The organism is Pseudomonas sp. GW821-FHT03A09, assembly GCF_059421065.1.
Window position 1 is genome coordinate 449,452 of record NZ_JBWKUX010000003.1, and the last position, 89,442, is coordinate 538,893.

Annotated in this window: 68 protein-coding genes, 1 tRNA gene and 2 pseudogenes (1 of these 71 only partly in view); 51 read left to right on the forward strand and 20 right to left on the reverse strand. The window is 59.3% G+C overall.

The genetic code is table 11. The features are described from left to right. The 12 genes from AC07V4_RS07530 to praB all read left to right on the forward strand — a co-directional run. A protein-coding gene (locus AC07V4_RS07530; protein WP_492635353.1) for a phage tail tape measure protein crosses the window boundary here: on the forward strand, window positions 1-1,280 show its 3' portion. Its footprint begins 2,002 nt before the window's first position; the window shows 1,280 of its 3,282 coding nt (coding positions 2,003-3,282); its start codon lies beyond the left edge, outside the window; its stop codon occupies window positions 1,278-1,280. An 18-nt stretch (window positions 1,281-1,298) separates the two neighbouring features. Continuing rightward, the gene (locus AC07V4_RS07535) at window positions 1,299-1,883 is read left to right on the forward strand and encodes a hypothetical protein (RefSeq protein WP_492635352.1); all 585 of its coding nucleotides are present in this window, start codon (window positions 1,299-1,301) and stop codon (window positions 1,881-1,883) included. Further along, window positions 1,883-2,485 carry a hypothetical protein gene (locus AC07V4_RS07540; RefSeq protein ID WP_492635351.1) on the forward strand — a complete coding sequence of 201 codons (603 nt, stop codon included), beginning with the start codon at window positions 1,883-1,885 and terminating at the stop codon, window positions 2,483-2,485. The genes AC07V4_RS07535 and AC07V4_RS07540 overlap by 1 nt, the downstream gene beginning before the upstream one ends. A 2-nt stretch (window positions 2,486-2,487) precedes the next feature. Next, the gene (locus tag AC07V4_RS07545; protein WP_492635350.1) at window positions 2,488-2,886 is read left to right on the forward strand and encodes a DUF6950 family protein; all 399 of its coding nucleotides are present in this window, start codon (window positions 2,488-2,490) and stop codon (window positions 2,884-2,886) included. Next, window positions 2,886-6,131, forward strand: coding sequence for a phage tail protein (locus AC07V4_RS07550; protein WP_492635349.1), 3,246 nt, complete (start codon window positions 2,886-2,888; stop codon window positions 6,129-6,131). Before AC07V4_RS07545 ends, AC07V4_RS07550 begins: the two co-directional genes overlap by 1 nt. Next, the gene (locus AC07V4_RS07555) at window positions 6,128-6,463 is read left to right on the forward strand and encodes a hypothetical protein (protein ID WP_492635348.1); all 336 of its coding nucleotides are present in this window, start codon (window positions 6,128-6,130) and stop codon (window positions 6,461-6,463) included. The genes AC07V4_RS07550 and AC07V4_RS07555 overlap by 4 nt, the downstream gene beginning before the upstream one ends. Further along, a complete protein-coding gene (locus AC07V4_RS07560) occupies window positions 6,463-7,140 on the forward strand; it encodes a hypothetical protein (protein ID WP_492635347.1) in 678 nt (225 codons plus the stop codon). Before AC07V4_RS07555 ends, AC07V4_RS07560 begins: the two co-directional genes overlap by 1 nt. Before the next feature lie 55 nt (window positions 7,141-7,195). Beyond that, complete coding sequence (locus AC07V4_RS07565; protein ID WP_492635346.1) at window positions 7,196-7,933, forward strand: hypothetical protein; 738 nt, start codon at window positions 7,196-7,198, stop codon at window positions 7,931-7,933. A gap of 2 nt (window positions 7,934-7,935) precedes the next feature. Next, the gene (locus AC07V4_RS07570) at window positions 7,936-8,493 is read left to right on the forward strand and encodes a tail fiber assembly protein (RefSeq protein WP_492635345.1); all 558 of its coding nucleotides are present in this window, start codon (window positions 7,936-7,938) and stop codon (window positions 8,491-8,493) included. A gap of 61 nt (window positions 8,494-8,554) precedes the next feature. Next, the gene (locus AC07V4_RS07575; protein ID WP_492635705.1) at window positions 8,555-8,980 is read left to right on the forward strand and encodes a structural protein; all 426 of its coding nucleotides are present in this window, start codon (window positions 8,555-8,557) and stop codon (window positions 8,978-8,980) included. Further along, on the forward strand, window positions 8,977-9,483 hold the full coding sequence (locus tag AC07V4_RS07580; protein ID WP_492635344.1) for a lysis system i-spanin subunit Rz: 507 nt from the start codon (window positions 8,977-8,979) through the stop codon (window positions 9,481-9,483). The genes AC07V4_RS07575 and AC07V4_RS07580 overlap by 4 nt, the downstream gene beginning before the upstream one ends. Before the next feature lie 155 nt (window positions 9,484-9,638). Then, on the forward strand, window positions 9,639-10,130 hold the full coding sequence (praB, locus tag AC07V4_RS07585; RefSeq protein ID WP_431749252.1) for an alkane oxidation protein activator PraB: 492 nt from the start codon (window positions 9,639-9,641) through the stop codon (window positions 10,128-10,130). A gap of 540 nt (window positions 10,131-10,670) precedes the next feature. On the opposite strand, the gene AC07V4_RS07590 is transcribed toward praB, so the two are convergent. Beyond that, a complete protein-coding gene (locus AC07V4_RS07590) occupies window positions 10,671-11,672 on the reverse strand; it encodes a fimbrial protein (RefSeq protein WP_492635343.1) in 1,002 nt (333 codons plus the stop codon). A 179-nt stretch (window positions 11,673-11,851) separates the two neighbouring features. On the opposite strand from AC07V4_RS07590, the pseudogene AC07V4_RS07595 reads away from it, so the two are divergent. Further along, window positions 11,852-11,950, forward strand: a pseudogene (locus AC07V4_RS07595) (catalase); the annotation flags it as partial. A 51-nt stretch (window positions 11,951-12,001) separates the two neighbouring features. On the opposite strand, the gene AC07V4_RS07600 reads toward AC07V4_RS07595, so the two are convergent. Beyond that, window positions 12,002-12,211, reverse strand: a complete 210-nt coding sequence (locus AC07V4_RS07600) for a hypothetical protein (protein ID WP_492635342.1) — start codon at window positions 12,209-12,211, stop codon at window positions 12,002-12,004. A 161-nt stretch (window positions 12,212-12,372) separates the two neighbouring features. Between AC07V4_RS07600 and AC07V4_RS07605 the strand changes: the two genes are divergently transcribed. Continuing rightward, a tRNA-OTHER gene (locus AC07V4_RS07605) sits at window positions 12,373-12,480 on the forward strand. A gap of 115 nt (window positions 12,481-12,595) precedes the next feature. Here the strand turns inward: AC07V4_RS07605 and AC07V4_RS07610 are convergent. Together AC07V4_RS07610 and AC07V4_RS07615 are read right to left on the reverse strand one after the other, a co-directional pair. Further along, window positions 12,596-12,808, reverse strand: a pseudogene (locus tag AC07V4_RS07610) (integrase); the annotation flags it as partial. A gap of 114 nt (window positions 12,809-12,922) precedes the next feature. Further along, window positions 12,923-13,843, reverse strand: a complete 921-nt coding sequence (locus AC07V4_RS07615) for a LysR family transcriptional regulator (protein ID WP_492635341.1) — start codon at window positions 13,841-13,843, stop codon at window positions 12,923-12,925. A 139-nt stretch (window positions 13,844-13,982) separates the two neighbouring features. On the opposite strand from AC07V4_RS07615, the gene AC07V4_RS07620 reads away from it, so the two are divergent. The 10 genes from AC07V4_RS07620 to AC07V4_RS07665 all read left to right on the forward strand — a co-directional run bounded on the left by AC07V4_RS07620 (window position 13,983) and on the right by AC07V4_RS07665 (window position 21,640). Next, a complete protein-coding gene (locus tag AC07V4_RS07620) occupies window positions 13,983-14,378 on the forward strand; it encodes a RidA family protein (RefSeq protein WP_492635340.1) in 396 nt (131 codons plus the stop codon). A 238-nt stretch (window positions 14,379-14,616) separates the two neighbouring features. After that, entirely contained in the window at window positions 14,617-15,132 is a 516-nt protein-coding gene (locus AC07V4_RS07625) for a GNAT family N-acetyltransferase (protein ID WP_492635339.1), read from the forward strand. Window positions 15,133-15,231: 99 nt separating this feature from the next. Further along, window positions 15,232-15,567: a hypothetical protein gene (locus AC07V4_RS07630; RefSeq protein ID WP_492635338.1), complete on the forward strand. Its 336-nt coding sequence runs from the start codon at window positions 15,232-15,234 to the stop codon at window positions 15,565-15,567. A 469-nt stretch (window positions 15,568-16,036) separates the two neighbouring features. Further along, window positions 16,037-16,192: a hypothetical protein gene (locus AC07V4_RS07635; RefSeq protein WP_492635337.1), complete on the forward strand. Its 156-nt coding sequence runs from the start codon at window positions 16,037-16,039 to the stop codon at window positions 16,190-16,192. A gap of 177 nt (window positions 16,193-16,369) precedes the next feature. After that, window positions 16,370-16,843: a GNAT family N-acetyltransferase gene (locus AC07V4_RS07640; protein WP_492635336.1), complete on the forward strand. Its 474-nt coding sequence runs from the start codon at window positions 16,370-16,372 to the stop codon at window positions 16,841-16,843. A gap of 303 nt (window positions 16,844-17,146) precedes the next feature. Next, entirely contained in the window at window positions 17,147-17,743 is a 597-nt protein-coding gene (locus AC07V4_RS07645; protein ID WP_492635335.1) for a DJ-1/PfpI family protein, read from the forward strand. A gap of 255 nt (window positions 17,744-17,998) precedes the next feature. After that, window positions 17,999-18,838: a class I SAM-dependent methyltransferase gene (locus AC07V4_RS07650; RefSeq protein ID WP_431751092.1), complete on the forward strand. Its 840-nt coding sequence runs from the start codon at window positions 17,999-18,001 to the stop codon at window positions 18,836-18,838. 352 nt (window positions 18,839-19,190) lie between these two features. Then, window positions 19,191-20,381 carry an NAD(P)/FAD-dependent oxidoreductase gene (locus AC07V4_RS07655; RefSeq protein WP_492635334.1) on the forward strand — a complete coding sequence of 397 codons (1,191 nt, stop codon included), beginning with the start codon at window positions 19,191-19,193 and terminating at the stop codon, window positions 20,379-20,381. A gap of 25 nt (window positions 20,382-20,406) precedes the next feature. After that, window positions 20,407-20,799, forward strand: coding sequence for a helical membrane plugin domain-containing protein (locus tag AC07V4_RS07660; protein WP_492635333.1), 393 nt, complete (start codon window positions 20,407-20,409; stop codon window positions 20,797-20,799). Between the two features lie 16 nt (window positions 20,800-20,815). Further along, the gene (locus AC07V4_RS07665; protein WP_492635332.1) at window positions 20,816-21,640 is read left to right on the forward strand and encodes a methyltransferase domain-containing protein; all 825 of its coding nucleotides are present in this window, start codon (window positions 20,816-20,818) and stop codon (window positions 21,638-21,640) included. 583 nt (window positions 21,641-22,223) lie between these two features. On the opposite strand, the gene AC07V4_RS07670 is transcribed toward AC07V4_RS07665, so the two are convergent. After that, the gene (locus AC07V4_RS07670) at window positions 22,224-22,691 is read right to left on the reverse strand and encodes a MerR family transcriptional regulator (RefSeq protein ID WP_492635331.1); all 468 of its coding nucleotides are present in this window, start codon (window positions 22,689-22,691) and stop codon (window positions 22,224-22,226) included. 94 nt (window positions 22,692-22,785) lie between these two features. On the opposite strand from AC07V4_RS07670, the gene AC07V4_RS07675 reads away from it, so the two are divergent. Continuing rightward, window positions 22,786-23,424 (forward strand): NAD(P)H-dependent oxidoreductase, encoded by a 639-nt coding sequence (locus tag AC07V4_RS07675; protein ID WP_492635330.1) that lies wholly within the window; start codon window positions 22,786-22,788, stop codon window positions 23,422-23,424. Between the two features lie 106 nt (window positions 23,425-23,530). Here the strand turns inward: AC07V4_RS07675 and AC07V4_RS07680 are convergent, their stop codons facing one another. Then, a complete protein-coding gene (locus AC07V4_RS07680) occupies window positions 23,531-24,037 on the reverse strand; it encodes a GNAT family N-acetyltransferase (RefSeq protein ID WP_492635704.1) in 507 nt (168 codons plus the stop codon). A gap of 117 nt (window positions 24,038-24,154) precedes the next feature. Further along, window positions 24,155-25,330 (reverse strand): MerR family transcriptional regulator, encoded by a 1,176-nt coding sequence (locus AC07V4_RS07685; protein ID WP_492635329.1) that lies wholly within the window; start codon window positions 25,328-25,330, stop codon window positions 24,155-24,157. A gap of 305 nt (window positions 25,331-25,635) precedes the next feature. Between AC07V4_RS07685 and AC07V4_RS07690 the strand changes: the two genes are divergently transcribed. The 7 genes from AC07V4_RS07690 to AC07V4_RS07720 all read left to right on the forward strand — a co-directional run bounded on the left by AC07V4_RS07690 (window position 25,636) and on the right by AC07V4_RS07720 (window position 31,549). Continuing rightward, complete coding sequence (locus AC07V4_RS07690) at window positions 25,636-26,091, forward strand: hypothetical protein (RefSeq protein WP_492635328.1); 456 nt, start codon at window positions 25,636-25,638, stop codon at window positions 26,089-26,091. 163 nt (window positions 26,092-26,254) lie between these two features. Continuing rightward, entirely contained in the window at window positions 26,255-26,422 is a 168-nt protein-coding gene (locus AC07V4_RS07695; protein ID WP_492635327.1) for a hypothetical protein, read from the forward strand. A 178-nt stretch (window positions 26,423-26,600) separates the two neighbouring features. Continuing rightward, window positions 26,601-27,452, forward strand: a complete 852-nt coding sequence (locus AC07V4_RS07700) for a DNA/RNA non-specific endonuclease (protein WP_492635326.1) — start codon at window positions 26,601-26,603, stop codon at window positions 27,450-27,452. A gap of 120 nt (window positions 27,453-27,572) precedes the next feature. After that, window positions 27,573-28,019 (forward strand): anti-virulence regulator CigR family protein, encoded by a 447-nt coding sequence (locus tag AC07V4_RS07705; protein ID WP_492635325.1) that lies wholly within the window; start codon window positions 27,573-27,575, stop codon window positions 28,017-28,019. Between the two features lie 117 nt (window positions 28,020-28,136). After that, window positions 28,137-28,877, forward strand: coding sequence for a hypothetical protein (locus AC07V4_RS07710; RefSeq protein ID WP_492635324.1), 741 nt, complete (start codon window positions 28,137-28,139; stop codon window positions 28,875-28,877). A 143-nt stretch (window positions 28,878-29,020) separates the two neighbouring features. Next, window positions 29,021-29,299: a hypothetical protein gene (locus tag AC07V4_RS07715; RefSeq protein WP_492635323.1), complete on the forward strand. Its 279-nt coding sequence runs from the start codon at window positions 29,021-29,023 to the stop codon at window positions 29,297-29,299. A 132-nt stretch (window positions 29,300-29,431) separates the two neighbouring features. Continuing rightward, the gene (locus tag AC07V4_RS07720; protein WP_492635322.1) at window positions 29,432-31,549 is read left to right on the forward strand and encodes a TonB-dependent receptor family protein; all 2,118 of its coding nucleotides are present in this window, start codon (window positions 29,432-29,434) and stop codon (window positions 31,547-31,549) included. A 37-nt stretch (window positions 31,550-31,586) separates the two neighbouring features. Here the strand turns inward: AC07V4_RS07720 and AC07V4_RS07725 are convergent, their stop codons facing one another. After that, window positions 31,587-33,419, reverse strand: coding sequence for a sigma-54-dependent Fis family transcriptional regulator (locus AC07V4_RS07725; protein WP_492635321.1), 1,833 nt, complete (start codon window positions 33,417-33,419; stop codon window positions 31,587-31,589). A gap of 264 nt (window positions 33,420-33,683) precedes the next feature. Between AC07V4_RS07725 and AC07V4_RS07730 the strand changes: the two genes are divergently transcribed. The 6 genes from AC07V4_RS07730 to AC07V4_RS07755 are packed head-to-tail and all read left to right on the forward strand — an operon-like array spanning window position 33,684 to window position 39,606. Beyond that, the gene (locus AC07V4_RS07730; protein ID WP_492635320.1) at window positions 33,684-34,778 is read left to right on the forward strand and encodes an ABC transporter ATP-binding protein; all 1,095 of its coding nucleotides are present in this window, start codon (window positions 33,684-33,686) and stop codon (window positions 34,776-34,778) included. Beyond that, window positions 34,778-35,875, forward strand: coding sequence for an ABC transporter ATP-binding protein (locus tag AC07V4_RS07735; protein ID WP_492635319.1), 1,098 nt, complete (start codon window positions 34,778-34,780; stop codon window positions 35,873-35,875). Before AC07V4_RS07730 ends, AC07V4_RS07735 begins: the two co-directional genes overlap by 1 nt. After that, complete coding sequence (locus tag AC07V4_RS07740; protein ID WP_431752498.1) at window positions 35,872-36,738, forward strand: carbohydrate ABC transporter permease; 867 nt, start codon at window positions 35,872-35,874, stop codon at window positions 36,736-36,738. The genes AC07V4_RS07735 and AC07V4_RS07740 overlap by 4 nt, the downstream gene beginning before the upstream one ends. Window positions 36,739-36,748: 10 nt before the next feature. Further along, window positions 36,749-37,549, forward strand: a complete 801-nt coding sequence (locus AC07V4_RS07745) for a carbohydrate ABC transporter permease (RefSeq protein ID WP_017846707.1) — start codon at window positions 36,749-36,751, stop codon at window positions 37,547-37,549. Window positions 37,550-37,559: 10 nt separating this feature from the next. Next, complete coding sequence (locus tag AC07V4_RS07750) at window positions 37,560-37,832, forward strand: DUF2160 domain-containing protein (protein ID WP_431752497.1); 273 nt, start codon at window positions 37,560-37,562, stop codon at window positions 37,830-37,832. Between the two features lie 31 nt (window positions 37,833-37,863). Further along, window positions 37,864-39,606 carry an ABC transporter substrate-binding protein gene (locus AC07V4_RS07755; RefSeq protein WP_431752496.1) on the forward strand — a complete coding sequence of 581 codons (1,743 nt, stop codon included), beginning with the start codon at window positions 37,864-37,866 and terminating at the stop codon, window positions 39,604-39,606. Window positions 39,607-39,655: 49 nt separating this feature from the next. On the opposite strand, the gene AC07V4_RS07760 is transcribed toward AC07V4_RS07755, so the two are convergent. From AC07V4_RS07760 to AC07V4_RS07780, 5 genes are all read right to left on the reverse strand, one after another. Beyond that, window positions 39,656-40,561, reverse strand: coding sequence for a class I SAM-dependent methyltransferase (locus tag AC07V4_RS07760; protein WP_492635318.1), 906 nt, complete (start codon window positions 40,559-40,561; stop codon window positions 39,656-39,658). Then, window positions 40,558-41,799 carry a YcaO-like family protein gene (locus AC07V4_RS07765; RefSeq protein WP_492635317.1) on the reverse strand — a complete coding sequence of 414 codons (1,242 nt, stop codon included), beginning with the start codon at window positions 41,797-41,799 and terminating at the stop codon, window positions 40,558-40,560. The genes AC07V4_RS07760 and AC07V4_RS07765 overlap by 4 nt, the downstream gene beginning before the upstream one ends. A 49-nt stretch (window positions 41,800-41,848) precedes the next feature. Next, on the reverse strand, window positions 41,849-41,971 hold the full coding sequence (locus AC07V4_RS07770; protein ID WP_492635316.1) for a hypothetical protein: 123 nt from the start codon (window positions 41,969-41,971) through the stop codon (window positions 41,849-41,851). Between the two features lie 520 nt (window positions 41,972-42,491). Then, complete coding sequence (locus AC07V4_RS07775) at window positions 42,492-45,725, reverse strand: DEAD/DEAH box helicase (RefSeq protein ID WP_492635315.1); 3,234 nt, start codon at window positions 45,723-45,725, stop codon at window positions 42,492-42,494. A 74-nt stretch (window positions 45,726-45,799) separates the two neighbouring features. Next, complete coding sequence (locus tag AC07V4_RS07780) at window positions 45,800-46,231, reverse strand: hypothetical protein (protein WP_492635314.1); 432 nt, start codon at window positions 46,229-46,231, stop codon at window positions 45,800-45,802. 165 nt (window positions 46,232-46,396) lie between these two features. On the opposite strand from AC07V4_RS07780, the gene AC07V4_RS07785 reads away from it, so the two are divergent. Continuing rightward, window positions 46,397-47,398 (forward strand): ABC transporter substrate-binding protein, encoded by a 1,002-nt coding sequence (locus tag AC07V4_RS07785; protein WP_492635313.1) that lies wholly within the window; start codon window positions 46,397-46,399, stop codon window positions 47,396-47,398. A 131-nt stretch (window positions 47,399-47,529) separates the two neighbouring features. Here AC07V4_RS07785 and AC07V4_RS07790 read toward each other — a convergent pair whose 3' ends face one another. Further along, entirely contained in the window at window positions 47,530-48,318 is a 789-nt protein-coding gene (locus AC07V4_RS07790) for an AraC family transcriptional regulator (RefSeq protein ID WP_431750290.1), read from the reverse strand. Between the two features lie 85 nt (window positions 48,319-48,403). Here AC07V4_RS07790 and AC07V4_RS07795 point away from each other — a divergent pair, with 85 nt between their 5' ends. From AC07V4_RS07795 to AC07V4_RS07825, 7 genes are all read left to right on the forward strand, one after another. Beyond that, window positions 48,404-49,402, forward strand: coding sequence for a bile acid:sodium symporter family protein (locus AC07V4_RS07795; protein WP_431750289.1), 999 nt, complete (start codon window positions 48,404-48,406; stop codon window positions 49,400-49,402). 105 nt (window positions 49,403-49,507) lie between these two features. Beyond that, on the forward strand, window positions 49,508-49,867 hold the full coding sequence (locus tag AC07V4_RS07800) for a type 1 fimbrial protein (RefSeq protein ID WP_492635312.1): 360 nt from the start codon (window positions 49,508-49,510) through the stop codon (window positions 49,865-49,867). A gap of 123 nt (window positions 49,868-49,990) precedes the next feature. Continuing rightward, entirely contained in the window at window positions 49,991-51,181 is a 1,191-nt protein-coding gene (locus AC07V4_RS07805; RefSeq protein WP_492635703.1) for a sugar transporter, read from the forward strand. A 199-nt stretch (window positions 51,182-51,380) separates the two neighbouring features. After that, a complete protein-coding gene (locus AC07V4_RS07810; protein ID WP_492635311.1) occupies window positions 51,381-64,283 on the forward strand; it encodes an amino acid adenylation domain-containing protein in 12,903 nt (4,300 codons plus the stop codon). Next, window positions 64,280-75,613 carry an amino acid adenylation domain-containing protein gene (locus tag AC07V4_RS07815; RefSeq protein WP_492635310.1) on the forward strand — a complete coding sequence of 3,778 codons (11,334 nt, stop codon included), beginning with the start codon at window positions 64,280-64,282 and terminating at the stop codon, window positions 75,611-75,613. Before AC07V4_RS07810 ends, AC07V4_RS07815 begins: the two co-directional genes overlap by 4 nt. 280 nt (window positions 75,614-75,893) lie before the next feature. Then, entirely contained in the window at window positions 75,894-77,045 is a 1,152-nt protein-coding gene (gene macA / locus AC07V4_RS07820; RefSeq protein WP_492635309.1) for a macrolide transporter subunit MacA, read from the forward strand. Between the two features lie 3 nt (window positions 77,046-77,048). Then, a complete protein-coding gene (locus AC07V4_RS07825) occupies window positions 77,049-79,007 on the forward strand; it encodes a MacB family efflux pump subunit (RefSeq protein ID WP_492635308.1) in 1,959 nt (652 codons plus the stop codon). Window positions 79,008-79,140: 133 nt separating this feature from the next. Here AC07V4_RS07825 and AC07V4_RS07830 read toward each other — a convergent pair whose 3' ends face one another. Next, complete coding sequence (locus AC07V4_RS07830) at window positions 79,141-79,812, reverse strand: helix-turn-helix transcriptional regulator (protein ID WP_492635307.1); 672 nt, start codon at window positions 79,810-79,812, stop codon at window positions 79,141-79,143. A gap of 232 nt (window positions 79,813-80,044) precedes the next feature. Further along, window positions 80,045-81,289: a methionine gamma-lyase gene (locus AC07V4_RS07835; protein WP_492635306.1), complete on the reverse strand. Its 1,245-nt coding sequence runs from the start codon at window positions 81,287-81,289 to the stop codon at window positions 80,045-80,047. Between the two features lie 123 nt (window positions 81,290-81,412). Between AC07V4_RS07835 and AC07V4_RS07840 the strand changes: the two genes are divergently transcribed. Continuing rightward, complete coding sequence (locus tag AC07V4_RS07840) at window positions 81,413-81,883, forward strand: Lrp/AsnC family transcriptional regulator (protein WP_492635305.1); 471 nt, start codon at window positions 81,413-81,415, stop codon at window positions 81,881-81,883. Here the strand turns inward: AC07V4_RS07840 and AC07V4_RS07845 are convergent, their stop codons facing one another. Further along, complete coding sequence (locus AC07V4_RS07845) at window positions 81,884-83,335, reverse strand: aminotransferase-like domain-containing protein (RefSeq protein WP_492635304.1); 1,452 nt, start codon at window positions 83,333-83,335, stop codon at window positions 81,884-81,886. A gap of 128 nt (window positions 83,336-83,463) precedes the next feature. On the opposite strand from AC07V4_RS07845, the gene AC07V4_RS07850 reads away from it, so the two are divergent. From AC07V4_RS07850 to AC07V4_RS07865, 4 genes are all read left to right on the forward strand, one after another. Further along, window positions 83,464-84,255, forward strand: coding sequence for a sugar phosphate isomerase/epimerase family protein (locus tag AC07V4_RS07850; RefSeq protein WP_492635303.1), 792 nt, complete (start codon window positions 83,464-83,466; stop codon window positions 84,253-84,255). A gap of 22 nt (window positions 84,256-84,277) precedes the next feature. Continuing rightward, entirely contained in the window at window positions 84,278-84,910 is a 633-nt protein-coding gene (locus AC07V4_RS07855; protein WP_492635302.1) for a LysE family translocator, read from the forward strand. Window positions 84,911-84,989: 79 nt separating this feature from the next. Beyond that, window positions 84,990-86,048 carry a diguanylate cyclase gene (locus AC07V4_RS07860; protein ID WP_492635301.1) on the forward strand — a complete coding sequence of 353 codons (1,059 nt, stop codon included), beginning with the start codon at window positions 84,990-84,992 and terminating at the stop codon, window positions 86,046-86,048. Window positions 86,049-86,095: 47 nt separating this feature from the next. Continuing rightward, window positions 86,096-87,325 carry a M20/M25/M40 family metallo-hydrolase gene (locus AC07V4_RS07865; RefSeq protein ID WP_431749356.1) on the forward strand — a complete coding sequence of 410 codons (1,230 nt, stop codon included), beginning with the start codon at window positions 86,096-86,098 and terminating at the stop codon, window positions 87,323-87,325. A gap of 216 nt (window positions 87,326-87,541) precedes the next feature. Here the strand turns inward: AC07V4_RS07865 and AC07V4_RS07870 are convergent, their stop codons facing one another. The 3 genes from AC07V4_RS07870 to AC07V4_RS07880 all read right to left on the reverse strand — a co-directional run. Next, window positions 87,542-87,955, reverse strand: a complete 414-nt coding sequence (locus AC07V4_RS07870) for a hypothetical protein (protein ID WP_492635300.1) — start codon at window positions 87,953-87,955, stop codon at window positions 87,542-87,544. A 177-nt stretch (window positions 87,956-88,132) separates the two neighbouring features. After that, window positions 88,133-88,513: a hypothetical protein gene (locus AC07V4_RS07875; RefSeq protein ID WP_492635299.1), complete on the reverse strand. Its 381-nt coding sequence runs from the start codon at window positions 88,511-88,513 to the stop codon at window positions 88,133-88,135. Then, window positions 88,510-89,442: RHS repeat-associated core domain-containing protein (locus AC07V4_RS07880; RefSeq protein WP_492635298.1), on the reverse strand; the 933-nt coding region annotated here is incomplete at its 5' end. The genes AC07V4_RS07875 and AC07V4_RS07880, both read right to left, overlap by 4 nt.

Consider the following 89,442-nt stretch of genomic DNA (forward strand, 5'->3'; position numbering starts at 1 on the left):
AACTGGAGGCAGAGCAGAAGCGCGGCGTGGTTTCGCTGTCGGACTATGCCAAGCAACGATCGACTCTGATCAATCAGGAAAAGGACGATGTCACCGCGGCGTACCAGGCTGAGATCGATGCACTGGAGGTGGCCAAGGGCAAGAAGTCTACGACGGCGGTGCAGAGCATCCAGCTTGACCAGAAGATCGCCGATGCACGGCAGGGGATGGTCAAGGCGCAGAAGGATGCAGATAGCCAGCTGACGGTCATTGCCACAAACGAGAAGGGCCGTCTTGAGCAACTGACGGCTGCCTCAGAGGCATACGTCAACCAGCTGGAGCGTCAGCGTGTGGCACTTGCCGCTGCCGGCTCTCGCGCTGCAAATGGACTGGGGCTCGGTGACCGTCAGGCGGGCCTGCAAGCCAGCCTAGATGCAACCACTGACAGGTTCAACGACGAGCGCGCCAAGCTGCTGGATCGCCGCAAGACTGCGCCTGACAAATACAGCCAGGAAGAGTACATGCGTGACCTGGCCAGCCTGGAGGATGCGGAGCGCAAGTACCGCGACACGGTCGTCGATAACTACGACAAGATGTCCGTTGCCCAAGGCGATTGGCGCAGTGGTGCGACATCAGCTTTTCAGAACTACCTGCAGTCAGCCAATGATGTTGCTGGGCAAACGAAGAGTCTCTTCACGGATGCTTTCGGTAGCCTTGAGGATGGAATTGTGAACTTTGTAAAGACTGGCAAGCTGTCTTTCAAGGATCTGGCGGATTCCATTATCGAGGACTTGATCCGAATTCAGGTTAGGCAGGCTGCGGCGGGCTTGTTGAGTAGTGCGTTTGGTTTTATGACTGGAGGTGGGGCAACTAGCTTCGGCTCAAGCATGGGGGGCGCTCTCACAGCTAATGCCAAGGGTGGCGTTTACGACTCACCTAGCCTGTCGACTTACTCAAACCAGGTTTACAACTCGCCCCAGACGTTTGCCTTCTCCAAGGGAGCAGGGATTTTTGCAGAGGCTGGCCCTGAAGCAATCGTCCCGCTTAAGCGCGCCTCTGACGGTTCGCTTGGCGTTCGCATGGTGGGCAACCCCGCTGGTAGCCAATCGAACGATTCTGACGCAACGGCTATTTCGATAGGCGGAGTAACCCAACACATCACCGTTCAGGGCGGTGCTGATGACGCAACGCTGGCGAAGATCCAGGATGCAGCCCGCCGAGGCGCGGAGGGCGGTTATCAGTTGATTCTGAAAGATCTGAAGACGAATGGCCCGGCTCTCCAGCTGATCAAGCGCCGCTAACCTAACTAGGAGTAATCAATGGCTATCGCTTGGCCTGCTTCGCTGCACCCGTCTGAAATGACGTGGGGCCTCGTCAACAACAATCGGGCTTTTACGTCCTCGTTATCGAACGCTCAGCAGATCGTAGGTTACCCAGGAGCTTATTGGCAGTGCACTTTGACATTTGAAGTGCTCACCAGAGCCCAGGAGCGTGAGATGTCCTCCTTCCTGGGGCGACTGGACGGGATGTTTGGCACCTTCAATATGCCGGCGTTCACAAGGCGGGGTTTGGCAAACATGGGGGCTATTAAAGTGGTGTCTGGCAATGCCCAGGGAAGGGCGATGGTGGTCGAAGGCGCTATTCCTAACGCGGTTATTTTTCGCGTTGGCGACTACGTAACCGTTGCCGGCGAGATGTTCGAAGTAACTGATATCGCAACGTCGAATGCCCAGGGGCAGGCGACTCTTTCACTCAACAAGCGAATCCGGAAAACGATTGCCGCTGGCGCCGCCGTTGAGTACCTCAACCCGTATTCCGAGATGCGGATGACTTCCGATACCTGGTCGATGTCGGTCAGGCCGGTTGTCGCCAATGGCTCGTATCAATTCAGGGAGGCGTTCTGATGCCATCAGCCTTTCCATTCAGTCAGAGCGTGGTGAACATCATCGCCACCGGCAAGTTCATGCCCGTCTATGCGGTCCAGTTGGACTTTGTCGATGGGATGGTATTTGCCCACACCGGCACCGGTCAGCTTGTCGTCGACGGAATCACCTACGAGGGTGTCGGCGACTTTGGCCAGGTCAGCCAGTCTCAGGAAAGTGATAACTCCAACTCTCCCATGTCGGTGGACCTCACCCTTAGCGGCTTGGATTCCTACATTCTGTCCGAGACGAATATCAGAGGATGCCGGGGAAGGGCGGCCAAGGTGCTCTTCATTGTGTTTGATGAGGACGGTAACTACGCCGCGGACATTCTGTTTTCTGGCCGTATGGACGCCGCCAATTTTTCATTCGCTGGAAACGGGGAGGACGGCAACAGCATCACTGTCCCGGTGGTAGACCGGATGGCGGAATGGAGTCGGACCGGCACAGAGCGCTTCACGGATGAAAACCACCGTGCTCGACACCAGGGAGACCGGTTTTTCTATGCCATCGCGCAGATGTCCGAGTGGCCTATTTACTGGGGTTCCAGCAAGGACGCTCCTGCATTCAACTACGGGAGTTAGCGATGCGACATCGGGACTGGACCACGCGACTAAACGAAGCAATCAAGGCTGCCCAAGGGCAGCCTTTTTCGTGGGGCGAATTTGACTGCTGCCTGTTCGCAGCTGACTGCGCTGAGGCAGTTTGCGGCGTAGATCCTGCCGCTGATTACCGCGGCAAATACAAAACCGAAGCAGGTGCCAAGCGGCAATTGAAGCATAAGCACGGAAGCCTTGAAGCCGCCTGGGATGTCTGTTTTCAAAGGGTCTCGCTCGCATTCATCCAGCGTGGCGACGTGGTGCTGTACGACGCTCCTGGTGGTCGGAGCATGGCCGTTTTCTGGGCCGGTGATTACTGGTCGGCAACTGAAGATGGAGCCCACCGAATTGAGTGCGAGCCGAAAGCTGCGTGGAGGATTGAGTAATGAGCGGTGGTGTTAAGAAAATTGCTCAGGTGGTCGTCGGCGCCGTCATTGGTTTTGTGCAGGGCGGCCCTGTCGGGGCCGTTATCGGCGCAGGGTTGGCTTTCTATGCGGCCGAGCAGCAGGAGAAACTCAACACAAAATCCCCGCTACGGGATAACGAGCCCTCCGCGCAAACTGTCAGGTCTTCCAAGGCTCCTGTGCGCTTCATCCTTGGTCGCGTAGCCACTGGTGGCGTACTGGTCTGGGCGCAGGAGCAGAGAGGTGTACAGACGGAAGGTGAGTGGCTGCACTTGGTGTACGTACTCTGCGAGGGAGCTGTAGAAGCCCTGGAAGACATCTATCTCGGTGAAGAGCCTATAGCCTCGTTTGCTGGATTTGCCACCCACGAGCTGGTTGTAAACCCAACTCAAGTGAACGCTTTCTTGAAGGCGAACTGTCCTGACTGGAAAGATGAGCAAATTGGACGTGGGCTGTCTTTCGTCCGTCTGTCGCTGATGTACAGCGCTGAAAAGTTTCCTTCAGGCATACCGGATGTCAGATTCGTTGTTCGCGGGCGTAATGACATCTTCGATCCGCGAACGAACACCAATATCTACAGCGCTAATACGGCGTTACACATCCTTTGGTACCTTCGCAACCGCTGCAACGTACCAGATGATGAGATCGTATTTTCGACATTCGCCAGTGCGGCGAACGTATGTGACGAGGCGTTAACCAATGCTGATGGATCAGTTAGCCAGCGCTATCGTAGCGCTTGTGTTATCGGTGCAGATGAACAAAAAACCGGAGTACTGCAAAAGCTCGAAGCGGCCTGCGCTGGCAGATTGATTAGAGTAGGTGGGCGCTGGATGCTTCAGGCTGGCGCCTATTACGGTCCGTACGACTTCGAAATAACCGAGGATATGGTCATCGGCACGATCGGGGGCAGTACCGAGCCGACCAATGATGCAGCTATCAACACAGTGCGCGGGACCTTTATTGACCCCTCGCAGTCGTGGACCGAAACGGATTATCCAGAAGTCAGCATTGCCGAATGGATTGCGGAAGACGGTGGTGAAGCAGCCGAAACGCTAACTTACTCTTACGTGACCGATGCATATCAGCCTCAGAGGTTAGCCAACATCGAGTTGCGCCGGCGCCGCGCTGGGGGCGTCATCACGATCCCGATGAATTTCTCCGGCTACAACTGCCGGCCCGGTCGAGTGGTGCGGGTTAACCTGCCGTCGCTGAACATTCTTGGCGAGTTCATCGTGACCAATTGGTCGATGGGCGATAACGAAGGCTGCAATGTGCAGGTTCAGCAGTATGAAGCGGCCATTTTTGATGATGCCGTGGGCCAGCCATATGACCCACTTGGCTTTATCAGCCTGCCATCCGGCGGCCTAGGATCACCTACTGGACTGACCTGGACACAAGATACGAGCGCTGAGGTTGTTCAGGGCACTCTATCGTGGACCGCTCCTGAAGGTATCGTTTCCGAGTACGCGGTCATAGTGCGGCAAGGTTCTGGCGTCGCGCAGTCCCACACTGTTCAGGCGGCCAGCAATCGCTGTCCAATAAACGGCCTGCCGTCTGGTAGCTATACGATGAGCGTGGCCGCAATTGGGCCTATGGCGCGGTCCGGCGAGGCGGCTATCACTGTCAGCATCCAGGGGCCGCCAATTCCGGAGTCGTGCGCCGTTCAGTCATCGATTGATTCGATTACGCTGATCCCAAGTAACTTTCTTCACGGCCTGAACGGAGGAACTTACGAGTACTTTTTTGCAGTCACTCCCGAGGCTACTGCAGGCGATGCTACCTACATCGGTCAGGGATTGAGCTTCACCCATACCGGGCTGGCGTTCTACACGAACTATTACTACTTCGTTCGCTCGTCGAACGCTTATGGGAAGAGCGCCTTCTTATACGTTCCGACATCGACGTCAAATGACGTTACGGCATATCTGGCCGCGCTTGCTGGACAAATTGGGGACACCCAACTGAGCAAAGAGATTCAGGACAAGATTGAACTGATCTCGGGCGCTGGCCCGGGCTCGGTCAATGACCGTCTGGAACAGGCCAAGAAAGAACTGGAAGACCTGATCGATCAGGTAACGGATGCGCTCGTTTACGACCCGGCCAAGGCTTACGTTGCGGGCGAGATTGTGCGGCAGGGTCAGCGCCTGTATCAGGCCATAGGCCCGGTGCCGGTCGACACCGCACCGCCGAACGCTGACTACTGGTTCGACATCGGAACCATTGCCGAAACAACCAAGGCTATGGCACTCCAGATCCAGCAGAACAAGGCCTCAATCGAAACCGTGGATGGCAAGGTCACTGCCCAGGCGTCAACCCTTCAATCGTTACAGGCTGGCTGGAGGGAGGACACCGGGGAGGGGGCGCTGACGGACGCGCTTCAAAACTGGGATGCGTCGGCGAAGTTTGCCCAGCAGGTTAAGGCTCAAGCATCTGAGAACCTGGCAATGGTGGAGCGCACCACTGCATTGGATGCAGCCGTAGGGACCAACAAGGCAAGTCTCACCACGCTGGAGAAGGTGGTAGCCACTGACCAGCTGGTGACAGCGGAGCGCATCGACCAACTGAAAAGCAACGTCGATAACAACTCAGCAGCCGTGCAGACGGTTACTGAATCCCTGGCGGACACCAAGAAGGTGGTCGCCTCTCAATCCACCACGCTGCAGGCGGTTGTCGGTGGCGGGCGTGATGACAAGGACGAAGGCGCGCTTGCAAGTGCACTCAGTGAATGGAAGAACACAGCTTCGGTCCAGATAACGGCCAAGGCCCAAGCGGACACTGACGGCAAGCTGTCCACGATGTGGGCGGTGAAGATGCAGATCAACCAAAACGGCCAGTACGTGGCTGCGGGGATTGGGCTGGGTATCGAGCAGAACGCCGAGGGCTTGTTGCAAAGTCAGTTCCTAGTGAGCGCTGATCGGTTTGCCGTGGTGAACACGCTTGCTGGTGGAGCCATAACTAGCCCGTTTGTGGTGAGCGGCGGGCAGGTCTTTATGAATTCAGTGTTCATCCAAGATGCGTCGATTGGGGTGGCGAAGCTTACACAGAGCATCCAATCGGCGAACTATGTACCCGGCAAAACAGGCTTGATGATCAACTTCGTCACCGGTGAGTTCGAGTTGAACAGCGTGGTAGGCGAAGGTGGTCGGCAGACCATCAATAATCGCGGTGGCAAGGTTTTTGATGAGTTTGATACCAAGCGTTTCCAGTGGGGGGATCTTAAGGCATGAGTTATGGGATTAGGGTGTGGGGGGCTGATGGCACCCTACAGCTCGATGAGACCTCATTTACGATGAGGGTGGTGCTGTCCACTCTGGTTACTTATCCAACATACACAAAAGGCATTCAAAGCTTCTCTGTTCCTGGCATTACTCCAGATAACGCGGTAGCAGTGATTGTGCCTGTTGGTTCCATTTATGTGTCCGGATCAACTAGGAATGTTCAGTTCGAGGTTGAAGTCTTAAGCGGATCGGTCAATGTGTATAACTATAACCGCTCGACGGGTGCTGATTCGGTTTCTGGAATTGGCACTCAGCGACTTCTGGTTATGAGGGTCAAGTAATGGCGTATGGAGTTGAGTTTAGAAACAACACTGACGTAGTTACCCTCGATTCTGAGTATTCAAGGTTAGTCGTTTTGTCCAAGGGGCGATTCATTCCTACACAAGAATCCGGCCTTGGCTCAACGACCAATTTTGACAGAGTTATCACGACCCAGGAGCCGCCACTTGTATTTGTCCGGCCCGACACCGTCGGAATGGTGGCGGGGCTCTGCCTTATGCAGGTGCTGGGCACGCCAGGAAACTGGACGGGCTTTTACGTCAGGGCGTACAGCAACACTACAGCACAGCCTAGGGGTGATTACTTCGCGGCTGCCTTTGAATCAAGCCCGCTGGCGAGTTATGGCATTAGGATATTCAACTCTACCGGCAAAGTTATATTCGACTCGGGGACGCCTGCTGCGGTGTTCACAAAGTCCTATCAGGCGTGGAATTACGTGACATTTGACCGGGATGCCCAAGGCCAGGTTAGAAGTTATTTCAGTGTTCCTTTCGATTTCTCGAGCGGCGACTACATGCTGATTAATAACTTCGGAATGGACGTGTCTGGGTACGCAAGACAGCAACAGCTTTATTGTTGGTGGGATTTTCCGGGTAACAGGCTGTGGGCAATCATGGTTGCACTCACAGGCATAAGCACCACCCACCTTCCTGCGATGTTTGCAAAAATGCAGGCGTAAGCACTGATCAAAATTGGCCCGCCGAGTGCGGGTATTTTTATGTCTGGAGAAAAATATGCCTTGGTATAAAACCGGCACTGTTTCCGTCACAACAAACTCCAATACAGTTACAGGCATCGGTACGGCATTCCTCGCGAACAGCCGAGTAGGCGACGCCTTTATTGGTCCGGATGGGGGGCTGGCCGAAGTTATAAACATCGCCAGTGATACCGCGCTGTCAATCTTCCCACCTTACCGAGGGGCATCCAACGCGAACGGCGCCTATGTTTTGATGCCCGTGCAGGGCTACACCAAGGATCTGGCCGACCAGGCCCGGACGATGATTCAGCAGTGGGGGGCCACGCTAGCTGCCCTGGGTGCTGCCTCGAAGTTCGATATTGTCCCGGTGGCCAACGGCGGCACCGGAGCGAACAACGCCGCGTCGGCCCGCACAAATCTAGGGCTGGGCTCGGCGGCGATAAGGTCGGTAGGTATCGCCACCGGCAACCTGATGGAAATTACTTCATCCGGCATCGTTGCTGGGAACTCTGCATTTGTCGTGGACGGTAGTCGATTCATCTCCTACGCGGACGGCAGCACCACTGGCGGTCCTCCCGGCGTTCAATATGCGGCCGGCATTCGCTCTCGCTACGGGGACGGCTCTTTCTTCGCCATGGACCTGGTGGGGAACATCCTCAACGGGAGCCTCTACTACCGCACCGTCAACTCGTCTGGTGTGACAAACGCCTGGCGAACGATCTACGACACCTCCAACACCACTCGAGCCCAAGACGGCACCCTAAAGGCGATTTAATCATGGCTAGAGCAGCAATCAATATCGTGGGCGAGAACGGCGCGAAGTTCGATCTCACCTCACTGGGCGGTACAGATGTCGACAGCTACCGCTCGGGCGTGGGCGTGTACTGCGTCACCGGCACGCTGGGTATGGTGCCATTCCCTCCAGTTGACCAGGGCTGGGGGCATTCGCTGCACCCTTCGGAGAATACCGCGAAGGTGGAGATAACCTTCAACGAGGGGCTGCTGACTGTGGCCGTCACCATGAACGGCAAGCCCTACGATCTGAAGACCATGATCACTCTGCACATCCTAGTGCCGGACTTGCCACTGCAGGAGCTGCCACCGCCGCAGCCGATCGTGGTTGACCCGCTGGAGTTGGCCCAGGCCGAAGTCACCCGACTGCGCACCATTGCCGATTATGCCGTCGCTCCGCTTCAGGATGCCGTGGACGTCGACGAAGCCACGGATGCAGAGGTTGCCTCGCTCAAAGCCTGGAAGAAGTACCGCGTTGCGCTGAGCCGAGTCCACGAGCAGGAGCATTACCCGGACGCCATTGACTGGCCTGTCGCGCCATAGCGTAGCGAAGCTGACCACCACACCCGCCATCGAGCGGGTTTATTTTTGCCTGGAGAAAAGCATGCCGACCACCGAAACCCGCGGGGTACTCAACCGCAACCCCGGCAACATCGATTACAACCCAGCCAACGACTGGAAAGGCCAGCTCAAGCCAGATCCCGCTATCGAGAAGCGCTTCGCCCGGTTTGACACCGCCGAGAACGGAATCCGCGCCCTGGGCAAGGTGCTACTGACCTATCAGCGCAGGCACGGCCTGAAGACCGTGAAGGCCATCATCAACCGGTGGGCGCCGTCGGTGGAAAACGACACCGCCGCCTACGTGCGTGCCGTCGAAGCGAACACCGGCACCCGGCCTGGCGCCGAGATCGATCTGGCCCAGCCGGTGGTGATGGCTGGATTCGTCAAGGCGATCATCCATCACGAGAACGCGGGGTATGCCTACCCTGACGCGGTGCTGGCTGAAGGCGTGCGAAGGGCGCTGGCATGACGCCCGGGCAGGCTCTCGCCGTGATCCTGCTGGCAGTGGCCGTCAGCGCCGCCGGCACTTGGCAGGTACAGGACTGGCGCATGGGCGAAAAGCTGGCCGAGCAGGCCGGGCAGTTCGAGAAGGAGCTGGGGAAGGTGAGTGCGGCAGCGGCCAAACAGGTCAGGGAAGAAACCACCAAGCGCCTGACCCTCGAGCAGCGCCTGACCGAATCCGACCAACAACACACCGAGGAATTATCCGATGCCCAACGCAACCAGGCTTTACTGCGTGATCGCCTTGCCACTGCTGATGTGCGGCTGTCAGTCCTTCTCGACGCAACGGATTCAGCCAGTGGCTGCAACGTGCCTGCCGCCACCAGCGCCGCCGGCGTGGTTCATGCAGCCCGTCGAGCCCAACTTGACCCAGCGCATGCTCAAAGAATTATCGGCATCACCGACGACGGCGACCAAGGATTGATCGCGCTGCGGGCGTGCCAGGCGTATGTCCGGACCGTGGTGCGCTGACCTACATTTGCCGTCGAAATAATTGGCATGACCTAACATGTACGCAAATGAAGTGAGACTTGGCTGGAAAGGGAAGTTCTGCAGTTTCACGATGACCTCTCGATCATAGCCTTGCTGCCCGGCGAAATGATTCGCCATACATGTGAGGAAAAACAATGAAAATCTTGAAAAACCTCGTTTGTGCAACTGCCTTCGCGGTGTGCTCTGTCGCCAGCTCGATGTCCAGCGCAGCGTCGATCAGCCCGGAAGGTCCCTTCACTACTGAGCCCGGCTATATTATCGTTAAATCACCTTCTTCATTTGGTGCTGCGGTGACCTGTGGCATTACCCTTGGTGGCAATATTATTAACGGCATGGCCAGAGTCGAACGCGTAGTCATGACTGGGGGAGGTCTGTGTATCTATGTGCCTATGTTCATCGGTTCGCCTTGGCTTCTGAGCGTCACGAGAGGTAGCACAGGGCTCACTATGACCAATGTCAGCTACAAGATCCAATCGATCCCGACCACCAACTGCGGCCCAACCTCCATCCTGGTTAGCTGGGATCCTAATACCAAAACCCTCAGCAGTGCGAACCAGTCACTAAGTGGCAACTGCACCGTGGTTTCTCTGAGTGTGGGCGCACCGTCGCTGACAGTTAACCCGTAGGCAGACTCTGAGAAAGGGTTAATCACCTGTTGAACGCGGGCGTCTCGTAAGAGGCCCCCGTCCTACCAGATCGAATACCTTCTTGCGTCGAATCCAAAGTTGTAGGAGTCACGGAATAGGCTACGTGTCCAGACCGTATCCCGTTATCTGGAATTTGTGATGGAAAATTCCGCTATCGGTACCACCGAAGGCGGTGACCAAGCACTAATTGCGCTTCGGGCTTGCCAGGCTTATGTGAGCGCAATTGCACACTGAGTGCACTGAACTACTCTTTTCGGGGTGGGCGTTCGTATTGCGATCAATTGCTAATTGATAGGGCTACATGGATAAGCAGCTTGCAGGTCTTTCGTTTCTGCTGACTCTTGGATGGGTACTGGTAGTGATTTTTGTGATGTGGTACTTCTCCAAAAGCTAGCCTACTGGCTGGATCAGCTTTGGTCGGTGGCTTGCAAGTAGGGATTGGTGTTCGGTCGGCAGGACGCCGGGGGAGGGAGCTCATCCCGGCGTCCTCCGAGGTATTGTCAGCGCCGGCCCGCTAAGTCAGTTGTATGTCAAGGTATAGGTCGCCGTGGCGTTAGCCTTGCCAGCAGTGACCCTCGGAGCCGTTTGATAATAGCGCGCATAAAACTGAATCACCATCACGCCTCCAGCGGATATTAAATATGGAATAGTCGTGCCCAACGCTACAGATGTCCCGCGTTCTGTCAATGTTATTCCCACTCCGCTGGCAGCAGTGCCTGTAGAGAGTGGATCGATTGCTATAACATTCGGCACTCCAGAACTGTCAGCGGTCGCATCTATCCTGTAACTGACCTGCGTGCGAGCTTGGCAGTTCATTAGGATATTGAATTGGACCGGAGTCGATTGGTAGCCCATACCTGTGAAAGTGCTGCGCTTTACATCGCCCATGGGGACATTGATGGCTGTATTGGTAACGGTGCACCCGGGGGTGGTAATCGTAGAAGTCGTCAGGTTGGCCGTATAAATATACTGCCAGCCACGGATGCTGGCTCTGACAAGTGTCCCTGCCGATAGTTGCCCAGAACCGGTGTCGGGGGCTATTTTAACTAGCTCAAATGTCACATTTCCCCATGAGCCGCCGCAATAATTCCATGTTCCACTACCCGATGAACAAGTTATGTTAGTTAGTATTCGGTCAAATGGTCCGCTACCAAATCGGCCAGATGTTGAGCCCGCTCCCGGAGTGACGATTCGAATGGCATAGCCAGGCACGCCTGATTGATAAAGAGTCTGACCACCGTAGGAAACCGCTGGTAATCCTGGCGAGCGCCAATCATGTTGGTTGAACGTTGTGCACCCTGTAATAAAATAACCACGGCTGGCAATTAATGTTGACGTCTTTGAAGCTACCACTGTGCCAACGGGGGTGGCGGGTGGAACCGTCACGTTACCGAAGTTAATCGCCTCTTGTGTGTTGGCAGAGTAACCGGGAGCAAAGGTGCAATCGGCATACGCTGAAATGGTGACGGAGGCCCCTCCAAGTGCGAGCACTGTCAAAAGTGTTTTCTTGAATATGTTCATGTCGTATATACCTGGTATTTAGTTGGCCCAAGCGATCAGGCTGAACAGATAGAATTTCAGTGAGACAAAAGAGGGGGTTATTCCTTGCTCTGGAGAAGAGTTGTAGGAATTTTCTCAGCTTTTAAAAAGGCTTCAAAGGCGTGGATTCTGCTGGTGGTGTAGGAAATTTCCCAGTCGATAGGCTTTTCGAATCCGTAGGTAAACGGACTCCTATGTTCCTGCGCTTTTCGACTGTCGACGGAGAGAGGGGCCGCGATCCGTGTGGTTTTGCTGTGAAGCGTCCAGAGAGTCCTGAGCGATTCAGTAAAGCGCTCAGCACCTGATTAACTTCACTCGGGCGACATGAGGACTGCCAGAGTCAGTTTGATGAATTCCTCGTTGCGGTCGATTGTGTCCAGCGCACCGCGTACATTCTCGGCCACATCGGCAGAGCCTCGCTGCTCCACCCAGTTTGACAACTCCATGATGGAGGCTTCGAGGGCCAGTTGGTTTTCGTAGAGTTTTGAAAGCAGGGAGGGGATCAGGTCTGAATTTGGCATCGTTGTTTCTCCGTAGAGTAAACAGCGTAGTACCGGATGTGCTTCTGGGTGATTGTGTTCGGTCGGCAGGACGCCGGGGGAGGGGGGTAAATCATTTCCGCAACCTGACAAGCACCCCTTGATCTGCGCGGCTTTCAAGGCATTGATAAATGCTAAGATGCGGAAACTATAAAATTTTAAGTTGTTGTTTTTAAAGAAATACTCGGCAGTCTTGAAAACCGGCGAACGTTAATAGCGTTCCCAGGGTTCGAATCCCTGGTTTCCCGCCAAGATTTACTCAAAAGCCCCGCGATTGCGGGGCTTTTGCGTTTCTGGTCGCTGAATTGGTAAGGCCAAGATTATCTAGGCGTTCCATAACTATTGTGGAAGTGTTCCAGAACTTTTCTATTTTGACGGCTTCGCGGTAGCGCCGATCCTCCTGTAAACGCGCTTGGTAATTTCCTGCTTGCTATGCCCCAGCAGCAAGCTTGCATCGCCAATGTCGACGATTTCCGATGCCGCTTTCGGCCGGATATCACGAAATTGAACCCCGCCAATCTTCGCGGCTAGCATTGAATCTCCCTGATCAATTGCTTTTTGCTGTGCCTTCTCCAGTGCGGCTAAATCACCGCACGCTTTTTTGATAAATGCAAAATGCGTTGGGCCAACATTGGCGAAGGTTTCCACTCTAACGTTCGCGTAAGCACGCATTGGCCGAAAGATCCTCCAGCATCAACCCCTCGCAACCACTGGTGCATGTTCGGCCATCAACTCTATCACCCAGTCGATAAATACCCGCACCTTGGTGCTGACATGACGGTTGGGTGGGAATGCCAGATACATCGGCATCGGTTCCATGTGCCAGTCCTCAAACAGCGGCAGCAGCTCGCCGCTGGCCAAGTGCGGTTTGGCCATGTACTGCGGCAGCCAAAGCACGCCCAGGCCAGCCAGACCTGCGGCAAGGTATGCATTGCCATCGTCGATAATCAACAGCGGGCGGCCTTGGACCTCGATGATCTCCTCACCCCGCTGCATCGTGTAGGGCAAGGCTTTGCCTGTACGCGACCAGAGAAAGCCGACAGTCGTGTGCCTGCCATCATCCAGCTCACGTGGATGCGCCGGCTTACCGAAGCGCAACAGGTAGTCTGGCGCAGCATAGATGCCGAGCTTGAGGTCCCCGACATGCCTTGCCACCAAGGACTGATCGGTGATCTCACCGCCACGTACTACGCAGTCGATGTTTTCGCCAATGATGTCGATGATGCGATCGCTTACGCCCATGGTCAGCTGGATTTCCGGGTAGCGTGCGTAGAACCCTGGCAAGGCGGGTATCAGTATCGTACGCGCCAGCGGGCTGGGCACGTCCACCCGCAATCGACCGCGTGGTGCAATCGATGCACTGGACAAGCTGGTCTCGGCATCGTCCATATCGGCCAGCAGCCGGATGACGCGCTCGTAGTAGGCCGCGCCATCGGCAGTGATGTTGACCTTGCGTGTGGTGCGGTTGAGCAAGCGCACGCGCAGCCTCGCCTCCAGTTGCTGGACGAGTTGCGTCACGCTGGTCTTGCTCATGTGCAGGGTGGCTGCCGCCTTGGTGAAGCTGCCGGTTTCCACCACTCGGACGAAGGCCAGCATCGCATCGAAACGGTCCATTTCACACCTCAAAAGGTCGGGATAGTTTGGATTCTACAAACAATCATGACCAGAGTTGCTCGTTTATCCAGGCCGGCGGACTTTTTACAGTGGCTCCATCTTAAACAACAGGCCGCGATGGCCCCGAAGGAGCTATGCCATGACCAGTAAACGTGATGTCGTTTTCCCGCCTGACCGCCATGCACTGTACGAATTGCACCGTTACTCGCCGGCGATTCGCTCCAATGGCTTTTTGTTCGTATCCGGCCAGGTCGGCAGCCGCAAGGATGGCTCGGCGGAGCCGGACCTCTCGGCACAGGTTCGTCTGGCCTTCGCTAACCTCAACGCGATCCTGGCAGAGGCCGGCAGTAGTTTCGACGATGTGGTCGACACAACCATCTTCATGGTTGACCCCAACTCGAAATTCGAAACTATCTGGGAGGTAGCGGCTGAGTACTGGGGCGAAGCGCCCTATTCGACAGTGACCGCCATCGGCGTGACCTGGCTGTCCGGCTTCGACTTCGAGATCAAGGTGATCGCCAAATTGCCGGAATAAAAACGGATCGGCATCACTCCGACCGGCGAACGAAACCCTTTTGTTTTCAGATAAAACGCGCATCTCGCTCCCGCTCGAGTTCTGTCTTCAGTGACTGTTCGCATGTGTCCGAAAGCTCTCCTTGGAATAGCCCAGCCCCGCGTTGGGCTTTTTGCATCTGGCCCCCAGTGCTACAGTCCCGTGCCACAGTAGGCGATTAAGACTGCGTAGATTTTGATCGGCATTGGAGAGTTTCAGCATGATGGACCGCCTGATTTATAGAGTGCCGCAACCATTTGATGTACAGCGGCTTTTCACTATTTATAGCGATCCCAAAACCAACCTTTTCAACCCGGCAGGCCCAATGACTGATCTTGTAGGCGCACAAGATTTACTGTGTCGTTGGATCGAGCATTGGGACAAACATTTATACGGCGTGTGGGCTATTGCAAGGAGCGATGCGCCGGAGCACGTAATAGGGTTCGGTGGCATTTCCCTCCATGATTACTTGACTGAACAGCGTGTCAATCTGGGTTATCGCTTCGCGGTCGAAGCGTGGGGTCATGGTTATGCAACCCAGCTAGGACGAGACGCGCTTACCTATGCATTTGAACAGCTTTATTTGTCCGAAGTTTACGGGCTAGTCAGACCCGATCATATGGCTTCTATCCGGGTGCTAGAGAAGATCGGCATGCAACCCTACGGACAGTTGGATGATGTCCCTGGTAAAGCGCCAAGTTTGGTGTTCAAAGCGTTGCGAGGCACGTCAACCTAATTGTGAGGGAATCCATAGCTATCGTCATCGAATACCATCTATGGGCTTTTTGCATTTCCCCTCAGTGCTACAGTCCCGCCAAACCAAAGAGGGAACGACATGCGGATTGTGATAGCAGGGATGACATTGGCTGTGTTGACACTGTCCACCAATGTGGCGTTGGCGGCGAAGCCGTCCGATGAGGCTCTGAGCCACTGCACAACTCTTTCTGAAATGGCCGGATCTATCATGAAGAAGCGTCAGGACGAAATGCCTATGGCCGAAATGATGAAGGTCATCTCAGGAGGCGAATCCGATCTTGCTGCGCTAGGGGCGGTGATCGTCAAAGATGCGTACAGCACATCGGCATTCCGTACTGCAGAAGACCAAAAAAGCGCAGTAAGAGAATTTAAAGAAAAGTGGTTTTCGTTATGCTTGAAGGTAAGAGATAAATGACAGCGCTAATTTCATTACGAAAATCAAGCCTGATGGCGGTCTTTTCCTCTTTGGTGGCGTTGCTGGCGGGGTGTTCAAGCGTTAGCGACATCCGGAAAAATCCGGCATTGCTTGAAATTGACTCGCCTCATTCGCCTAAGGCTGTTGCCGAGTGCATTCGAGATGGATGGCAGGCGACTGATTTGGTCGGCGGTAGTCTCGGAGGCATCTTGCAGACTTCAGGCGACCGGTACACGGTGATAGCGCCAAATCCTGAGAACCCATGGCATCTGGCTGACGTTGATCCGAAAGGGGCCGGGGCCCTGGTTCGGTACCACTTCTTCCGTACGTGGCAGTCGCCATCAGACAAGATATCTGGCGTCGTGAGTGTCTGCGCTCAGTGAGTCGAGCCTCCGCATTCCATCCACACTGATGCCTGGACAGGTCAAGTGCTATCGTTGGATCTCAATCAAAGCGAAGGAGTCGCAATGTGGCAGCAGTGAAGACATTCGTGTTCAAGTTGAAAGCAAGCAACGGTTCTGGAATGAGCAACGTGCTTCAGAACGGAGTGGATCAGCGGGAGGCTGAGCGGAAAATTCTCGCCAAATATCCAGGCGCGACAATTCTGGATGTTCGTCAGCAGTAAGAAATAGCCCAGCCCCGAGCTGGGCTTTTTGCATCTCGATGCTTAGCAAAGTGGTTAGGTAGGCAAGGGGGGAGGAATCGAAACTATCGCACGATTGGCTTCATCATTTTGTAACTCCGCTGAAAGAGTCTGTGGTCGAAAATTGCCCAGACCTTGTCTTAGCCAATCGGAGTTTCTGTGTTATTACGCCATGCGCTTCCATCTGACGCCCTCCGGATTCAGGAGCTCTACACCCAATTGCTGAGCGACTCTAAAGTCGAGGTTACGGAGCAGGGCATAAAAATGCTTGCAGATGGCCACGCCGCTTTACTGATTTGTGAAACTGATCAGATGGTGGCAGGTACTGTGCTGGTGAATCTTTGCGCAGACGTGATGTACGGATTGCAGCCCTTCGCCGTTGTGGAGAACCTGGTCGTCGACACTCAGTACCGGAAGAGAGGAATTGGTGAGGCTATGCTCGCGGGCGTCGAGAAGTTCTGCATGGCTGCGGGCTGCTCTAAGATCATGCTTTTGAGTTCGACGCATCGTACTGATGCGCACCGGCTATTTATCAAGGCCGGGTATGCTGGTGACGCCAAGCGCGGCTTTGTTCGCTACCGGAGTGATGTAGTGACGACGTCATCTGGCGGACCAACTGTGGAACGCTTATAAGGATTAGTCCTGTGGCATTGGGCTTTTTGCATCTCCCCTCAGTGCTACAGTCCCGCCAAACCAAAGAGAGCAGCATGTGAATCTCCTGCAAGGCGTTGCGGGATGTAGTAAGGGTAGGGGGTGCTTGACCAGGCAGACGAAATTGGGGACGTCCGCTTTCGACCTAAAGGTGACGCTCAAGATTCGATCCGAATGGCGGCGAAGTCGCCATAGTTAGCTGAGTGTATTCATTACAATTTTTTGAATGTATTGGCTTGTCGATTATACGATTGGCCTCACGACTTCTCTGGCGTGAGGTTCAATATGCACATTGCTATTCTTACTTTCGAAGGTTTCAACGAACTCGATTCGCTCATTGCGTTCGGCGTTCTCAACCGGGTTCAACAGCCTGGTTGGCGAGTGTCTATCGCCAGTCCTGCGGACAAGGTGCTATCGATGAACGGCTTGAGGATCGAGGCGCAGGTGTCTTTAGAGGACGCTTGCGGCGCTGATGCAGTGCTGGTGGGTAGTGGGCGATTGACGCGGGATGTCGTCGCGGACGATGCACTTATGTCTAGACTGAAGCTCGACCCGACTCGCCAACTTCTGGGCGCCCAATGCTCGGGCACACTCATACTTGCAAAGCTCGGTCTGCTTGACGACGTTCCGGCCTGCACGGATCTGATCACCAAACCTTGGGTTGAAGAGGCCGGAGTGTCGGTACTCAATCAGCCATTCGTGGCCAAGGGCAATGTCGCAACCGCAGGCGGTTGCCTGTCGTCGCAGTATCTGGCCACCTGGTTTATTTCGCGTCTAGTGGGTGTAGAGGCCGCACGCAGTGCGCTTTATTACGTAGCCCCGGTGGGAGAAAAGGACATGTATATAGAGCGGGCGATGACGAACATTGCGCAGTTTCTTTAAGCCGAGCTATGGCTACTAATGGCCGAAAGCTGTCCTTGGAGTAGCCCAGCCCCGCGCCGGGCTTTTTGCATCTGGCGGCGTCCTACGCTGTGCTGTGGCATAAATGGATGATGTACCGTAAGCGTCTGGACAAGTCATCTACCGAAGCCGCCCGGTTTCGGGTGGCTGGTGTGCTTACACATTTCCTAAAGACCCGCTTGAATCCTCTGCGCTAGTCTGCGGCCCACCTTACAATGACAGACAGGAGTCCGGCCCATGAGTGACTACCTTCACCTTAACCAAGCCAACTGGGACGAGCGCGCGCCTCTGCACGCGGCTTCAAAGGATTATGCGGCTCAGAATTTTGTCGACAATCCAGACTATATTTCCGATGTCGTTCGTTTCGATCTGCCGCTGCTGGGTGACATCAAGGGTTTGCGCACAGTGCATCTGCAATGTCACATAGGTACCGACACCTTGTCGTTGGCCCGTAAGGGTGCAGATGTCATCGGGCTGGACTTTTCCCCAGCGTCATTGGAACAGGCCCGAGAGCTGAGTAAACGCGCAGGGGCAAGCATTCAGTTCGTCGAGTCTGATGTATACAAGGCTTCTCAGGTGCTGCCTAAAAACAGCTTCGATCTGGTGTACACCGGCATCGGCGCCCTCTGCTGGCTACCCGATATTGACGCTTGGGCACGCAATGTCAGCGAACTGCTCAATCCCGGCGGCCGTTTGTTCATCCGCGAGGGCCATCCGATGCTGTGGTCGATCGACGAAACCAACGAAGCATCACCGCTATGCATCGAGCTGCCGTATTTCGAACGCAAAGAACCTTTGGTCTGGGACGATGCCAATACTTACGTCGAAACCGAAGTCGATAAGCCGCTAAAGGCCTCGGTTACCCATCAGTGGAACCACGGCCTTGGGGAAATCATCACGGCACTACTGGCGCATGGTTTGGACATTACTGGCCTGGTCGAACATCAAAGCGTTCCCTGGCCCGCCATACCCGATCAGATGACCTTCTCCCAGGATGACGGTGAGTGGCGTCTGAACGAAAAACCCTGGCGACTGCCGCTGAGTTACACCTTGCAGGCTGTAAAGCGTTTGAGCTGACAGCGTGAATGCTCACTCATCCAAGCCCGCTGATGCGGGCTTTGTAGTTTCTGGAGAGCATGAAAAAGCCCGGCGGCCCAGGCTATGGCAAGGGTAGGGGGTACTTGGCCAAGCAGACGAAATTGTTGAACGTCCGCTTTCAACCAATTGCTATGGTTCGAGAAAGGCAGCTAACAGTCAAAATCGGTCGCCCATTACTTAAGAAATCAAGGACAATTTCTGGCGTCTTGTAAAGAGCATATTCACTTGGCGAATAATGAGTTTTTTGTTATCGCCACTTCGTCCTTGCCGCCCGCCGTTCTCGACTACCTTCATGTCGAATGGATATTGCATACACCATGGAGGGTGGAACATGCAGACGCGGATAATCATTGTCGGCGGTGGCATGGGCGGTACGATGCTGGCCAATCAATTAGTCACCAAGCTCTACCCTGAAATTCTGCGGGGGGAGCTGCAGATCGTCCTGCTCTCCAACTCTGAGGAGCACTTCTACAAGCCTGCTTTCATGTACGTTGCGTTCAATCTTTTTTTTCAGGAGGAACTCAAACGTCCAGAGCGCTCATTGTTGCGTCCGGAAATAGATTTTCAAGTCGACGAAGTGATTCGTTTTGACTTCGCCAGGCAAGAGCTAAGAACCCTTAGTGGCAAGCGTCATAGCTATGATTTTCTGGTGATCGCCACCGGTTGTGTACCTGCTCCGGAACGTATCGAAGGACTCAAGGAGGCCGGTGACCACTTCTACCAATACGAACCAGCACGACAACTGGCTCAACGGTTAAGCACCATTAAAAAAGGTCGAATTTTTGTCACGGTTTCTTTTCCCCAGACCCCCAATGTACCGCATCAGTGCGGCATCGCTCCCATCGAAACCACGTTGATGCTTGATGACTTCCTTCGTCGTCGCGGCGTCCGGGACAAGGTAGAAATCATTTACACCTATCCCACCACTGCCCAGTTGTTGCGCAATTGTTTATTCCTGCAACGACCCATCGGCGAGATTTTGCCGGGGATCTTCGAGCAGAAGAATATTCGCTTTCAACGGGGCTTCACACTGAGCAGAGTCGACCCGGAACAACGAATGGCTTACTCGGAAGAGGGGGATGAACAGCCGTTCGACATTCTGATGGCGACTCCGCCGATTCGTGCAGTTGACGTGGTGCTTGAGTCCGGCGTTTCACAGGCTCAGAACAATGAAGGTTGGCTGCCGACTCATCATGAGACGTTACAGGTCTACGGGCTCGAAGGCGTTTATGTGATCGGCGACACGGTCGATCTACCCGTCAGTAAGGCGGGTGGGGCTTGCCACAACCAGGCGCCGGTGATCGCCAACAATATTGCCTCTGAAATCCGCTTGGGTAGCCCCAATGCAGTGTATGACGGGCGCGTCCAAGCTGTGGCGCAGATGGGCCTAAATGCTGGGATGCCACTTTGGTACGACTATGCCCACGACGTGATGCCGACCCCGCCAAGTAAACTTGGTGGCCTTCTGCGCAATGGATTCAACCGCGGCCTTTACTGGGCTGTGGCTCGCGGAATGCTTTGAGCTGCACAGGGAGGAGTAAATACACATGGATGTCCTCAATGAGTCACCTGCAAAGAGTGCAGATGTTAATACCGACTCGCTAGACCACAATTCTGGGATCGAGGCCTTACTGGAAAAACTGAAACCACTTCTGGATGGTGGACGCTTGGATAACCTGGTCGACCTGCTGTCACTGATCTCCGACACCGTCGACCTGCTTGACCTGGCGACTGTGGAAAAACTCGCCCGGTTGTTCGAGAGCACCACCGTCGTCACCTGGAGTCTGGGCAATGCGCTACGCATGGCCACCGCCGAGACTGCAGCAGAGGCGGTACCTCCCAACCTCTATGGGTTGCTGTCGCTCCTACGCGAAACGGACACCCGCCGCGGCGTGGCACTGGTCCTCAGAACCTTGAATGTCATCGGAAGACAACTCTAATCGAAAGGAATCACGTATGAACATTAAGCCTCAGCCGTCCACGGCAAGGCCTGATAGTACTCAATGGGATCCTCAGGCCTATCTGAAATTCGCTCGACTACGGGAGCGTCCGGTGGTCGAGTTACTAGACCATATTCGCTTGGAGCATCCAGAACGCATCTATGACTTGGGATGCGGCACTGGCATTGCCACTCATCTCCTGGCCAAGCGTTGGCCGCAAGCCGATCTGACGGGGGTCGACAGCTCGGCGGAGATGCTTGGCGAAGCCAGCTATCTGCCGATCAAGGCCCTCTGGAACAAAAGCGACTTACAGAGCTGGCAGGCAGAGCAACCTGCCGACCTACTGTTTGCTGCTGCAGTACTGCATTTCATCAATGGTCACGACGTGTTGCTGCCACGCCTGCTGCGACAACTCAACCCCGGAGGTTGTCTAGCCGCACACATGCCGAATTGGCGCGACGCGTTGTGGTATCAACTGATGCTCGAAACCCTAGAGCACGCAGGGCTCGATGGCGGCCCATTGGGTACAACGGAGTTACGTCAGTTCATGGCTGAGCGCCCGGTGCTATCGCTGGATTGTTATTACCGTCTGCTGGCACCACTGACCAAGGATTTGGACATCTGGGAAACCGAACACTTACAAGTGGTGGAAGGTCAGTCGCCGATTTTCGATTGGGTCAAGGTTTCGGCGCTACGGCCGGTGCTTTTGGCGCTGGATGAGGTCGAGCGGCAGTGTTTCCTGGATCACTTCCTGAAACTGGTTCATGAGCATTACCCGCCAGAGGGGAATGGGCGAACGTTGTTTCCGTTCAAGCGGATCTTTATTCTCGCTACCGTCTGAGTATTTATGACCGCACAAAAAGAACGCACCTCACCTGTGAGCGGACCTACAAAGAGATCACATCTCAACAGTAGGAATGGTCACCTTTCCACAGTTTATGAGCTGACCTGCTGTGACTTGTATTCCGCTTGTTGGCTTTGCAGCGTATCCAGCGAAGAATCCGGCGGCAACAAGCGCAATGCATAGGAAGGCGTTTCTCAAGATCATGCTGGGAGCCTATTAAACCGTTGATGTTGAAGCGTCCAGCACTGATTCCATATTAAGAAAAAGGTTCCTGATTTCCTCAAGCAGTGAGCTATCGATATCACCGACGCTGGCGATGTGAGCGCCAGGCGCATGTAGGAGGTATTGCGCTTAAAGAGAAAGCTTGGGAAACCGCCTACATGCAGGTTAATTTTTTGGTGATAGAAGGGAGGGGCATACAACTGGAATTGGATTGTGTTGATGGGGGGGCGATGGATTGCAGGTACGGTATTGCTAGTGATTTCTTGGGTGCTGTTTATTGCGATGATCATCGAGAGGCATTGGTCGGTCAGTTGATTGCTACGCAGGAAATTATGCGGGCCTGATCAACTCTGCCTCCTTATTTGTAGGTAGCCATCATGTGCTTGCTTCGCGTGACTACGGCTCGATCAGGTTGAAATCGCTCAGCGCTGCGTGGGCAAGGCATTCCAGGGTCGATGCCAGTCCGAAGGCTTTCTTCGAGGACTCGTTGCAGCATCAACAACTCCTCACGCTGTACGGTTAGGGTGGCTTCGATTTGCTGAATTTCCCCCAGGCGTACATTGATCTGTTCCAAGGTGAGGGATTTGGAGCAGCTCCCGTCATGAAGGAAAAGGCTACGAATCGTGTCGAGAGAAAATCCCAGCCTTTGCGCATGGATTACGACTTCCAAGCGTTTAATGGTGGATTCGCTGTAATGACGATAGTTGTTCATGTCGCGCGTGGGGGCGTCCAGTAGGCCTTGCTCCTCGTAGTACCGTATTGCTGAAGCAGCAAGGCCTGTGCGTTGCGCAATCTCGCCTATCTTCATTTTTTGCTTGACCTTCAAGTTGACTTTAAGCCGCAGTATAAGCGCAAGCGTAATCTGGAAAGCAATCGGATTGGGCTCGATAAAGACCGTTGACCTACGTGGAATATGAGAAATGAGCAAAATAACCGAGTTGCTGAAGTGGCGTTATGCGACGAAAAAGTACGATGCGTCCAAGACAGTGCCTGCTGAAAAGCTGGAGCGAATTCTGGAGGCCGTACGACTGACGGCGACGTCGAGCGGGCTCCAGCCATTTGAATTGCTGGTGGTGACCAATCCGCAAATTCGCGAAAGGATTAAGGCAGTCAGCTGGAATCAGTCTCAGGTTACCGACTGCTCTCATCTGCTGGTATTCGCCGCTTGGGACGACATCACGCCTGAGCGTGTCAACATGATGTTCGACTTGACTAATGTTGTACGGGGTAGTGTCAACCAGGATTGGGAAAACTACCGCCAAATGCTCCTCGGCATAGTCGCCGAGCGTGGTCAGGAGGCCAATTATCAAGCGGCTGCGCGTCAAGCCTATATTGGCCTCGGCTCTGCTTTAATCGCCGCGGCCTCCGAGGAAGTCGACGCGACGCCTATGGAAGGTTTCGACCCATCGGCTGTCGATGACATTCTGGGACTGGGGGCCAGGCATCTGCGCAGTGTGGTGCTCTTGCCTTTAGGTTATCGGGCAGCAGAGTCTGACTGGCTGGTAAACCTGAAAAAAGTGCGGCGGTCTCGCGAAAACTTCGTAACCGAAATCAACTAGGCAGAAAGTGCCGCCGCCCCACACAGCAGCAATAGTGGGGCGGCGCTATCGCGCTCTTATCGATTGTTGATCGAGTTGTAGGGCAAAGAATGGCAGTCCTCCAGACTCATTCCGCCGCGTCAAAAGACTCATGGTACTGCACGGTACCTGTCGGCAGATCACCGTCAAAACACAGCGCTTGGAAATACTCTTGGGGGACACCAGGTAGCTCCAATCCAGCGTGAGGTTTGAAGCCGAAACGGCCGTAGTAGTCAGGATCGCCCAATACGACGCAGCCATATGCGCCTTTGTTTTGTAGCTTGGCAAGAGCGGCTTTCATCAGGGAAGAACCAATACCTTGGCCTTGGCGGCCAGGCAACACGGATATTGGACCTAGTCCATACCAACCCTCAGTACCGGCAGACACGGTGACTGGAGAAATGGCGACGTGACCAATGACTTCATCATTCTCCACGGCAACCAGCGAAATTGTTAATTGTCCGGCTCGGCGTAGTGCATCGACAATGAAGTGCTCTGTGTGGCTGGAATGTTGCTCCTGCTCAAATGCTGCAGCCGTCAGCGTGGATATGCGCTTGATGTCCTCTGGTAGCTCATTGCGAATACTCAAATTCATGTTGAATTTCTCTCGGGTATCTTGATCGATCAGGCCCTGCAACGTGTTGAACAGGGCATTGTTTTTTGTGTACGGGTTGCCATGGTTGTGCTGCAAGCTTGTCGAGAGCCTTGACGGCTAGGCGCTGTTCTTTTGCAACACGAAAAACTGGTAGCCGTAGTCATCGAGGAAGCGCTCGTGGATATCAATCTCGTCCCTGATGTCTGCCAGGGCCCTTGAGGAAAAATCTTTTGCGGGCAGCTCTACACTCTTTTCTCGCAAGGGGCCTAAGTAGTTTTCCCAGGCATTACGGCTCAATGGAAAACTGTGCACGACGCGATAGCCTAGAGACGCAATGCTGGACATTCGATTCTGCAGCGTCGTCATGTCAGGGTAGTTTTTCTGCCAGAACGATGAAGCTTCAGGGCGCGGACTATCGGTTAGCCATATCAAATCGCTGACTACCAAGAAGCCTTGCGGCTTGATAAACCGTCTCCAGCTCTTGAGGGCGTTACCAAAGCCCATGATGTATGCGCTGCCCTCAGCCCAAATAGCATCGAATGAACTGTCTTCGAATGGTAGATCGGTCATGCTGGCGCACAGTAGCCGAACGTGCTGCTCCACTGCATTGGCTGTGACGGCCACCTTTAGACGTGCCAGGTTGTATTCGTCGTTGTCCACGGCGGTGACCAGCCCTTGGGTCTGTTGTGCCAGTAACAGCGTGCTTACACCCCGGCCGCAACCGATCTCCAACAAGGTTTTCGGTGCGACGGGTAACGCACTCAGGGCCGTCAACGTATCCTCGATAGACCCTGGCCCCAGGCGATCCAGACCATCAAGGATGCGTTCGAAATCGGCCATATAGTGATCATGCTCATTCATATCCCTTGATAACCACTTCAAGCGCAGCGCCTGCTTTTCGTTGAAGCCTTGTTTGAGCAGCCAGGCTAGATGAGCCCCCGGCGCTTGGCTTTCCAAAGCTTGGTGCCAACCACGCATGGAGGCTTTTCCAAGCATGGCTGCGAGCAGATCTCTGGATTGTTGTTTCTGCGCGATCTCCTGTTCCAGAGTCTGTAATCGCTCAAGTAACAATGACCTGTCTATGCGTGTGTCCAGGCACGCTTGACACTCTTTTAATGTCAGCCCACCTGCTTGAAGTTGCTGCAGCAATTTCAACTGCTGCAGGTCGTGCTCTGAGTACGTTCGATACCCATTGGCCTGCCGCTTGGATGAGATCAATCCCAGTTTCTCGTAATAAAGCAGCGTAGAGCGGCTTAAACCCACTTTCAGCGCCAATTCAGAAATGCGATACATGACCTGTCCCTCGTTCCATGGCGTACAACCATAAACTATGAAGCTTTAGACAGGTAAAGGAGGAGATTCGCAGAAGGCGCTTTTTTCGATAACTTCAGGCTTCATCGGAAGCGGTTCGCAATCGAATACCCGCTGCCGGGTAGAGGCGGACATCTGGTGGTGTTGTGGGTTGCCTGTCTGGCGTAACACATTCAACCCCTCGCTCAGTTGATCGCTGCCTACCCACTCGTCGCTCGCGTTGAACTGAATGTAACGTAATGTGTCAGATGTGACATGCAGATCAACCCCGCCGGATGGAAACCTCCATGCGCTTTAAAAAGAAAACCTTAGTTGCCGTTGTGTCGTGCGCAATGATGTTTGCTGCTGCGCCTTTGCTGCCTGCTGGACTGTCTATCATGGCTTCTGCCTACGCGAAGGACGGTGGTGGTCATGGTGCTGGCGGTAACGGCGGCGGTGGCGGTGGCGCAGGCGCAGGCGGTGGCCATTCGGGTACAGGTCACTCGGCGGGTTCCACCGGTAAGGGCCTCGCTGAAGGCCATGAAATCGACCATGACGGCAAGGCTGTTCGAGATCATGGCGTGAGTGGCAATCACGTTGGGCGTGGTCTCAAAAATGACCGGGGTCATGGGGTTGCCACATCGGGTGTCGCGCGTTCGAAAACAACCCAGGGGCTGTCGAAGGCCGCGGCGATCTCCGCGACGACTCCAGGTGATCACAACGATAGAGGATTGAGCAGGGCCGGCACTTCAACCTCCCACTAAATCCTGTTCGCGGCCCGTCATATCGCAGGTTTGGTGGGTCGTACGAACCCAGCTTTCAGGACATTCAAAATGAAGCGCGCAGCAGTAATACTCTTGGCCACCACCGGCCTTCTCCTGTTGGGTGGTTGCGTGCCTATCTGGGACGACGGAGGAGGGTACGGTCGTGACCATTACCGACACTACGATCACGATCGCAGGTACTACAACCAAGGCGATGACAACGATCAGGGGCGAGGCCGTCGCTACGATGATCGAGGGTATGACCGCAATCACGGCCGTGATCGCGATGATCGGGATGACTGATTCCCTTGTATTCAATAGCAGCCTGTAGTGTTACAGGCTGCCATTTCCTACGCACAATTGAGCAACATCCCGCACTGAGGCAATCACAGCCCTCATTCATATTGAAACGTTCTTGTGGTTGAATGCTTGCGTCAGGCAACGGAGGAACCGTTGTAGCTGATTTCCGAGTGATCGGTATGATTGATTCACCCACAAGGAGTTACACCATGCAAGGAAGTATGAAGCTCAAGCACCTCGCGTTTTTGTTGATCCCCCTCGTTGTCGCCTGTACCACCCCCGATAGAACCCGTGAATCCGCGGTTGCCACGCCAGTTGTGCCTGGGCAGGCGGTGTCGTTCGATAACTGTGGCGTCGGATGCCCTACCGGCGGCAGCCCCCTGACGTTGAATCGGCAGGCCTACACCCTGAACAATAACGGCTCGACCAAGTTCGCGAACTGGGTGTCGTATCGAATCACCAAGAACACACCGGCGAGCGGGCGGGCGCGCAACTGGGAGACGGACCCGGATATTCCGGCGGGCGAAACCCTCGATCCCGTGGATTACAACGGCGCCAATGTTGCGCTCAAGGTTGATCGCGGCCATCAGGCCAACCTGGCGTCAATGGCCGGAGTTGCGGACTGGCCAACGCTCAATTACCTGTCGAACATTACCCCGCAAAAGTCTGATCTGAACCAGGGGCCTTGGGCGCGTCTGGAAGACCAGGAGCGAAACCTCGCCAAAGAGGCCGGCGTCGACCAGGTGTATGTCGTCACCGGGCCGCTGTACGAGCACTTTGTCGGTACGCTTCCCGGTACGAACAAGGTCCACACTATTCCAAGCGGCTACTGGAAGGTCATCTTCGTCGGCAGTTCGCCGCAGGACGGTGTTTACGCGTCGTTCGTGATGAATCAGGAAACGCCAAAGGGCGCGGCCTTTTGCGATTATCAGGTGACCGTGGAGCAGATCGAGGAGCGATCAGGGCTCACGTTCTGGAGCAATTTGCCGCAAGCGGTTCAAGCTGCTTTGAAGTCAAAACAGGGGCAATTGCCTACCCGCATCGGATGCAAGAAAGTCTGAAGCGAATGATCTGATTGGCTGCCAGCTCCGGCAGCCTTTGTCTTGGCATGAGCGATGCGGAACTAAAACCGGCAATGCCGTCTACATTCAATGAGCATCCCCCATTCAGAGAAGACGGCCATGTTTAAATCCCGCTCGTTTGTTGCAGCACTCACCTGCCTCACGTTGATTGTGGGGTCGGTGACGGCTCAGGCCGATCCCGGTAATGGGAAGGGCCATGGCAATGGCAACTCACAAGGCGAGCAAGGCAAGGGCCATAAGAGCAAAGGCTCCAGTGGGGATGACTGGGAAAATGGCCCGCGCGTTGACCGAGGCGGTGTGTTGGGCGTGCTGGGTGGTTACCGCGACTATTGGCGACCTGGCCCTTCATTGCCCCCAGGGATACAAAAGAACTTGGCCAGGGGAAAGCCTCTTCCTCCAGGCATTGCCAAGAAGCTCGATGGCCGGTTGCTGGGCCAGTTGCCCCATTATGAGGGGTACGAATGGCAGCAGGCGGGCACTGACTTGATTCTTGTCGCGATTGCCTCGGGCATCATTTATGAAGTGCTTAACGGTGCGTTCGATTAGACCCGGCAAGGCCTATCAACTTCTGTCGGTCACTGCACTTTTTTCCATTCTCCTGATCTATCTCTGTTCCGGCGACGCGCATTCGGCGCGTTGCTTGCAGAAACTGACCTGGTGCCGATGGATCGAACGTTAACTATTTCAATCACCCGATGGCCGCTGCTGCTCGTCGCGTCATGGATGCTGTGCGCGACCGGTTGCAGCCAGCAACAGGGGCGCGATATCGTCAGGCAGTTCAGCGATGGCAAGCCCGATGAGTTCTTTCAAACCAGTGTCGACCGCATGGCCACACTGGGAATGCGCGACAACCTGCAAAGCCTGTATTTACTGATGAGCAAGCTCTATCTGCGCAACCCTAATCAGTGGCGCCAGTCGGGCTACCCAGATGCGGTGAGTGCGGCGCGGGAAATCCGCCAGGCCATCGAAAACCAACGTCCTTTGCCGGCACTCGGTGCGCGTCGTGACCTGGCGGCATTGAGCTATTCGCTCAGTCCGGAATTTCGCGGCGACCGTGTTGGGGCGTTTATCTATGCAATTGGCAGCATGCTGGTAACTGCCCATGGCGGTCGCACTCAGTTTTATATGACGGACTCGATCAACCCGCAATTTGTCAGCAATGCCGCGCGTAACATCGAGAAGGCCACCTGGCTGCTCAGCCAGCGCCAGGATGCCAATGGCGTGTTGCTGCTGTTCTCGAATGAGATATCGGAGGAGGGCAGCAACCTCAGCTTTGCCGTTGAGTTCGGCAAGATCGTCGCGCGCCTGGACCTGCTCACCCAGATACTCGATGAGCGTTATCGACGCGTCGGCCTTAATTATGCGCAAAGTCTGTTGCTGATGAATTTCTTACCGGTGCAGTGACCGGCTCCGTCGTAGCGTACATAACCCTGAGGGTGAGTAATTTCTCTTTCCCGTGTAGGAATCGGCCTATACGCTGCCGCTCCCATTGAAACGCTGTCCCGTCGGCAATAGCCTCGGACTTTTCCTAAAAACGAGTGCCTGCTTTGGGTAAGCGAAAAACGGTTTGGCCTACTGATCGCGAAATTCGCCTGCGATTTATCCTCTTTGCCGTGATTGATGTCGCGAGTGTTCAAGGTGTCTGCGCCGGGGTGTTGTTGTCCGCACACAAGCTGCTGAGGGAGTCGCCGACGGAGGCGCAGTTACGCGACACCCTCACCGAAATCCTGTCCGAGGATGAAATGCAAGGCTTCAGGTTTCCACCGGGATCGGAGGCGGACGACCTGATGAGGGCCTTGGCGGACGCGACCCATCAAGAGCAGTGAAGCCATTCGCCTTAATGCGGGAAAGGGGCGGTCCGTTAACAAGACGTGACCTCGGGGAGTCGCCTGTCTTCCCATCACTGTTCGCATGATGGCCACGGCCTTTCATGCCCCTGCATTCCAAGGACCTACCCCATGCTGTTGCGACAACCTCCACTGCTCTTTGCCGCTCTGGCCCTCAGTTCAATGGTGCACGCTGAAGAGGTGCAATTGGCTCCGGTCGAAGTCACCAGCAGCGAAGCCAGCGCTGGCGAAGTGGCCCAGGCCGAACTCAAGAGCGTGCCCGGCGGTACCAATTTCATCGACATGGACAGCGTGCAACAGGGGCGGGTAAGCACCAACGAGGATGTGTTCAAGTACCAGGCCGGTGTATATGCGAAGGCGGCGAATAACGAGGGTGTGAAGTTATCCATCCGTGGCTCGGGCTTGAACCGCAGCCCCGGTGCCCATGCTTCCGGGCTCTATGAAATGCTCGACGGCTTGCCACTGACCGGGCCTGGCGGCACACCCTACGAACTCAAGGACCCGCTGTGGCAAAGTCGGGTCGAGGTGTTACGCGGCGCCAATGGATTTGATCAGGGCGCGTTGGCCCTCGGTGGTTCGGTCAACTACGTCACCCGCACCGGCTACGATGCGCCCAAGTTGCAGGTGCGCTATGAAACCGGCAGTCGTGGCTACGCCCAACGTGAGATCAGCTCGGGCCAGGTGCTGGGCGATGCCGATTACTACATCAGCCTCACGGACTCGGAGTCCGACGGCTATCAGCACCAGGGTGCGGGCACCGGCAAGGGCATCGCCGCCAACTTCGGCTACCGTTTCAACCCTGACCTGGAAACACGTTTCTACTTGCGCTACCGCGAAACCACCAACGATTCGCCCGGCAAGCTGACGCGTTATCAGATCAGCCATGACCCGCGTGCCGCCAACAGCCTCAACGCCGCCCGCGATTCAAAACGCCTGCAACCGGGTTCCACCTGGATCGCCAACAAGACCACCTTGCAACTGGACGACAACGCTCGAGTCGAGGTCGGGCTTGCGTATCACGACTACCCGATGGACCTGCGCGAAGGCACCAATCGCCTCAAAGTCGCGTACACCGACATCAGCAGCACCCTGAACTACATCCGCCAAGACACGCTGTTCGGCCACGCCAGCAAAACCACGCTCGGCCTGCGTACCACCCAGGCGATGCCGAACAATGGCGCCTCGGAATACGTGCGCACCCCAGCCGGCAACACGGCCGGCTATGTACCGGGCACCAAGACCCGCGATTACAGCTACCTGGGCTCTGACACCGTAGTGCATATCGGCAACGACCTGGAGCTGATCCCCGACCTATGGCTGACCACCGGTCTCGCCGCGATCTATACCCGTCGCGAAACCGAAGTCACCTATCCGGTGACGCATACGCCTACCCGCCAGCAGGATTGGGACTACGCACCACGTATCGGCCTGCGCTATGACTTCACTCCGCAGTTGCAGGTGTACGGCAACCTGAGCCGCTCGGTGGAGCCACCGCACGCCTGGTCGATGATCTGGGGTTCCAACAAGTACTTCGGGCCCGGCAGCGGCCCGGCTACCGGCTTGCAGCGTGAAGGCGTGCACTTGCGCAATCAGACGGCTACCACCCTGGAAGTCGGTGGGCGTGGCGAAGATTGGTTCGGCCAGTGGGACTTGGCGCTGTACCGCTCCGAAGTTCGGCATGAGCTGCTGACCGTCGAGACCCAAGCCCAAACCGCCACCAGCAACGCGATTGTGGCCGAAGCCAATGCCAGCCCCACCGTGCATCAAGGCGTGGAACTGAGCGTGCTCAGCCCTCTGTGGGACGGTGGGCGCACGGGCCAACTCGCCCTGCGCCAGGCCTACACGTTCAGCGATTTCCACTACCGCGACGACGACCGTTTCGGCGGCAACACCTTGCCGGGTATCCCCAAGCACTACTACCAGGCTCAACTGCGTTATAGCCATCCGACGGGGCTCTACACCAGCCTCAACACCGAACATGCTTCGCGGGTGGCCGTGGACTATGCCAATTCCTACTACGCTGCGGCTTACACCACGCTGGGCGCCACCTTTGGCTACGACGCCCCCAAGCAGGACTGGCAAGCCTGGGTCGACCTGCGCAACCTCACCAATCGTCGTTATGCCAATACGGTCACGCCGGGTTACGACGACAAGGGCATGGATGTTGCCCGCTCCACACCGGCTGATGGCCGTGGCATCTACACAGGTGTGTCATGGAGCTGGCGTTGAGTCGCTAGGGACGCTTGATTGATCACACCACGCGGGTTCAACGGTCGTTCTGGCGCAGGCGCTTGTACAGGGTATTGCGACTGACGCCCAGTTCCCGCGCCAGGTGGGAAATATTCCCGCCCGCGGCCTTCAAGCGTTGCGTCAGGTCGAGCCCGTCATCCAAGTGCTCATGGGGGGGCGGGGGCGAGGCATTTTTCAGATCCACGAAAAAGTCATCCGGCAGGTGTTCAGGGCGCACCGGTTGGTCCTCAGCCATCGCCAGTGCGACCTGCAACACGCTGCTGGCCTGGCGTAAATTCCCCGGCCACGGGTGCTGCCCGAACAACGCCAGCACCTCAACGCTCAAACCGGCACGTTGGTTCGGTTCACGGTGTTGCTGCCACAGTTGCTGGAACAACGCCTGTTTGTCGGTACGCTCACGCAGAGGCGGCAACTCCAGGGCAAGGCCGCCAATGCGGTAGTACAGATCCTCGCGAAACCGACCGGCCTGCACCCAATCCCTCAGTACGCGGTTAGTCGCCGAGATGATGCGCAGATCCACCGGGAACAGCTCGCTGCTGCCTACCGGTTGTACGCAGCGCTCCTGTAGCACCCGCAGCAAGCGGGCCTGGGTCGGCAGCGGCATATCGCCGATCTCATCGAGGAACAACGTGCCCTTGTCGGCCTTGCGGATCAGGCCGACGCTGCCTTTTTGATGGGCGCCGGTGAAGGCGCCTTTTTCATAACCGAACAGTTCCGACTCCACCAGCTCCGCAGGAATCGCCGCACAGTTCACCGCGATAAACGCCTGCTGGCTGCGGGAGCTGGCCAGGTGCAAGGCCTTGACGAACACCTCCTTGCCCACGCCGGTTTCGCCATGGATCAACAGGGGAATGTCCTTCTCCAGCAAACGCTCCGCCTGGCGCACGGCTTTCTCCACGCGGCTATCGCCGAAGTGCAGGGCCTTGAGGCCAATCACGGCGGGTTTTGCTGGCGCGGGCTCACGGGGTGCGCGATCACTGAAGACCCGCGCCTGCACCGGCATTTTCTTCGGGCGTTTCAACACGCATTGGAACCGATTGCGTCCCGCGGCCTGGAGCGAAAACGGCAACCCCTCCGGTTGGTTCAACAGCTCCAGCAATGACACCTTGAACAAGCTTTCAATCATCACCCGCGACAAGCTGAGGCCCAGCAAATTATCCGCGCGACGGTTGGCCGACAGTACCTGGCCGCTCTCATCAAAAATCAACAGCCCCGCCCATTGGCTGTCGAGGTTGTTCAGGCCGGTATTGAAGGTCAGTTGGAAATGCTCACCGTGAAACAGGTTGAGGATCAGCCGGTTTTCCACGGTCTGGCTCATCATCTTGACCATGCCCAGGGTGTGGGAGGGTGGCAGATAGCTGTCACTGGACACATCCAGCACCGCGATGATTTCACGCTGAGCATCGAAGATCGGCGCGGCCGAGCCGGTCATGAAACGATTGGCCTTGAGAAAGTGCTCGTCGTGTTCGATATGAACCGCCTGGGCACAGGCCAGTGCGGTGCCGATGGCATTGGTGCCGCTGGAGCGTTCCTGCCAGCTGGCGCCAGCGTTGAATCCTCGGGCCAGTTTCGGCTCGATGAAGCGCTGGGTGCCCCATGAGGTCAGGACCTGGCCCTGGTTATCGGCCAGCATGATCAGGCAATTGGAGTTGCTCAGGATGTTTTCGTAGTAGGGCAGTACTTCCTGGTGGGTGGTCTGCACTAGGGAATGCTGGCTCTCCAACAATTGGCTGATGCCTTCGGCGGGCAGCAGGTCGAAGCTGGGGGCGCTCTGGTGATCCAGGCCGAACGCGCGGCAACGGCGCCAGGATTCCTGGATAAGGGTGTCGTGAGCCAAGGGTTCGGCCATGGGGTGACCTTCTTTTTATTGTTATGGGGTCTTGCACACTCTAAAGGTTGGAACCAGGTCAATGTGTTCGTTAAATCGAGTTCGAAGAGTGTTGTTCAGAACTGTTCATTGTCAACCCAGGACCTGTTCAGTTGTTCAGTCTGAGTGTTCACTCCTGAACAGCCCATCCAGTCCATTCCCTTGCACATCAAACGCTTGCCGTTTTGGCACGAAACTCGCTCTGACACCTGGCCAGATTCATTCCAATAATAAAAAGGGCGTGTCATGTCATTGACCCTGGAACATGTGTCCCGCGTCGTCGAAGGTCAAACCTGGATCGACGACGCCAGCCTGCGCTTCGAAGCAGGTTCCTTCAACGTATTGCTCGGCCGCACGCTCTCCGGCAAAACCAGCCTGATGCGCTTGATGGCCGGCCTGGACAAGCCTGACAGCGGCCGCATCCTGATGAATGGCGTGGACGTCACGCAAAAACCGGTGCGCTTGCGCAACGTATCGATGGTGTACCAGCAATTCATCAACTACCCGACCATGACCGTGTTCGAAAACATCGCTTCGCCCTTGCGCCAGGCGGGGGTGTCCCACGAGCTGATCCAGAGCAAAGTGCTGGAAACCGCCAGGATGTTGCGCATCGAGAAGTTCCTGCAACGCCACCCGCTGGAGCTGTCCGGTGGTCAGCAGCAACGCACGGCCATGGCCCGTGCACTGGTAAAAGACGCCGAACTGATTCTGTTCGATGAGCCGCTGGTGAACCTGGACTACAAACTGCGCGAAGAACTGCGTCAGGAAATGCGCGAGTTGTTCAAGGCACGCCATACCATCGCCATCTACGCCACCACCGAACCCAATGAAGCGCTGGCCTTGGGTGGCACCACCACCATCCTCCATGAAGGCCGGGTGATCCAGAGCGGCAAGGCCGCCGAGGTGTACCACCAGCCGCAGACCGTGCTGGCCGCCGAACTGTTTTCCGAACCGCCGATCAACCTGATGCCCGGGCGCATCAGCGGCAACGAGGTGAGTTTCGCCAATTTCGTGCACTTCCCATTGAACGTCGACTTGCGCCCCATCGGCGAAGGCGAGTTCCGCTTTGGCGTGCGCCCCAGCCATATCAGCCTGGTGCCCAGCAACGACGATGACCTGGAACTGGCCGTGACTGTGGAAGTCGCTGAAATCAGCGGCTCGGAAACCTTCCTGCATGTGCGCAGTGAACATTTCCTGCTGGTGTTGCACCTGCCAGGGGTGCATGAGTACGACGTCGACGCACCGATCCGCGTGTACATCCCCACCCATAAACTATTTGTGTTCGATGGTCAGGGCTGTCTGCTCCAGGCGCCCGGGCGCCGCGTCGCGAGGGTTGCCTGATGGCCGAGATCCACTTGCAGAACCTGGCCCACAGCTACAGCCCTACGCCTATGGGGCCTGAGGACTACGCCATACGAGAGATGAACCACGTGTGGGAGCAGGGCGGCGCCTACGCCTTGCTCGGGCCGTCGGGCTGCGGCAAGTCGACCTTGCTCAATATCATTTCCGGCTTGCTCAGCCCATCTGAAGGCCAGGTGCTGTTTGACAGCCAGGTGGTCAACCAACTGACCCCGGAAAAACGCAACATCGCCCAGGTGTTCCAGTTCCCGGTGGTGTACGACACCATGAGCGTGTTCGACAACCTGGCATTCCCCCTACGCAACCAGGGCATGGCCGAGGCGAAAGTTCACAGCAAAGTGCAGGAAATCGCCGAAGTCCTCGATCTACAAAACCTGCTGAGTAAAAAAGCCCGCAACCTCAGCGCCGACGAAAAGCAGAAGGTCTCCATGGGTCGTGGCCTTGTGCGTGACGATGTGTCAGCGATCCTGTTCGATGAACCATTGACGGTGATCGACCCGCACCTCAAGTGGAAGCTGCGGCGCAAGCTCAAGCAGATTCATGAACAGTTCAATATCACCATGGTCTACGTCACCCACGACCAGCTTGAGGCGTCCACCTTCGCCGACAAGATTGCGGTGATGTACGGCGGGCAGATCGTGCAGTTCGGCACGCCCCGTGAGCTGTTCGAGCGGCCCAGCCACACCTTTGTCGGCTATTTCATCGGCAGCCCCGGGATGAATCTGGTCGAAGTGCAGGCCGAGGCGGGCGGTGTACGCTTTGCCGGGACGTTTCTGCCGTTGCCCGAGGCGTTGCAGCAACGCATTGCCGATACGGACTACAAGAAACTGCAGGTGGGGATTCGTCCGGAATTCATCCACGTGTGGGATGAGTACAACCCTGACGCCCTACAAGCCGATGTCGTTCATATCGAAGACCTTGGCACCTACAAGATCATGTCCCTCAACCTCGACGGCGCGCCCCTGAAAGTGCGCCTGGCCGAAGACAAACCGGTGCCCCAGACCGTGGCCTCCATCAGCTTTCCGGCCCAATGGCTGATGCTCTATGCCGACGACTACCTGCTGGAGGTGCTGCCATGAACAAGGTGCAGAACAACAAGGCCTGGTGGCTGGTGCTGCCGGTGTTCCTGCTGGTGGCATTCAGTGCGGTGATCCCGATGATGACCGTGGTCAATTACTCGGTGCAGGATATCTTCGACCAGTCCAGCCGCTACTTTGTCGGCGCCGACTGGTACAAGCAGGTACTGCTCGACCCGCGGCTGCATGACTCGCTGCTGCGCCAGTTCATCTACTCGGCCTGCGTGCTGTTGATCGAAATCCCACTGGGTATCGCCATTGCCCTGACGATGCCGGCCAAAGGCCGCTGGTCGTCGCTGGTGCTGATCATTCTCGCCATTCCGTTGCTGATTCCATGGAACGTGGTGGGCACCATCTGGCAGATCTTCGGCCGCGCCGATATCGGTCTGCTGGGTTCGACCCTCAATGCCATGGGCATCAGCTACAACTATGCGGCCAACACCATGGACGCCTGGGTCACCGTGCTGGTGATGGATGTATGGCACTGGACATCGTTGGTGGCGCTGCTGTGTTACTCGGGCCTGCGGGCCATCCCGGATGTGTACTACCAGGCTGCGCGGATTGATCGGGCCTCCGCCTGGGCAGTGTTCCGACATATCCAGTTGCCCAAGATGAAAAGCGTGCTGCTGATCGCGGTGATGCTGCGGTTCATGGACAGTTTCATGATCTACACCGAGCCCTTTGTCCTCACGGGGGGCGGGCCGGGTAACGCCACTACGTTCCTCAGCCAGACGCTGACCCAGATGGCCGTAGGCCAATTCGACCTGGGCCCGGCGGCGGCGTTTTCCCTGGTGTATTTCCTGATCATCCTGTTGGTGTCCTGGCTGTTCTACACCGCCATGACCCATTCCGATGCCAACCGCTGAGGCCGCCAACATGAGCAAGCGCAAGGTGATTCCACTGCTGATCTACATCCTGTTCCTGCTGGTGCCGATCTATTGGTTGTTGAACATGTCCTTCAAGAGCAACACCGAAATCCTCGGGGGGCTGACCCTGTTTCCGCAGGACTTCACCCTAGCCAACTACAAGGTGATTTTCACTGACCCGAGTTGGTATACCGGCTACCTCAACTCGTTGTACTACGTAAGCCTGAACACGTTGATCTCCCTGAGCGTGGCGTTGCCCGCGGCCTATGCGTTTTCACGCTACCGCTTCCTCGGTGACAAGCACTTGTTCTTCTGGCTGCTGACCAACCGCATGGCGCCACCGGCGGTGTTCTTGCTGCCGTTTTTCCAGCTGTATTCGTCCATTGGTCTGTTTGATACCCACATTGCCGTGGCCTTGGCCCATTGCCTGTTCAACGTACCGTTGGCGGTGTGGATTCTGGAGGGCTTCATGTCCGGCGTGCCCAAGGAAATCGACGAAACCGCCTACATCGACGGCTATAGCTTTCCCAAGTTTTTCGTGAAGATTTTTATCCCGCTGATTGGCTCGGGCATCGGCGTCACCGCATTTTTCTGCTTCATGTTTTCCTGGGTCGAGCTGTTACTGGCGCGCACCCTGACCTCGGTCAACGCCAAGCCCATCGCGGCGGTGATGACCCGCACGGTCTCGGCCTCGGGCATCGATTGGGGCGTGCTGGCAGCGGCAGGGGTGCTGACTATTTTGCCGGGCATGCTGGTGATCTGGTTTGTTCGCAACCACGTGGCCAAGGGCTTTGCCCTGGGCCGGGTCTGAGGAGTCGATGATGGAATGGATGGCCTGGACCACACCCACCGCGTTGTTCTTTGCAGCGATTGCTGTGTTGCTGGTGGGCATGACCACCTGGGAGTTGCGCTCGCCGAGCATTCCCCGGCGCGGTTTTCTGCCGATCAGCACCACCCGTGGTGATCGCTTGTTTATCGGTCTTCTCGGCAGCGCCTACCTGCATCTGCTGGTCATCGGCGTTACCGGCTGGAGCATCTGGGTGGCCACCGCGCTGTCCCTGGTGTGGCTGTTGTGTGTGATGCGTTGGGGCTAGTGCTCCTTTGAATACCAACCAGGAGGTCTCTATGTTCGATAAAAACAATAAGCTGCGACATAGCATTTCATTGGCTGCCGTACTGGCCCTCAGCGGTTTGAGCGCCACGGCCTGGGCTGATGCGTATGAAGATGCGGCAAAAAAATGGATCGGCAGTGAGTTCAAACCGTCCACACTCACCGACGCCCAACAGCTCGAAGAGTTGAAGTGGTTTATCAAGGCGTCGGAACCGTTCCGTGGGATGAAGATCAACGTGGTGTCGGAAACCCTCACCACCCACGAGTACGAATCCAAGGTGCTGGCCAAGGCCTTCAGCGAAATCACCGGCATTAAGTTGACCCACGATCTGCTGCAGGAAGGCGACGTGGTAGAGAAGCTGCAAACCCAGATGCAGTCCGACAAGAACATCTACGACGGCTGGGTTAACGATTCCGACTTGATCGGTACGCACTTTCGCTACGGCAAGACGGAGTCCATCACTGATCTGATGGCTAACGAAGGCAAGGACTACACCTCGCCGACCCTGGATCTGAAGGACTTTATCGGTTTGTCCTTCACCACTGCGCCGGACGGCAAGCTCTATCAACTGCCCGACCAACAGTTCGCCAACCTCTACTGGTTCCGCGCCGACTGGTTCGAGCGTGCGGATCTGAAAGCCCAGTTCAAGGCCAAGTACGGCTACGACCTCGGCGTGCCGGTGAACTGGTCGGCCTACGAAGACATCGCCAAATTCTTCAGCGAAGACGTCAAGGAAATTGACGGTAAGCGCATCTACGGGCACATGGACTACGGCAAGAAAGACCCGTCTTTGGGCTGGCGCTTCACCGATGCCTGGTTCTCCATGGCCGGTGGTGGTGATAAAGGTTTGCCCAACGGCCTGCCGGTGGACGAGTGGGGCATTCGCGTGGAGGACTGCCATCCGGTGGGCTCCAGCGTCACTCGTGGTGGCGACACCAACGGCCCGGCGGCCGTGTTCGCCACGCAAAAATATGTGGATTGGATGAAAGCCTATGCGCCACCGGAAGCGGCGGGCATGACCTTCTCCGAATCCGGCCCTGTACCGTCCCAGGGCAACATCGCCCAGCAGATCTTCTGGTACACCGCCTTCACCGCCGACATGACCAAACCGGGGTTGCCGGTGGTGAATGCCGACGGCACGCCGAAATGGCGCATGGCCCCGTCGCCACGCGGCCCGTATTGGGAGGAGGGCATGAAGCTGGGCTATCAGGATGTGGGCTCGTGGACCTTCATGAAGTCCACGCCCGAGAAACAAAAACTGGCAGCCTGGCTGTATGCGCAGTTCGTGACCTCGAAAACCGTGTCGCTGAAGAAAACCATCGTCGGCCTCACACCGATTCGTGAATCCGACATCAACTCCCAGGCCATGACCGACCTGGCGCCGAAACTGGGTGGCCTGGTGGAGTTCTATCGCAGCCCGGCCCGCGTGCAGTGGACCCCGACCGGCACCAACGTGCCGGACTACCCACGCCTGGCGCAACTGTGGTGGAGCAACATCGCTGCCGCCGCCAGCGGCGAGAAAACCCCGCAGCAGGCGCTGGATAACCTGGCCAAGGAACAGGACGCGATCATGACGCGCCTGGAACGCTCCAAGGTGCAGCCGGTGTGCGGTCCGAAAATGAACGAAGAACGGGATGCACAATACTGGTTCGACCAGCCGGGTGCGCCGAAGCCGAAACTGGCCAATGAGAAACCGAAAGGCGAGACGGTGGCTTACAGCGATCTGCTCAAGTCGTGGGAGGCGGCACGTAAGTAAGTGCATTCGGATTACAACGGCACGCTTGCGTGCCGTTCGAATACGTCAATCATGGGGAGCCGGGGTGAGGGCGGCTTATCAGGTAAAACTGGAACAGTTCAAGCTGACCCTCTCGAGCGGCAAGGCAGGACTCCAGGGTAAAGCCCAGTTCCTGGGTGACCCAGGGGATTGGCGGCAACACTGGCGTGTGACCGAAAATCAGGGCCAGACCGCCAGGCTTCAATGTGGTCAGCAAGGAACATAGCAAGATCTCGGCTTCGCGGCGGGTAACTACCTCGGTATTGAGAAATCGCAGGATCAACGCATCGCACGCGGTACGTTCAAAAGCAGCATGCGCTTGTCTGAAGCGCACGAGCGAACCCGCATGGTGCACTTGAGCATGACGGATCATGGAAGCCGATCGGTCTGACCCCAGGCATTGGCAGCGGGGCAACGCACGCGCCAGATGTGCAATCAACTCGCCGGTCGAGCAGGCCGGATCGTGAATCAGCGCCCCGGGCTTGAGGCGGTCACGCAGTACCTCGACGCAATGTTCGCGAAAATGCCTTTCGTCCACATTCAACTGGGCTGCTCGCTCATCGTCGCACTCCCAGAAACTGGATGGGCAGATGAATTCTTCGGCCTGTGGCCCCAGGGGTGGATAAGGGAAGCACACTTCACTTCGTGGGTGTTGATGGGCTTCGCTAAACGCAATTCGTTTGTCTTGTGGCGTACTGGCTTGATAGAACAGCGAGAGTCCGTCGTCGCTCCAATGCAGGTATTCAAGGGGGCCGAACAGCATCGAGGGGCGCAGGATACTGGTCAGGCGGCGCTGCCCAAGACCGTTGCGCAACGGCCGGTTTCGTCCAACCCAATGAGTGTTCCCCGTATTGAGCACAAACACCTGGGCCAGTCCGAACCCCTTCGGCTCTACATGGCGTTGCCAACGCCGTGAGTGATCGTTTTCAAACGTCATGCCATCACCTCCTGATGCTCGCCGCACAGACGCTTGCCCCTGGCTTGTGGCACCACGACATTACCGGTGGATACCAGGAAAAACCGTTCCAACCCAGGGATAGTCACATGGACGAGGGTGGTGCCCAGCTGGCTTTGAAACAGCGTACAGACACCGGGTATGAGTCCATGCCCGGCCAGGTTCTCCACCAGGCCGTTGATCTGCCCCTCCAGCCGCGAAGGATACTGGCGCTGCTGCAGTGTTACCCATTCGACAGGCCGCGCCATCAGGTGGCGGGTGTCAAAGTGCAGGCTGCGCTGCAAGCGTTTGAAACGGGCCAGGTGCCGCTGGGCATTGAGCAAATAACCGTGCAGTGGCGGTTCGCTTGCCAGCCATTTCAGCTGTGCCAGCTCGGTCAGGGCTCGCCAGGCTGCATGCATAGGGTCCAACGAAGTGCCAGTACCGTACACGGTGGGCAGCGTTGATGAGTTGGGAATGAAGGCCAGGCACGTGGTCGCGCAAAATTCGGTGCTGATATCCAGCAAGACGACTTGCGTGTTGAATTGTTGGTTCACGGCGAGCAAGGCGTCGTGGGCTTGCGGGCCGAGGCTGGTCGGAATGACTCGGCGCAGGGTGTACTGATGTTGATAGTAGAAGTGTTTCAACAGAAACAAAGAGAGAGCATCGCGCTCGATACTTTCGTTCAGTGCGTGCAGCACGGCCTCGTCATAGGTAGCACCGATAGCGGTGCCACTGTTGCTGGCGTAACGGCGTAGGGCACGCAGGTCGGTTGGATCATCGTGCAGTGGGTGCTCGCAGTAGCGGGGGCAGGTGAGGGCGAGTGGGTACGAAAAGAGCGGCCCATCAATCAAGCTGCGATAGCTGCGGCAGACGATACGCGCTTCCTGCTGTTTCACCAGCAATGACAAGGGCGAGTCATCGACAAACTGCGGATGGTTGGCAAAGTAACGGTAGGTTTGCCAGTGAAGCGGGGTGCTGTTCCACTCATCGCTCAAATAATGTTCGAGCGCTTCATACAACGCTCCTACGCTTGCGGCTATCGGGTCGCCCTTACCCGCGCCGCGTGCCACCTCCTTCGAGTCGGATGTATGCAAGCAGGTTTGCACACACACAATCTTGTCTCCCAGGGTGCGGCTGCTCGCGTGTAATCCCAGTTCATCCAGTTGGGCGAGAATTTGTTGATGAGCTTGCACCAAAGGCAGGCTGCGTTCCGGGGCTTTGATTGAATCCTTGTCCATGAGAATGGCTCCAGGGAAGGAGGAGAGGCGTTGCCTCTCCTCGACTCACTTACTCGGCTTCCAGCTCGGCCGTTTCGGTTTCAGTGAGTTGCAGGCTGTCGATGAAATCGTCGGCGCTGTCCTGGTTCAGCTGTTCCATCTCGGCGATTTTGTTGGCGTTTGCGCTAGCCATGTATCCCATGTTCAAACCCTCATTTTTATTGGATAGGTGAGTTGTGTGCCTTTGTTCGGCACAGCTGGAACCTATAAAAAAATGGTGAGCCAGGGCAAATGTCTCCTGTTGTTGCGACGCCTCTGGAGCAGGCTGCTGGAAATCAGTCGCCTCAATTTACGGGTTGACAGTTATTGCAGGTGTGACTGGGAGTCATGAGGGGACGGTTGTAGGACTGCCGCCTAGGGTGAGGTGAACAATGCGCTTGAGGTAGGTTGATTCTCCACGGATGTTGGGGCGAAGGAGTCCACGCCCCCATGGATTAGCCCTCCTATATTTACAGCGCACGTCGACTTTGCTCGCAAAATAAACGAGAGCACCGGGCGCGAGGTCTTTGAACCTTTGCCATCTTGCAGGATGCTCGCCGTATCTCTGGCCGGCGGCATAGGAGCGCCTGGCTGCTCCGTGCCATGGTCCTGCGAAGTTGTTCGGCGCAGACGATTGCCGGTACGCGCATCATCGATGTTTGAATCGTGCAACCTTAGGACGGGACCGGCTCCACCAACGTTCGTGGTACGAGTAAGTCCGTCACATCGCAGAATAACGGGCGATCACACCAGGCTGTACGGTCGCCAATCACATAAAAGCGCCGCTTGGCACGCGTAGCCGCAACGTTCAGCAGGTTCGGTTCACTCACCACCCAATCCCGTGCGCCGGGGTTTTCGCTGTCGCCACCCAGCACCATGATCACCACTGGTGCCTCCTTGCCCTGCATCGTATGGATGGTGCCGTATACCATCTTGCGTGGGAGCAGGTCTTTGAGGCGGTCCCGCACTGCCTGGAAAGGCGTGATGACACAGATATCGCTCGGCGGTACGCCATCTGCGCGAAGCCTGTCCAGCAAGCGTGTCAGGGCATCACCTTCTGCGGGCACCCAATTGCCCATCGATCGGCCGCTGGCTTGAACCCAACCCGTGGGCAAGCTGGCAGTGGTCTCTTTTTCTGCAGACGGAGGGCGAGTACCAAAGACCATGACACCGTCATAGGCGATCCGGTTAGCCAGGGCATACATCGGCCGGTCGCAACGGCGGTGAACCACCAACGGCAAACCCACCCAGCGTTTATCGTTGGCCGGACCCATCATTCGGCCCCATGGCGTTGCTTCATCTGCCAGGGTTTGTGCCGACTGACGGGTGGGAAGCCAGTGCTCGTCGACCCCGTAGCGGGTCCGCATATGTTCCAGCACTGCATCGGACACGGTGACAATCGGCTTGAGTTGCAAGGGATCGCCCACCAACACCGCACGTCGAGCCCGCCATAGCGCGCCCACGGCTGCTTGCGGTGTCGCCTGGCCGGCTTCATCGACCAGCAACCAACCAATGTCTCCTACGCCCAGCGAGCCGAACGAACGGGCGAACGACGCGAAGGTACTGCTCAACACCGGCACCAGCATGAACAACGACGCCCAGCTGGAGCGAATGGCGTCACGGGAGACACCGTGCCAGCGGCCGCCTTGCAGTACGCTGTTGATGAAATACAAGTTGGCGCGAATACGTTTGGCTTCCAGCTCGAAGAGGCATTGATGCAACTTGAGCGCCTGGATGAAGACCGCCGCACGTGCCTGTCGCCATCCCGGGATGGCCCAGGGTTCGAGCAGCTCGATGGCTTCACCGCGGCCAATAATGCCGTGTTTGAGCCATGCCAATAGATGGTCGGCTTTACAGGCTTTGGCTATTGCGCTGACGTTGTCTACCAGCTGGCTGTGACGTGACTGCAAGTGTGCCAGGGTGGCACTGGCCTCGTTACTCAGGCCCTCAAGTGTCTTGCGCTCACCCTCCAGGCGAAGGATGTCGCGCTTGATGCGCTCAAGGTTTTCTTGCGCAAGCGTCGAACGACTGCTGATCAGTTGCTCTGCCTGGTCCCAGCGGCGCTGTGCTCCCCAGAGGCTGAACAGGTTCTTTAAGAAACCCGGTGGGCTATGTCGGTGGGATTGCAGTTCGAGCAGGCACTGTTGCAGTTGTTCTTGCGCCGGTTTCAACTGAGCTTCGTCAACCTGGGCGAGGCGCCCATCGGTGTCTTTGAGCTTGCCGGACAACTGTTTCAGCGCATGAGCTTGTTCTGTGATCTGAAGGCGCAGGTCATTCAGCGTCGTGAGCTGAGCATTGATGCGCATGGCATCGGCGCTCAGCGCTTCGGCCCGTGACTTGGCCGCGTTATAGGCGGCCACTGCCTGTTTCCAGGTGTGCTGGCGTTGGGGAGTGGTCCGCACCACATCCGCCTGGGTTTTCAGCCAGCCCAGGAACCCACGGGGTGTCGGTTCTTCTGCGTCATCCGGCACTTCGTCCGACTCCGACTCATTGGCCTCCTGCTCGTCTTCGAGCGCTTCGGCGTCTTGGGCGGTCATCCAGTCATTTTTGTCGTCGACAGCACTGCCGGCTTTGGGCTTGCTGGGCGGGGTGCCGTAGAAGTAGCGGCTGATGAAGGTGTTACGCCGGGCCTTGCTGCCCAGCGCGGCGGAAATCAGGGCCCAGGCAGGTTTACCACTGACCAGTTCACCCAGGTCGCTGAAGTAGTCCGCATCGGGCAACCAACCAGGGTCGATCTTGTCCCGTTGCGGCAGTTCCAGGGTGACGTTTTCAACGGCGCCGTTGTTGGACGACGCCAGAATGATTTCAAAGCCCAACAGGGCAGGGTTGAGCTTATAGACGTTTTGGGCATCGGTACCGTCGCCCATTTTTTCTGGCATGGCATCGACAAAGGCATCAGAAGCACGTGCCAGGCCAGCCAGGACGTCGGCACGCTGGGTCACTACCGCTGCAATCAGATCTCGCAGCAACGTGGTTTTCCCGGTGCCGGGAGGGCCGTTGATGCCGAGTATCCCTTCGCCCTCCGCCAGCGTGCCGAGAAGGGTGTTGACGGCCAGTTGCTGTGAATGCACCAGCCCTAGATGATGTTCGGCAGGCCAACACCCGGCGGCGTAATGCTGGGGCGTCAAACGCTCGATAACGGCCAGGCTGGCATCGTCATCGTCCACGTGCAGCCGGGGTTCAGGGGCATGTCGAGAAAGGTACTGGGTCAGCGGTCGGCTCGATATGCCTTTTCGCAGGCTGTCTGACACATCGGCCAGGTCTGCGAGCAAAAAACTGTTGAGCGGATCGTCTTCCTGCTCGGGTTTCTTCACCTTGATCGGTGTGGAGCGCCAGCGGTGGTGAAGCAACGCCTGGTCCGGGAAAAACGTCTGAAGGCCCAGGAAATCGCGTATGTGAGCGGTCAGTTGGTGCAGGGTAGCGGCTTCAACACGGCCGCCCATCAGTGTCTTGATGTTTTCCCGCAGGCATTTCTGATCTTCGTCGAAGCCTCTGGTCCAGTCGCGGCCAGCCAACGCTCGGCCAAGGAACCAGGCTTCACTGGAGAGCACCAGGCTGTCCTGCACCATCAGCCCCTGTGCGGTGAACTTCAAGGCAAAGAGTGCGGACTCGCGGCTTTTTGGCTTTTCCTTATAGCCCTGGTCGGCACCGTACAGTTGCTTTAGTTTCTCGGCGACGGTTCGGCTGTCATACAGATGGGCGAAGAGGGTATGGCTCCAGACCCTTTTGTCAGGCACCTGCTGGTGGGCGACGGGGCTGGCGTCAGACCAAGGCATGACGGGACGGGCCGCGTTGACATCGTGGAAAAACGACGAAAACAGGCTGTCTCGCGTCTGGATCTTGGGGGCCGCCTGGGGTTGCAGCAGCTCAACGGCATGCCAGTAGCGGGTGATGCTTTCTTGACTCATCAACTTCATTCCTTCGTGTTTGACGCCGAGTCATCCCTGTTCGGCGGGCAGTCTACGCGCTCAGTGCGCCCTTATCAGGCGGCCGACTGCGGTAACAACTGCAAGTGTCCTTCCATATCCCTGACCAACCCACTGGCCAAAAAAAGCGGCGCAAGGCGCTTGTGCAGTTGCGGCTCAACAAACTCTTTCACCGTATCCAGCACCAACACGCCGCTGAGTGGCAACTCGGCCTTGGTGTACGACAGCCATGCCTTCTTCAGCATCTGCAACACATCGCTGCCCGACGTGGAAGCAAAGCGGCGGTGGCTGGGTTTGCCGTCGAAGTGGAAGGTGTGCTGAAACGCGTAGCCGGTTTCATCGCCATTGGCAGCCGCGCACCTTACGCAGGTGCACGGGCCGTCGCCGAACGCGCTGCGCAGGTAGGCGTTGAAGTCCACCACGGGTTTGAGTGACAGGCGCTTATCGACCTCGAACAGGTCTCCGGTCATTTTTTCGTCAGTGTTCAACGTCCATTTCCTCGCAGGTTCAGCGGTTTTTCAAAGCGCGGAACAATACCAGCCGAACGGGGTTTTGGGGATTATTTGCATAACAATAGATCCCGATATTCTTTTCCTGTCTTAAAAATCGCCGCTAGGCTCCATCACCTTCTTAAAAACGCGGCAGATTCCTACATGACTTTCAAGCGTTCCTCCCTGGCTCTCCTGGCGGCTGCGACGGCCATGATCAGTCTCGGCGCCCAGGCCGAAGGCAAGATCAGCATCGCGCAGCAATTCGGCATCGGCTACCTGATCCTCGATGTAGTGCGCGACCAGCACCTGATCGAAAAACACGGTAAGGAACAGGGCCTGGATATCCAGGTGGAATGGAACAGTATTTCCGGCGCCACCGCGATGAACGAGTCGTTGCTGGCCGGCGCCTTGGATATCGTGTCGGCCGGTGTGCCGCCCATGCTCACCTTGTGGGATCGCACCAAGGGCAAGCAGAACGTCAAGGCTATCGCCTCCCTCGGCTCGATGCCCAACTACCTGCTGACCAACAACCCCAACGTGAAGACCCTCAAGGACTTTACCGAGAAAGACCGCATTGCCGTACCTGCCGCCGGCGTGGGCTTCCAGTCGCGTACCTTGCAGATCGAAACCGCCAAGCAGTTCGGCGACGCCCATTACAAGAAGTTCGACGACATCTCCATCAGCCTGGCCCACCCCGACGCCACGGCGGCGTTGATTGCCGGTGGTTCGGAGATCAACGCGCACTTTTCCAGCCCGCCGTTCCAGTATCAGGAACTGTTGAACCCTAACGTGCACAAGGTGCTCAGTTCCTACGACATCCTTGGCGGCCAGGCTTCGTTCAACGTGCTCTATACCACGCAGAAGTTCCACGACGAAAACCCCAAGACCTACAAGGCGTTCTATGCCGCGCTGGCCGAGGCCGAGCAGATTATCAAGGCCGACAAGCCGGCTGCCGCCAAAACGTATATCCGCGTAGAGCAATCCAAGCTGCCGTTGGACCTGGTGGAGAAAATCGTCCAGGACCCGGAGATCGACTTTACCATCGTGCCCCAGCGCACCTTTATCTATGCCGAGAAACTGCAGGAACTGGGCGTGCTGAAAAACAAAGCCGCCAGCTGGAAGGACTACTTCTTCGAAGAGGCCCATGGCGGCAATGGCAGCTAACCGGCCGCACTCGGTCAATGTGGGAGGGGGCTTGCCCCCGATGAGGGACTGTCAGTTGAAACATCCATGACTGACACACCACTATCGGGAGCAAGCCTCTCCCACCATTGAATCTTTGTTGATCTGGCAGATCAGCGGAAGAACTCGCCGGGGGTAGCCTCGAACTGCTGGCGAAACGCATTGATAAACGCCGACGTCGATTCATACCCACACCCCAGCGCTACATCCGTCACACGCTCGCCCTGCTCCAGGGCGGGCAGGGCGCTCAGCAGGCGCAGGCGCTGGCGCCAGGCGCGAAAGGTCAGGCCCGTGTCGCTGAGGAACAAGCGGCTGAGGGTTTTCTCGCTGACCCCCAATTTCTCGCTCCAGTGTCCCAGCGTGGTCTGCTGCTCAGGGTGCAGGTTCAAACTGCGGTAGATCTGCCGCAAGCGTGGATCGTGAGGCAGGGGCAGCATCAAATCCACCTGCGGGGCAGCGGCGAGTTGGTCAAGGACGACTTGGGCCAGGCGCCCATCCGGCCCATCCTCGGCGTATTCCACCGGCAGTTCGCTGAAGCTGCGGATCAACTCGCGCAATAAGCTGCTCACCTCCAACACCTGACAACGTTCGGCTGCCCAGCTCGTAACGCTGCAATCCAGGTACAAACTGCGCATTTCGGTATGGGGCGAACTGAACACCCGGTGCGGCACGCCGGCGGGAATCCACACCGCACGTTGGGGCGGAGCGACGAAACGCCCGACGCTGGTCTGAATTTCCAACACCCCGGAAATCGCATAGGAGAGCTGCACCCACGGGTGGCTGTGCCGGCGCGTCAAGGCGCGGTTGGGCAGGGATTCGGTGCGGCCATACACCGGCCGAGGCAGGCTGGAGAGCCCGGGCACGCTGCGGCGCACGGTTTTATCATGTCCTTTAGGCGGCATTTACTGGCTCATTGGCGTTAGTCGGTAACAAGCAGTTACGTTAGAGTCGCGACGATGCGTTTTGCAACCCCCGGACGATTTGCTTATGACCCGCCCACGCTTTCTGCCTGACAACTTCACCCTGACCCTGGTGGCCACGGTAATCATCGCTTCCCTGCTACCCGCCAGCGGCCAGACCGCCGTGGCGTTCGGCTGGGTGACCAACCTGGCCATTGCGCTGCTGTTTTTCCTGCATGGCGCCAAATTGTCGCGCCAGGCCATCGTTGCCGGTGCCGGCCATTGGCGCCTGCACTTGCTGGTGTTCAGCCTGACCTTCGTGCTGTTCCCGTTGTTGGGCCTGGCGCTCAAGCCGCTGCTGTCGCCGTTGATCGGCAAAGACCTGTACATGGGCATGCTGTACCTCTGCGCGTTGCCGGCCACGGTGCAATCGGCGATCGCCTTTACCTCGCTGGCTCGGGGCAATATCCCGGCGGCGATTTGCAGCGCGGCGGCGTCCAGCCTGTTCGGTATCTTCCTCACGCCGTTACTGGTGACGCTGTTGCTCAATGTGCACGGCGATGGCGGCTCCACCGTCGACGCGATCCTGAAAATCAGCGTGCAACTGCTGCTGCCGTTTGTTGCCGGGCAGATTGCCCGCCGCTGGATCGGCGAGTGGGTAGGGCGCAACAAATCCTGGCTCAAGTTCGTCGATCAGGGTTCGATTTTGCTGGTGGTGTATGGCGCGTTCAGCGAAGCGGTCAACGAAGGCATCTGGCATCAGATCCCACTGTGGGAGCTGGGCGGCCTGGTCGTCGCTTGCTGCGTGTTGCTGGGCTTGGTGCTGGTGGCATCCACGGTGTTGGGCAAGGTGTTCGGCTTCAACCAGGAAGACCGCATCACCATCTTGTTCTGCGGCTCGAAGAAAAGCCTGGCCACCGGCGTACCCATGGCCCAGGTGCTGTTCGCCGGGGCGACCATGGGCGTGCTGATCCTGCCATTGATGCTGTTTCACCAGATCCAGCTGATGGTCTGTGCAGCCTTGGCCCAGCGTTATGCCAAGCGGCCGGAAAGCATTCCCGAGCTGATGGGGCAAGTGGACCCGTAAAGTAGCGCCGCAGGGCTATCAGGCGATCCTGAAAACGACGAAACCGCTCAAGTCTGCGCGCAAACGGGCGATGACCTTCTTAAGAACCCAAGAAGGAGCGTCGTCATGAACGTTACACGTTTGTCAGTGGTTACCGGCTTCCTGGTGGTATGGGCGGGGGCGTGCTTGGCGGCACCGTCGGGTGTCATTCACTTTCACGGCAGCATTGTCGAGCCGGGTTGCAATTCCGCCACGCTGGGCGGCTCGACAGTCGCGTTCAATGCATGTCCACAGGCCATGCGCGGCAGCCGGTTAGAGGTTCAGCCCGTGCGCAGCGTACAGGCGCTGGGCAACGCGACGGCCAACGTCAAGTTGGTGGCCGACAGCGGTAGCGGGCGTTATTACGACCAGCGGTATGTGGTGGTGGATGCCCGTGGAAAGCCGATTCAGTCGGGGGCCTACATCGTCACCGTCACCTCGCCTTGATGAAACTGATGGTTCTTTGATCGGGATCAGCGCCAACAGGCCGCCGAGAAACCTATAGAATGCTCGGTGGCGGCGCTTGTCCTGGGTGACCGCTCGATCACCGTCGGAGTACCGCGCCATTCCATGAGCCTTTCAGCCGCCACCCCCCAAGCCAACTGGCAACCGGTCATCGCCCTCGCGCTGGCCGCCTTTGTGTTCAACACCACCGAATTTGTCCCCGTCGGGTTGCTCAGCGCCATCGGCGCCAGCTTCGACATGCCCATCGCCAGCGTTGGGCTGATGCTCACCATCTATGCCTGGATCGTGTCCTTGACCTCGTTGCCGGTGATGCTGCTGACCCGCAACGTCGAGCGGCGCAAATTGCTCATTGTGTTGTTCGGCCTGTTTATCGCCAGCCATATCCTCTCCAGCGTTGCCACCAGCTTCGGACTCCTGATGCTCAGTCGTATCGGCATTGCCTTGTCCCATGCGTTGTTCTGGTCGATCACCGCGTCCCTTGCAGTGCGCCTGGCGCCGGAAGGCAAGCAGGTGCAAGCCCTCGGCCTGCTGGCCACCGGCACGTCCCTGGCGATGGTGCTGGGCATTCCCCTCGGGCGTTTGCTCGGTGAAGCCATGGGCTGGCGCACCACGTTCCTGGTCATCGGTGCCTTCGCGGCTGCCCTGGTGTTCTGGCTGGCGCGCACTTTGCCGCTGTTGCCGAGCCAGAACTCCGGCTCGCTGCGCAGCCTGCCGTTGCTGTTCAAGCGTCCGGCGCTGGTGGCGCTCTACGTGCTCACCGCCATGACGGTGACGGCGCAATTCACCGCCTACAGCTACATCGAGCCCTTCGTTGAGGGCGTGGCGGGCATGAGCGGAAATGCTGTCACGCTGATCCTGCTGGTGTTCGGCGGCGCCGGCATCATCGGTTCGTTGTTGTTCAGTCTGGTGCACCGTTTCAACCCCCATCTGTTCGTGGTCGGGGCGGTGTTCCTGCTGGCGGCGTGCCTGGCCTTGCTGCTGCCGCTGAGTGGCGCCGAGTCTTATCTTGTCGGGCTCAGCGTGTTCTGGGGTATCGCGATCATGGGCTTTGGCTTGGCCATGCAGTCCAAAGTGCTGGTGCTGGCACCGGACGCCACCGACGTGGCCATGGCGATGTTCTCCGGCATCTACAACATCGGCATCGGCGGCGGTGCCCTGATGGGCAGTTGGGTCGGCAGCCACTTCGGCTTCGCCTGGATCGGCGCGGCGGGTGGGTTGTTGGCGGCGGTTGCACTGATCGGTTATTGCCTGGCAATTCGTCGGTTTGGGCAGGGAGGCACGCACACGCCGAGCTGAACGATCCTCATCCCCCGTTGTCCCCGCTTCCCATGTCACCCCCCGCCTGTCAAATCCCTTAATTTTCCAAGCCTGCCGGAAGCCTCTCCAGGCTTGCGGCTGCGCCCGCCATTTATCCAGGGCGTCCAGCACACCCGATCCAAGCGGTAGCTGAAAACGGACTTTCTTTTCAACCGTGACTTATCAGGCAGGTTACCCCATGCAGTTCAGCGAATTATTGGCAGCGATTTCCACCCATGCGATCCGTCTGCAAACTGAAGAAGGCGACCTGATTATCCTGGGCGACGACGAAGCCCTAGACGACGTGCTGTGGGATCAACTGATCGCCCACAAGCCACGGCTGCTGGCGCTGGTGGCCGAGCATGGCGGTGACTGGCTGAGCCCGGCTTACCGCATCACCCCGGCCATGCTGCCCCTGGTCAACCTCGATCAGCCGGCCATCGACCGTATCGTCGCCGCCATCCCCGGTGGCGCGGCCAATGTGCAGGACATCTACCCCCTGGCGCCGCTCCAGGAAGGCATGCTCTATCACCATCTCTCAGCCGAGCAGGGCGACCCCTACGTGCTGCACGCACAGTTTGTGTTCGACAGCCGCGCTCGCCTGGACGCCTTCGCCGAGGCCTTGCAGTGGGTGATCGATCGCCACGATATCCTGCGCACGTCCATGGCTTGGGAGCGTCTCGACGAACCACTGCAAGTGGTGTGGCGCAAGGCGACGTTGGCCTGTGAGGAAGTCCGCGTCAGTGGCGGCGATGCCCTGGCGCAACTGCTGGCTCGCTATGATGCACGCACTTACCGCATGGACCTGGGCCAGGCGCCGCTGCTGCGCCTGGTGTTCGCCGCCGACCCGGCCAACCAGCGGGTGGTGGCGATGCTGCTGTTCCATCACACCATCCTCGACCACACCGCCCTCGATGTGGTGCGCCATGAAATCCAACTGTACCTGGCCGGCGAACAAGCCCAGGCCGGTGAGCCGGTGCCGTTTCGCAGCTACATCGCCCAAGTGCGCCATGGTGTCAGCGAACAGGCCCACGAGGCGTTCTTCCGCGAGATGCTGGCGGATATCGACGAGCCGACCTTGCCGTTCGGCCTGCAGGATGTGCAAGGCGATGGCCAGGGTATCGATGAAGCGCGCATCCTCGTCGACAGCACGTTGAGCCGCCGCCTGCGTGCCTTGGCGCGACCACTGGGGGTGAGCGTGGCGAGCATGCTGCACTTGGCCCTGGCCCGTGTACTGGGCGTGGTGTCTGGCCGTGATGCGGTGGTGTTCGGCACGGTGATGCTCGGCCGCATGGGCGCGGGTGAGGGCGGTGAGCGTGCCTTGGGCATGTTCATCAACACCTTGCCACTGCGCGTGGATGTGGGCGAGCAGGGCGTGCGCGCCGGGGTCAAGGCGACCCACGAGCGCCTGACCACCTTGCTCAACCACGAACACGCGTCCCTGGCGTTGGCCCAGCGTTGCAGCGGCGTGGCGGCACCGACGCCGTTGTTCAGTGCGATGCTCAACTATCGGCATAGCGCCGCTACCGATATGGCCGAAGTGATTGACGTCGCCGAGGGTATCCAAGTGCTGGGCGCCGAGGAACGCACCAACTACCCATTGACGGTCAATGTCGATGACCTTGGGGAAGACTTCGCACTGACCGTGATGGTGGCGATGTCCATCGGCGCGCAGCGCGTGGCCGGTTACCTGCACACGGCCCTGGAAAGCTTGGCCGATGCCCTGGAGCAGCGACCGGATACGCCGCTTGGCGGCCTGAACATTCTCCCCGACGCCGAGCGTCAAACCCTGCTTCACGACCTCAACCAAAGCCCCACGCACTACGCCGATACCACCCTGATCCACCAGCAAGTCGAAACCCATGCCGCCGCCCATCCCGAGTCCATCGCGCTACGTTTCGACAACCAACGCCTGACCTATCGCCAACTCAACGAACGCGCCAACCAGGTCGCCCACCGCCTGCTGGCCCAAGGCGTGCGCCCCGACGACCGTGTGGCGATCTGCGTCGAGCGGGGCCCGGAAATGATCATCGGCTTGCTCGGCATCCTCAAGGCCGGTGCCGGTTATGTGCCCATCGACCCGGCTTATCCGCTGGAACGTATCGCCTACACCTTGCAGGACAGCGAACCCCTGGCCGTGCTGGTACAAGCCAACACCCGCCACCTGGTCGGCGACCTGCCGCAGATCGACCTCGACAGCTTGCGCCAGGAGTCCATCGTCAACCCGCGGCTGCACCTGAGCCCGGCCAACCTGGCCTACGTGATCTACACCTCTGGCTCCACCGGCCTACCCAAGGGCGTGATGATCGAACACCGCCAGGTGGCGCGGTTGTTCACCGCCACCGAACACTGGTTCAGGTTCAATCACAACGATGTGTGGGCCTTGTTCCATTCCTTCGCCTTCGACTTCTCGGTGTGGGAAATCTGGGGGGCGCTGATGCACGGCGGACAGTTGTTGATCGTGCCGCAACTGGTCAGCCGCTCGCCGGATGAGTGCTACACGCTGCTGTGTGAAGCGGGCGTGAGCATTCTCAACCAGACGCCCAGCGCGTTCCGTCAACTGATCGCCGCCCAGGGCCGCAGCCCGGACGTGCATTCCCTGCGCCAGGTGATTTTTGGCGGTGAAGCCCTGGAACCGGGCCTGCTCAAACCCTGGTATGCCCGCGCCATCAACGCCGGTACGCAACTGGTGAACATGTACGGCATCACCGAAACCACCGTGCATGTGACCTATCGCGCCCTGGAAGCGGCGGATGCCCAGTTGGTCGGCGTCAGTCCGATTGGCGTACGTATCCCCGACTTGCAGCTGTATGTGCTGGATAAACACCGCGAACCGTTGCCGTTTGGCGTGGTGGGCGAGTTGTACGTGGGCGGTGCCGGTGTGGCGCGCGGTTACTTGAACCGCGACGCGCTGAACGCCGAGCGTTTCCTGGCCGACCCGGCCACCGGCCTGCGCATGTACAAGACCGGCGATCTCGGCCGTCTGCTGGCCGACGGCAGCGTCGAATACCTGGGGCGTAATGACGACCAGGTAAAGATCCGGGGTTTCCGTATCGAACTGGGCGAAATCGAGGCGCGCCTGGCCACCGCCGATGGCGTGCGCGATGCCGTGGTGATTGTCCGTGAAGACGAGCCGGGCGACAAGCGCCTGGTGGCCTACGTGATCGCTGAGGGCGAACTGAGCACCGCCGTCCTGCGCGATCATCTGCTACTGAGCCTGGCCGACTACATGGTGCCCAGCGCCTTCGTCGTGCTGGATAAATTCCCACTGACCACCAACGGCAAGCTTGATCGCAAGGCGTTGCCCGTCCCGGATACCGACGCGCTGGTACGCCGTGGCTATGAAGCCCCGCAAGGCGCGGTGGAAACCACCATCGCCGGCCTGTGGCAGGACCTGCTCAAGCTCGACCGCGTGGGCCGTGACGACAACTTCTTCGAGTTGGGCGGCCACTCCCTGCTGGCGGTCAAGCTGATCGAACGCATGCGCCAGGTCGACCTCAGTGCCGATGTGCGCGTACTGTTCGGCCAGCCGACCCTGGCAGCGTTGGCGGCGGCGGTCGGTGGGCAGGGCGAGGTCCAGGTCCCGGCCAACCTCATCATTGAAGGCAGCCAGCACATCACGCCCGAGATGCTGCCGTTGGTGGCGCTGGATCAGGCGGCCATCGATCACATCGTCGCCAGCGTGCCCGGCGGCATCGGCAACGTGCAGGACATCTACGGCCTGGCGCCGTTGCAAGCCGGCATCCTCTATCACCATCTGGCAACCACTGAAGGCGATCCTTACGTGTTGCAGGTGCAGCTGCGTTTTGATGATCAAGCGGCGGTGGACGCATTCATCCAGGCGCTGCACAGCGTGATCGCCCGCAACGACATCCTGCGCACCGGCATTCTTTGGGAAGGCCTGGATGAGCCGGTGCAAGTGGTGCTGCGCCAGGCGCCACTGGCAGTCGAACATATTGAAACCCAAGGCCTGGCTCACCTGCAGCAACGCTTCGATCCGCGCCACTATCGCCTCGACTTGTCTCGCGCCTCACTGATGCGCTTCGCCTACACCCAGGAGCAAGGCGGGTTTGTCGGCATCCTGTTGTTGCACCACATTCTGCTCGACCACACCGCCCTGCAAGTGCTGGTGGAGGAGATGAGCGCGAGCCTGGCCGGCAGTGACGCGCACTTGCCCGAGCCGGTGCAGTATCGCAATTACGTGGCCCAGGCCCGCCTCGGCGTGACCCAGGCCCAGCACGAAGCCTTTTTCAGCGAGATGCTCGGCGATCTTGACGAGCCGACCCTGGCGTTCGGCTTGCAGGACGTCAATGGCGACGGCAGCGGCATCATCGAAGCCCACTTGCCCCTGGAGCCGGCGCTGAGCCAGGGCCTGCGCGAACAGGCTCGACAGTTGGGCGTGAGCACCGCCAGCCTGGTGCACCTGGCCTGGGCGCAGGTGTTGGGTCAGGTTTCCGGCCAGCAGGATGTGGTGTTCGGCACCGTATTGCTCGGCCGAATGCAAGGCGGCGAGGGGGCCGACCGTGCACTGGGGATGTTCATCAACACCTTGCCGCTGCGGGTCAATCTGGGCGCTGTTGGTGTGCAAGCCGGCGTGCGTGCCACCCATGCACGGCTTGCGCAACTGCTGGGCCATGAACACGCCTCGTTGTCCCTGGCCCAGCGCTGCAGCGGCGTGCCGGGATCGTTGCCGCTGTTCAGCACACTGCTCAACTACCGTCACAGTGCGCCGGGTGAAGCCCCGGGAGACAGCCCGTTTGCCGCTTCCGGTATCCAAATCCTCAGCTCCGAAGAGCGCAGCAACTACCCGCTGGTGCTCAACGTCGATGACCTAGGCACAGGGTTCGCGGTCACAGTGCAGGGCGTAGCCAGCCTGGATGTGCAACGGGTGGGTGACTATATGCTCACTGCGCTGCGCCATCTGGTCAGCGCCTTGCAACAAGCGCCGACCACGCCGTTGCAGGCGGTGTCGATCCTGCCGCCTGCCGAGCGTCACCAACTGCTGGTGGATTTCAACGCCACCCGCCGCGAATACCCGTCGCAGCTCAGCGTGCACCAACTGTTCGAGGCCCAGGCCCTGGCCCGACCGGAAGCCGTGGCAGCCGTGCATGGACCGTTGTCGTTGAGCTATCGCGATCTCAATCGTCGCGCCAACCGCCTGGCCCATCACTTGATCAACCAAGGCGTGCAACCCGGCGAAAGCGTGGCAGTTGCCCTGCCACGCTCCCTGGATCTGCTGGTGTGTCAGTTGGCGATCCTCAAGTGCGCGGCGGTGTATGTGCCGCTGGACATCAACGCCCCGCTGGAACGCCAGGCGTTCATGGTGCAGGACAGCGGCGCACACCGGGTGCTCAATACCCTGGCCGACCTGAACCTCGACGCGCTGTCACCGCGCAACCCCGACGTGGCACACACTTCGGAAAGCGTGGCATACATCATGTACACCTCCGGTTCCACTGGCGCGCCGAAGGGCGTGCAAGTGCCACACCGCGCCATCTCGCGTCTGGTGCTCAACAACGGTTACGCCGATTTCAACGAGCATGATCGCGTGGCTTTCGCCTCCAACCCGGCCTTCGACGCCAGCACCCTCGATGTGTGGGCGCCGTTGCTCAATGGCGGTTGCGTGGTGGTGGTCGAACATGCGGTGTTGCTGTCCCAGGCGGCATTCGCGGCGCTGTTGCAGGAGCAGGCCGTCAACGTGTTGTGGATGACCGCCGGGTTGTTCCATCAGTACGCCGATGCGCTGATGCCGGTGTTCCGCCAGCTGCGTTACCTGATCGTCGGCGGCGATGTGCTCGACCCGCTGGTGATCGGCCGCGTGCTCCAGCACGGCAAACCCCAGCACCTGCTCAATGGCTACGGGCCTACCGAGGCCACCACGTTCTCCACCACCTTTGAAATCAACGCCGTGGGCGAGGGCGGCATCCCCATCGGTCGACCGATTGCCAATGCCCAAGCCTACGTACTCGACGCTCGCCAGCAACCGCTGCCGCTGGGCGTGGTCGGCGAGCTGTACATCGGTGGCGCGGGTGTGGCCAAGGGTTACTTGAACCAACCGCAATTGACCGCTGAAAAATTTATCCCGAACCCCTTTGGTGAGGGCCTGCTGTACCGCACGGGCGACCTGGCCGTCTGGCAGGCCGAGGGTACGTTGCTGTACCAGGGGCGTAATGACCTGCAACTGAAAATTCGCGGTTTCCGCATCGAACCAGGAGAAATCGAGAGCTGCCTGGCCGCGTTCGCCGGGGTGAAGGATGTCGTGGTCCTGGCCCGCGAAGACGAGCCGGGTGACAAGCGCCTGGTGGCGTACTACACCGCCGACGCAGCGTTGCCGATCGAAGCGTTGCGCACCCACCTGCAAGGCCAGTTGCCGGACTACATGGTGCCCTCGGCCTATGTCTGGCTGGAACTGTTGCCCCTGACCGCCAACGGCAAACTGGACCGCAAGGGCCTGCCGGTGCCGGACCAGAGTGCGCTGCTCAGCCGTGGCTACGAGGCACCGGAAGGCGAGGTGGAAACCCAGCTGGCGCAGATCTGGCAGGACGTGCTCAAACTCGAACGTGTAGGGCGTCACGACCACTTCTTTGAACTGGGCGGGCACTCATTGCTGGCCGTCAGCCTGATCGAACGCATGCGCCAAGTCGGCCTGAGCGCTGACGTGCGCGTGTTGTTCAGCCAGCCAAGCCTGGCGGCATTGGCGGCGGCGGTGGGCAGTGGTCGCGAAATCGTGGTGCCGGCCAATGGCATCCCTGCGGGCTGTGCCCACATCGATCCGTCGATGCTGACACTGGTGCAGCTGGATCAAACCGCTATCGACCGGATCGTCGCCAGCGTCCCGGGCGGCGCGGCGAATGTGCAGGATATCTACCCGCTGGCGCCGTTGCAGGAAGGTATTCTCTACCATCACATCAGCGCCGAGCAGGGCGACCCGTACCTGCTGCAATCGCGCATGGCGTTCGACAGCCTTGAGCGCTTGCACGGCTTCATGGGCGCGCTGCAACAGGTGGTCGCGCGCCACGACATCCTGCGCACCGGCGTGGTCTGGGAAGGCCTGGACAGCCCGGTGCAAGTGGTGTGGCGCGACGCACAGCTGGTGGTACAAGAAGTCGCCCTGGACCCGGCCGACGGTAGCGTCATCGAGCAATTGCACGCCCGTTTCGATGCGCGTCACTACCGCCTGGACATCACCCAGGCACCGCTGTTGCGCATGGTCTACGCCCAGGACCCGGCGAATAATCGAGTCGCGGCCATCCTGTTGTTCCACCACTTGGCACTGGACCACACCGCCATGGAAGTGGTCGGCCAGGAGATGCGTGCGTTCCTGTTCAACCAGGCTGATGATTTGCCCGCCGCCGCACCGTTTCGCAACTACGTGGCCCAGGCCCGCCTGGGTGTGAGCGTGACGGAGCATGAACAGTTCTTCCGCGAGATGCTCGCCGATGTCGATGAGCCGACCTTGCCATTTGGTGTGCAGGACGTGCAGGGCGACGGCCGCGATATCGAAGAGGCTGAGCAACCCGTGGATGCCACACTGGCGCTGCGCGTGCGTGAACAAGCGCGGTTGCTCGGCGTCAGCGCGGCGAGCCTGATGCACCTGGCGTGGGCCCAAGTGTTGGGACTGGTCTCCGGTCGCGACGATGTGGTGTTCGGCACCGTGTTGATGGGCCGTATGCAGGCCGGCGAAGGCGCCGACCGTGCGTTGGGGATGTTCATCAATACCTTGCCGCTGCGGGTGGATGTGGCCGTCGGTGCCGCCGATGCGGTCAAGGCCACCCATAAACGCTTGAGTGCCTTGCTCGGCCACGAACATGCCTCCTTGGCCCTGGCCCAGCGTTGCAGTGGGGTGGCGACGTCCATGCCGCTGTTCAGCGCACTGCTCAATTACCGCCACAGCACCCCCGGCGAAATGGCCCGTGACGGCCACGGTATCTGGGAAGGCGTGCAGCTGTTGGGCGGTGAAGAGCGCAGCAACTATCCGCTGACCCTGAGCGTGGACGACCTGGGCGCAGGCTTTGGCCTGACCGTACTGGCGCTGCCACAGATCGGCGCCCAGCGGCTGTGCGGCTACATGCACAGCGCCGTGGAGCAGTTGGTGGCGACCTTGGAAAGTAGCGCCACCGCAGCCCTGAACCGCTTGCACATTATGCCGGCGGCGGAGCGCGACACCCTGCTGCGCGAGTTCAACACCACGGCGGCGGACTTTCCCACGGGGCACACCGTACACGGTGCCTTTGAAGCTCAGGTCGAGCGTCAACCCGACGCGATTGCCGTGCAGCAAGACGGCGAATCCCTGACCTATCAGCAACTCAACCAACGCGCCAATCAACTGGCTCATCACTTGTTGCAACGGGGCGTGCAGCCAGATGATCGCGTGGCAATCTGTTGCCGTCGCGGCCCACAGATGCTGGTCGGCCTGCTGGGCATTCTCAAGGCCGGCGCCGGGTATGTGCCCATCGATCCGGCTTACCCCGCTGAGCGCATTGCCTACCTGCTGCAGGACAGCGCCCCGGTGGCGGTGTTGGCCGAGGCCAGTACCCGTGGCCTGCTGGGGGCGGTGAGCACGGTGGACCTGCATGGCGACAGCTGGCAGCACCACGCCGTCAGCAACCCACAACCGCTGGCCCTGACCCCGGCGCACCTGGCCTATGTGATCTACACCTCCGGCTCCACCGGCCAGCCCAAGGGCGTGATGGTGGAACACCGTACCGTGGAAAACCTGGTGCACTGGCATGGCGAGGCCTTTGGCCTGGATGCGCGCAGCCACACCAGCAGCGTCGCCGGTTTTGGCTTTGACGCGATGGCCTGGGAAGTCTGGCCGGCCTTGTGTGCGGGGGCGACCCTGCACCTGCCGCCAGCCAACATCGGCAATGAAAACATTGATGAACTGCTGGCCTGGTGGCTGGCACAGCCTCTGGATGTGAGCTTCCTGCCGACGCCAGTGGCCGAATACGCGTTCAGCCAGAACCTGCTGCACCCGACCTTGCGCATCCTGCTGATCGGTGGCGACCGCCTGCGCCAGTTCACCCAGGAGCGGCGCTTTGCGGTGATCAACAATTACGGGCCCACCGAAGCCACGGTGGTTGCCACCTCCGGCCGCGTACGCGCCGGGCAGGTGTTGCACATCGGCAGGCCCATCGCCAATGCCCATGCCTACTTGCTCGATGGGCAATTGCGCCCGGTGCCGGTGGGTGTGGCCGGTGAGTTGTATGTGGGCGGCAGCGGCGTGGCACGGGGTTACTTGAATCGCCCGGACCTGACCGCCGAGCGCTTCCTGCAAGACCCGTTCAATCCAGGGCGCATGTACCGTACCGGCGACTTGGCGCGCTGGTTGCCAGACGGCAATATCGAGTACCTGGGCCGTAACGACGACCAGGTGAAAGTGCGCGGGGTGCGGGTCGAACTGGGCGAAATCGAAAGCCGCCTGGCGGCCTTGGACGGTATCGCCGAAGCGGTGGTACTGGTGCGTGACGGCCGCTTGGTAGCCTGGTTCACCGAACATAACCCCCAGGCTATCGAGCGCCTGCGCGAGCAACTGCAAGCCCAACTGCCTGACGCCCTGGTGCCAGTGGCCTACGTCAAGCTCGACGCGCTGCCCCTGACCGCCAATGGCAAGTTGGACCGCAAGGCCCTGCCGGAGCCGGATCAAGCCGCCTTGCTCAGCCGTGACTATGAAGCGCCCCAAGGCGAGGTTGAAACCACCTTGGCGCGGATCTGGGCCGAGGTGTTGCAGGTGGAGCAAGTCGGTCGTCATGACCACTTCTTCGAACTGGGCGGGCATTCGTTGCTGGCGGTCAGCCTGATCGAACGCATGCGCCAGGTGGGCCTGAGCGCCGATGTGCGCGTGTTGTTCGGCCAGCCGACCTTGGCCGCTCTGGCTGCCGCCGTGGGCAGTGGCCGCGAAGTGCAGGTCCCGGCCAACCGCATTGCTGTTGATTGCGCGCGCATCACCCCGGATATGTTGTCTCTGGTGGACCTCGATCAATCGACTATCGACCACGTCGTCAGCCAAGTACCCGGCGGTGCTGCCAATGTGCAGGATATTTACCCGTTGGCGCCGCTGCAGGAAGGCATCCTGTACCACTACATCAGCGCCGAGCAGGGCGACCCGTACCTGCTGCAATCGCACCTGGCGTTTGACAGTGTCGAGCGCCTGAACGCCTTCGCCCAGGCGCTGCAACAGGTCATCGACCGCCATGACATCCTGCGCACCGGCGTAGTCTGGCAAGGCCTGGTACAACCGCTGCAAGTGGTGTGGCGCAAGGCTGAATTACCGCTTGAAGAGCTGCAATTGCAAGGCGATGTATTGGCCGGCCTGCATGCGCGTTTCGATGCGCGGCGCTATCGCCTGGATATCAGTCAGGCACCCTTGATCAGCTTGAAGTACGCTCAGGACCCGGCCAATCAACGCGTGGTGGTGGTGCTGCTCTATCACCATATCGCCCTCGACCACACCGCATTCGACGTGGTGCTGCGTGAAATGCAGGGGCACTTGCTCGGTCAGGCCGCCCCGACTTCGGCGCCGATGCCGTATCGCAACTACGTGGCCCAGGCGCGCTTGGGCGTGAGCGAGCAGGAGCACGAAGCGTTCTTTCGCGAGATGCTCGGTGATGTCGATGAGCCGACGTTGCCCTTCGGCCTGCAGGATGTGCGTGGCGACGGCAATGCGATCGAAGAACACCGCCTGCGCCTGGACAGCGACCTCAACCGCCGCCTGCGCGCCCAGGCTCGTTTGCTCGGCGTGAGCACGGCGAGTCTGTTCCACTTGGCCTGGGGCCAAGTGTTGGCGGCCACTTCGGGTCGCCACAGCGTAGTGTTCGGTACCGTGCTGGTGGGTCGAATGCAAGGTGGCGAGGGCGCCGACCGCGCACTGGGTGTGTTCATCAATACTTTGCCGCTGCGCCTTGATATCGACAAGCAAGGCGTACGCGCTGCCGTCCGTGCCACCCATGCGCGGCTTACCGCGTTGCTCGGGCATGAACATGCGTCCCTGGCCCTGGCCCAGCGTTGCAGCGGCGTGGCGGCGCCGGCGCCGCTGTTCAGCTCGATGCTCAACTATCGCCATCGCGGCGTGGCAACGCGATCGGCCGAGGCGCAGCAGGCCTGGGAAGGCATGCAGACGCTACTCAACGACGGCCGCACGAACTACCCGTTGACCTTGAACGTGGATGACCTGGGCGATGGTTACGACGTCACCGCGCTGGCGCAATTCGATGCGCGGCGGGTGTGTGGTTACGTGCAGATTGCCTTGGCCGGGCTGGTTGAAGCGCTGGAGCAGGCGCCGCATCAGGCACTCAACCGTCTGCCGATCCTGGATACCGAGGAACGGCAAAAACTGTTGGTGGCGTTCAACGCGACCGAGGTGAACTACAACCTCGACCAAACCCTGCACGGCCTGTTCGAGGCCCAGGTCGAACGCACGCCGCAGGCCGTGGCGGTCAAGGCCGGTGACCAGTACCTGAGCTACAGCGAGCTGAACGAGCGCGCCAACCGCCTGGCCCACCACCTGCGTGAACTCGGCGTGCAGCCGGACTCGCGGGTGGGCATCTGCGTCGAACGTGGCCTGGACATGGTCATTGGCCTGTTCGCGATCCTCAAGGCCGGCGGCGGTTATGTGCCGCTGGACCCGGCGTACCCACGCGAGCGTCTGGCCTACATGCTGCAAGACAGCGCGCCTGTGGTGGTGTTGGCGCAAGGCGCAACCCGTGCGTTGCTGGGCGATGTGCCGGTAGTCGACCTCGACCACGGCACCTGGCAACAGCAGCCCGCCAGCAACCCACAGGTTGCGGGCCTTACGGCGCAGCATCAGGCCTATGTGATCTACACCTCCGGCTCCACCGGCCAGCCCAAAGGCGTGATCAACGAACATGCCGGGGTGGTCAACCGCCTGTTGTGGATGCAGGACGCCTACGGCCTCAAGGCCCATGACGCGGTGCTGCAGAAAACCCCGTTCAGTTTCGACGTGTCGGTGTGGGAGTTCTTCTGGCCGCTGTTCACCGGCGCACGTCTGGTCATGGCGCGCCCGGGTGGCCATAAAGAGCCTGAGTACCTGTGCGCAGTGATCGAGGCTGAACACATCACCACGTTGCACTTTGTGCCGTCGATGCTGGATGTCTTCCTGGCCCATGGCGATGTCAGCCAGGCGGCCGGACTGGTACGCGTGATGTGCAGTGGCGAAGCCTTGCCGGGCAGTCTGGTACGGCGCTTCAAACAGCAATTGCCGGGGATCGGACTGTACAACCTGTATGGCCCGACCGAAGCGGCGGTGGACGTGACCGCCTGGAGCTGCATGCGCCCCGACGTGCCGGACAACACGCCGATCGGCAAGCCGATTGCCAACACGCGCATGTACTTGCTGGATGCGCAGTTGCAGCCAGTGCCGTTGGGCGTGGTCGGCGAGCTGTTTATCGGCGGCGTGCAAGTGGCGCGTGGCTACTTGAATCGTCCTGAGCTGACCGCCGAGCGCTTCCTCGATGACCCGTTCAACGACGGGCGCATGTACCGCACGGGTGACGTCGGCCGATACCTGCCCGATGGCAATATCGAGTACCTGGGTCGCAACGATGACCAGGTGAAGATCCGTGGCCTGCGCATTGAACTGGGCGAAATCCAGGCGCGGCTGCTGGAGCATTCGCAGGTCAACGAGGCCGCCGTGGTCGCCCGCGAAGACCGGCTGGTCGCTTACTACACGGGCGTACCCACCGATATCGAACACCTGCGCGCGCACCTGCTGCTGCACCTGCCGGACTTCATGGTGCCTGCGTTGTTCATGCACCTCGACGCGCTGCCGCTGAGCCCCAACGGCAAGCTCGACCGCAAGGCCTTGCCAGCGCCGGGTATGGACGCGCTGATCGTACGCGAGTACGCGGCACCGGAAGGTGACACCGAAATCCTCCTGGCCAAGCTGTGGGCCGAGCTGCTCAACGTAGAGCGGGTCGGGCGCCATGACAACTTCTTTGAACTGGGCGGGCACTCGCTGCTGGCCGTGAGTTTGATCGGACGCCTGCGCCAGGAAGGCCTGGAAGCCGATGTGCGGGCGCTGTTCGAACAGCCGACCCTGGCCGGCTACGCCGCTATAACTGAACGAATGGAGATCGTCCTGTGAGCATTTCTGAGCTGTTGGCGACGCTGAAAACCAAGGACATCCAATTGGCGCTGAAAGGCGAGCAGTTGTCGGTGCAAGGCAACAAACAAGCGCTGGGTGACCCGGCGATCCTCACCGCGTTGCGCGAGCACAAACCGGCGCTGATCGAGTTGATCAAGGCCGGCGAGTATGCGGCGACTAAGGCTGGCGAAGTGGAAGTCCCCGCCAATGGCATCCCGGCGGGCGCCGAGCGCATCACGCCGGCCATGTTGACCTTGTCGACACTGAGCCAGGACGAGATCGACCGCATCGTCGCCACGGTGGAGGGCGGCGTGGCGAATGTCCAGGATATCTACCCGCTGGCGCCATTGCAGGAAGGCATTCTGTTTCACCACGTCAGCGCCGAACAGGGCGATCCGTACGTGATGCAATCGCAGTTTGCGTTCGACAGCCTGGCGCGTTTCGACGCATTCGCCCAAGCCCTGCAAAGCGTGATGGACCGCCATGACATCCTGCGTACCGGTGTGGTCTGGGACGGTTTGCAGGAACCGTCGCAAGTGGTCTGGCGCCAGGCGCGGCTGCCGGTACAGGCGTTGGCGTTGGACCCGGCTGACGGTGATATCGCCGCGCAGCTGCACGCGTTGTTCGATGCGCGCCACTATCGCCTCGACGTGACCCAGGCGCCTCTGTTGCGTCTGGTGCGTGCCGAAGATCCGGCCAATCAGCGCATCGTCGCCACCTTGCTGTTCCACCACATGGCCCTCGATCACAGCGCCCTGGAAGTGGTGTGCCATGAACTGCAGGCGTGCCTGCTGGGGCAGGGCGCAGCATTAGGTCAGGCGGTGCCATTTCGCAACTACGTGGCCCAGGCGCGCCTGGGGATCAGCGAGCAGGAGCACGAGGGCTTCTTCCGCCAGATGCTCGGCGACATCAGTGAGCCGACCTTGCCGTTTGGCCTGCAGGATGTGCAGGGCGATGCCCGTGGGATTGCCGAAGTCAGCCTGCCGCTGGCGCCGGCGCTGGGGCAGCGCTTGCGTGTGCAAGCCCGGCAACTGGGGGTGAGCGCCGCCAGCCTGTTCCACATGGGCTGGGCGCAAGTACTGGGTGTGCTGGCCGGTAAACAACAGGTGGTATTCGGCACGGTATTGATGGGCCGCATGCAAGGCAGCCATGACACCGATCGGGCGCTGGGGATCTTCATCAACACCTTGCCGTTTCGTGTGGACGTGGGCGCCGAAGACGTGCGCACCGGGGTCAAGGCCACTCACGCGCGGCTGACCACGCTGTTGCGCCACGAACACGCCGCATTGGCCCTGGCCCAGCGTTGCAGCGGCGTGGTGGCGCCGACGCCGCTGTTCAGTGCGTTGCTCAACTATCGCCACAGTGCCCCGACCGCCAGTGCTGCAGCCGTGTCAGCCTGGCAAGGCATCGCGGCGCTCAGTGCCGAAGAACGCACCAACTACCCGCTGACCTTGAGCGTGGATGACCTGGGCGATGGCTTTGGCTTGAGCTTGCTTGCCAGCACCTTGGTGGACCCGCAGCGCGTCTGCGCTTACCTGCAAACCGCCCTGGAAAACCTCGTGACCGCGCTGGAACAGGCGCCGCACACACCGCTCAATCAGGTTTCGGTCGTGCCCGCCGCCGAGCAACAACAGCTGCTGCAACAGTTCAACGCGACCCAGGCCGACTTCCCCCAAGGCACCACCTTGCACGGTCGCATCGAAACCCAGGCCGCGCTCACGCCCGAGGCTATCGCCGCCGTGCATCAAGGCCGGCAGTTGACCTATGCCGAGCTGAACCAGCAAGCCAACCTGCTGGCCCACCACTTGCTCGCCCTGGGCGTGAGGCCCGACGACCGCGTGGCCATCGTCGCCCGCCGAGGCCTGGACACCTTGGCCGGGTTGCTGGCGATCCTCAAGGCCGGTGCCTGCTATGTGCCGGTAGACCCGTCCCACCCGGCCGAGCGCCTGAACTACCTGCTGACCGACAGCGCCCCGGTGGCGGTGCTGGCCCAGCACGCCTTGCTTGAGCGCCTGCCGGTGCTGGACGTGCCGGTGATCAACCTGGATCGCTACACCTGGCAGCACCATTCGGCGAGCAACCCCACGGTCGCGGTCACACCGTCGAACCTGGCGTATGTGATCTACACCTCCGGCTCCACCGGCTTGCCCAAGGGCGTGATGGTGGAGCACCACACCGTGGCCAATCTGGTGGACTGGCATTGCCGCGCCTTCGACCTGTGTGCCGGGCGCCACACCGCCAGCGTGGCGGGGTTCGGTTTTGACGCGATGGCCTGGGAAGTATGGCCGGCGCTGTGTGTGGGCGCGACCCTGCACCTGCCGCCCGCGAATGACGGCGCCGAGGACATCGACGCGCTGCTGGCGTGGTGGTGTGCGCAACCGTTGGACGTGTGCTTCCTGCCGACGCCGGTGGCCGAATATGCCTTCAGCCAGCAGATCGAACATCCCACGTTGCGCACCTTGCTGATCGGTGGCGATCGCCTGCGCCAGTTTGCCCGGGCCCAGCGCTTTGAATTGATCAACAACTACGGCCCCACCGAAGCCACGGTGGTCGCCACCTCCGGCAAGGTCGAGGCGGGGCAGCCGCTGCATATCGGCAAACCTGTGGCCAACGCCACGGTGTATGTGCTGGACGAACAGCAACGCCCGGTGCCGTTGGGTGTGGCGGGCGAACTGTACGTGGGCGGCAAGGGCGTGGCGCGGGGTTACTTGAACCGCCCGGAGCTGACCGCCGAACGCTTCCTGCAAGACCCGTTCAACGGCGGGCGCATGTACCGCACCGGCGATCTGGTGCGCTGGCTGGCGGACGGCAATATCGAGTACCTGGGCCGTAACGACGACCAGGTAAAAATCCGCGGTGTGCGCATCGAGTTGGGCGAGATCGAAACCCAGCTCAACCAGTTGCCCGGTATCCTCGAAGCCGTGGTGCTGGTGCGTGACGAGCGGCTGGTGGCGTACTTCACCGAAAACCCACAGCTGGACCCGCTGACCGTAGGCGACATCCGCGCCCATCTGGTGGCGCACCTGCCGGATTACATGGTGCCGGTCGCCTTCATGAAACTGCAGGCGCTGCCGCTGACCGCCAACGGCAAGCTCGACCGCAAGGCCTTGCCGGCACCGGACATGGCCGCCGTATTTACCCGCGAGTACGAAGCGCCCCACGGTGAAATCGAAAGCGTGCTGGCGCAGATCTGGGCCGATGTATTGCAGGTTGAGCGGGTAGGGCGCCGCGATCATTTCTTCGAACTGGGCGGGCATTCGTTGCTGGCGATGCGCATGGTGTCGCAGATCCGCCAGCGCCTGGGCGTCGAATTGCTGCTCGGTGATCTATTTGCCAACGCCGAACTGGCCGCGGTTGCCGACGTGCTGGCCCGCGCCGGACGCAGCACCTTGCCGGATATCCTCCCGGCCAATCGCGATGAAGACATCCCGCTGTCCTTCGCCCAGCAGCGCCTATGGTTCCTGGCATTGATGGAAGGCGCCAACACCGCCTACAACATCCCCATCGGCCTGCGCCTGCGTGGGCAATTGCATGTGGAGGCATTGCAACGTGCGCTGGCGCGGATCGTCGCACGGCATGACACCCTGCGCAGCCGTTTTGCCCAGCACGGCGACGAGGCCCATGTGCTGATCGTTCCGGCCGAGGACATGTTGCCCTTGCAAGTGCAGGACCTGCGCCGCCACCCACAACCGCAACAGGCGCTGGACGCCTTGATCCACGGTGAAGCGTCGGCGCCGTTCGACCTGGAGCGCGGCCCGTTACTGCGCGGGCGCCTGGTGGTGATGGCCGACGATCACCATGTGCTGTTGCTGACCTTGCACCATATCGTTTCCGATGGCTGGTCCATGGGCGTGCTGACCCGTGAGTTGATGGCGCTGTACCGTGCGTTCAGCCATGGCCAGCCCGACCCGTTGCCGCCACTGCCGATCCAGTACGGCGACTTTGCCGTGTGGCAGCGCCTGTGGTTGAGCGGCGAAGTGCTGCATCGCCAAAGCACCTATTGGCAGCAGGCGCTGGACGGCGCACCAGCCTTGCTCACACTGCCCACCGACCGTCCACGGCCTGCGCAGCAGGACTACGCTGGCAGCAGCGTCGCCGTGCACCTGGATGAACGCCTCACCGCCGGGCTCAAGGCGTTGAGCCAACGCCATGGCACCACGCTGTACATGACCTTGATGACGGCCTGGGCGTCGTTGCAGGCGCGGCTGTCCGGGCAGCAGGACCTGGTGATCGGCACGCCGGTGGCCAACCGCACGCGCAGCGAGGTGGAAGGGCTGATCGGGCTGTTCGTCAACACCTTGGCCGTGCGTATCGACACCTCGGGCGAGCTGAGCGCCGAGGCGCTGCTGGCGCGGGTCAAGGGCCTGACGCTGGCGGCCCAGGCCCATCAGGACTTGCCGTTCGAACAGGTGGTGGAAATCATCCGTCCGGTGCGCAGCCTGGCCCATAGCCCGGTGTTCCAGACCCTGCTGACCTGGCAGGACAGCAGCGCCCCGGCCTTGGCGCTGGGCGACCTGGCCCTGGAAGGCATCGTGGAGAACAGCCACTTCGCCAAGTTCGACCTGTCCCTGGACCTGGGAGAAGTGCAGGGCAGCATCATCGGCACGTTGGAATACGCGATCGCGTTGTTCGATGAGTCGACAATGCAGCGTTACGTCGGCTACTTCACCCGCGTGTTGCAGGCCATGGTCGATAACGACCAGGCGGTACTGGAACATACGCCACTGGTGGATGAGCGTGAGCGCCAGCACCTGCTGTCCGACTTCAACGCCACGCAGGTGGATTACAACCTCGACCAGACCCTGCATGGGATGTTCGAGGCTCAGGTGGAACGCACGCCCCACGCGGTGGCGGTCAAGGCCGGTGACCAGCAACTGACCTACGCCGAACTCAACGCACAGGCCAACCAGCTGGCCCATCACCTGCTGGAACTCGGTGTGCAGCCGGGCTCACGGGTGGCGATCTGTGTGGAGCGCGGCCTGGAAATGGTGGTGGGCCTGTACGCGATTCTCAAGGCCGGTGCCGGTTATGTACCGTTGGACCCGGCGTACCCGCTGGATCGCATTGCCTACATGCTCCAGGACAGCGCGCCGCAGGTGGTGCTGGCCCAGGGCACTACGCACACGCTGGCGCGTGAGGTGCCGGTGGTCGACCTGGACCGCCCGACCTGGCAACACCTGCCCGTCGACAATCTTCACGTGCCGAGCCAGACGGCGTACGTGATTTACACCTCCGGCTCCACCGGCCAGCCCAAGGGCGTGATCAACGAACACGCCGGGGTGGTCAATCGCCTGCTGTGGATGCAGGACGAATATGGGCTGACGGCTGACGATACGGTGCTGCAGAAAACCCCGTTCAGTTTCGATGTGTCGGTGTGGGAGTTCTTCTGGCCGCTGTTCACCGGCGCACGCCTGGTGATGGCGCGCCCGGGCGGGCATAAAGACCCGGCCTATCTCTGTGAGGTGATCGAGGCGGAACACATCACCACCTTGCACTTTGTGCCGTCGATGCTCGACGTGTTCCTTGCCCACGGCGACGTGAGCCAGGCAGCCGGGCTGGTACGGGTCATGTGCAGCGGTGAGGCGTTGCCGGGCAGCCTGGTGCGACGTTTCAAGCAGCAACTGCCGGGCAGCGAGTTGCACAACTTGTACGGCCCCACCGAAGCCGCGGTGGACGTGACGGCGTGGAACTGCGCCGGGCCGGTGACGCCGGACAACACACCCATCGGCAAGCCGATTGCCAACACCCGCATGTACCTGCTCGACGGGCAGTTGCAGCCAGTGCCGCTGGGCGTGGTGGGCGAACTGTTTATCGGCGGCGTGCAAGTGGCACGGGGTTATCTCAATCGGCCTGAGTTGACCGCCGAACGCTTCCTCGACGACCCCTTCAACGCCGGACGCATGTACCGCACCGGGGACGTGGGTCGCTACCTGCCCGACGGCACGATCGAATACCTGGGGCGCAATGACGACCAGGTGAAGATCCGTGGCCTGCGTATCGAACTGGGGGAAATCCAGGCGCGACTCACCGAGTTTTCGCAAGTGAAGGAAGCGGCAGTGATTGCCCGTGACAATCGCCTGCTGGCCTATTACACCGGTGAGCACACCGCCATCGACACGTTGCGCAGCCATTTGCTGCAGCACCTGCCGGAATTCATGGTGCCGGCGGTCTTCGTGCATCTGGAGACGTTGCCCCTGAGCCCCAACGGCAAACTCGACCGCAAGGCACTGCCGGCACCCGGCCTGGATTCGCGGGTGGTGCGTGAATACGAAGCGCCCCAGGGCGACACGGAAATCACCCTGGCCAGCCTGTGGGCGGAGTTGCTCAATGTGGAACGCGTAGGCCGCCACGACAACTTCTTCGAGTTGGGCGGGCATTCGTTGCTGGCGGTCAGCCTGATGGGGCGCATGCGGCGTCTTGGGTTGTCGGCGGATGTGAAGGTGCTGTTTGGCCAACCGACGTTGTCGGCCCTGGCGGCGGCATTGGGTGGCGGGCGCGAAGTGGTGGTGCCGGCCAACGCAATTGCCGGGGATTGCACCCACATCACACCGGACATGCTGCCGTTGATCCAGCTCGACCAAGCGGCCATCGACCGCATTGTCGCGTGCATTCCCGGTGGTGCTGCGAATGTGCAGGATATCTACGCCCTGGCGCCGTTGCAGGCGGGGATTCTCTATCACCACCGCGCGACCCAGGCCGCCGATGCCTACGTGTTGCAGGCGCAGTTTGCCTTTGACAGTCAGTCGCGCCTGGCCGCCTTTGCCAAGGCGTTGCAGGCGGTGATCCAGCGTCATGACGTGCTGCGTTCGTCGTTCCACTGGGATGGCCTGGAAGAACCGGTGCAAGTGGTGTGGCGCACCGCGTCGCTACAGGTCGAGACCGGACCGTTGCCGCAACGGCTCGACCTGGGCCAGGCACCGCTGATGCGCCTGGTCTGCACCGAGGCGGCCCAGGGGGTGGTCGCCACGTTGTTGTTCCACCATTTGGTGATGGACCACATCGCCCTGGAAATCCTGCAGCACGACTTGCAGGCATTTCTGTTGGGGACTCAGGGCACCTTGGGCGTGGCCGTGCCCTATCGCAACTACGTAGCCCAGACTTGGCTGGGTGTGGAGGATCACGCAGGATTTTTCCGCGAGATGCTCGGTGACATCGATGAACCGACCGAGGTGCAGCCCCTGGGCCTCAACGAGCAGGTGCAACTGGCGATTGCGCTGCCACTGAGCCAGCGCCTGCGCAGCCAGGCGCGGCTTGCCGGTGTTAGCGCGGCGAGCCTGATGCACCTGGCCTGGGCCCATGTGCTGGGCAAGGTGTCGGGCCGCGAACAGGTGGTGTTCGGTACGGTAATGCTTGGCCGCCTGCAAGGGGGCGAAGGGGCCGAACGCGCCATGGGGGTGTTTATCAACACCTTGCCGCTGCGGGTGGACCTGGGAGAGCACTCGGTGCGTGATGCGCTGCGCGCCACCCATGGGCGCCTGACCCAACTGCTTAGCCACGAGCATGCGCCATTGGCATTGGCCCAGCGTTGCAGTGGCGTACCGGTGGGAACGCCGTTGTTCAGCGTGCTGTTCAACTACCGTCACAGCGCCCCCCGCGCCGGTGGGGTGGACGAGGCATGGCAAGGCATTCAATTGCTCAAGGCCGAGGAACACACCAACTATGGTTTGTCGGTCAGCGTCGACGACCTGGGCGACGGTTTCAGCCTCAAGGCCATGGGGCAGGGCGCCCGGCGTTTGTGCGATTACCTGAATGTCGCCATTGAGCATGTGGTGCAGGCACTGGAGCAGAACAGCGACATCGCCATCGGCCGCTTGCCGATACTGCCCACCCTTGAACGCGAGCAGTTGCAGGGCTTCAATGCGACCACTCGCACGTATCCCCGTGAACACACGGTGCAGCGTCTGTTCGAAGCCCAAGCCCAGGCGCGGCCTGACGCGGTGGCGGCGCTGCACGGCGAGCAACGCCTGAGCTACGGCGACTTGAACACCCGCGCCAACCGCCTGGCCCACCACCTGTTGGGCTTGGGCGTACAGCCGGGTGACAACGTGGCGATGCTGTTGCCGCGTTCGCTGGACTTGCTGGTCAGCCAGTTGGCCATTCTCAAATGCGCCGCTGCCTATGTGCCGCTGGACATCAACGCACCGGTCGAGCGCCAGGGTTTCATGCTGCAAGACAGCGGCGCGGCTTGGTTGTTGACCCGCAGCGATACGGGCGCCGAGCACTCGGCGCAACGGCTGGACCTGGACACCCTGGCCCTCGACCCGCAACCGAGCCACAACCCGGATATGTCGCAGTCTTCGGACAAGGTGGCGTACATCATGTACACCTCCGGTTCCACCGGCACGCCCAAAGGCGTTTTGGTGCCCCATCGCGGCATCACCCGCCTGGTGCTCAACAATGGCTACGCCGACTTCAATGCCAGTGATTGCGTGGCGTTCGCCTCCAACCCGGCGTTCGATGCCAGCACCATGGACGTGTGGGGTCCGTTGCTCAATGGCGGCCAGGTGCAGGTCATCGACCCTGCCACGCTGCTCGACCCGGCTGCATTCGGCGCTGCCCTGGAGGGTGCCACGGTGCTGTTCGTGACCACGGCACTGTTCAACCAGTACGTGCAGATGATTCCGGATGCCCTGGCCGGTTTGCGCATCCTCCTCTGCGGCGGTGAGCGCGCCGACCCGGCAGCATTCCGCACACTGCTGGCGCGGGCACCGGGCTTGCGCCTGGTGCATTGCTACGGGCCGACGGAAACCACCACCTATGCCACCACCTATGAGGTGCGTACGGTGGCCGAACACGCCGACAGCGTGCCCATCGGCGGGCCGATTTCCAACACCCTGATTCATGTGCTGGATGCGCAATTGCAGCCGGTGCCGTTGGGCGTGAGTGGCGAAATCTGCATCGGTGGCGATGGCGTGGCCATCGGCTATCTGAACCGGCCTGAGCTGACGGACGAGAAGTTCGTGGACGACCCCTTCAATCCGGGTCGCCTGATGTACCGTACCGGCGACCTCGGGCGCTGGACGGCGGAGGGCCTGCTGGAGTGCATCGGGCGTAATGATCACCAGGTGAAGATCCGCGGTTTCCGTATCGAGCTGGGCGAGATCGAAGCGCGCCTGGCTGCCTTCGCGGGCATCCAGGACGTGGTGGTGCTGGCTCGTGAGGACGTGCCGGGCGACAAGCGTCTGGTGGCGTATTTCACGTGGGCGGGCGACCCCGTCGGTGTTGAGGTTGTGCGTGCCCACCTGCACGGCCAGTTGCCGGAGTACATGGTGCCGTCGGCCTTTGTGCCGTTGGCCCAGTTGCCGCTGACCGCCAATGGCAAGGTCGACCGCAAAGCCTTGCCGATGCCGGTAATGGATGCCCAGGTCAGCCGTGATTTCGAGGCCCCGGCGGACGCGCTGGAGCAGACCTTGGCGTCGCTATGGGCCGAGGTGCTGAAGCTCGAGCAAGTGGGGCGCCATGACAGTTTCTTCGAGTTGGGTGGGCACTCGTTGTTGGCGATTCGCTTGGTCAACCTGACGGAAGAAGCGGGCTTGCAGGTGTCGCTGGCGGAGTTGTTCCAGCATGCCAGCGTGGCGTCCATTGCCGCGATGCTGCGCCAGCGCACCGATGAGCCGGTGCGTGAAACGTCGGTGATCACGGTGCGTGGCGCCGGTTCGCAACCGCCGCTGTTTCTGGTGCACGAGTTCAGCGGTATGCACGTGTATTTCCCGGCGTTGGGCCAGCACCTGCCGGGCGACTATCCCATCTATGGCTTGCCGGGTATTGCCCTTGGCGAGCCGCACCTGAACACCCTGGAAGGCCTGGCAGCACGCCTGGTCGGCTTGATTCGGGGGCTCCAGCCCCACGGGCCGTACCGGATCGCCGGTTGGTCGTTCGGTGGTGTGTTGGCGTATGAGGTCGCCATGCAACTGCTGGGGTTGGACGAGCCGGTGGCGTTTCTCGGGCTGATCGACAGTTACGTGCCGCGCATGACCGACCAAGGTAAGTCGCGCTGGAGCGGTGCGGATGCACTCAAGCGCCATCTGCTGTTGCAGTGCACCGCGTATTGGAAAAACCAGGGAGGTGTGAATGAGCTGGCGAGCCTTGAGCAATTGGAGGCAGGCATTGGACAGCTGGACTTTGCGGGCTTGCTGCAACGCTGTCGCGATCAAAGTCTGCTATACGCGCAAATGGCGGAAGCGGCTGACACGGACCTCTTGAATTTTATCGAGCGGGAAGTCGGGCATGGGCATGCGCTGGCGCATTACAGCCTGTTCCCGCTGCCGGTCCCGGTGCATCTGTTCAGTGCGCAAGAGCGGCCCACGGAACTGTCGCGCCGCAGTCCGTCCTTGGGTTGGAGCGACGCCTTGGCGCCAGGGCAGCTGCGTCAGGTCGAAGTGCCTGGGGATCACCAGAGCATGATGCAGGTCCCGCATATTCAGGCCTTGGGCCGCGCACTGAACGAAGCGTTGGCCACGTGTGTGCCGGTCAGTGAAAGCCATCATCAACCCTTGCTGCGGATTCAAAGCGGCCGGGCTGGGCATGCCCCAGTATTTTGCGTGCCGGGGGCGGGTGACAGCGTCACTGGATTCGTCGGCTTGAGTGAGGCACTGGGGCGCGACTGGCCACTGTATGGCTTGCAGCCCCGTGGTCTGGACGGCGAAGCGGTACCTCACAGTCAAGTGGAAGCGGCGGCGCAGTGCTACCTGGCTGCGTTGGAACACGAGTGCCCGGTGGGGCCGGTGCATCTGGTGGGACATTCGTTCGGCGGCTGGGTGGCGCTGGAGATGGCGTTGCGCTTGCAGGCGGCGGGGCGTGAAGTGGCGTCGTTGACGGTGATCGACAGTGAGTCGCCTGGTGGCAATGGTGTGGTGGGGCGGCCGTATACCTCGACGGCGGCGCTGCTGCGCTTGATCGAGGCGATGCAACTGTCGGCCGGGAAGTCGCTGGGAATCGACCCGTCGGACTTTGCCGGGCGCGATGAAGTGGCCCAGCGGCAGTGGTTGCATGCGGGGATGGTGGGTGTGGGGTTGTTGCCGGGGCGTTCTTCGGTGGATGCGATGGACGGACCTTCGCGTACGTATGCGGTGGCGTTGCGTACGGTGTATCGACCATCGCAGCGTTATCGCGGGGTGGTGCGTTTGGTGTTGGCGCAAGACCCGGCGTTGGATGCGGCGGGCAATCAGCGGGAGCAGGGGTTGATGATCGAAGGCTGGCGGCGCCAGGGCAATGGGTTGGAGGTTTGGTATGGCGCAGGGAACCACTTTACGTTGCTCAAAGCGCCGAATGTTCAGGGGTTGGCACAGTGGTGGCTTGAGCCCGCGGTGATTGGGGAGGTGGTGTCTTGACGCTTGCACACGGCTCCAAATGTGGGAGGGGGGGTGCCTTCGATGGCGGTCGTGGTTTTACGGGGCGCCGAAGATCAACAGCCAGATCAAAAGCAGATCAAAAGCAGATTGCTATCTCCCTGATGTATGGAGGTCCAAATGTGGGAGCGGGCTTGCTCGCGAAGAGGGAGTGTCAGTTGATGCATTGGTCGGCTGACCCACCGCTTTCGCGAGCAAGCCCGCTCCCACATTGAACCGTGCTCGCTTTAGAACGGACCTCATCACTTCTTTATGGTCATTTATGGAAAAGTCAAAGTTTCGCAAAGTAGGATTAGGCCTGGCAGTGGCGGTCGCGGTGGCATTGGCTATCTATACGGTGCAAGCCCCCGCAGATGCCCCGCAATACCTCACCGCCACCGCCGAACGCGGCGATATTGAAAACGCTGTATTGGCCACCGGCCTGTTGGAGGGCGTCAAGCAGGTCGATGTGGGGGCCCAGGTTTCCGGGCAGTTGAAGTCGCTCAAGGTCAAGGTCGGCGACAAGGTCAAGAAGGGCCAGTGGCTAGCCGAAATCGACCCGTTGGTCCTGGAAAACACCCTGCGCAAAGCCCAGGTGGATGAAGAAAACCTGCAGGCTCAGCGCCGGGCCACGGCGGCCCAGCTCAAGCAGGCCAAGTCGGTGTATGAGCGCTACAAAGGCTTGCAGGTCGACGAGTCGGTGTCGCGCCAGGACTTTGAGGACGCCGAGTCAAATTTCCAGGTGCAGCAGGCCAATCTGTTGTCCCTGGATGCACAGATCAAAAGCGCGCATATCCAGATCGACACCGCCAAGGTCAACCTGGCCTACACCCGCATCGTCGCGCCCATCGATGGTGACGTGGTGGGCATCGTCACCCAGGAAGGCCAGACCGTGATCGCCAGCCAACTGGCGCCGGTCCTGCTCAAACTGGCAGACCTGGACACCATGACCGTCAAGGCCCAGGTATCGGAAGCCGATGTGATCCATATCAGTCCCGGCCAGCAGGTGTATTTCACCATCCTCGGTGAGGCCGACAAGCGCTACTACGCCAAGCTGCGCGGCACGGAACCGGCGCCGCAGAACTTCCTGGAAACTCCGCCCGCCGGCACGCCGAAGCAAAACACCGCGGTGTTCTACAACGCGCTGTTCGACGTGCCCAACCCGGACCATCGCTTGCGCATCGCCATGACCGCTCAGGTGCGTATCGTGCTCGACACCGCCCAGGCTGCGCTGATGGTGCCGGTGGCGGCGCTGGGTGCGCGCAATAACGATGGCAGTTACCCGTTGCGGGTGCTGGATGCCAAGGGCAAGGCGGTGTCCCGGGACGTGAAGACGGGCATCAACAACAACGTCAAGGTGCAGATCCTGGAGGGCCTGGCCGAGGGCGACAAAGTGGTGATTGGCGACGCAACCCCTGCCGTGGCGGGGAGCTGACGCATGACCCAGCCACTGTTGGAACTCAAAGGCATCACCCGCAGTTTCATGGCCGGCGAGCGTGAATTCATTGCGCTCAAGGGTATCGACCTGACCATTCACGCCGGGGAAATGGTCGCGATCATCGGCGCTTCGGGTTCGGGCAAATCCACCCTGATGAATATCCTGGGCGGCCTGGACTACGCCAGTGCCGGCAGCTACAAAATCAACGGCATCGAAACCCGTTCATTGGGCGACGAGCAACTGGCAGAACTGCGTCGGGATTACTTCGGCTTTATCTTCCAGCGTTACCACTTGCTTGCGCACTTGAGCGCCTTGCACAACGTGGAAATGCCGGCGATCTATGCCGGTACGCCGGAAACTGCACGGCATAGCCGGGCACGGGAGTTGTTGGCACGGCTTGGGTTGTCCGGGCATACCACGCACCGGCCGAGCCAGTTGTCCGGCGGGCAACAGCAACGGGTGAGTATCGCCAGGGCCTTGATGAACGGCGGCGAAGTGATCCTCGCCGACGAACCCACCGGCGCCCTCGACACCCACAGCGGCAAAGAGGTGATGCGTATCCTCGCCGAGCTGCACGCGGCCGGGCACACGGTGATCATCGTCACCCACGACCCCAAGGTCGCGGCGAATGCCCAGCGTATTGTGGAGGTCTGCGATGGCGAAATCGTCAGCGACAAGGCCAACGACAGTGTCGGCCTGGACCTGCCCAGCGAAGCCCCCATCGAACCCAAGCGCAGTGGGGCACGCCGCCTGGTGGCAAGCCTGGGATTGTTCAAGGAGGCGTTCAACATGGCCTGGGTCGCGCTGATTTCCCATCGCATGCGCACCTTGCTGACCATGCTCGGCATTGTCATCGGCATCACTTCGGTGGTGTCGATCTCGGCCATCGGCGAGGGTGCCAAGCGCTATGTGCTCAAGGACATCCAGGCGATTGGCAGTAACACCATCGACATCTTCTCGGGCACCAGTTTTGGTGACAGTCGGGCGTCGGCCATCGAGACCTTGATGCCGTCGGATGTGGAGGCGTTGAACCAGCTGTATTACGTCGACAGCGCCACGCCGGTGGTGGGCCGCAACCTGTTGCTGCGCTATGGCAACATCGACCTGGATGCCCAGGTCAATGGCGTCAGTGACCGCTACTTCAAGGTCAAGGGCTTGAAACTCGAAGCTGGGATTGCCTTCAGCGAAAGCGACGCACGACGCCAGGCACAAGTGGTGGTGATCGATCACAACACTCGTCATCGCCTGTTCGGGCCGAATGTCGACCCGCTTGGCCAGGTGATCCTGGTGGGCAACCTGCCGTGCACGGTGATTGGCGTGACGGCCGACAATAAAAACATGTTCGCCGCCAGCAAAGCGCTGAATGTGTGGGTGCCTTACGAAACAGCGGCGGGACGTCTGTTGGGCCAGCGCCATCTGGACAGCATCACTGTGCGCATCAAGGACGGCCAGCCGAGCAAGGTGGTGGAAGACAACGTCAATAAACTCATGCTGCAACGCCACGGCACCAAGGATTTTTTCACCAATAACCTCGACAGCATCATGCAGACCGTGCAGAAGACCAGTCGCTCCTTGGCGCTGCTGTTGTCATTGATCGCGGTGATTTCGTTGCTGGTGGGAGGCATCGGGGTGATGAATATCATGCTGGTGTCGGTCACCGAGCGCACCCGCGAGATTGGCATTCGCATGGCGGTGGGCGCGCGCCAATCGGATATCCGTCAGCAGTTTCTGGTGGAGGCGGTGATGGTGTGCCTGATCGGCGGGGTGATTGGGATTTCGCTGTCCTACGCCATCGGCTATCTGTTTTCGCTGTTCGTGAAAGAGTGGGAAATGGTGTTCTCCGTGGGCTCGATCATCACCGCGTTTGCCTGTTCGACGTTGATCGGGATTGTGTTTGGCTTTGTGCCGGCGCGGAACGCGGCGCGGCTGGACCCGATAGAAGCGCTGGCCCGGGACTAAGCCCTTCCCAACAATGAAGATCAAAAATGTGGGAGGGGGCTTGCTCCCGATAGCGATAAGTCAGTTAACACATCATCAACTGATCCACCGTAATCGGGGGCAAGCCCCCTCCCACATTTTGATCGGTGTTCGTCTATAGGCCTGTTGTGTCTTCGGTGGCGTACATCCACCGCAACAATGAATGTCGCCCGCTGATGCCCAGCTTGATCGCCGCCCGCTTCAGGTAGCTTTCGATGGTATTGACCTTCAGCGCCAATTGCTCCGCCAACTCCGGTGCGGTGCGCCCGGCCAGCAGGCCGACACACACTTCCAGCTCACGGTTGGACAGGGTCAGCCCGGATTGCACCAGGCGTTCCTGGATGCGTCGACGCAGGGTTTCGATCCCCTGGTTTTGTGGGGCCAGCGGTGTGTTGTCCTGGCGGCATGGCTGGATCGCGATGATGTGTTTTTCCACCATCGGCAGCAGCAGAGTGGAAAAGTCCAGCAGCATGCTGCGCTCTTGCGGTGAGAAGCTTTCGGATTGGTGGGAGCGGTACACCGACAGCACGTAACGCATGTCATCCTTACGGCGTGTGAGGTGTAGCTGGGCGGCGGGTTGTTCTTGATCCAGGGCGAGGACCGAATCGGTGTAGACCGGGCTGATCTTACGGCGGGTGTGCCCCGTGCAACTGACCTGCAATTGCGAAATATGCGTAGCGTCCACTGCCAGTTGGGTCAGGATGAGGTCATGCAGCAAACGTGGGAAATGGCGACTGCCGGTGCTGGCGATGACCTTGCCTATATGTGGGAACAGGTGTGAGTTCATCAGTTCGTCCATGAATTTCAGGTGCAGGTATTCGGCTTTATAACGGCGGGGTTTAACAAGCTGGCCAATGCGAATAACCCACAGTGATAATGCTTTCCGCCGGCACGTATGCTAGTACAGCCTGGCGATTGCATGGGGATCCAATCTATAAAAAATCAGATTAAAAAAGCATAACGATGGTCGGACCAGTCCGACCACCGTTTGTGGGAAAGGATAACGCTGAGCGTGGGGCTTATCTCACAGCATGCGCGGTGACCGAGCGCGGGCGCGCCGCTTCACGGGTGCACTTGGCCAGGGCCTGTTGAATATCGGCGAGCAGGTCGGCGACGTCCTCTAGCCCCACCGACAAACGCACCAGACCTTCACTGATGCCATGGTGCGCCCGTTCCTCCGGAGTGTAGGTGGAGTGGGTCATGCTCGCCGGGTGCTGGGCCAGTGACTCCGCATCGCCCAGGCTGACCGCGCGGGTGAACAGTTTGAGGGCGTTCATGAAGCGCCGGCCGGTCTCGATCCCACCCTTGAGTTCAAAGGCGATCATGCCACCGGCCATTTTCATCTGGCGTGCCGCCAATTCGTACTGTGGGAAAGAACGCAGCCCGGGGTAGGTCACCCACTGCACGGCGGGGTGCGCCTGCAGGGTTTCGGCCACTGTCTGGGCGCTGCTGCAGTGGCGTTCCATGCGCAGGGCCAAGGTCTTGAGGCCACGCATCAACAGTGACGCGTCCTGCGGTGACATCACGGCGCCGGTCAGGTCCTTGAGCCCTTGCAGGCGAATGCGTTGCGCCAGGGCGTGGCTGCTCACCGCAATACCAGCGGTAATGTCGCCGTGCCCGCTGAGGTACTTGGTGGCCGAGTGCACCACCACGTCGGCGCCCAATTCCAGGGGCCGTTGCAGGTAGGGCGTGCAGTAGGTGTTATCGACCACCACGGTGACATTCGGCTGCTGGTGGGCGAGCTGGGCCACGGCGGCGATGTCGACCAATTGCAGGGTGGGGTTGGCCGGGGTTTCGCAATAGATCATGCGGGTGGCGGGGGAGAGTGCATCCTGCAGGGCGGCCAGGTCGGTCAGGTCGACATGACGAACCTTGATGCCGAACTCGCCGATGCCATGGTGCAACAAAGCGAAGGTGCAGCCATAGAGGGTCTGACTGACGATGATTTCGTCGCCGGGACGCAGCAGGGTCCAGAACGTTGCGGCAATCGCGCCCATGCCAGAGCTGAACGCCACCGCCGCCTCGCCGTTTTCCAGGGTGGCCATGCGCGATTCCAGCAGGGCCAGGGTAGGGTTGGAAATCCGTGTATAGAAGTGACCGTTCGCCTCACCGGCAAAGCAGGCGGCGCCGTATTCAGCGGTCGGGAAGGCGAACGTGGCGGACAGGTAGGTCGGCGGCACCAGGGCACCATGATGGTCCTTGGGGTCATAGCCGTGGTGGATGGCGCGGGTGGAAAAGCCGAATGCATTGTGTTTATTGTTCATGTCGGGCGCTCCTTATTTCCTACAATGCTATGCTCATAACCAGAGATGAACGTTGCGAAATTTGTTGGAAAATCCCGCGCCAGGGGATGAAAACCCTATAAAAATAATGATTAGAGGCACGTTATGCCCATCAGTCTGGACCGCACCGACAAAGCTCTTTTAAACGCGCTGCAAGGCAATGCCCGCCTGACCGTGGCCGAATTGGCCGACCGGGTGGCCCTGACCACTTCGCCGTGCTGGCGGCGGGTCAAAAACCTGGAAGACAGCGGGGTGATCAGTGGTTACCAGGCGATTTTGTCGCCCAAGGCCCTGGGCTATGGGGTGACGGCATTTGTCAGCATCATGATGGAGAGCCACACCCAGGACATTGCCCGGGCGTTCGAGAAGCGGCTGTTGGAGATCCCGGAGATCGTGGCGTGCCATAACGTGTCGGGGCGCTATGACTTCTTACTGGAAGTGGTGGCCAAGGACCTGGAGTCGTTCGGCGAGTTTGCCAGGGAGGTCTTGCAGACCCTGCCTTGTGTCAAAGAGATTTATTCGAGTTTTTCCTACAAGTCGGTCCGGCCGTTGCGGGTGATTCCGCTGCCGGGTTGATCAAGGCGCGATACACACTTGGGCACCTAAGCCGCCGCTGACACGATTGCTCAACGTCAATTGCAACAGCGTCTCAAATATCTGTTGCACCCGTGGCTCGTCACTGTGGGCCACATTGAAGCGCATCGAGTCAGCGTGTGCCGGGTCATAGCCAAACAGCGCGCCCGGCGCCAAGACCATGCCCTGTTGCAATGCGGCCTGGGCCAGCCGTTCGCCGTTCACGCCGGGTGGCAAGCGCGCCCAGATAAACATCCCGCCTTCATAACCCATAGGCAGTTCGCAGCCGCACCGCTTGAGCCATTGCTCGACCCGTCCACCCGATTCCATCAACCGTTGCACCATGCGCTTGCGGTGCTTGGTGTAGCTGCCTTCGCTGAGCATGCGGTACACGATCTGCTCGAACAGTTCAGAGGTCACGCCACCGCTCATCAGCTTCATATGGGTCAGGTTGGCCGCCAGTTGCGGGGCGGCCACCACATAGCTGACACGGGTGTTGGCGCTGAGGATTTTCGAGAAGCCTGACAGGTAGGTGACGTGGTCCAACCCGGCCAAGGCCGCGAGGCGCGGGGAGGGGGTGGGGTGCAGGTCGCCGTAGAGGTCGTCTTCGACGATATGGCAGTGGTACTGCTGGGTCAGTTGCAACAGGCGAAACGCCTGGCTGGGGCTGAAGGAGTGGCCAGTGGGGTTTTGCAGCACGCTGGTGGTGAGGTAGAGAGTAGGTCGGTGTTCGGCCAACACCTGCTCCAGTGCGGCGAAGTCGAAACCCTCGGGGCGACGCTGGATCGTCACCACCTTGACCCCGTGCAGGGCCAGGTTGGCGTGGAAGTTGAAGTAGCACGGCGCGTCCAGCAGCACGGTGTCGCCGGGGCGAGCCAGCAAGCGCATGAGCATGTCCAGGCCTTGTAGCGTGTTGGGCGTGGTGATGATCTGTTCCACCGGCACCGACAGGCCCTCGGCGTGCAGCTTCTGTTGCAGGGCTTGGCGTAACGGCAACAGACCGGCCGGCGTGCCCAGCCCGGCGAGACGCAGGGACGGTGCGCGTACCACGCTGCGCATGGCTTGGCGGAGGGTCTCGGTGTTCAACCAGTCTTCCGGCAAATGCCCGCTGCCCGGGCGCAGCTCGCTACCAGCGCTCACCAACGGGCGCCGCAACACGCTGAGCAAGTCCTGGGGCAGCAGATCGACCCAGGCCACCGACGCCGGCCGCGTGGTTTCCATCGCAACGAAATACCCACGGCCTTGACTGGACGTCAGCAGGTTGCGCCCACGCAAGCGATCCAGCGCCTCATTGAGGGTGAACTTGCTGACGCCCAGGGTCTGGGTCAGCTCACGCACCGACGGCAACTTGCTGCCGGGCGCCCACTCACCGCTTTCGATGGCCTGGCTGAACGCCTCGACGATCTGCTGGACCTTTGGGGTGCCTTCCCTAAAAGCGATGGCGGTTACAAACATAAACCTTCCTTGTGTTTTCTGGTGATTTTACCGGTGAAGTTAGGCCGGATTAGGCATTACTTTACCTGCCTTGTGCAAGGAGGCTGCCCTAGACTGCGGGCCATCGCATCACCGCAAAGGCCCACGCCATGCCAAACGAACTGATCAACCCCGCTGTGCTGTTCTGCAGAGGGTTAGCGCAACAGAAATACCAAGGCGCTGAAAAAGGCCTGCAAGCCGCTGCCGAAGGTGGCTGCACCCATTGGTATATCGACGGCAGCCTGTATGGCGAAATGGTTGAGGACTGGACCGAAGCACGTATCGCCAAGCTGCAAACGCAGATGGCCGTCACCGGCGTTACACCGATTTACCATGGCAACTTCAAGGCGCCGCTGGGCAGCGACGTCGAGGCCTTTCGTGGGGCGGCCGTGGAGTACGTGAAAAAAGAGATCGACATCGCCAGTCAGTTGGGTGCGCCGTTGATCATCCACGGCGGTTGCCTGGTCGAGCCGAACCGGGCGCAGATGGCCAGGCAGATTGCCCTGGAGCACTACCTGAAGTCGGTGCAGGAACTGGCGCAGTACGCCGAGGCCAAGGGCACGGATATTTATTTGGAAAGCCTGGCCCACTACGTCAACTACCGAATCTTTACCGACGCCGCGCAATACGCCTGGGTGGCCGAGCGCCTGCAAGCACAGCGCAATGTCTACTTCTTCCTGGGCGTTGGCCACGCCCACATCGAGAGCGGTCTGCCGGCGCAAGTGCTCCGTCAGTATCACCCGCGGGTCAAGGGTATTGCCTTCGGCAGCGGCGACTGCACCGATACGGTACAGGCCATGGTCGACACCCAGTGGAAAGGCCTGGTGACGTTCGAAACCCATCATCAAACCACCCATCAAGCCCTGGCTGACTTGGCGGCGATGTACTTCAACTTCCTCTGATCTCTCTCCAAGGCCCCGGACCATGACCAGTGCGCTGACGCTGTCTTCGTTTCTCTACTTTCTATTGTTCTGCGCCACCATGACCTTCAGCCCCGGCCCCATGACCCTGCTGCTGTTGAGCCTGGGCTTGAAGGACGGCCTGCGGCGTTCGATCCCGGCGCAGATCGGCGCCAGCGTGGCGTACCTGATTTCAATCCTGATCTTTGCCGTGGGCTTTTCGGCGTTGATCAAGGGCAACCTCGCCATCACGCAGACCCTCCAGTTTGTCGGCGTGGCCTATATGCTTTACCTGGCCTACAAACAGTGGACCAGCAGTGGTGTGTCGATCGACCAGGGCGGGCCGGTTGCGGGTTCACGCAGCCTGTTCGGCAAGGGTCTGTTGACCGGTTTTTCCAACCCCAAGACCCTCATCATGTTCAGCGCCGTATTTCCACAGTTTGCCGGGGCAGGGGGGCACAACTCCCTGGCGGATATCGCGGTGCTGGGGTTGACCTTCCTGCTGCTGCAATTTGCCAGCGGCTGCCTGTATTGCTATTTCGGCCAGCGCATCCGGCATGTGCTGGAAAATCCCAGGCGACGTGTGTGGTTGCAGCGGTGCACGGCGGTGTTGTTGCTGGGCGTCGCATTGATGCTGGCGCGCGGGTTTTCCCACTGAAGTATTAGCCTATAAGCGGTAGTGGCGATTTGACGTTGCCCTGATAGACTCCAGGCACTCATCCAGGACGCCCCACACCATGCCAGCCGCCGGAGGAAAAGGACTTCCGCTTGCTTCGCGCTTGTACAAATCCCGTGCCCTGGGGCTGACGCTCGGCTTTGTGTGTGTGGTGTTTGGCATGTACCCGTTGCACCCGTCCTTCTGGGTCTGGGCCTGGATGGTGATCAATGCCTTTGTGTGGCCGCACCTGGCTTACCAATGGTCGTGTCGCGCGAGCAATTCACTACGCTGTGAGCGGCGTAACCTGTTGTTCGATTCCTTCTGCGGTGGCTTCTGGGTTGGTGCCATGCACTTCAACCCGCTGCCCAGTGTGACCACGCTGTCGATGATGAGTATGAACAACGTTGCCATCGGCGGGCCGCGTTTTATGCTCACCGGTTGGGTCGCGCAAGCGTTGGGGATTGGTACGTCGCTGCTGTTGTTCACGCCAGCATTCATTGCGGTGACCACCGCGACCCAACTCTACGCTTGCCTGCCGATCCTGATGGTGTACCCCCTGGCCTTGGGCTGGATTTGCTATCGCCAAGCCGTGACCCTGGCCCGGCACAAGCGCGAACTGCTGGCCCTGAGCCGCACCGACAGCCTGTCCGGCCTGCTCAACCACGGCGCATGGAAAGACCATCTGGAAATCGAATTTCAACGCTGCCGCCGTGGTCAGGCCGGTGCGGCCATTGCCTTGATCGACATCGACCACTTCAAGACCATCAACGACACCTACGGCCATGTGACCGGTGACATTGTGTTGCGCCAACTGAGCAAAGTGCTGCGCCAGAACCTGCGCGCCACGGACCTGGCCGGGCGCTACGGTGGCGATGAATTCTGCGTGATCCTGCCGGGCATGCCGCTCAACCGTGCCACCGAAGTGATGGACGCCTTGCGCGATCGCTTCAACGCCCTGGCGTATGCCCAGGACCCGACCTTGCGCGCCAGTTTGAGTATCGGCCTGGCGCCGTATCAACCGACCCACGCCGATTCCATCAGTTGGCTCAATGACGCTGACCTGGCGCTGTACGAGGCCAAGAGCAGTGGACGCAACCGGGTCAGTGCGGCGCAGGGGAGTTTGTTGCGCTCGGTTTAGTGGGGTAGGGTAGCGCGGCACCTCCCAACAAAAACAAGGATCGGTTCATGCTTTTTACCTTCTCCCGTACCCTTCTGGCCGCGACCCTGGCCTTGTCCTTCGCCGTGCCGGCCTACAGTGCCGAACCCCATAAACAGATCCAGGCGGACGCCGAACAGTACAAGGCCGAGGCGTTGAAACTGCTGGAACGCCTGGTGAATATCGACTCAGGCTCCGGCTACGAGCCGGGCCTGACCCAAGTGCGCGACATCGCAGTGGATGAGTTGAAGCAGCTCGGTTTCAGTATCGAGCTGGTGCCGGACAAGGCGGCGAACAACAGCCACGTGATCGCCACCCTCAAGGGCACCGGCAAGGCCAAGATCCTGCTGATGGCCCATATGGACACCGTGTTCAAGGAAGGCTCGGCGGCCGAACGTCCGTTCCACATCAAGGATGGCCGCGCCTATGGCCCCGGCGTGATGGATGACAAAGGCGGTATCGTCGCGGGCATCTACGCGCTGAAAGTCCTGAAAAACCAGGGCTTCAAGGACTACGCGCAAATCACCTTCCTGCTCGACGCCAGTGAAGAAACCGGCTCCGAGGCGGCCTCCGAACTGATCCGCAAAACCGCCAAGGCTCACGACGTGACCTTGAACCTGGAGCCCGGCCGTCCGGCTGATGGTTTGGTAGTGTGGCGCAAAGGCAGTGCCACTGCCGTGGTTGAAGTCAAAGGCAAAGCCGCCCACGCCGGTGTCGCTCCGGAACTGGGCCGCAACGCCGCCATGGAGGCTGCGCACCAGATCCTGCAACTGGGCAAGCTGGGTGATGAAGAGAAGAAAACCACCATCAACTTCACCGTGCTCAAGGCCGGTGACCGCGTCAACGTGATCCCCGACCAAGCCACCGCCAAGGCCGACGTACGCGCCGCGTTGCCGGAAGAGTTCGACCGCATCGAGAAGGACCTGGCGCGCGTATCGGCCAACAAACTGATCCCCGACACCGAAGTGACCACCAGCCTGCACCGTGGTTTGCCACCGATGCCGCAGACGCCGGAGTCGGACAAGTTGGTGGCGATTGCCCAAGGGATCTATGGGGAGCTGGGGCGCAAGCTGACCATCGAAGGCAGCGGCGGCGCGGCGGATGCGAGCTTGTCCGCCGGGGTGGGTACACCGACGTTGGATGGGTTTGGGATTGTGGGCGGGAATATCCACACGCCGGAGGAGTATGCGGAGGTGGAGAGCGTGGTGCCGCGGGTTTATTTGCTGAGTCGGATGATTATGGAGCTTTCGAAGCGGTGATTAGATCGGCTCGCTCGTCCGCTTATTCTGGATGAGCGAGCTTTGTAGTGAGCAGGCTTGCCCTGCGCTGGGCTGCGGAGCAGCCCCAAAACAGGCGCCGCCGATTTAACTGAAGAAATGCATTGCCCCAATGGGGGCCGCTTCGCAGCCCAGCGCGAGCAAGCTCGCTCACTACAGGGTTTCGGAGATTAGGGAGAGTATTCATATGAATAGGGATTAGTTGAATTTTTCATAGTCTTGGGCGCCCAGTGAGGCTAGCCATTGTTTAAAGAAGTCGATTTGTTCTTGTGGGTTATTTGTAAGGTTTTCTTCTTCGTAGTCGAACAAGTGCACTATGTTCTCGTTAGTAGCTTGCTTGCCTAAAGTCATTTCATATGCAACAAGGCCGGCGCTCATCTGAGAAGCCATTCTTGAGGGCTTGACATTTAGCTTGGCACCTTTGCAAAGGAAAGTTATGTGGGGGAAGTCTGCTCTGATTTTTGCAAGGCAAACATACATATCTATTCCTTCGTAAATTTTTCTGAAGTTGTCGGCTTCTGAAAATGTCATTATTGATTTTATGGTGTCGTACTTTACGGTTGCTTCTGTTATTTTGTTGTTGATTTTTACGGATATTTTTTGTGATTTCATTTTGCTTCCTGTTTGAGTTTTTAGTTAAGTGTTTTACATGTTTTTTATCGATTTTTACTGTAGGTGAGGTGGTTTTTTTTGATTGCTCGGAGTCCGCTGCTGCTTGAATAAGGTTTCCAATTTTAATTATCAGTTTTTGATTGTTGTTTTTACGGCTGCCAGCGACGATGGTCACTTCTAAGTCGATTCAGCCCAACATTGACAGAAGCTATGTTGCTCCTCTATGTCATTGGTCAGATCGTTTTCCTCATAAGAGAAAATATGCACAAGTTCGCCGTTTGGCTGCCCCATCGTCATTTCGTAGGCAACGAGGCCATTTGACATATGTGAGGACATTCCTGACGGATGGACATTGATTTTGGAACCCTTGCATAAGAATTTTATTTCTTTTAAATCTGCTCTCAATAAACCGAAGCTTTCATATAAATCCAAAGCAGTATAGGTTTTTCGCATCCCGTCGTTCAGCACTAAGTGAAGGGTTGGCTTGCCTCCTTCGTATTCGATAGCTGCGCTTTCACGTATACCGTTTTTGATGATGGTGATTTCACGTGATTTCATGGGTGCTTCCTATTAGGATTCAATATTGTATATCCCTTGTAGGTGCCATCTTCGTTGACTGGTGAGGCGCCTAGAATATCTTTTGTGTCTATGCGTCCGGGGATTGCGATTTCTGATTCATTGCTGTGTTTGGAGCGTATGCCCAGCTCCTTGTTGACGTCTCTCCCTGGGATTTTTTTAAGAGTATAGAGAAAGCCTTCTTCGAAACCGAAATTTGAGGCGAATACTAGCGCTTGCTTTCTTTTAGTCGAAGTGGGTACGAAGTAGCTAGGTGGGCTTGCGTTGTTTATGGAGTGCAGAAAAAGGTCTGTGCTTGCTCCTCTACTTTCGAATCCATTTTTAAAAATCTCGTCTGGGTTTCTCAAGTCTCCACGATATAGATATTCGCGTTTTTTGCCCGAATTGGGTAGGGAGGGGGCTTCCTCATGTACCTTTGCTGGTTCGTTTGGGTTTTTACGTTTGGTCTTGGGGTCGCAATCGCCCACGCCTGGGCAGGTGTTCAAACCGAGGGGATCCACCCACCCTGTAGGATTAGGCACGTACTGGTAGGCATTGATCCCACCCGCCAACTTCACCGGGTCCGGCGTCAGGTACCGACCAATATCCGGATGGTAGTAACGATGACGGTTGTAGTGCAGGCCGCTTTCCGCGTCGAAGTACTGACCTTGGAAGCGCAACGGGTTGTCGATTTTGCCGACATCGAGGCGGGCGATTTCGCCGTAGGCGCGGTAGTGGGCGGACCAGACGATTTCGCCTTCGCTGTCGGTCAGCTCTTGCGGGGTGCCGAGGTGGTCGAGTTGGTAGTGGAAGGGTTTTATATCTTTCGGGCCAAAACCTTCCAGTAACGCCAAAGGCCGGAAGCTGTCCGGCTCGTAGACATAACTGCGATGACGTTGCGCCTGATGCTCGGCAATCAGCTTGTCGCCTTG

Excerpts from the sequence above, each read along its gene's own strand:
- AC07V4_RS07535 (WP_492635352.1), top strand. The coding sequence starts at position 1,299 with ATGGCTATCGCTTGGCCTGCTTCGCTGCACCCGTCTGAAATGACGTGG.
- AC07V4_RS07540 (WP_492635351.1), top strand. The coding sequence starts at position 1,883 with ATGCCATCAGCCTTTCCATTCAGTCAGAGCGTGGTGAACATCATCGCC.
- AC07V4_RS07545 (WP_492635350.1), top strand. The coding sequence starts at position 2,488 with ATGCGACATCGGGACTGGACCACGCGACTAAACGAAGCAATCAAGGCT.
- AC07V4_RS07550 (WP_492635349.1), top strand. The coding sequence starts at position 2,886 with ATGAGCGGTGGTGTTAAGAAAATTGCTCAGGTGGTCGTCGGCGCCGTC.
- AC07V4_RS07555 (WP_492635348.1), top strand. The coding sequence starts at position 6,128 with ATGAGTTATGGGATTAGGGTGTGGGGGGCTGATGGCACCCTACAGCTC.
- AC07V4_RS07560 (WP_492635347.1), top strand. The coding sequence starts at position 6,463 with ATGGCGTATGGAGTTGAGTTTAGAAACAACACTGACGTAGTTACCCTC.
- AC07V4_RS07565 (WP_492635346.1), top strand. The coding sequence starts at position 7,196 with ATGCCTTGGTATAAAACCGGCACTGTTTCCGTCACAACAAACTCCAAT.
- AC07V4_RS07570 (WP_492635345.1), top strand. The coding sequence starts at position 7,936 with ATGGCTAGAGCAGCAATCAATATCGTGGGCGAGAACGGCGCGAAGTTC.
- AC07V4_RS07575 (WP_492635705.1), top strand. The coding sequence starts at position 8,555 with ATGCCGACCACCGAAACCCGCGGGGTACTCAACCGCAACCCCGGCAAC.
- AC07V4_RS07580 (WP_492635344.1), top strand. The coding sequence starts at position 8,977 with ATGACGCCCGGGCAGGCTCTCGCCGTGATCCTGCTGGCAGTGGCCGTC.
- praB (WP_431749252.1), top strand. The coding sequence starts at position 9,639 with ATGAAAATCTTGAAAAACCTCGTTTGTGCAACTGCCTTCGCGGTGTGC.
- AC07V4_RS07590 (WP_492635343.1), bottom strand. The coding sequence starts at position 11,672 with ATGAACATATTCAAGAAAACACTTTTGACAGTGCTCGCACTTGGAGGG.
- AC07V4_RS07600 (WP_492635342.1), bottom strand. The coding sequence starts at position 12,211 with ATGCCAAATTCAGACCTGATCCCCTCCCTGCTTTCAAAACTCTACGAA.
- AC07V4_RS07615 (WP_492635341.1), bottom strand. The coding sequence starts at position 13,843 with ATGGACCGTTTCGATGCGATGCTGGCCTTCGTCCGAGTGGTGGAAACC.
- AC07V4_RS07620 (WP_492635340.1), top strand. The coding sequence starts at position 13,983 with ATGACCAGTAAACGTGATGTCGTTTTCCCGCCTGACCGCCATGCACTG.
- AC07V4_RS07625 (WP_492635339.1), top strand. The coding sequence starts at position 14,617 with ATGATGGACCGCCTGATTTATAGAGTGCCGCAACCATTTGATGTACAG.
- AC07V4_RS07630 (WP_492635338.1), top strand. The coding sequence starts at position 15,232 with ATGCGGATTGTGATAGCAGGGATGACATTGGCTGTGTTGACACTGTCC.
- AC07V4_RS07645 (WP_492635335.1), top strand. The coding sequence starts at position 17,147 with ATGCACATTGCTATTCTTACTTTCGAAGGTTTCAACGAACTCGATTCG.
- AC07V4_RS07650 (WP_431751092.1), top strand. The coding sequence starts at position 17,999 with ATGAGTGACTACCTTCACCTTAACCAAGCCAACTGGGACGAGCGCGCG.
- AC07V4_RS07655 (WP_492635334.1), top strand. The coding sequence starts at position 19,191 with ATGCAGACGCGGATAATCATTGTCGGCGGTGGCATGGGCGGTACGATG.
- AC07V4_RS07660 (WP_492635333.1), top strand. The coding sequence starts at position 20,407 with ATGGATGTCCTCAATGAGTCACCTGCAAAGAGTGCAGATGTTAATACC.
- AC07V4_RS07665 (WP_492635332.1), top strand. The coding sequence starts at position 20,816 with ATGAACATTAAGCCTCAGCCGTCCACGGCAAGGCCTGATAGTACTCAA.
- AC07V4_RS07675 (WP_492635330.1), top strand. The coding sequence starts at position 22,786 with ATGAGCAAAATAACCGAGTTGCTGAAGTGGCGTTATGCGACGAAAAAG.
- AC07V4_RS07680 (WP_492635704.1), bottom strand. The coding sequence starts at position 24,037 with ATGAATTTGAGTATTCGCAATGAGCTACCAGAGGACATCAAGCGCATA.
- AC07V4_RS07685 (WP_492635329.1), bottom strand. The coding sequence starts at position 25,330 with ATGTATCGCATTTCTGAATTGGCGCTGAAAGTGGGTTTAAGCCGCTCT.
- AC07V4_RS07690 (WP_492635328.1), top strand. The coding sequence starts at position 25,636 with ATGCGCTTTAAAAAGAAAACCTTAGTTGCCGTTGTGTCGTGCGCAATG.
- AC07V4_RS07700 (WP_492635326.1), top strand. The coding sequence starts at position 26,601 with ATGCAAGGAAGTATGAAGCTCAAGCACCTCGCGTTTTTGTTGATCCCC.
- AC07V4_RS07705 (WP_492635325.1), top strand. The coding sequence starts at position 27,573 with ATGTTTAAATCCCGCTCGTTTGTTGCAGCACTCACCTGCCTCACGTTG.
- AC07V4_RS07710 (WP_492635324.1), top strand. The coding sequence starts at position 28,137 with ATGGATCGAACGTTAACTATTTCAATCACCCGATGGCCGCTGCTGCTC.
- AC07V4_RS07720 (WP_492635322.1), top strand. The coding sequence starts at position 29,432 with ATGCTGTTGCGACAACCTCCACTGCTCTTTGCCGCTCTGGCCCTCAGT.
- AC07V4_RS07725 (WP_492635321.1), bottom strand. The coding sequence starts at position 33,419 with ATGGCCGAACCCTTGGCTCACGACACCCTTATCCAGGAATCCTGGCGC.
- AC07V4_RS07730 (WP_492635320.1), top strand. The coding sequence starts at position 33,684 with ATGTCATTGACCCTGGAACATGTGTCCCGCGTCGTCGAAGGTCAAACC.
- AC07V4_RS07735 (WP_492635319.1), top strand. The coding sequence starts at position 34,778 with ATGGCCGAGATCCACTTGCAGAACCTGGCCCACAGCTACAGCCCTACG.
- AC07V4_RS07740 (WP_431752498.1), top strand. The coding sequence starts at position 35,872 with ATGAACAAGGTGCAGAACAACAAGGCCTGGTGGCTGGTGCTGCCGGTG.
- AC07V4_RS07745 (WP_017846707.1), top strand. The coding sequence starts at position 36,749 with ATGAGCAAGCGCAAGGTGATTCCACTGCTGATCTACATCCTGTTCCTG.
- AC07V4_RS07750 (WP_431752497.1), top strand. The coding sequence starts at position 37,560 with ATGGAATGGATGGCCTGGACCACACCCACCGCGTTGTTCTTTGCAGCG.
- AC07V4_RS07755 (WP_431752496.1), top strand. The coding sequence starts at position 37,864 with ATGTTCGATAAAAACAATAAGCTGCGACATAGCATTTCATTGGCTGCC.
- AC07V4_RS07760 (WP_492635318.1), bottom strand. The coding sequence starts at position 40,561 with ATGACGTTTGAAAACGATCACTCACGGCGTTGGCAACGCCATGTAGAG.
- AC07V4_RS07765 (WP_492635317.1), bottom strand. The coding sequence starts at position 41,799 with ATGGACAAGGATTCAATCAAAGCCCCGGAACGCAGCCTGCCTTTGGTG.
- AC07V4_RS07770 (WP_492635316.1), bottom strand. The coding sequence starts at position 41,971 with ATGGCTAGCGCAAACGCCAACAAAATCGCCGAGATGGAACAGCTGAAC.
- AC07V4_RS07775 (WP_492635315.1), bottom strand. The coding sequence starts at position 45,725 with ATGAGTCAAGAAAGCATCACCCGCTACTGGCATGCCGTTGAGCTGCTG.
- AC07V4_RS07785 (WP_492635313.1), top strand. The coding sequence starts at position 46,397 with ATGACTTTCAAGCGTTCCTCCCTGGCTCTCCTGGCGGCTGCGACGGCC.
- AC07V4_RS07790 (WP_431750290.1), bottom strand. The coding sequence starts at position 48,318 with ATGCCGCCTAAAGGACATGATAAAACCGTGCGCCGCAGCGTGCCCGGG.
- AC07V4_RS07795 (WP_431750289.1), top strand. The coding sequence starts at position 48,404 with ATGACCCGCCCACGCTTTCTGCCTGACAACTTCACCCTGACCCTGGTG.
- AC07V4_RS07800 (WP_492635312.1), top strand. The coding sequence starts at position 49,508 with ATGAACGTTACACGTTTGTCAGTGGTTACCGGCTTCCTGGTGGTATGG.
- AC07V4_RS07805 (WP_492635703.1), top strand. The coding sequence starts at position 49,991 with ATGAGCCTTTCAGCCGCCACCCCCCAAGCCAACTGGCAACCGGTCATC.
- AC07V4_RS07810 (WP_492635311.1), top strand. The coding sequence starts at position 51,381 with ATGCAGTTCAGCGAATTATTGGCAGCGATTTCCACCCATGCGATCCGT.
- macA (WP_492635309.1), top strand. The coding sequence starts at position 75,894 with ATGGAAAAGTCAAAGTTTCGCAAAGTAGGATTAGGCCTGGCAGTGGCG.
- AC07V4_RS07825 (WP_492635308.1), top strand. The coding sequence starts at position 77,049 with ATGACCCAGCCACTGTTGGAACTCAAAGGCATCACCCGCAGTTTCATG.
- AC07V4_RS07830 (WP_492635307.1), bottom strand. The coding sequence starts at position 79,812 with ATGAACTCACACCTGTTCCCACATATAGGCAAGGTCATCGCCAGCACC.
- AC07V4_RS07835 (WP_492635306.1), bottom strand. The coding sequence starts at position 81,289 with ATGAACAATAAACACAATGCATTCGGCTTTTCCACCCGCGCCATCCAC.
- AC07V4_RS07840 (WP_492635305.1), top strand. The coding sequence starts at position 81,413 with ATGCCCATCAGTCTGGACCGCACCGACAAAGCTCTTTTAAACGCGCTG.
- AC07V4_RS07845 (WP_492635304.1), bottom strand. The coding sequence starts at position 83,335 with ATGTTTGTAACCGCCATCGCTTTTAGGGAAGGCACCCCAAAGGTCCAG.
- AC07V4_RS07850 (WP_492635303.1), top strand. The coding sequence starts at position 83,464 with ATGCCAAACGAACTGATCAACCCCGCTGTGCTGTTCTGCAGAGGGTTA.
- AC07V4_RS07855 (WP_492635302.1), top strand. The coding sequence starts at position 84,278 with ATGACCAGTGCGCTGACGCTGTCTTCGTTTCTCTACTTTCTATTGTTC.
- AC07V4_RS07860 (WP_492635301.1), top strand. The coding sequence starts at position 84,990 with ATGCCAGCCGCCGGAGGAAAAGGACTTCCGCTTGCTTCGCGCTTGTAC.
- AC07V4_RS07865 (WP_431749356.1), top strand. The coding sequence starts at position 86,096 with ATGCTTTTTACCTTCTCCCGTACCCTTCTGGCCGCGACCCTGGCCTTG.
- AC07V4_RS07870 (WP_492635300.1), bottom strand. The coding sequence starts at position 87,955 with ATGAAATCACAAAAAATATCCGTAAAAATCAACAACAAAATAACAGAA.
- AC07V4_RS07875 (WP_492635299.1), bottom strand. The coding sequence starts at position 88,513 with ATGAAATCACGTGAAATCACCATCATCAAAAACGGTATACGTGAAAGC.